Source organism: Streptomyces sp. NPDC001914 (assembly GCF_042891215.1).
Lineage (GTDB): Bacteria > Actinomycetota > Actinomycetes > Streptomycetales > Streptomycetaceae > Streptomyces.
Window position 1 is genome coordinate 1 of record NZ_JBIASW010000004.1, and the last position, 111807, is coordinate 111807.

General features: G+C 70.8%; 105 protein-coding genes, 6 pseudogenes and 1 riboswitch (1 of these 112 only partly in view). Of the genes and pseudogenes, 62 read left to right on the forward strand and 49 right to left on the reverse strand.

All coding sequences use genetic code 11. The annotated features are described in order from the left end of the window. On the reverse strand, positions 1–266 hold a 266-nt coding region (locus tag ACFYYF_RS12535), incomplete at its 3' end, for an FAD-dependent oxidoreductase (RefSeq protein ID WP_388775688.1). Positions 267–437: 171 nt separating this feature from the next. Here ACFYYF_RS12535 and ACFYYF_RS12540 point away from each other — a divergent pair. Together ACFYYF_RS12540 and ACFYYF_RS12545 are read left to right on the forward strand one after the other, a co-directional pair. Further along, positions 438–806, forward strand: coding sequence for an ArsR/SmtB family transcription factor (locus ACFYYF_RS12540; RefSeq protein ID WP_388774407.1), 369 nt, complete (start codon positions 438–440; stop codon positions 804–806). Between the two features lie 25 nt (positions 807–831). Continuing rightward, positions 832–1368, forward strand: a complete 537-nt coding sequence (locus ACFYYF_RS12545; protein WP_388774409.1) for a DinB family protein — start codon at positions 832–834, stop codon at positions 1366–1368. A gap of 122 nt (positions 1369–1490) precedes the next feature. Here the strand turns inward: ACFYYF_RS12545 and ACFYYF_RS12550 are convergent. From ACFYYF_RS12550 to ACFYYF_RS12560, 3 genes and pseudogenes are all read right to left on the reverse strand, one after another. Next, a pseudogene (locus tag ACFYYF_RS12550) lies at positions 1491–2557 on the reverse strand (ArsO family NAD(P)H-dependent flavin-containing monooxygenase). Next, positions 2554–3357 (reverse strand): aquaporin, encoded by an 804-nt coding sequence (locus ACFYYF_RS12555; protein ID WP_388774411.1) that lies wholly within the window; start codon positions 3355–3357, stop codon positions 2554–2556. Before ACFYYF_RS12555 ends, ACFYYF_RS12550 begins: the two are co-directional and overlap by 4 nt. Positions 3358–3393: 36 nt before the next feature. Then, the gene (locus ACFYYF_RS12560) at positions 3394–3708 is read right to left on the reverse strand and encodes an ArsR/SmtB family transcription factor (protein WP_388774413.1); all 315 of its coding nucleotides are present in this window, start codon (positions 3706–3708) and stop codon (positions 3394–3396) included. 103 nt (positions 3709–3811) lie between these two features. Here ACFYYF_RS12560 and ACFYYF_RS12565 point away from each other — a divergent pair. From ACFYYF_RS12565 to ACFYYF_RS12590, 6 genes and pseudogenes are all read left to right on the forward strand, one after another. Continuing rightward, positions 3812–4330, forward strand: a pseudogene (locus ACFYYF_RS12565) (low molecular weight phosphatase family protein); the annotation flags it as partial. Positions 4331–4501: 171 nt separating this feature from the next. Then, complete coding sequence (locus ACFYYF_RS12570; RefSeq protein WP_388775689.1) at positions 4502–4921, forward strand: arsenate reductase ArsC; 420 nt, start codon at positions 4502–4504, stop codon at positions 4919–4921. Positions 4922–5272: 351 nt separating this feature from the next. Beyond that, positions 5273–5668 (forward strand): annotated as a pseudogene (locus ACFYYF_RS12575) (replication initiator); the annotation flags it as partial. 151 nt (positions 5669–5819) lie between these two features. Next, positions 5820–8507, forward strand: a complete 2688-nt coding sequence (adhE, locus tag ACFYYF_RS12580) for a bifunctional acetaldehyde-CoA/alcohol dehydrogenase (RefSeq protein WP_388774415.1) — start codon at positions 5820–5822, stop codon at positions 8505–8507. A gap of 152 nt (positions 8508–8659) precedes the next feature. Further along, a complete protein-coding gene (locus ACFYYF_RS12585) occupies positions 8660–9082 on the forward strand; it encodes a hypothetical protein (RefSeq protein ID WP_388774417.1) in 423 nt (140 codons plus the stop codon). Between the two features lie 159 nt (positions 9083–9241). Beyond that, positions 9242–10861: an oleate hydratase gene (locus ACFYYF_RS12590; protein WP_388774419.1), complete on the forward strand. Its 1620-nt coding sequence runs from the start codon at positions 9242–9244 to the stop codon at positions 10859–10861. Between the two features lie 290 nt (positions 10862–11151). Here ACFYYF_RS12590 and ACFYYF_RS12595 read toward each other — a convergent pair whose 3' ends face one another. The 5 genes from ACFYYF_RS12595 to ACFYYF_RS12615 all read right to left on the reverse strand — a co-directional run bounded on the left by ACFYYF_RS12595 (position 11152) and on the right by ACFYYF_RS12615 (position 14402). Next, complete coding sequence (locus ACFYYF_RS12595) at positions 11152–11334, reverse strand: hypothetical protein (RefSeq protein WP_388774421.1); 183 nt, start codon at positions 11332–11334, stop codon at positions 11152–11154. Further along, positions 11334–11783 carry a hypothetical protein gene (locus tag ACFYYF_RS12600; RefSeq protein ID WP_388774423.1) on the reverse strand — a complete coding sequence of 150 codons (450 nt, stop codon included), beginning with the start codon at positions 11781–11783 and terminating at the stop codon, positions 11334–11336. Before ACFYYF_RS12600 ends, ACFYYF_RS12595 begins: the two co-directional genes overlap by 1 nt. A 511-nt stretch (positions 11784–12294) precedes the next feature. Beyond that, positions 12295–12768 carry a DsrE/DsrF/DrsH-like family protein gene (locus tag ACFYYF_RS12605; RefSeq protein WP_388774426.1) on the reverse strand — a complete coding sequence of 158 codons (474 nt, stop codon included), beginning with the start codon at positions 12766–12768 and terminating at the stop codon, positions 12295–12297. A 40-nt stretch (positions 12769–12808) separates the two neighbouring features. Beyond that, positions 12809–13126: a TusE/DsrC/DsvC family sulfur relay protein gene (locus ACFYYF_RS12610; protein WP_388774429.1), complete on the reverse strand. Its 318-nt coding sequence runs from the start codon at positions 13124–13126 to the stop codon at positions 12809–12811. A 34-nt stretch (positions 13127–13160) separates the two neighbouring features. Next, positions 13161–14402: an NAD(P)/FAD-dependent oxidoreductase gene (locus ACFYYF_RS12615; RefSeq protein WP_388774432.1), complete on the reverse strand. Its 1242-nt coding sequence runs from the start codon at positions 14400–14402 to the stop codon at positions 13161–13163. Positions 14403–14670: 268 nt separating this feature from the next. Here ACFYYF_RS12615 and ACFYYF_RS12620 point away from each other — a divergent pair, with 268 nt between their 5' ends. The 10 genes and pseudogenes from ACFYYF_RS12620 (at position 14671) to ACFYYF_RS12665 (ending at position 23541) form a co-directional block, all read left to right on the forward strand. After that, a complete protein-coding gene (locus tag ACFYYF_RS12620; RefSeq protein WP_388774435.1) occupies positions 14671–15123 on the forward strand; it encodes an OsmC family protein in 453 nt (150 codons plus the stop codon). Beyond that, positions 15120–15827, forward strand: coding sequence for an aminotransferase class V-fold PLP-dependent enzyme (locus tag ACFYYF_RS12625; protein WP_388774437.1), 708 nt, complete (start codon positions 15120–15122; stop codon positions 15825–15827). Before ACFYYF_RS12620 ends, ACFYYF_RS12625 begins: the two co-directional genes overlap by 4 nt. Further along, complete coding sequence (locus ACFYYF_RS12630) at positions 15746–15973, forward strand: rhodanese-like domain-containing protein (RefSeq protein ID WP_388774440.1); 228 nt, start codon at positions 15746–15748, stop codon at positions 15971–15973. Before ACFYYF_RS12625 ends, ACFYYF_RS12630 begins: the two co-directional genes overlap by 82 nt. A gap of 102 nt (positions 15974–16075) precedes the next feature. Then, positions 16076–17464: a rhodanese-like domain-containing protein gene (locus ACFYYF_RS12635; RefSeq protein ID WP_388774442.1), complete on the forward strand. Its 1389-nt coding sequence runs from the start codon at positions 16076–16078 to the stop codon at positions 17462–17464. Between the two features lie 177 nt (positions 17465–17641). Next, positions 17642–18226: a rhodanese-like domain-containing protein gene (locus ACFYYF_RS12640; RefSeq protein ID WP_388774445.1), complete on the forward strand. Its 585-nt coding sequence runs from the start codon at positions 17642–17644 to the stop codon at positions 18224–18226. 695 nt (positions 18227–18921) lie between these two features. Continuing rightward, positions 18922–19023: pseudogene (locus tag ACFYYF_RS12645) on the forward strand (hypothetical protein); the annotation flags it as partial. Between the two features lie 59 nt (positions 19024–19082). Further along, complete coding sequence (locus tag ACFYYF_RS12650) at positions 19083–19466, forward strand: hypothetical protein (protein ID WP_388775753.1); 384 nt, start codon at positions 19083–19085, stop codon at positions 19464–19466. A gap of 1024 nt (positions 19467–20490) precedes the next feature. Then, positions 20491–21534, forward strand: a complete 1044-nt coding sequence (locus ACFYYF_RS12655; protein ID WP_388774448.1) for a PP2C family protein-serine/threonine phosphatase — start codon at positions 20491–20493, stop codon at positions 21532–21534. A 420-nt stretch (positions 21535–21954) separates the two neighbouring features. Next, on the forward strand, positions 21955–22989 hold the full coding sequence (locus ACFYYF_RS12660; protein ID WP_388774451.1) for a zinc-binding dehydrogenase: 1035 nt from the start codon (positions 21955–21957) through the stop codon (positions 22987–22989). A 282-nt stretch (positions 22990–23271) separates the two neighbouring features. Then, entirely contained in the window at positions 23272–23541 is a 270-nt protein-coding gene (locus tag ACFYYF_RS12665; protein WP_388774454.1) for a hypothetical protein, read from the forward strand. A 99-nt stretch (positions 23542–23640) separates the two neighbouring features. On the opposite strand, the gene ACFYYF_RS12670 is transcribed toward ACFYYF_RS12665, so the two are convergent. Then, positions 23641–24021 (reverse strand): hypothetical protein, encoded by a 381-nt coding sequence (locus tag ACFYYF_RS12670; RefSeq protein ID WP_388774457.1) that lies wholly within the window; start codon positions 24019–24021, stop codon positions 23641–23643. A 346-nt stretch (positions 24022–24367) separates the two neighbouring features. Here ACFYYF_RS12670 and ACFYYF_RS12675 point away from each other — a divergent pair, with 346 nt between their 5' ends. Next, complete coding sequence (locus tag ACFYYF_RS12675; RefSeq protein ID WP_388774460.1) at positions 24368–25012, forward strand: LysE family translocator; 645 nt, start codon at positions 24368–24370, stop codon at positions 25010–25012. Positions 25013–25051: 39 nt separating this feature from the next. Here ACFYYF_RS12675 and ACFYYF_RS12680 read toward each other — a convergent pair. After that, positions 25052–25342, reverse strand: a pseudogene (locus ACFYYF_RS12680) (IS630 family transposase); the annotation flags it as partial. Between the two features lie 838 nt (positions 25343–26180). On the opposite strand from ACFYYF_RS12680, the gene ACFYYF_RS12685 reads away from it, so the two are divergent. Next, positions 26181–26513 (forward strand): hypothetical protein, encoded by a 333-nt coding sequence (locus ACFYYF_RS12685; protein WP_388774463.1) that lies wholly within the window; start codon positions 26181–26183, stop codon positions 26511–26513. 191 nt (positions 26514–26704) lie between these two features. Here ACFYYF_RS12685 and ACFYYF_RS12690 read toward each other — a convergent pair whose 3' ends face one another. The 4 genes from ACFYYF_RS12690 to ACFYYF_RS12705 all read right to left on the reverse strand — a co-directional run bounded on the left by ACFYYF_RS12690 (position 26705) and on the right by ACFYYF_RS12705 (position 30014). Further along, positions 26705–27535 (reverse strand): universal stress protein, encoded by an 831-nt coding sequence (locus tag ACFYYF_RS12690; protein ID WP_388774465.1) that lies wholly within the window; start codon positions 27533–27535, stop codon positions 26705–26707. Between the two features lie 221 nt (positions 27536–27756). Beyond that, complete coding sequence (locus tag ACFYYF_RS12695) at positions 27757–28197, reverse strand: pyridoxamine 5'-phosphate oxidase family protein (protein WP_388774468.1); 441 nt, start codon at positions 28195–28197, stop codon at positions 27757–27759. 52 nt (positions 28198–28249) lie between these two features. Then, positions 28250–28924 carry a helix-turn-helix domain-containing protein gene (locus ACFYYF_RS12700; protein ID WP_388774471.1) on the reverse strand — a complete coding sequence of 225 codons (675 nt, stop codon included), beginning with the start codon at positions 28922–28924 and terminating at the stop codon, positions 28250–28252. A gap of 19 nt (positions 28925–28943) precedes the next feature. Further along, on the reverse strand, positions 28944–30014 hold the full coding sequence (locus ACFYYF_RS12705; RefSeq protein ID WP_388774474.1) for a zinc-dependent alcohol dehydrogenase family protein: 1071 nt from the start codon (positions 30012–30014) through the stop codon (positions 28944–28946). A 331-nt stretch (positions 30015–30345) separates the two neighbouring features. Here ACFYYF_RS12705 and ACFYYF_RS12710 point away from each other — a divergent pair, with 331 nt between their 5' ends. After that, positions 30346–30927, forward strand: a complete 582-nt coding sequence (locus tag ACFYYF_RS12710; RefSeq protein ID WP_388774476.1) for a hypothetical protein — start codon at positions 30346–30348, stop codon at positions 30925–30927. A 236-nt stretch (positions 30928–31163) separates the two neighbouring features. On the opposite strand, the gene ACFYYF_RS12715 is transcribed toward ACFYYF_RS12710, so the two are convergent. The 8 genes from ACFYYF_RS12715 to ACFYYF_RS12750 all read right to left on the reverse strand — a co-directional run bounded on the left by ACFYYF_RS12715 (position 31164) and on the right by ACFYYF_RS12750 (position 39157). Then, complete coding sequence (locus ACFYYF_RS12715; RefSeq protein WP_388774479.1) at positions 31164–31661, reverse strand: flavodoxin domain-containing protein; 498 nt, start codon at positions 31659–31661, stop codon at positions 31164–31166. Positions 31662–31677: 16 nt separating this feature from the next. Continuing rightward, complete coding sequence (locus ACFYYF_RS12720) at positions 31678–32415, reverse strand: CBS domain-containing protein (RefSeq protein ID WP_388774481.1); 738 nt, start codon at positions 32413–32415, stop codon at positions 31678–31680. A 15-nt stretch (positions 32416–32430) separates the two neighbouring features. Then, complete coding sequence (locus tag ACFYYF_RS12725) at positions 32431–35175, reverse strand: GNAT family N-acetyltransferase (protein WP_388774485.1); 2745 nt, start codon at positions 35173–35175, stop codon at positions 32431–32433. Between the two features lie 152 nt (positions 35176–35327). Continuing rightward, positions 35328–36341 (reverse strand): type I glyceraldehyde-3-phosphate dehydrogenase, encoded by a 1014-nt coding sequence (gap, locus tag ACFYYF_RS12730; RefSeq protein ID WP_388774487.1) that lies wholly within the window; start codon positions 36339–36341, stop codon positions 35328–35330. Positions 36342–36373: 32 nt separating this feature from the next. Then, a complete protein-coding gene (locus tag ACFYYF_RS12735) occupies positions 36374–36565 on the reverse strand; it encodes a hypothetical protein (RefSeq protein WP_388774490.1) in 192 nt (63 codons plus the stop codon). A 5-nt stretch (positions 36566–36570) separates the two neighbouring features. After that, positions 36571–37443 carry a universal stress protein gene (locus ACFYYF_RS12740; protein WP_388774493.1) on the reverse strand — a complete coding sequence of 291 codons (873 nt, stop codon included), beginning with the start codon at positions 37441–37443 and terminating at the stop codon, positions 36571–36573. A gap of 23 nt (positions 37444–37466) precedes the next feature. Further along, entirely contained in the window at positions 37467–38372 is a 906-nt protein-coding gene (locus ACFYYF_RS12745; protein WP_388774496.1) for a universal stress protein, read from the reverse strand. A gap of 155 nt (positions 38373–38527) precedes the next feature. Next, entirely contained in the window at positions 38528–39157 is a 630-nt protein-coding gene (locus ACFYYF_RS12750) for a hypothetical protein (RefSeq protein WP_388775692.1), read from the reverse strand. A gap of 617 nt (positions 39158–39774) precedes the next feature. On the opposite strand from ACFYYF_RS12750, the gene ACFYYF_RS12755 reads away from it, so the two are divergent. Both ACFYYF_RS12755 and ACFYYF_RS12760 read left to right on the forward strand, forming a co-directional pair. Then, positions 39775–40431, forward strand: coding sequence for a CBS domain-containing protein (locus tag ACFYYF_RS12755; protein ID WP_388774499.1), 657 nt, complete (start codon positions 39775–39777; stop codon positions 40429–40431). A gap of 77 nt (positions 40432–40508) precedes the next feature. Then, complete coding sequence (locus ACFYYF_RS12760; RefSeq protein ID WP_388774501.1) at positions 40509–41384, forward strand: universal stress protein; 876 nt, start codon at positions 40509–40511, stop codon at positions 41382–41384. A gap of 107 nt (positions 41385–41491) precedes the next feature. Here the strand turns inward: ACFYYF_RS12760 and ACFYYF_RS12765 are convergent, their stop codons facing one another. From ACFYYF_RS12765 to ACFYYF_RS12790, 6 genes are read right to left on the reverse strand one after another with little or no spacing between them, the layout of a single operon-like run. After that, positions 41492–42856: a Ni/Fe hydrogenase subunit alpha gene (locus ACFYYF_RS12765; RefSeq protein WP_388774504.1), complete on the reverse strand. Its 1365-nt coding sequence runs from the start codon at positions 42854–42856 to the stop codon at positions 41492–41494. After that, positions 42853–43668, reverse strand: coding sequence for an oxidoreductase (locus ACFYYF_RS12770; RefSeq protein ID WP_388774506.1), 816 nt, complete (start codon positions 43666–43668; stop codon positions 42853–42855). Before ACFYYF_RS12770 ends, ACFYYF_RS12765 begins: the two co-directional genes overlap by 4 nt. A 1-nt stretch (position 43669) precedes the next feature. Further along, on the reverse strand, positions 43670–44476 hold the full coding sequence (locus tag ACFYYF_RS12775) for an FAD/NAD(P)-binding protein (protein WP_388774509.1): 807 nt from the start codon (positions 44474–44476) through the stop codon (positions 43670–43672). Then, entirely contained in the window at positions 44473–44958 is a 486-nt protein-coding gene (locus tag ACFYYF_RS12780) for a cyclic nucleotide-binding domain-containing protein (RefSeq protein ID WP_388774512.1), read from the reverse strand. Before ACFYYF_RS12780 ends, ACFYYF_RS12775 begins: the two co-directional genes overlap by 4 nt. Beyond that, positions 44955–46124, reverse strand: a complete 1170-nt coding sequence (locus ACFYYF_RS12785) for a 4Fe-4S dicluster domain-containing protein (protein ID WP_388774514.1) — start codon at positions 46122–46124, stop codon at positions 44955–44957. The genes ACFYYF_RS12780 and ACFYYF_RS12785 overlap by 4 nt, the downstream gene beginning before the upstream one ends. A gap of 42 nt (positions 46125–46166) precedes the next feature. Further along, complete coding sequence (locus ACFYYF_RS12790; RefSeq protein WP_388774517.1) at positions 46167–46700, reverse strand: hydrogenase maturation protease; 534 nt, start codon at positions 46698–46700, stop codon at positions 46167–46169. A gap of 275 nt (positions 46701–46975) precedes the next feature. Between ACFYYF_RS12790 and ACFYYF_RS12795 the strand changes: the two are divergent. Further along, a pseudogene (locus ACFYYF_RS12795) lies at positions 46976–47059 on the forward strand (phosphotyrosine protein phosphatase); the annotation flags it as partial. A gap of 124 nt (positions 47060–47183) precedes the next feature. Here ACFYYF_RS12795 and ACFYYF_RS12800 read toward each other — a convergent pair. Together ACFYYF_RS12800 and ACFYYF_RS12805 are read right to left on the reverse strand one after the other, a co-directional pair. Then, entirely contained in the window at positions 47184–47480 is a 297-nt protein-coding gene (locus tag ACFYYF_RS12800) for a hypothetical protein (protein ID WP_388774519.1), read from the reverse strand. A gap of 161 nt (positions 47481–47641) precedes the next feature. Then, a complete protein-coding gene (locus ACFYYF_RS12805) occupies positions 47642–48064 on the reverse strand; it encodes an Hsp20/alpha crystallin family protein (protein WP_388774521.1) in 423 nt (140 codons plus the stop codon). Positions 48065–48560: 496 nt separating this feature from the next. Here ACFYYF_RS12805 and ACFYYF_RS12810 point away from each other — a divergent pair, with 496 nt between their 5' ends. Further along, positions 48561–49565, forward strand: coding sequence for an Acg family FMN-binding oxidoreductase (locus ACFYYF_RS12810; RefSeq protein WP_388774523.1), 1005 nt, complete (start codon positions 48561–48563; stop codon positions 49563–49565). Between the two features lie 12 nt (positions 49566–49577). Here ACFYYF_RS12810 and ACFYYF_RS12815 read toward each other — a convergent pair whose 3' ends face one another. Both ACFYYF_RS12815 and ACFYYF_RS12820 read right to left on the reverse strand, forming a co-directional pair. Next, positions 49578–49808, reverse strand: coding sequence for an Hsp20/alpha crystallin family protein (locus ACFYYF_RS12815; RefSeq protein WP_388774526.1), 231 nt, complete (start codon positions 49806–49808; stop codon positions 49578–49580). A 7-nt stretch (positions 49809–49815) separates the two neighbouring features. Continuing rightward, positions 49816–49974: a hypothetical protein gene (locus ACFYYF_RS12820; RefSeq protein ID WP_388774530.1), complete on the reverse strand. Its 159-nt coding sequence runs from the start codon at positions 49972–49974 to the stop codon at positions 49816–49818. Between the two features lie 214 nt (positions 49975–50188). Here ACFYYF_RS12820 and ACFYYF_RS12825 point away from each other — a divergent pair, with 214 nt between their 5' ends. Continuing rightward, entirely contained in the window at positions 50189–51073 is an 885-nt protein-coding gene (locus ACFYYF_RS12825; protein ID WP_388774533.1) for a universal stress protein, read from the forward strand. A gap of 27 nt (positions 51074–51100) precedes the next feature. Here ACFYYF_RS12825 and ACFYYF_RS12830 read toward each other — a convergent pair whose 3' ends face one another. After that, the gene (locus tag ACFYYF_RS12830) at positions 51101–52381 is read right to left on the reverse strand and encodes a sulfite oxidase (protein WP_388774536.1); all 1281 of its coding nucleotides are present in this window, start codon (positions 52379–52381) and stop codon (positions 51101–51103) included. Positions 52382–52914: 533 nt separating this feature from the next. Between ACFYYF_RS12830 and ACFYYF_RS12835 the strand changes: the two genes are divergently transcribed. From ACFYYF_RS12835 to ACFYYF_RS12860, 6 genes are all read left to right on the forward strand, one after another. Beyond that, entirely contained in the window at positions 52915–53739 is an 825-nt protein-coding gene (locus tag ACFYYF_RS12835; RefSeq protein WP_388774538.1) for a DUF1684 domain-containing protein, read from the forward strand. Between the two features lie 172 nt (positions 53740–53911). Further along, a riboswitch (SAM riboswitch) is annotated at positions 53912–54026 on the forward strand. A gap of 522 nt (positions 54027–54548) precedes the next feature. Further along, positions 54549–56168, forward strand: coding sequence for an ABC transporter substrate-binding protein (locus tag ACFYYF_RS12840; RefSeq protein ID WP_388774541.1), 1620 nt, complete (start codon positions 54549–54551; stop codon positions 56166–56168). Between the two features lie 3 nt (positions 56169–56171). After that, positions 56172–57131 carry an ABC transporter permease gene (locus ACFYYF_RS12845; protein ID WP_388774544.1) on the forward strand — a complete coding sequence of 320 codons (960 nt, stop codon included), beginning with the start codon at positions 56172–56174 and terminating at the stop codon, positions 57129–57131. After that, the gene (locus ACFYYF_RS12850) at positions 57128–58051 is read left to right on the forward strand and encodes an ABC transporter permease (RefSeq protein WP_388774547.1); all 924 of its coding nucleotides are present in this window, start codon (positions 57128–57130) and stop codon (positions 58049–58051) included. Before ACFYYF_RS12845 ends, ACFYYF_RS12850 begins: the two co-directional genes overlap by 4 nt. Then, positions 58033–59814 (forward strand): dipeptide ABC transporter ATP-binding protein, encoded by a 1782-nt coding sequence (locus tag ACFYYF_RS12855; RefSeq protein WP_388774549.1) that lies wholly within the window; start codon positions 58033–58035, stop codon positions 59812–59814. The genes ACFYYF_RS12850 and ACFYYF_RS12855 overlap by 19 nt, the downstream gene beginning before the upstream one ends. 13 nt (positions 59815–59827) lie before the next feature. Continuing rightward, positions 59828–60877, forward strand: coding sequence for an LLM class flavin-dependent oxidoreductase (locus ACFYYF_RS12860; RefSeq protein ID WP_388774552.1), 1050 nt, complete (start codon positions 59828–59830; stop codon positions 60875–60877). Positions 60878–60953: 76 nt separating this feature from the next. On the opposite strand, the gene ACFYYF_RS12865 is transcribed toward ACFYYF_RS12860, so the two are convergent. Then, positions 60954–62090: an LLM class flavin-dependent oxidoreductase gene (locus ACFYYF_RS12865; protein ID WP_388774555.1), complete on the reverse strand. Its 1137-nt coding sequence runs from the start codon at positions 62088–62090 to the stop codon at positions 60954–60956. A gap of 793 nt (positions 62091–62883) precedes the next feature. Here ACFYYF_RS12865 and ACFYYF_RS12870 point away from each other — a divergent pair. Together ACFYYF_RS12870 and ACFYYF_RS12875 are read left to right on the forward strand one after the other, a co-directional pair. Then, the gene (locus ACFYYF_RS12870; RefSeq protein WP_388774558.1) at positions 62884–64113 is read left to right on the forward strand and encodes an acyl-CoA dehydrogenase family protein; all 1230 of its coding nucleotides are present in this window, start codon (positions 62884–62886) and stop codon (positions 64111–64113) included. 46 nt (positions 64114–64159) lie between these two features. Further along, positions 64160–64618, forward strand: coding sequence for an RrF2 family transcriptional regulator (locus tag ACFYYF_RS12875; RefSeq protein WP_388774560.1), 459 nt, complete (start codon positions 64160–64162; stop codon positions 64616–64618). A 47-nt stretch (positions 64619–64665) separates the two neighbouring features. Here ACFYYF_RS12875 and ACFYYF_RS12880 read toward each other — a convergent pair whose 3' ends face one another. Then, the gene (locus tag ACFYYF_RS12880; RefSeq protein WP_388774563.1) at positions 64666–65358 is read right to left on the reverse strand and encodes an endonuclease; all 693 of its coding nucleotides are present in this window, start codon (positions 65356–65358) and stop codon (positions 64666–64668) included. Positions 65359–65671: 313 nt separating this feature from the next. Between ACFYYF_RS12880 and ACFYYF_RS12885 the strand changes: the two genes are divergently transcribed. The 12 genes from ACFYYF_RS12885 (at position 65672) to ACFYYF_RS12940 (ending at position 76726) form a co-directional block, all read left to right on the forward strand. Further along, positions 65672–65866, forward strand: coding sequence for a hypothetical protein (locus ACFYYF_RS12885; RefSeq protein ID WP_388774566.1), 195 nt, complete (start codon positions 65672–65674; stop codon positions 65864–65866). Beyond that, positions 65863–66132 (forward strand): DUF4190 domain-containing protein, encoded by a 270-nt coding sequence (locus tag ACFYYF_RS12890; RefSeq protein WP_388774569.1) that lies wholly within the window; start codon positions 65863–65865, stop codon positions 66130–66132. Before ACFYYF_RS12885 ends, ACFYYF_RS12890 begins: the two co-directional genes overlap by 4 nt. A 178-nt stretch (positions 66133–66310) precedes the next feature. Further along, the gene (locus ACFYYF_RS12895; protein WP_388774571.1) at positions 66311–67099 is read left to right on the forward strand and encodes a GntR family transcriptional regulator; all 789 of its coding nucleotides are present in this window, start codon (positions 66311–66313) and stop codon (positions 67097–67099) included. 39 nt (positions 67100–67138) lie between these two features. After that, the gene (locus tag ACFYYF_RS12900; RefSeq protein ID WP_351693958.1) at positions 67139–67366 is read left to right on the forward strand and encodes a ferredoxin family protein; all 228 of its coding nucleotides are present in this window, start codon (positions 67139–67141) and stop codon (positions 67364–67366) included. Positions 67367–67392: 26 nt separating this feature from the next. Then, on the forward strand, positions 67393–68736 hold the full coding sequence (locus tag ACFYYF_RS12905) for an ABC transporter substrate-binding protein (RefSeq protein WP_388774575.1): 1344 nt from the start codon (positions 67393–67395) through the stop codon (positions 68734–68736). Then, positions 68733–69653, forward strand: coding sequence for an ABC transporter permease (locus ACFYYF_RS12910; RefSeq protein ID WP_388774577.1), 921 nt, complete (start codon positions 68733–68735; stop codon positions 69651–69653). The genes ACFYYF_RS12905 and ACFYYF_RS12910 overlap by 4 nt, the downstream gene beginning before the upstream one ends. Beyond that, the gene (locus ACFYYF_RS12915) at positions 69637–70404 is read left to right on the forward strand and encodes an ABC transporter ATP-binding protein (protein ID WP_388774578.1); all 768 of its coding nucleotides are present in this window, start codon (positions 69637–69639) and stop codon (positions 70402–70404) included. Before ACFYYF_RS12910 ends, ACFYYF_RS12915 begins: the two co-directional genes overlap by 17 nt. 11 nt (positions 70405–70415) lie before the next feature. After that, positions 70416–73199 (forward strand): fumarate reductase/succinate dehydrogenase flavoprotein subunit, encoded by a 2784-nt coding sequence (locus ACFYYF_RS12920; RefSeq protein WP_388774580.1) that lies wholly within the window; start codon positions 70416–70418, stop codon positions 73197–73199. Between the two features lie 140 nt (positions 73200–73339). After that, the gene (locus ACFYYF_RS12925) at positions 73340–73810 is read left to right on the forward strand and encodes an Asp23/Gls24 family envelope stress response protein (protein ID WP_388774582.1); all 471 of its coding nucleotides are present in this window, start codon (positions 73340–73342) and stop codon (positions 73808–73810) included. A 70-nt stretch (positions 73811–73880) separates the two neighbouring features. Beyond that, on the forward strand, positions 73881–74198 hold the full coding sequence (locus ACFYYF_RS12930; protein WP_388774585.1) for a DUF3040 domain-containing protein: 318 nt from the start codon (positions 73881–73883) through the stop codon (positions 74196–74198). 102 nt (positions 74199–74300) lie between these two features. After that, positions 74301–74906: a PadR family transcriptional regulator gene (locus tag ACFYYF_RS12935; protein ID WP_388774587.1), complete on the forward strand. Its 606-nt coding sequence runs from the start codon at positions 74301–74303 to the stop codon at positions 74904–74906. A gap of 98 nt (positions 74907–75004) precedes the next feature. Continuing rightward, on the forward strand, positions 75005–76726 hold the full coding sequence (locus ACFYYF_RS12940; RefSeq protein ID WP_388774590.1) for an acyl-CoA dehydrogenase family protein: 1722 nt from the start codon (positions 75005–75007) through the stop codon (positions 76724–76726). Positions 76727–76900: 174 nt separating this feature from the next. Here ACFYYF_RS12940 and ACFYYF_RS12945 read toward each other — a convergent pair whose 3' ends face one another. From ACFYYF_RS12945 to ACFYYF_RS12960, 4 genes are all read right to left on the reverse strand, one after another. Beyond that, on the reverse strand, positions 76901–77533 hold the full coding sequence (locus tag ACFYYF_RS12945) for a DUF6000 family protein (protein ID WP_388774594.1): 633 nt from the start codon (positions 77531–77533) through the stop codon (positions 76901–76903). Positions 77534–78419: 886 nt separating this feature from the next. Beyond that, the gene (locus ACFYYF_RS12950; protein WP_388774596.1) at positions 78420–80126 is read right to left on the reverse strand and encodes an FG-GAP and VCBS repeat-containing protein; all 1707 of its coding nucleotides are present in this window, start codon (positions 80124–80126) and stop codon (positions 78420–78422) included. Positions 80127–80296: 170 nt separating this feature from the next. Further along, positions 80297–80674, reverse strand: coding sequence for a fic family toxin-antitoxin system, toxin component (locus tag ACFYYF_RS12955; protein WP_361689083.1), 378 nt, complete (start codon positions 80672–80674; stop codon positions 80297–80299). Further along, the gene (locus ACFYYF_RS12960) at positions 80674–80913 is read right to left on the reverse strand and encodes a hypothetical protein (protein ID WP_361689080.1); all 240 of its coding nucleotides are present in this window, start codon (positions 80911–80913) and stop codon (positions 80674–80676) included. Before ACFYYF_RS12960 ends, ACFYYF_RS12955 begins: the two co-directional genes overlap by 1 nt. A 160-nt stretch (positions 80914–81073) precedes the next feature. On the opposite strand from ACFYYF_RS12960, the gene ACFYYF_RS12965 reads away from it, so the two are divergent. Next, positions 81074–81952: a hypothetical protein gene (locus tag ACFYYF_RS12965; RefSeq protein ID WP_388774599.1), complete on the forward strand. Its 879-nt coding sequence runs from the start codon at positions 81074–81076 to the stop codon at positions 81950–81952. Positions 81953–82021: 69 nt separating this feature from the next. Here the strand turns inward: ACFYYF_RS12965 and ACFYYF_RS12970 are convergent, their stop codons facing one another. Next, a complete protein-coding gene (locus ACFYYF_RS12970; protein WP_388774602.1) occupies positions 82022–86296 on the reverse strand; it encodes a discoidin domain-containing protein in 4275 nt (1424 codons plus the stop codon). Positions 86297–86746: 450 nt separating this feature from the next. Here ACFYYF_RS12970 and ACFYYF_RS12975 point away from each other — a divergent pair, with 450 nt between their 5' ends. From ACFYYF_RS12975 to ACFYYF_RS13000, 6 genes are all read left to right on the forward strand, one after another. Further along, positions 86747–87373 carry an HD domain-containing protein gene (locus ACFYYF_RS12975; protein ID WP_388774604.1) on the forward strand — a complete coding sequence of 209 codons (627 nt, stop codon included), beginning with the start codon at positions 86747–86749 and terminating at the stop codon, positions 87371–87373. A gap of 185 nt (positions 87374–87558) precedes the next feature. Next, a complete protein-coding gene (locus ACFYYF_RS12980; RefSeq protein WP_388774607.1) occupies positions 87559–88101 on the forward strand; it encodes a hypothetical protein in 543 nt (180 codons plus the stop codon). Between the two features lie 159 nt (positions 88102–88260). Next, positions 88261–88878, forward strand: coding sequence for a VOC family protein (locus ACFYYF_RS12985; protein ID WP_388774610.1), 618 nt, complete (start codon positions 88261–88263; stop codon positions 88876–88878). Positions 88879–88915: 37 nt separating this feature from the next. Beyond that, positions 88916–90577: an FAD-dependent oxidoreductase gene (locus ACFYYF_RS12990; RefSeq protein ID WP_388774612.1), complete on the forward strand. Its 1662-nt coding sequence runs from the start codon at positions 88916–88918 to the stop codon at positions 90575–90577. 232 nt (positions 90578–90809) lie between these two features. After that, the gene (locus ACFYYF_RS12995; RefSeq protein WP_388774615.1) at positions 90810–91232 is read left to right on the forward strand and encodes a hypothetical protein; all 423 of its coding nucleotides are present in this window, start codon (positions 90810–90812) and stop codon (positions 91230–91232) included. Between the two features lie 75 nt (positions 91233–91307). Next, positions 91308–91916, forward strand: coding sequence for a GPP34 family phosphoprotein (locus tag ACFYYF_RS13000; protein ID WP_388774617.1), 609 nt, complete (start codon positions 91308–91310; stop codon positions 91914–91916). Positions 91917–91929: 13 nt separating this feature from the next. Here ACFYYF_RS13000 and ACFYYF_RS13005 read toward each other — a convergent pair whose 3' ends face one another. The 8 genes from ACFYYF_RS13005 to ACFYYF_RS13040 all read right to left on the reverse strand — a co-directional run bounded on the left by ACFYYF_RS13005 (position 91930) and on the right by ACFYYF_RS13040 (position 101462). Next, a complete protein-coding gene (locus ACFYYF_RS13005; RefSeq protein ID WP_388774620.1) occupies positions 91930–92991 on the reverse strand; it encodes a GNAT family N-acetyltransferase in 1062 nt (353 codons plus the stop codon). Further along, positions 92988–94871 carry a DUF4910 domain-containing protein gene (locus tag ACFYYF_RS13010; protein WP_388774622.1) on the reverse strand — a complete coding sequence of 628 codons (1884 nt, stop codon included), beginning with the start codon at positions 94869–94871 and terminating at the stop codon, positions 92988–92990. The genes ACFYYF_RS13005 and ACFYYF_RS13010 overlap by 4 nt, the downstream gene beginning before the upstream one ends. Beyond that, positions 94861–96912, reverse strand: coding sequence for an aminotransferase class I/II-fold pyridoxal phosphate-dependent enzyme (locus ACFYYF_RS13015; protein ID WP_388774625.1), 2052 nt, complete (start codon positions 96910–96912; stop codon positions 94861–94863). The genes ACFYYF_RS13010 and ACFYYF_RS13015 overlap by 11 nt, the downstream gene beginning before the upstream one ends. Continuing rightward, positions 96909–98129 (reverse strand): hypothetical protein, encoded by a 1221-nt coding sequence (locus ACFYYF_RS13020; RefSeq protein WP_388774627.1) that lies wholly within the window; start codon positions 98127–98129, stop codon positions 96909–96911. The genes ACFYYF_RS13015 and ACFYYF_RS13020 overlap by 4 nt, the downstream gene beginning before the upstream one ends. Before the next feature lie 35 nt (positions 98130–98164). Beyond that, positions 98165–99244, reverse strand: coding sequence for an alkaline phosphatase family protein (locus ACFYYF_RS13025; RefSeq protein WP_388774630.1), 1080 nt, complete (start codon positions 99242–99244; stop codon positions 98165–98167). Positions 99245–99294: 50 nt separating this feature from the next. Beyond that, complete coding sequence (locus tag ACFYYF_RS13030; protein WP_388774633.1) at positions 99295–99468, reverse strand: hypothetical protein; 174 nt, start codon at positions 99466–99468, stop codon at positions 99295–99297. A gap of 208 nt (positions 99469–99676) precedes the next feature. Then, positions 99677–100489, reverse strand: coding sequence for a metallophosphoesterase family protein (locus ACFYYF_RS13035; protein WP_388774635.1), 813 nt, complete (start codon positions 100487–100489; stop codon positions 99677–99679). A 91-nt stretch (positions 100490–100580) separates the two neighbouring features. Further along, positions 100581–101462 (reverse strand): nucleoside-diphosphate kinase, encoded by an 882-nt coding sequence (locus tag ACFYYF_RS13040; protein WP_388774638.1) that lies wholly within the window; start codon positions 101460–101462, stop codon positions 100581–100583. 434 nt (positions 101463–101896) lie between these two features. On the opposite strand from ACFYYF_RS13040, the gene ACFYYF_RS13045 reads away from it, so the two are divergent. From ACFYYF_RS13045 to ACFYYF_RS13085, 9 genes are all read left to right on the forward strand, one after another. After that, positions 101897–103192 (forward strand): nucleotidyltransferase family protein, encoded by a 1296-nt coding sequence (locus tag ACFYYF_RS13045; RefSeq protein ID WP_388774641.1) that lies wholly within the window; start codon positions 101897–101899, stop codon positions 103190–103192. A 58-nt stretch (positions 103193–103250) separates the two neighbouring features. After that, entirely contained in the window at positions 103251–104255 is a 1005-nt protein-coding gene (locus tag ACFYYF_RS13050) for an ABC transporter ATP-binding protein (protein ID WP_388774643.1), read from the forward strand. Continuing rightward, positions 104252–105019: an ABC transporter permease gene (locus tag ACFYYF_RS13055; protein WP_365481337.1), complete on the forward strand. Its 768-nt coding sequence runs from the start codon at positions 104252–104254 to the stop codon at positions 105017–105019. The genes ACFYYF_RS13050 and ACFYYF_RS13055 overlap by 4 nt, the downstream gene beginning before the upstream one ends. Continuing rightward, positions 105016–105834 (forward strand): ABC transporter permease, encoded by an 819-nt coding sequence (locus ACFYYF_RS13060; RefSeq protein ID WP_388774645.1) that lies wholly within the window; start codon positions 105016–105018, stop codon positions 105832–105834. Before ACFYYF_RS13055 ends, ACFYYF_RS13060 begins: the two co-directional genes overlap by 4 nt. 58 nt (positions 105835–105892) lie before the next feature. Further along, entirely contained in the window at positions 105893–106480 is a 588-nt protein-coding gene (locus ACFYYF_RS13065) for a histidine phosphatase family protein (RefSeq protein WP_388774647.1), read from the forward strand. 262 nt (positions 106481–106742) lie between these two features. After that, a complete protein-coding gene (locus ACFYYF_RS13070) occupies positions 106743–108242 on the forward strand; it encodes an MFS transporter (protein ID WP_388774650.1) in 1500 nt (499 codons plus the stop codon). 213 nt (positions 108243–108455) lie between these two features. Continuing rightward, complete coding sequence (locus tag ACFYYF_RS13075; RefSeq protein ID WP_388774653.1) at positions 108456–108767, forward strand: hypothetical protein; 312 nt, start codon at positions 108456–108458, stop codon at positions 108765–108767. Between the two features lie 128 nt (positions 108768–108895). Continuing rightward, positions 108896–109882 carry a hypothetical protein gene (locus tag ACFYYF_RS13080; protein WP_388774655.1) on the forward strand — a complete coding sequence of 329 codons (987 nt, stop codon included), beginning with the start codon at positions 108896–108898 and terminating at the stop codon, positions 109880–109882. A gap of 250 nt (positions 109883–110132) precedes the next feature. Then, positions 110133–111807, forward strand: partial view of an HSP90 family protein gene (locus ACFYYF_RS13085; RefSeq protein WP_388774658.1) — the 5' portion only. The gene runs 173 nt beyond the window's last position; the window shows 1675 of its 1848 coding nt (coding positions 1–1675); the start codon lies at positions 110133–110135; its stop codon lies off the right edge, out of view.

The window sequence follows — 111807 nt, forward strand, 5'->3', positions numbered from 1 at the left end:
TCCCCGCCGGATGGGTAGGCGGCGGCGTCCGGCTTCACCCATCCGGTGGGGGCGAGCAGCTTCTCCGCGGCCGGGTCCGTCACCTCGCCCCAGGTCGAGAACAGCCGCACATGTGCCCACTCGCGCACCGCCGTTCCGGCGGCCACCCCGGCTTCCAGGACCAGCGGGGTGAGACCGCGGTCGACCAAGTGGGCGGCGGCGGCGAGTCCGGTGGGACCGGCTCCGATCACGACGACGGGCAGATCGGTGGTGACGGGCGCGTTCACGGTCGACTCCTCGCTGTTTCGACATCTGTCGATGGCTTGCGATGTCAGCATGACACCTGATTCGATGGACGTCAACATAGACATTTATCGAATTCACCGGCCTGCCGAAGGGCCTCGGGGTGGCCGGGCCCGACCCTCGCCGGTTGGTTCGATGTATGTCAACATAGATGCATGTCGAATACGAAGGTGTTGCCGCTGCTGGAACCCGAGGTCGCCGGAACGGTGGCCCCGTGTTGCCCGCCTCTGACTGAGCGGCCACTGACCGTGGAGGAGGCTGAGCGGACCGCCGCGATGTTCAAGGCCCTCGGCGACCCGGTGCGACTGCGCCTCTTCTCGCTCGTCGCCTCGCACGAGGGCGGCGAGGCGTGCGTGTGCGACATCTCCGACGTCGGCGTCTCCCAGCCGACGGTGTCCCACCATCTGAAGAAGCTCAAGGAAGCCGGCCTGCTCAGCTCCGAGCGGCGCGGCACCTGGGTCTACTACCGGGTGGAGCCGTCGATGGTCGCCACGATGGGACAAATGCTGGGCACCATAGGCTGAGCGCGCTCGGGCGGAGGTGGGTTCGGTGAGCGAGTCCGCAGTGGACCGTGAGGCGGTCCACGAGGAGATGGAGCGCGCCCGCGCGACCTTTCGTCAGCTCCTCGACAACGCCAGCGAGGCCGACCTGCGCCGACGAACCAACGGCACTCGCTGGACCAACGAGCAGATGCTGTTCCACATGCTCTTCGGCTACATCCTGATCCGGCCCCTCCTGGTCCTGCTGCGGACCTTCGGGCGGCTACCGCGCGGAGCAGGCCGAGTCTTCGCCCGGCTCCTGAACGCCGCCACAAGGCCCTTCGACATCGTCAACTACCTGGGCCCCTTGGGCGGCGCGAAGGTCCTGGGGCAGCGCCGGATGGGGAGGGTGTTCGACCGTGTCATCAACGACCTGCACCGTCGCCTCGACGCGGAACGGGAATCCGATCTCGCGCTGAGCATGCACTACCCCACCCACTGGGACCCCTTCTTCCGTGACGTCATGACCATCGCGGACCTGTATCACTACCCGACCCGGCACTTCGACTTCCACCACCGACAGCTCACACTGGCGTCGGAAAGCTGACGGGAGAGCGCGGGAGCCGACCGTCTGTGCGTCCCCGGGCAGCGCGAGGGGTCAGCGCGAAGCCGAACAGGGCCAGCATCATCCATGGCGGCACGAAGTAGGACGCGAATATCCTGCCGTGCTTACGGGGATGCAGCGGCAAGGAGCGCGCGAATGCCAAGCGCTGTGTCGCGGGCAGGCCGGCCGACGCCGATGAGCGTGGCGGAGGCGGGGCCGGTCCAGTCGCCGTAGCCGAGCAGGTGCAGGCGCGGTTCGTCTTCCGCTTTTGTGCCGTGGACGGCGATGTGCCCGCGTCGGCCACGGAGTTGAAGCGGTGCGAGGTGGGACAGTGCGGGGCGGAAGCCGGTACACCAGATGATCGTGTCGGCCTCGGCGCGCGTCCCGTCAGCCCACTCGACGCCACCCGGGAGCAGGCGGGAGAACATCGGGCGCGCCTTGAGCAGACCACCGTCGCGGGCCTCACGTACCGGCGGGACGGCCACGATGTCCCCGAGTGAGGCAACACCGCCCGTGTCGGAGAGTCCGCTGTCGAGCGCGCGGCGCCGGGCGGTGGCCGCGTCGAACAGGGCACGCCCATCGATGTCGTCGGCCAGGAATCGAGGCGGCCGCTGGGTGACCCAGGTCAACTGTGTGTCGTAGGCGAGATCGGCGGCGATCTGCACCCGGAGTTCCCGCCCCCCACCACGACGATCTTGCACCCTTGGAGATCGTCGGGACTGCGGTATTCCACTGTGTGCATCTGGCGGCCCTCGAAGGCCGTGCGACCGGGGACGGCGGGCAGGAAGGGACGCCACCAGGTCCCCGTCGCACTGATCACGGCGCGGGCGTGCCAGGTGCCCGAGTCGGTCTCCACCCTCAGGAACGGACCGTCTCGATGGACGCCGAGCACGCACACGGGCCGCTCGACGGGGAGTTCGTAGCGCTTCTCGTAGTCGGCCAGGTACTCCACCACGTGCCCGGCGTCCGGGCAGATCCGGCCGAGCTGCGGTGGCATGAAACGGCCGGGCAGCGAGGAGTACGCGGCGGGCGAGAACAGGTGGAGCGATTCCCAGGTGTGCTGCCAGGCTCCGCCGGGTGTGGCCTGGGCATCGAGGATGACGAACTCGATGCCCAGTCGGCGCAGGTGATACCCGGCGGCGAGCCCGGCCTGGCCGCCGCCGATCACTACAACCTGGGTTGTCAGCGTCATTCGGTGGGCTGCTCGGCTTCGCGTCGGCCGGTCATGAAGATGAGGGCCACCAGTGCTAGCCCCACCGCAGCGCCGATGATCTGCATGCCGATGAATCCGGGGACCGAGCCGGGTGCGATGCCGGCGAAGGTGTCGGTGAAGGCACGGCCGATCGTGACTGCCGGGTTGGCGAAGGAGGTGGACGAGGTGAACCAGTAGGCGGCGCCGATGTACGAGGCGACCGCGACGGGTGCGAAGCGCAGCCGGTCGGTGCGGGCCAGCCCGAAGATCAGCAGGATCAGCCCGGCCGTTGCGACGACCTCGCCCAGCAGCAGATGACCAGTGGAGCGGTCGTGCGTGGACCATGTCACCAGCGGCTCACCGAACATAGCGTCGGCCAGGATCGCGCCGGCGATAGCGCCGGCGATCTGCGCGGGTACGTAGGCCGCGGTCTCACGCAGGGTGACTCCGGCGCCACCCCGGCGGGCGGTCCACCACTCGGTCAGGGTGACCACTGGGTTGAAGTGCGCGCCGGAGACCGGGCCGAGCAGGGCGATCAGGACGCCGAGGCCGAAGACGGTGGCCGTAGAGTTGGCGAGCAACTGGAGACCGACATCCTTGGTCAGTTCGGTGGCCTGGATGCCGGAGCCGACCACGATCGCGACCAGGGCCGCGGTGCCGACCAGTTCGGCCGCCGCCCTGGCGATCAGCGGGGGTGCCTGGGGCGGAGTGGCGCCCGGTGCGGGCTGCGGCACGGACGCGTCAGGGGCTGGGGCAGATCCCATGGTGCCGTCTCGCTCGGTCGCCTCGGTGGCGCTCAACAGGACTCCTCATTGCAGGTCGCCACGGGGGCGGGATCAGGGGCAGGACCGCTTGACGTTGTTCTCGGCGGTGGCGCGCGCGGTCTCCGCCAGGTCGGCGAACTGGCCCGCGAGGGAGGCGATGACATCGGGCCTGAGCCGGTAGTAGGTGAACCGGCCGCACGGCTCCGTGTCCACGACACCGGCCTCTCGCAGCACCTTCAGATGGTTGGAGAGGTTGGTCTGCTTGGCTCCCGTCTCCTCGATCAGGTGCGTGCTGCACAGCGTCTCCCTGGCGAGCAGGGTGACGATCTGGAACCGGAGCGGGTCGGCCAGAACCCGCATCAGATCAGTGTCGACCGACGTCATCATGGACTGATACTCTCACATCACTCCCGACTGATACCAGCGTGGAGTGATTCCTGGGACCCGCATCCCCACACAGGGGGGGACCCACGCCCCCGAAGGGGTTCCCATGACCGCATCCCCGCCCCCCGCCCTCCCAGATGAGCGTCTCGCGTCAGGCATCGCCGGCCTTGCCCTCCGCCACCGCGGACGCTCCTCACCCGAGACCATCCGGCGCCTCGTGATCGACTCCAACGAGCGCCTGGCCGAGCAAGCACGCGTCCGCACGCACCTGGTCGTGCTGGCCGAGCACCCTACCGCCGAACGGCTGGCAGCGCTCCAGCACATCCAGGGGGTGCCCGGCGTCGGCCTGCCCCGTGTGCTGTTCGTGTGCAGCCAGAACTCGGGCCGCTCCCAGATGGCCGCCGCCCTCCTCGCGCACCGCGCTGGAGGCCATGTCGTCGTTTCCTCCGCCGATACGCACCCCGCCGCCGAGGTAGGGCCCGTCGTCACGCAGGTCCTGACCGAGGCCGGCGTGGACATCAGCGGCGCCTTCCCCAAGCCGCCGACCGACGAGGTCGTGCGCGCCGCCGACGTCATCATCACGATGGTACGCGGGGACGCGTGCCCGATCGTGCCCGGCCGCCGCTACCTGGACTGGCCCGTGACCGACCCCGAGGACGCACCGATCGCCGTCGTCCGAACGATCCGCGACGATCAACGCCCACATCACCGACCTGCTCAGCTCCATGCGGATCGCCTGAACCTCCCCTCCCGCAACACCGCACCATTCGCTCGATCACTTACGAAGGAAGAACCGATGTCCTCCAGCCCGCTCGCCTCCGTGCTCTTCGTCTGTGTCCACAACGCCGGACGCTCGCAGATGGCCGCCGGATTCCTGAACCACCTCGCGGGCGACCGGATCGAGGTCCGCTCCGCCGGCTCCATCCCGGGCGACGAGGTCAACCCCGCCGCGGTCGAGGCCATGAAGGAAGTCGGCGTCGACATCGCCGACGCCAAGCCGAAGATCCTCACCACCGAGGCCGTCCAGGCGTCCGACTACGTCATCACCATGGGCTGCGGCGACGCCTGCCCGATCTTCCCCGGCAAGAAGTACCTCGACTGGGCCCTCGAAGACCCGGCCGGCAAGGGCGTCGAGTCCGTCCGCCCGATCCGCGACGAGATCAAGACCCGCATCGAAGCCCTGATCGCCGAGATCGACGCTGCCGCGCGGGCCTAGAGCTGACGCGCGCAGTCCTGAGCGAGGTGAGCGGTCGTCGCCTCGCCTCCCCAGGTGTGCCTCGGTGCGGGCAGTCGGCCGACCGGGCGGGACCGGCGGCCACGCCGCATGCCCGCCCGGGGCGGCCGGGCTGTCCGGCGCGCCGCAGGCGCGCCCATGGGTAAGTAGAGACGCTTTAGATAGATCCGTTCGGGTCACCTGCTGCTGAGACGGAACGCGAGCTGTGCGCGCTCCGCGCTCACGCGCAGCTCTTCAACGATCAGGGGCGGGCGTCCACGGTGGCGGTGACTCGATAGGTGATCAGGATCGGCGGGCCGTCAGTCATGCGCAGGTCCACCCGCTCGTCGATGCGCTCACCCGATCTACGTGGCCGGCCATTCGACCGTGTTCCGTCCGGACACGGGTCAGGTGCTGCGCCACTACGACACCGACGACGAACCCGGTGGACGCCTGCCGGTGGGGTGCCGCAACCGTCGTGAGACCCGGTGCGGGACGTGCTCCCGTCTCCACTCCGGGGACACCTTCCACCTGGTGCGCTCGGGCATTCTCGGAGACAAGGGGATTCCCGCGGCCGTTGCTGCTCACCCGCGGCTCTTCGTCTCTCATGCATGGACCATGACCACGCCGGAAGAGGTCCTGGAGGACTGCGGAGACCTTCCGCGCGCGATCCGGGGGGACGTATCGGGTGGACGGTGCAGTCGGCGTCGTCAACAGGCCGCCCGTCCGCGTCACTTCGGGGCCGGTCGGCCCCGCGCAGGGACCAACGGCGTCTGGGGCGGGACCCCGCTGACGGGAGACGCTGCCCGTGTGAGCGGCGGCGGCCATCCCCCGCAGCCACTCCCTCCCAGCGCCGCTGACCACGCGGTGCCGTCCTCATCAACGACGGAGGCTCGCCCCGATGACCCGCCACGACGACCGCAGCGCGAACACCACCCCCACCGCCGCGCCGTCCGACATCGCCATAGCGGTGGACCGCCTGGTGACGGACGGGCTCAAGGCGCTCGACGACTACGAGGCACTCGATCAGGAGCAGGTCGACCACATCGTGAAGAAGGCCTCGGTCGCCGCGCTGGACCAGCACACGAGACTCGCGCGGCTCGCGGTGGAGGAGACCGGGCGTGGCGTCTTCGAGGACAAAGCGGCCAAGAACATGTTCGCCTGCGAGTACGTCACGCACAGCATGGGCCCGATGAGGACCGTCGGTGTCATCGCCCGCGACGACCTCGACGACATGACCGAAGTGGCCGAGCCGGTCGGCGTGGTGTGTGCGATCACCCCGGTCACCAACCCGACCTCGACCACCGTCTTCAAGGCACTGATGGCTCTGAAGACCCGCAACCCGATCGTGTTCGCCTTCCATCCCAACGCCCAGGGCTGCAGCACCGAGGCGGCCCGCGTCGTGCGGGACGCAGCCGTTGCGGCGGGCGCTCCGGAACACTGCGTGCAGTGGATCGAGATCCCGTCCGTGGAGGCGACCGGCGCCCTGATGCGTCACCCGGGTGTCTCGCTGATCCTCGCCACCGGTGGCAACGCCATGGTCAAGGCCGCGTATTCGGCGGGCAAGCCCGCTCTCGGCGTGGGCGCCGGCAACGTCCCCGCCTACGTGCACCGGAGCGCGGATCTGCGCCGGGCCGTCAACGACCTCGTGCTGTCCAAGTCGTTCGACAACGGCATGATCTGCGCCTCCGAACAGGCCGTCATCCTGGACGAGGAGATCTACGACGCGGTCCTCACCGAATTCCGCACGCTGCACGCCCACTTGGCCACGGCCGAGGAGAAGGCGAAGCTGGAGGCCTTCCTGTTCCCGGTCGGTGCCGCGGGGGCGGGCTGCGAGCCCAAGGTCAACTCCGCGGCCGTCGGCCGGAGTCCGGCGTGGATCGCCGAACAGGCGGGCTTCGCCGTCCCCGCCGACACCTCCCTCATCCTGGCCGAGGCGGCGCGAGTCGGCCCCGACGAGCCTCTGACACGCGAGAAGCTGTGCCCGGTCCTCGCCGTCCTGCGCGCGAGTTCCGAGCAGCAGGCCTTCGACCTGGCCACCGACATGGTCGCCTTCCACGGCCAGGGTCACAGCGCCGTCATCCACACCAAGGACCCCGCGCTGGCGGAGTCGTACGGCCGGCGCATGAAGACGGTGCGGATCATCGTCAACGCCCCGTCCTCGCAGGGCGCGATCGGCGGCATCTACAACAGCCTGCTGCCGTCGCTGACACTGGGCTGCGGTTCCTGGGGCAGCACGTCGGTGTCGAACAACGTCTCCGCCGCCCAACTGCTGAACGTCAAACGCGTCTCGGCGCGCCGCAACAACCTGCAGTGGTTCAAGGTCCCGCCGAAGATCTACTTCGAGCCGCAGTCCATCCGCTACCTCGCCTCCATGCCGGACGTCCACCGCGTCACCGTCGTCACCGACGCGACCATGACCCGCCTCGGCCTCGTCGACCGGGTCGAGCGCGTGCTCCGCCGACGCCACGAGGCGGTCACCGTCCAGGTCATCGACAACGTCGAACCCGAGCCGAGCATCGACTCCGTCCGGCGCGGCGCCCGCCTCATGGGCGACTTCCGCCCGGACACCATCATCGCGCTGGGCGGCGGCTCCCCCATGGATGCCGCCAAGGTGATGTGGCTGCTGTACGAACAGCAGGCCGAGGGCAGGGACGTCGACTTCGCCGACATGCGGCACAAGTTCTCCGACATCCGCAAGCGCGCCTTCCGCTTCCCCGTGCTCGGCAGACTCGCCCGCCTGGTGTGCATCCCCACCACCTCCGGCACCGGCGCCGAGGTGACCCCGTTCGCCGTCATCTCCGACCCCGCCACCGGCAAGAAGTACCCCCTCGCCGACTACGCGCTCACGCCCAGCGTCGCCATCATCGACCCGCTCCTCACCACCGCGCTGCCCCGGGCGCTGGCCGCCGACAGCGGCTTCGACGCCCTCACCCACGCCATCGAGGCGTATGTGTCCGTCTACGCCAACGACTTCACCGACGGCCTCGCCCTGCACGCGATCCGGATGATCTTCGACAACATCGAGGCGGCGGTCAACGACCGGGCGGCCCGGCCGGAGGCACAGGAGAAGATGCACAACGCCGGGACCATCGCCGGCATGGCGTTCGGCAACGCCTTCCTCGGCATCGTCCACGCCATGTCCCACACACTAGGGGCCACGTTCCACATCGCACACGGCCGTACCAACGCCGTCCTGCTGCCGCACGTCATCCGATACAACGGCACCGTCCCGACGAAACTCACCGGCTGGCCCAAGTACGAGAGCTACCACGCCCCCGAACGCTTCCAGGACATCGCCCGCACCCTCGCCCTACCCGCCGCCACGCCGGCCGAGGGAGTCGAGTCGCTCGCCCTGGCGGTGGAACGGCTGCGCGACGCCGTGGGTATCGAACCGGCCTTCCAGGCGCTCGGGGTCGATGAACGCGCCTTCCTCGACGCCCTGCCGCAGCAGGCCCTCAACGCCTACGAGGACCAGTGCGCGCCCGCCAACCCCCGGATGCCGATGCTCGACGACATGGCGGAGCTGATGCGAGCGGCCTACTACGGCCATGGCACAAAGACCGGCGGCGTCGTTCCGGCGAACTGAGAAGCGCCGACCGAGCCGGCCCCTCTTCTGTCCCCTTCACCTCGCCCTCTCAGGAGGATCCCTCACATGGAACTCCCCGGCACCTGTGGCTGCCCGACGCCGCAGCCCTACGCGCACCACATGTGTCCGACACACCGAAGAAGGGACCCCCGATGACCACCGACGACACCCAGGAGACCCCCCTCGTTCGGCTGCGCTCCGACGGCGCCGTGGACGAGGAGACCCTGGCCTACGCCCGCACGAAGATCGACATGGCCCTGGGCAGGCCCGGCCTGGCCGTCGTCACCGGCGAGGTGCACCTCGTGCGGGCGACCGCCCACCACGCCGGCCGCCCGTGGTCGGCCACGGCCGACCTGCGCATCGGCGGTCGTCACGTGGTGGCGGCGGCCGAGGAGGCGACGGGCACGGAGGTCGTCGACCGGCTCCAGGACCGGCTGCGCCGCCAGACCGACCGGGCCTCACAGCTCTGGGACAACGGACACCGGACGACGGTTCCGCCCTGGCGTGGAGGGTCCGCAGGATCTGCCCCCGCCGCGGCACCCGGCAGCACGGCGGAGGACTCCCGTACGGAGTGATCCCGCAGGGACGACGGGCCCGGTCGGTCACGGTTCGCCGACCGGGCCACCGGCTTGCCCGCCGTCCGCGGGCGCTCCGCCGGGGCCCCGCCGTCAGGGCCGACCGGACCGATCGGGTGACCAACGGCCCACTGACGCACGACCGGGCGGCAGGAAACCGTGGAAGGCACGGTTCCCGACCGACCTGCGAGGAAGAGGAGTTGTGTGATGGCGAAGGCCTATCTGGTGGGAGGCGGAATCGCGGCACTGGCCGCGGCGACGTTCCTGATACGGGACGGCGGCTTCAAGGGGTCCGACATCCACCTCTTCGAGGAACAACGGACCCTCGGCGGCAGCCTGGACGCGGGTGGCACACCGGACGCCGGCTACTCCATGCGCGGCGGGCGCATGTTCGAGGCCGAGTTCCGCTGCACCTACGACCTGCTGTCCGCCATCCCCAGCCTCGACGACCCCACGGTCTCGGTCACAGCGGAGATCCTGGCCGGTCATGAGGACTTCGCCTGGGACGACATCGCCCGGCTGGTCGACGGCGACGGCAAGATCGTCGACACGGCCTCGATGGGATTCTCGGAACGTGACAGGCTGGAGCTGGTCCGCTGCCTGGCCACGTCCGAAGGCCAGTTGGGCGGCAAGCGAATCTCCGACTGCTTCGGCGAACACTTCTTCACCACGAACTTCTGGTTCATGTGGTGCACCACGTTCGCCTTCCAGCCCTGGCACAGCGCGATCGAGTTCCGCCGCTACCTGCGGCGCTTCATCCATCTGTTCTCCGATTTCGCCTCCCTGTCCGGTATCCACCGGACCCGTTACAACCAGTACGACTCCATCGTCCGGCCCCTGACCGCCTGGCTCGACGAGCACGGCGTCACCGTGCACACCGGCTGCCGTGTCACGGACCTCGGTCTCACCCCGGGCATCGGGAGCGGCACGGTGGAGTCCATCCATCTGAGCCGGGGCGGCGAGGACGAGAAGGTCACCGTCGCACCCGAGGACCTCGTCCTCGTCACCAACGGGTCGATGACCGACGCCTCCAGCCTCGGTTCGCACACGTCGGCGCCTCGGCCGGCTCCGCCTCGCTCGGACGCATGGCTGCTGTGGCACCGGCTGGCCCGCGGCCGCGACGACTTCGGTGCCCCCGAGGTCTTCGACAAGCGCGTCAGGGAGTCCCGCTGGGAGTCGTTCACGGTCACCACCAAGGACCCCGCGTTCCTGAAGGCCCTCGAGGAGTTCAGCGGCCGCCCGACCGGGAGGGGCGGCCTGATGACCTTCACCGCGTCCAACTGGCTTCTCACGATCGTCGCCAACCGCCAGCCGGTCTACCGCGACCAGCCGGAGGACGTCGGGGTCCTGTGGGGCTACGGTCTCTTCCCCGGCCGTGCCGGAAACAGCACTCCCAAACCCATGACGATGTGCACGGGCCGCGAGATCCTCGAAGAGGTCCTGCACCACCTCCCGTTCGACGAGCGGACGGCGGACCGGATCCGGGAGACCTCCACCGTCGTACCCTGCGTGATGCCGTACATCACGAGCCAGTTCCTGGCCCGCCGCAGCGGCGACCGGCCCCGGGTGGTCCCGGAGAGGTCGGTCAATCTCGCCTTCATCGGGCAGTTCGCCGAGGTGCCCGACGACGTGGTCTTCACCGTCGAGTACTCCGTACGCACGGCCTGGACGGCGGTCGCGCAGCTCCTGAGGCTGGACAAGCGTCCGCCGCAGGTCTACAAGGGCCATCACGACCCCCACGTGCTGGCTGCCGCCCTGGAAACCATGCACCGTCGGTAAGGCACGGAAGCGCGTGCGCTGTTCCACCGTGTGGACCATCGGCACCTGCCCGAAAGGTGCGGCCCGGCAGACTGCGAACCTGCGAGCGGCACGGGTCCCCCGCGGTGCCGCTCCGCTTCACGTGCGGCACCCTTCATCGCAGCATTTCCGATGACAGCAGGCTGGGCAGTGGCGGCGTCGGCGAACAGCCAGCCCGGGTAGGGAACGGTGAACTCGTCCTCGCGCGCGATCAGATCGCGCCTGCGGTGTCCGGCACCGGCCAGGTAGGAGTACCTGAGTTCGCGTGCCGTCTAGCCTGACAGTGTCGCCGAGAGCACGACGACCGGAGTGCGCAGGCTCCCGAGCCAGTGCAGCAGCCGCATCAGGATGCGCCGGCTGAACCCGGTCAGTGCGTGCTCCTCGTCGACGACAATGCACTTGCCTGACAGGGACAGTATCCGCAGGGCGCTGTCGCGTACCGGGAGCGCGGCCATCAGTGCCTGGTCGACGGTGGCGACGGTGAACTGGACCAGCAGTGCGCGGTCCCAGCCGCGTACCCAGCCGTCCGGGAGGATCCTCCGCCAGGTCCCGCTCTTCTCACCGTGGACGGCCGGCCGGAAGCCGTCTTCATCGGTGTGAGGGTCGTCGCCAGTGCAGGCGGGGACGTCACCGGGGCGAGCATCTCATCGCTGTAGGCGGCGTTCAGCCAGCTGCGGTTGTGCACGAGCGTCAGCACACCCGGGGTGGTCCGGCGCGCATGAAGATAGCCGCACAGCGCGTCGTAGGCGGCGTCCGCGGTGGCCGTGGTGGGCAGCGGGGAGCGCAGTCCCCGGCTCCCCCAGACGTCGTTGAGGATGCGGACCGCCTCTGGTGCAGTAGCGGTCTTGCCCGCGCCGGTGGCGTCGGTGACCAGCACGATCCCGGCGCCCCGTGCACCCGCCAACTGGGGCAGGCTCTCCAGGATTGACGCCCGAAGTGGGTTCGGGGCGTGCAGGTGGGGATGCGCGGTGGTAAACGGCAGCACTGGCAGGTCGATTACGCGCCAGCCGTGACTCTCCAGCACCTCACGGGCCCTTCACCGGGCCCAGGCGAAATGCTGGGCCGCACCGCAGACGGGCGCATCCCCCCGCGACGCCCACACTTTGCGCTGGCCGGTCGGCGGCCATCACCAGCCCGGTCATGAGCACCGCCGCCGTGACCAACACCTGCTCCGGCACTGCTTCAGCACCCGTCAGATGCCGCACCTGAGCGGCGTAGCGGTGGCGGATCTCCCGCCACAGACGGCCGCCCAACTCGACCTGCACGCGCCTGGCGGTCACGGTCTTCCAGAAGAACAGACGACGGCGGGCAGGACGAGGAGGCCGCCCGGCCCGAACGACTCGTCGTCGGGGTGGGTGACAACCGCCAGTACGTGCCGTACTCCGTCCGGCAGGCCGGGGAGGGTGCCGGACGTCTCAGGTGTAGATGATCTGGCCGCCGGCCGCGTGCTCGTAGAACTCGCCGACCGTGATGATGCCCTGGACCTGTTCGACGAGGTCGTCCTTGTCGAGTTCGAAGAGGTCCACCGACGCCTTGCAGGCGTAAATGCCCGCGCCGGTGTCGGAGATCATCTCGATGAACTCAGGGATCGGCGGGATGTCGATCTTGTCCATCTTGCGTTCCATGTACCGGGTGATCAGGTCGGGCACCCCCGGCATGCCGCCCAGCAGGGTGGGCAGGTGCAGGCCCGGGTTGCCGACGGTGGCCAGCCTGATGTGCTCCCAGCGCTTCTTCGTGATGGCGTCCAGGCCGAAGAAGGTGAAGAACAGATCGGCATCGATGCCTTCGGCGCGGGCGCCGTTGGCCATGATCAGCGCCGGGTAGATCCCTTCCAGGGATCCCTTGGAGACGATGATCGAGACCTTCTCGATCGTTGCGGTTACGGCCACGGTGGCACGCTCCTCGATGGCAGAGACGATGGCAGGAATATCAGATGCAGCCGCGCGGCTTGGGGATTCCGGCGATCTTCGCGGCGGTCTTCGCCGGGCCCTTGGGGAAGAGCTGGTAGAGCTCCTTGACGCTCACGCCGGAGGTCTTGCCGAGGACGCGCACGGTAGGGCCGGTGCCCTTTTCCGCGTATTGGGCGCGCATGAAGCGGATGACCGTCCAGTGCCGGTCTGTCAGCGTCTCGATGCCGGACTCGTGGGCGATCTGTTCGGCCATGGGTTCGGTCCACCGCGCGGGGTCGGTGAAGAAGCCCTCGTCGTCGACGGGGACGGCTGTCTCGCCGTAAGTGGCTGTGGGCATGGCTGCGTTCTCCTTCGTTCAGACGCTCGGACGTTCAGAAGTGGACGTGGTGCTTGCCGCGCTCGGGCATCGCCGAGTCGATTCCGGGCAGTTCCCGGCCGGGCAGGAGGCTGTGCCAATACAGCCATTCGAAGGCGAGCTTGCCGAGGTGGTTGGCGTGCGACTCCTTCAGCAGCGGCAGGCCGACGGCGGCCGGGAAGTGGCCGGGCAGAGGTTCGGTTTCGTAGTTGAAGTCGATCAGCAGCGCCTTGTGAAAGCCGGTCTCGACGAAACAGTTGGTGTGTCCGTCGAAGGTGGCGTCCAACGGCTGTCCGGCCAGGAATCGGCCGATGTTGTCGGTGAGCGTCTCCCCCGCGAAGTGCGCCACCGAGCCGGCCTTGGACGCCGGCAGCCCGGCCGCGTCGCCGATCGCGAACACCTCTGGGTGGTCAGGGTGTTGGAGGGTGTGCTGGTCGACAGGGATGAAGCCCAGCTCGTCGCCGAGGCCCGGGGAGCGGCCGACGTACGATGCGCCGCCGTGCAGAGGCACGACCACTGCGAGGTCGAACGGGACTTCGCGCTCGTCGTACGAGAACAGCTGGCCACCCGCGCCGTCGACCTCTCCCAGCGTGAACTCGGTGACCAGTTGAATGCCCTTCTGCTCCAGCAGCCCGCTGAGCGCCTTGGCCGCGACGGGCTTGGTGAAGGCGCCGTCCAGCGGGGTGACATAGGTCAGCTCGACCCGGTCACGGACGCCGCGCAGCCGGAAGTACCAGTCGGCCAGGAAGGCGAACTCCAGCGGCGCCACGGGGCATTTGACCGGCAGATCGGCCATGTTCACCACGAGGCGCCCTCGCTCGAAGCGCTCAAGGACGTGGTGCAGCCCGACGGCTCCGGGCAGGTCGTAGAAGGTGAAGACCTTCTCGCCCCAGCCGGGACCGGTCAGCCCCTCGGTCTCCTCCGGGAGGAGTGCGGCTCCCGTGGCGACCACGAGGACGTCGTAGGTCAGCCGTATGCCGCCGCCGAGGTGCACCGTCCGCGCGTCCAGGTCGACCCGCTCGATCTCAGCCCGCTTGTAGTCGACGGCGGCGCTCAGCTGACGCGGGCGGGACCGGACGAGGTGGTGCGGCTCAGCCATGCCGAAGGGAACGAACAGCAGGCCGGGCTGGTAGACGTGGTCGTCGTCCTGGTCCACGACGGTGATCCGGCATGCGCGCTCGTCGTACATGCGGCGTAGCCGGTTGGCGGCCAGCGTTCCCGCGGTGCCGCCTCCGAGTATCACGACGTGTGTGCCCATGTCCCCACTGTCGTAGGGGAGATGAGGCCCGGACATGGGCCACTGGTCCCACACCGGTACCCACCCGGGTACCTCTTCGCTCCGCCTCTCCGACCCTGCACATCTGCAACAAATACACCGAAAAAATACCCTCCAGGGTATATTGTTGAGACGGTCGACGCGAGGGCCGAACGGGCCAGGTCTCACCCCGTCGGCCTCTCGATCAGCCGTGCGGTTAGCGGTCGACTGGAACTGGCACCAGCCGACGCCGAAGAGAAGGGGCCCGGCCATGACCGGCACCGCACCCCAGGCCACCACCACAAGCCGACCGCCGCAGGCGGAGACACACAGCTTCGTGGTCACTCACGTCGACCGCGACATCTGCACCGTGGACATCCGCGGCCACCACTTCCAGGTCGACCAGCCTCTCGAGGCCGGCGGCTCGGACCTCGCGCCCACTCCTACCGAGTTGTTCGCTGCTTCCCTTGCCACCTGTGTCGCCTTCTACGCGGGCCGATTCCTCCACCGCCACAGCCTGGACCACGCCGGACTGCGTGTCCGTACGCAATTCACGATGGCCACCGACCGACCGGCCCGGGTGGCCTCCGTGCACGTCACGATCATTCCGCCGCCCGGGCTGACCGAGCAGCGCCGCGCGGCCCTGCTCGCCGTCGCCTCGCGCTGCACGGTCCACAACACCCTGCACCAGCCACCCGAGATCGACATCAAGCTGGCGTCATGAGCACGCCGATCGCCGCACCTGTGACACCGTTCGTGGACCGCATCCGCCGCGGCCTGATCGGCGATGAGGAAGTACTGGCGGGCCCCTACGGGCCGCGTCGCCTCGTCTACGCCGACTACACCGCCTCCGGACGCTCCCTGGACTTCATCGAAGACTTCGTGCGCGAGCAGGTGCTGCCCCTCTACGGCAACACGCACACGGAGAGTTCGAGCACGGGACTGCAGACGACCCGGCTGCGCGAGGACGCCCGGCGCATCGTCCATGACGCGGTCGGCGGCACCGACGACGACCTCGTCGTCTTCTGCGGCTCGGGGGCCACCGCGGCGGTCAACAAGCTGGTCGGCATCCTGGGACTGCGTCGGCCCGCCCCGCTCCCCCAAGCCCTACGGCCGGTCGTGTTCGTCGGCCCCTACGAGCACCACTCGAACGAACTGCCCTGGCGGGAGTCCGTCGCCGACGTCGTCGTCATCGACGAGGACGCGGACGGTCACGTCGATCTCGGTGAGCTGGAGGCACAACTGGTCCGGTACGCCGACCGGCCGCGGCTCATCGGCAGCTTCTCCGCCGCTTCCAACGTCACCGGCATCCTCACCGACGGCCGGAGGAGTACAGGGCGGGACACGTGCCCGGCGCGCAGCTTGCCCCGCTGTCCGCACTGGCCACCGCGCCGCCCCACCTGCCCAGGGGGCGCCAGGTGTACGTGATCTACGCAAGCGGCAACCGCAGCCGGTGGGCCGCGGACCGGCTCGCCGCCGCCGGGATGGACGCCCTTTCCGTCGCCGGCGGGACCCGGGGGTGGGCCGGCACCGGCCGCCCTCTCGCGACAGGGTCCACCCCAGGGACGGCCTGACCTTCCCCCACTTACACGCCTGCCCCTTCGGGGAGCAGGCCACCTTTTGATCTCCCACATACCCCCCCGGGTATATGGGTATCATCACTTACGGAGGTTCCCGTGTTCTTCGCCCAGTACTACCTCGACTGCCTCTCGCAGGCGTCGTACATGATCGCCGACGAGGCCACCGGCCAGGCCGTGGTCGTCGACCCGCGCAGGGACGTCTCGGAGTACCTGGCGGACGCCGAGGCCCGAGGTTTCACCGTGGTCGGTGTCATCAACACGCACTCCCACGCGGACTTCGTCGCAGGACACCTGGAGATGGCGGCCCGTACCGGTGCGTGGATCGGCTACGGCCGGCGGGCCGAGACGGAGTATCCGATCCGCAAGCTGGCCGACGGCGAGACGATCAGCCTCGGTGACGTCACCCTGGAGATCATGGAGACGCCGGGGCACACCCCGGAGTCGATCAGTGTGGTGATCTACGAACGCGGTGAGCACACCGTCCCGTACGGTGTGCTCACCGGTGACGCGCTCTTCATCGGCGACGTGGGCCGCCCCGACCTGCTCGCCTCCATCGGCGTCACCGCCGATGAACTCGGCGCCATGCTGTACGACAGCGTCCAGAACAAACTGATGGGCCTGCCGGACGAGGTAAGGGTCTTCCCCGCGCATGGCGCCGGGTCCGCCTGCGGCAAGAACCTCTCGACCGAGAAGCAGTCCACCATCGGCGAGCAGCGCGCCACCAACTACGCGTGCGCACCGATGAGTGAGGCCGAGTTCGTGGCCATCGTGACCGCCGGCCAGGCCGCCGCCCCCGGCTACTTCGTCTACGACGCGATTCTCAACCGCAGTGAGCGCCCACTGTTCGACCCGGCCACCGCCCCCCGGCCGCTGGCCCTCGCGGACTTCACCGGCCTCCGCGCCTCCGGCGCCGTCGTCGTCGACGCCCGCGATCCGCAGGAGTTCGCCGCTGGTCACCTGCGTGGGTCCGTGAACGTGCCTGCCGACAGTCGGTTCGTCGAACAGGCCGGAACCGTCCTGCCCGCCGACGCCGACCTGCTGGTCATCGCCCCGCAGAACCGGGAGGAGGAGATCGTCACCCGTCTGGCCCGGATCGGCTTCGACCGAGTGGCCGGCTATCTGCGCTCCCCGGACGACGCGCTGACCGCACTCGCCGAGGAGGTCACCCCGGCCAGCCGCCTCACCGCCGCCCAGGTCCGTACCGCCCTGGAGAGCGACAACCCGCCGGTCGTCATCGACGTCCGCAACTGCGGTGAACGCGGCGAGCACGGCTTCATCGACGGAGCCCTTCACATCGCGCTCGGCGAACTGCCCCGCCGCCTGGACGAGATCCCGCGCGAGAAGCCCCTGATCCTGCACTGCGCGGGCGGCCACCGCTCCTCGATCGCCGCGAGCCTGCTGCGCCACATCGGATTCACCGACGTCTCCGACATCCTCGGCGGCTACGCCGCCTGGGCCCTGCTCAACGCACCCGCCGCGGTCTGATCCGGCGGCCCGACCCCAGGGCGGCCGGCCCACGGCCCAGCCGCGAAAGCCGCTGGCGCACCCGCTCGGGGCCCTCAAGCCCTGACCGGCTCCGCGCGGGTGCGCCACCCCTCACCTGTACCCGCATGTACCCCTCCCGCACTTCCATGCGGGTCACCTCACCACGACGGAGTTTTCATGACCATCGACGTCTCCCGCGCCGCCGGTTTCACCCCCTCCGCCCTTCAGCAGCTGATCAAGGACGGACGCGGACCGCGCGTGCTGGACGTGCGCACCCCGGGCGAATTCCGGACGGTCCACATCCCCGGCTCCTACAACGTCCCGCTGGATACTCTCCGCGAGCACCGTGCCGAACTCCTCGCCCACCTCGACGAGGGTGTGATCCTGGTCTGCCGTTCCGGCGCCCGCGCCGCCCAGGCCGAGCAGGCTCTCGCCGAGGCCGGTCTGCCCAACTTGCGCGTGCTGGACGGCGGCATGATGGCCTGGGAAGCCGCCGGTGCTCCCGTCAACCGAGGCGAAGCGCGGTGGGACCTCGAACGCCAGGTCCGCCTGATCGCGGGATCCGTCGTGCTGGTCACCGGCCTCGTCGGCCTGTTCGTCCCGGGAGCACACCTGATCGGCACCGCCATCGGTGCTGGGCTGACGTTCGCCGCGCTCAGCAACACCTGCGCCATGGGCATGCTGCTCTCCAAACTGCCCTACAACCGCGGCCCGCGCACCGATATCCGGACCGTCCTCGCCTCTCTGAGGGAACACTCGTGATCACGCTCGTCTTGGAGCAAGAACCCGCCGCCGTCCCAGCCTGATATTTGAGCACAGCGCGGGCCCGTCCTTCGTTTCGGACAGGCCCGCTCCTACTCCTGCTCCCTGAGGCCGCCGGTGCCCGACCGCGGCGCGGGCACAGGGTTGCCCAGCACGGTGATCGCTGTCGGGCCAAGCGGTTGTTCCGTGGCGTCGGAGTTGCCGGGGGCTGCGGCAGAATTTCGGCGTACCAGGCGTCTACGCAGGGCGGCGTTCTCGGCATACAGATGCGCGGTGAAGGTGGCCAGGGCGTCCGATCGGCCCTGAAGGTCATGAGCTTGGTCGCGGCTGGGCCGTCCGAGCGCGCAGCCTGGCGATGGTGTCATCGCGGGCGGCTTCACCGGGCGTGCCTCTGATCGGGTAAGGGGCACAGGCATCCCATTCCGCGAGGACGTCGGCGGCGCGGTGGACGGTGGCGTGGCTGACACCGGCTTCGCGAGCGAGGTTCTCCTTGGCGAGGGCGCCATCGGTGTGCCGAGGCTGTCCGGCACGAGGCGGCTCATGGCGGCGCGGAGCTTGCTTTCGGAGGTCAAGGAGACGGCCATTCAAAGATCCTGGGCGATTGCGGTGGCGATGGATTCGACGTCGCCGAACCGATCACCTCGCGGTGAAACCCCGCTGCGGTGTGGGAAGTCCTTCGCCTAGCCTCTGACCTCATGAGCCTCCCCGCCGCGCCGCGGCCACTGACCGAGGCTGAGGTAGCCGAAGCTGAAGCCCAACTCGGAGTCGGTTTCCCTCACGAATACCGTCGTTACTTGTTGCGGGTGAGTGCTGGTGGGGCTGTAGCCCAGCTTGAGAAGACGGAAAACGGCTGGTCGTGGGCAGGAAACAACACGAGGCGGCGCGACCTGCTGGTCCCTGCCTTTCCCTCATCCCCCAGTCCTACGAGGACACCGATGACGAGCTTGATCTGCGTCTGCCTCAGACTGAAAACTACCCGACCGAGGATGCGTTATCGGAGGCCATGAGTGCATGGAACGCCGAGTGCTGGGAGTTCGACGAGCGGAAGGCGGCGGGGTCCGTGGTCGCGACGGAGCATGGCTGTGGATTTGCCACGTTGCTGGTGATCACGGGCCCTCTCACTGGCACCCGGTGGTGGGATGGACGGGCCACCTGCGATCTGATCGTCCCGCTGTCCCTCGACCATTCTGGCGGCGCACGGCCGGTGACTTTCGGCGAGTGGCTGGGGCGTGACTCCTGAGACCTGCTACCGCCCGGCTGGAGATAAAGCCCGGCGTCATCATGCGGATCGGAGGAAGATTCCTGCGATGTGCAGCGCGGCGCGACAGACCGTGGCCGTCTTCTCGTAGCGGGTGGCCAGGGCCACGCCACTGGTTGAGCCGGTTGACACACCGCTCGACAGTGCTGCGCCGCGTATAGGTATCGCGGTCAAAGCCGGGTGGTCAGCCACATCGTGTGCCGAAACTGCCGGACGAGCAAGGTTGGTGGATGATGACGGGGCCAGCGGCCACAACCGACTCGTCGCCTGAAAGCCAACCGGCATCAGGACCACCCAAGGTGTTCAGTGAAGCCCCGCCGGTCTGTAGACGTCCGCGCCGGGATCTGGCACATGACTGTAGGTGGGCGAGCTCTCGTCGCTACGGGGGCGAAGGCCCCAGCCAGACACAGCCACCCGCCCGAGCTTCGACGAGGTCCAGTCTGTTGTACTCGACGCGTGAGCCGCCAAGCTGCTGCCCGACATCGTGGGCGACCCGACCGCGCTGTCGTGAGCCGCCCCGCCCCACCACCAAGCTTTGCATGACCGGCGAAAAGCCCGCCGAAATGGTGTGCCGCCTGCCCTGGAAACGCTCGTTGAGCTGGCGCCGCTCAACACCAGCGACGGTGGAATCAGGTCACCGATGGCCATCACCGTCACAGCTGCACTCGCCATGGTCCGCCCAGTACGCCAGCGTCTGCTGCGGGAGGCACTGGTGCGTATGGCCCAGGCGTTCGGGTACGTCGAAGCCGAGGTGAACCTCCTGCAGGACGGGACCTCGTGCAACTTGCAAACGAGGATTTCTTCGAGCTGGTTGGCCCTACCCCGCCGTGCTCGGTGCCGGCTTGGCGTGGCGCTGCGAGCGATGAGCCCCCTTCCGAGAGAGCATGACTGCCGGTCCGGCTCGTGCCGGTCAGACCGTGGCGCTCGTTCGGGCAGGAAGCGTAGGTATCCGGTGCGGGTTGGCAGCGGGCGTGAGACGGCCGTGGTCACCCGTTCCGCGGCGCTTGTGACGGCAGCCTTGCTGTACGGGGTGGTCGTGGTGCTGCAACTGTGCACGCCTGCGAGCGTGCGCATCCCCTCGGTACTGGTCGTTGTCCCGGCCGTCGTGGCGCTGGCCTTCGGCCCCGGCGTGATCGTCGGCTCCGCAGTTCTGGCGGCCGGTACCCGCTGGGCGTTCTTCCCGATCGACCACCGTCTCGGGGCGGCGATCGGAACCACCGCAGTGATCTGTTCCATCGCCGCGTTGGGCTGCTTCGTCGTACGCCTGCGCGAGCGGGAAGCGGTCCGGCTGGCGAAGGTCAACTCCGTCGCCGAAGCCGCCCAGCGCGCGATCCTGCGCCCGCCGCCCGCCACCGTGGGACAGTTCCACACAGCGGCCCGCTACCGCGCCGCCACCGAGTACGCGCGCATCGGCGGCGACTTCTACGCCGCCACCGACACCGCCTTCGGTGTCCGGGCCCTGATCGGCGACGTTCGAGGCAAAGGCCTGGACGCCGTGGCGACCGCCGCTGCCATCCTCGGCTCCTTCCACGAGGCCGCCCACCACCACCCCACTCTCCGCCACCTGGCCGATGCTCTCGACACCAGCCTGCGCCGCCACCTGAACGACACAGAAGCCTTCGCCACCGCGTTCCTGCTCGAAGTCGGCCACGACAACTGCGTCCGGACACAGTCCTGCGGGCACCCGGCCCCCCTTGTCATCCGCGCCCACGACGTCATCGACCTGCCCGCACCGCCCGGCCTGCCTCTGGGACTGAGACCACTGGGAGATGCCGCCCTCTCTCACCACCCCGCAGCCCCACCCTCCACCCGGCTGCACCCTGGGGACACCGTACTGATGTACACCGACGGACTCACCGAGGCCCGCGACGACTCCGGCGCGTTCTACCCCCTTGCCGACCGACTCACCGCCTACGCCCACCTCGACCGTCCGAAGACGAACCCCGGCGACTTCCTGGAATGGGTCGAACAGGATGTACGCGCCTACGCCGGAGATACTCCCCACGACGACGCCGCCCTCCTCGCCCTCACATGGAATCGCAAACCATGACAACGTCTCCTCCCTCATCGGCGGGGAACAGCCTCGCGGCGTGCGCTCGTCGCCGGCCGACGTACAACGCAGTGGGCGGTATCCGGCCGAGCCGAGCCGGCCAGCAGGCGCCACGGGTCCGGCTGCGGCACCGACTGCACGGCCGGCAGGAGGACAGCTGCCTCTCAGGCCCGACCCGCGCGGGCGTCGACCCTCAGTTGCCGATAGCGGCTGCCACGGGCCCGCTCGCAGCATCCGCAGGACCCCCAACCCGCAGGTTCTTCTGCTTTCGGGGGACCTGCCCGGCCGCACCCTGCGGTTCCTGATCGAGTGTCTGACGGTCTAGGCAGACGATCGCTCTGGGCCGCATGAGAGCCTGTCTGCATGCCACCGACCTCCCCGCCAACGTCCGATCTGCTCTCACCGCTCCTTCCTCGTACGATGCGGGCTGTCGTCATCACGGGCCACGGAGACCTCGATGTGATCGAGGAGCGCGAGGTGCCCGTGCCACGCCCGGGACCGGGCGAGGTGCTGGTCCGGGTAGCCGCGGCAGGTTGCAACAACACCGATCTGTGGACCCGCGAAGGCTCCTACGGTGCGGCAGAGGACCCGGATGTCAGGACAGGATGGCTCGGTCCGCTCGACTTCCCGCGCATCCAGGGAGCCGACGTGGCCGGCACGGTGGTGGCCTGCGGTGACGAGGCAGCCACCGGACTGATCGGGATGCGGGTGCTGGTGGACCCGGCCGAGTACGACGGTCCGGGACCGGACGCGCGCCCGGCCGACGTGCTCGGGAGCGAGCGGAACGGAGGGTTCGCCGAGTACGTCGTGGTGCCGAGCACACGAGCCCACTCCGTCGACGGCTCGCCCCTGACGGACGTGGAACTGGCGGCCCTTCCCATCGCCTACGGCACCGCGCTGGGCATGCTCGACCGCGGGTCCGTCTCGAAGGGCCACACTGTCCTCGTCACCGGCGCCTCGGGCGGTGTCGGCCTGGCAGCGGTCCAGTTGGCCCATTCCCGTGGGGCCCGCGTCGTCGCGGTGTGCAGCGGCGACAAGGGGGAGGCCGTCCGCAACGCCGGTGCCGACGCTGTGGTGGACAGGCGACGAGATGAGGTGCTCGCCGACGCAGCCGCGGCAGCGCCGGAGGGCTACGACGCGGTCGTCGACGTCGTTGCCGGCGCGGTCCTCGGCCCCGGCCTCGGACTGCTGAGGGCCGGGGGACGCTGGGTGGTTGCCGGTGCCCTCGACGGCTGGGCTGTCGACATCGACGTGCGGCGGCTCTACCTCGCCAACCTCTCGCTGGTGGGCTCAACCATGCACACGCCGCGGATCTTCGACCACCTGGTGGAGATTGCCCGACGCGGCGACGTCAGACCCGTCGTCGCCGCGACCTTCCCGCTCGGGCAGGTACGCGAGGCCCAGGCACAACTCGCCCGGCGTCGACATGTAGGAAAACTGATCGTCGTCCCCTGACCTGATCCTTGACTCCGGCCGCCCGATCCGTGCAAGAACACGTCCAGCCCGCTGCGGGAAGCTGCTGGATTTGAAGACGTCCCCGTCGATCATGGTGTAGCCCTCATTGAGGCGGGCGATCTCCCCCGCCATTCGCCGTCGCCCAACTCCCGTTCCGCGATGCTCCACAGACAACATTGAACCGCTCCCGCTCCCAAGGACCACAGACCGCCAGTGACCGGACTCCCGCTATTCCGAAATGGAACGGGCGCGCAGGAAACCCCATGCGTGAAGAATGAGGGCATGGCAGATCATCTGCGCTCTGAAGACGGCTGGCTGCTCGTTGGTGATCAACAGATCGCCGTGGAGGTCGACCTGGGCATGTTCCTCCCTGCGACGGGCTTGTGGGGTGGCGTGCTGTGCAACCTTCCCCCAGGGCTCGCGGACACCCTGAGAGGCGCTGAGGTTCACTTGCGACTGCAGACCGGCCCCGTGCGCCAGATCCGCCTTCTGACCGACCCTCACGATGAATCGTCCGTTACCTTCCTCGGTAAAGGAACTGCGCCATTTTAGCGCAATGAACGTCACTGCGGTCGGCGGCTGAGCAGCCTCTCAGCCCATACGCCGCGCGGCACCCCATCGACAGGACTGAGTCTGGGCAGACTCCTTTGGTCATGCATCACCTGCAGGATCAGAACGAAACGGCCTTGCCACCTTCATTGTGAAGATGGCCAGGTTGAACTGGTTCTCGTGTTTGTCCTTGTACAGAGCGATCTCCTCGCCGAGACATCCTCTGCCGGCAGCAATCCCAGCAGCCAGTGCCGACCCGACCGAGTCGGGCTCGGTGCAGGACTTCAGCACGGCGGAGCCGAGCCTGGTGAAGGTCCCACCGCCGCCGTCCGTCACATGAACCGGAAACGCGTCAGACAGAAGGACGATCGGCTTGTCTGCCTCACGAGCGGTCGTCACTGAGGCGCGGGGTGTGGGTGCCGCCGTTTTCATCGCGGGTGCCGCAGCTTCGCGGTCAGGGGATGACGAGGTCGTGTAGTTCACAGCAACTAGGGCCACCGTAGTCACGGCAACCGCCGCTGCCGACGGCAGGACGTTCCGGGGCCGCACACGCTTCCGGACGGGGGCCAGGCCTTCTTCGATACCGGCCCAATGTACGAAGTTATCGCTGCGCACCCTGTTCCGCTGGTCGTGGCCGGGCCTGTGGTCATCCGGAAGTGGGTTCTCGTTGCTAGCGCCGCGGCCGGAAAGGTTCGCCGGGTCGGCGGGCGGGGCGCGTCGCTGGATGGACAGTGACGTCTGACCTGACCGCTGAAGGCGTTGGGTACCGCAATCGCGGACCGGGCACTGCTCTTCCCCGACGAATACGCCCTCGGTTATCGTCCGTCCTGTGCCCGTAAACCCGAGCCTGATCGTCGGTTTCCTGACTCTGTCGGCATTGCTGTCAGCGATCCCGGGACCATCTGTCCTGCTTGAGACCAGCCGTGCCATCACCCTGGGGCGTCGATCTGCGATGTGGATCGTGCTGGGGAATGCCCTCGGCGGTCTGGTACTCCTGGTGTTGGTCGTCGCTGGCCTCGGAGCAATCGTCGCGGCATCGGCCAAGCTCTTCATGGCAGTCAAGGTCGTCGGCGCGTGCTACCTGTTCTGGCTGGGCGTCAATGCGCTGCGCTCCGCCCGGTCCAACTCCGTGCATGAGTCCTCCGCAACAGCCGATGCCCCGAGCAGTTCGTGGACGCGGTCGGTGCGGCAGGGCTTCCTGGTCGGTGTCGCCAACCCGAAGAGCATCGTGTCGCTGATGGCCGTCCTACCTCAGTTCGTTGACCACTCGCGCGGGAACTTTGTCCTCCAGATGCTGGTCATCGGCCTCGCCGGAGGCGTGGTCCAGGCACTCATCGAAACCATCTGGGTCTGTGCCGCCGGAGCCATGCGGACATGGTTTCTGGCGAAAAGACGCCGTCTCCGGGTACTGAAGGCCAGCGGCGGAGTTGCCATGATCGCATTTGCCAGCAGGCTCGCAATCGAAAGCCCATAGAGCCATCCCCTGCCACGATCCCGCCGGCCGGCCTGTACGTCATGGCGTCAGTGCCGCCAGTGCTGACTGCAGGACCAGCCGCCCTCCCCAGCGGAGGCCCTTCCCACTGCGGATGCGGGCGCGCACACTCCGTTGAGCGGCCAGCACGTCGGGATGGCGAGCGTTCTCATTGCGCCAGCGCAGGTAGGCGTGCAGGGCGAGCGTCTGGGCGGTGTGGTTGCGGTGGTTGGAGTTGGCGACCGTGAACTGCCGCAGCGGTCCGAAGTGGGCCTCGATCGGGTTCGCACAGGACGCATAGGTCGGGGTGAAGCACAGCTTGACCTTGTTCCGCCGTCTGGGGCTCGGCCAGAATGCCACACCGCAGTTCACGAACACCCCAGGGCAGGTGGACTTCACCGGCGACGGCTCCCAACTGGTCGTCACCACCAAAGCGAACGACAGCAGTCTCCTGGTGTTCAACCAGAACCGCTCGGGCCCACTCACCGGTCACCACGAACCTGCCGGGGGCCGCACCCTTCGCCTTCGTCCCCAACGGCCGCCACCGCCCATTCCTGGTCGCGGCCGGGACGAACGCCGCCGCAACCTTCACCATCCACCGTGACGGCATCGCATCCCGGGATGCCTTCGCGGCCATGGGCAGTCGGCCACCTGCTGGATCGTCGACACCCGTGACCTGCTCTACGCCTCCAACGCGGGCGGCTCCGCCCTCAGCGGCTTCCGGGCCTGCGACCACGGCCGCGGCTGATCCTCCTGGGCAACACGGCCACCGAACGCGGCACCGTCGCCGCTACAGCCACCCCGGACGGGCACTCCACCCGGCCAGGGGGTCAACGGCATCGTCGACGAGTTCGCCGGTCAACCGCGACGGGTCACTCACCCGGCGGCGCTTCCGGACCGTGCCGTGCAGCTTCGGCGGTAAGGGTATCGTCGCTCTCTGACCGGCCGCACGGCAGAGGAGCGCGGCTCCGTCCTCCACGCGCGGCCTTGGCCGCCTCGCTCCCCCACGCCCCTCCCTCCGCCGCGCCGGGCACAACGCACCGGCGGCTGCGAAGCGGGACGGAGATTGCCTGGACCCGGCATGGTCAGACACGACCGGGCCCAGCGACAATGTCGGCACCTTCGGGCCGGGCGCCGCTAGGGCGTGTTGCGGTCGGAGTGGAGCAACACCATGACATGGGTGGTAGGAACTGGCGCCTTCTTGGGGATGCTGGCAATCGTATTGGGAGTCGTCACGATCCGAACAGGATGGCTCCTGCCCACGGCGCGCCGGCACGTCACCAGGTCCGAGCTTCACGGTTTCGGTGCGGTCCTCACGGGCGCCCCCGTCGTTGTGCAGAGCCTCTTCTACTTCCGGCTCCTGCCGAGCGTCTCCTGGGAGGTTCGCTTCTTCGGCGGAAACGCGCTCCTGCTGGCCGGGCTGATCCTGATGATCCTCAGTCAACTGCCGCCGCTCGGCCGGAGCCGGGAACAAGCCGATAGTGCCGGCGTCCGAATGGTCTGATCTGACGTCTTCGCAGCTAGCGGTCATGCCCAGTGTGAGCCGCACGCCTTGCCACCACCCAGGTTCTCAAGCCTGTTTCGAGGGTGATGGGGCTCGGCCGCGCCGTTCCAGGAACAGCACAAGCGCGAGCGTGGGCTGTCTCCGTCGCCCTGAGCGGTGTCCGTCGTGGGGCCGGCCGACCCGCGGACCTGTCATCCACAGGGCACGACGACCACCGGGCAGTGCGCCCGGTGCAGCAGCGTGTGGGCGACCGGACCCAGGCGCGGACCGAGCACGCTCGAACGGCGGTGGGCGCCGATGACGACCACGGCGGCCTCCCGGGTGGCGGCCAGCAGCTCGTCCGCGGGCGGGGTTCGGACCGTGTGGGTCTCCACCGTGACTCCGGGATACCGGTCCTGAAGTCGCGTGAGGGCGAAGCGGGGTACGGCTTCCTCTGCCCGGGCGTCCCTGGACAGTTGTTCCTGGCCGATGCCGCGCGCCGATGTCAGGGAGGGCAGTTCGGGGGTGATGCGCCGATGACTCCAGGAATGCAGGACACGGAGTCGCGCGTCGCGCCGCTCGGCCTCCTGGAAGGCGTACTCCGCCGCCTTCGTATCAGTGTCGTCCGCCAGGCCGAGGAGCACGTCCTGCCCGTTGTCGCACGGGTGGTCCCCACGGACGACCAGGAGTGGCCCCCGTGTGAGCGCCGCCAGCCGCAGACTCACCGAACCGAACGCCGAGCCGGTCAATGCGCCCAAGCCACGCGTTCCTACGACGGTGAGGACCGCGTCCGCGCTCTCACCGGCCAACGCGCGCGCCGTTCCCTCCTCCGTCGTGACGGCCTCCACGCTCAGCTCCGGATGCCGCTCGTGTGCGCGTGACACGGCGTTGGCCAGGACCGGCGCGGCCTCGTCGCGGTCGGCGACCGCGTAGAGCACGCGCAGTCCGGTGCCGTGCCGTACGGCTTCGGCCGCGGCCCAGTCCAGCGCCCTGGTGGAAATCAGAGAGCCGTCCACTCCGACGACTATGCGATGCGAGGTCATGGCCGCGCCCGTCCCTTCCTCGAGTGAGCGTTTCGGGGGGAGGCGACGGCTCGGTGAACGCGCCGGCCCCCTCGAACGATGCTCCTCGTGGACGGTCACCCCGGGCAGAAGCCGCGAGGCCCGGAGGGATGCCGAACGGCCCCTGTTCAAGGGGCCGTTCGGACAGAACGAGGACGGGCGACGGGCGCTCTCACCGACGACGTGATGACGAGGGGGCGGATTCAGGAAGAGGGAAGCCCGCCGTACACGGTACGTCCTCCCATGAGTTGGCGTCCGGTGACCATTTCCTGGGCGATGCGGACGAAGACCTCCTGCGGCGCCGGCGCCCAGGAACGAGGTCCGGTCCTCAGAAGCCGCGCATGCTCGACGGGGTCGGTGACGAGGGTGGCCGGCCCCAGGGCCACGACGCTCCAGCCGGAATGCGCGCGGGCGTCGACCTCGTCGGCCTCGAACGCCACCACGGCTCCGTCGATCGCGCTCGCCAGCTCCGACGAGGCCGAGGTGCGCACGACCACCGCGCCGTCAGGCTCCAGGCAGAAGTTGACCGGCAGGACGGCGGGAAGCGCCTGCCGTGTGTACACGATGCGCCCCACGGGCACGGTGGCCAGCAGAGCCAGGCATTCCCGCCGGTCGAGTTCGCGAAATCCGTCGTTGGCGTACATCCGTCTTCTCGTCTCTCACCTGGCAACCCCGATTCCACACGCCGGAACCTGTTCAGGTCACGATGCGGCGTCCCGTGACGGCGTACGGCTCGATGCGCACCCACATGTCACGCCGCCCGCCGCTCCACGGCGCGCTGTACGCCCGCTTCGCGAGCCGATGTTCCTCATCAGGGTCGGTCACCGTGCGCGCGAACCCGCGCGTCACCACGCTCCAGCCCTGGCTGAAGGTGTCGTCGACACGGTCGACCTCGAAGGCGACGACGCATCCGGATGCCAGCGACGGTGTCGCGCCGCGGGCGGTTCTGAAGACGATCGCGTCATCGACGACGCTGTAATTGACAGGGACGATCACGGGCCCGAGTTCCGTGGGAACAGCGAGCCTTCCGACGCCGTGCGTCGACAGCAGCTTCGCGCACTCGGCCACGCTCAACTCGGTCAGTTCGGGCGAGCGTGCTGCCTGTTCACGACCGGGTGGCACATCGGCATCACCGCCGGTGAGCGCCGATACCGTGGTCCGCAGCGCTGCCGCGAGGCTGAGCAGCGTGCCTCGGCCGGGCGCGGCTCCGGGGTGCTGTTCCAGGTGCCTCACGTAGCTGGGAGCCACGCCCGCTCGGGCAGCTATCTCCTCTGCCGTCAGACCGAGCCGGACACGGCGTGCGGCAAGTCGCCGGCCCAGGTCGCCCGAGGGCAGGCCCTGTGTGACGTTCGCCTGCGCGTGTTCGGTCATGGCTCCTGCCGTCCTCTCCTCAGGCCGCCGGTACGGCGACCTCCTCGTGCGACGGTTCGCCGAGCACCACCTTCAGGGCCCCGGTGTCGGCGGCGCGGGCGAAGACGTCATAGGCCTCCTCCATGCTCTCCAGAGGGAAGGTGTGGGTGATCAGTTGCGAGGTGGGCAGCCGGCCGGCGGTGGCCATGCGCAGCAGCGTGGGCGTGGAGCGGGTGTCCACCAGACCCGTGGTGATCGTCACGTTCTTGATCCACAGGTCTTCCAGGTGCAGCGTCGCCGGTTTGCCGTGGACGCCGACGTTGGCGACGTGGCCGCCGGGTCGCACCATGCGCGTGCACAGTTCGAAGCTCTCCGGCACGCCGACCGCCTCGATGACCACGTCCGCGCCGAGGCCGTCGGTGAGATCGGCGATCAGCTGCTCGGGTTCCTCGTCGGCGTCGGCCACGGCGTCGGCGCCGAGTCGCTTGGCGGCCTCCAGCCTGGAGGCGGCCAGGTCGACGGCGACGATCCGCTCGGGCGCGAAAAGGCGCGCCGTGGCGATGGCCGCGAGTCCGATGGGACCGGCCCCGACGACGGCGACCGTGTCGCCCGGACGTACCTGCCCGTTGAGCACACCCACCTCGTAGGAGGTCGGGAAGATGTCCGCCAGCAGGACGGCGTCCTTGCTCTCCACCGCGCCGGGCAGGGCGTGCACGGACAGGTCTGCGAAGGGAACGCGGGCGTACTCGGCCTGGGTGCCGTCGATCAGGTGGCCCAGGATCCAGCCTCCACCGCCCTGGCACTGACCGTAACTGCCCTCACGGCAGTAGCGGCAGCGCCCGCAGGCGCTGATGCAGGAGACCAGGACGCGGTCGCCCGGACGTACGGTCCGCACATCGCTGCCGACCTCGACGATCTCGCCGACGGCCTCGTGCCCCAGGACCGTGCCCGGGCGCACCTCGGGCACGTCCCCCTTGAGGATGTGCAGGTCGGTGCCGCAGATGGTGACCGTGCCGATCCGCACGATGGCGTCGGTGGGTTCCTTGATGGCAGGGTCCGGGACATCCTCCCAGGCGGACTGCCCGGGGCCGTGGAAAACGAAGCCCTTCATGACGCTCCTCCCCATCCCTTTGCGAGTAGCGGGATTGCCCTACACATCCAGCTTGTCCGGTTGTGGCCTGCCCCGCTTGGGCCGTCCGGCCCCATCATTCGCCGAACGGTCCCCGGCATCGGTCCACGGGCGCGGCAGCTCCTGACCCCGGCGGAAGCCCCGGAGCCGGGCAGGGCGTTGTCGGGCTTCGTCATGTGCTGGGCTGAACGGCCCCTGCCGACCGTGGAACCGGTGCCGGGCGGCCCTGTGCCGGCGCCTGCTCGGCCCATGTCGTGGAACGGCCTCCGCTGTCACCGTCAAAAGGGTCACGGCAACGAGGAGGAGCGGGCTGATGTCCAGTGGCAGGTACGCGAAGAAGCGGTTGTGGCGGTGGCGCGACAACCCGTTGCGACGACGCGACGACATCGTCGAGGCGTGGATCGTGCTGGCCGTGTGGACCGTGTTCGCCGTGGGCGGTTCCGTCGCGGGACTCGTGACCGCCCATGCCGCGGACGAGGCGTTCGCGGCGCGGCGCGCAGAGAGGCAGCCCGTCCGGGCCGTGCTCCTGAACGACGTCCCCCTCAGCGCCGCCGCACGCGGCGGCGCCTACGGCCGCCGGATGGCATCCGTGCGCTGGGTGGCGTCCGACGGCTCGACGCACACCGGACGAACCCAGGTGGACACCGGCCTCAAGGCCGGAGCCAGGGTCACGGTCTGGCAGGACGGCCACGCCCGCCTCACCACCGCGCCGCAGAGCTCGGCCGAGGCGGCGATCGAGGCGGCCTTCCTCGGCGCCGGGGCGGCGGCCGCTCTTGCCGGCCTGGTGTTCGGCGCCGGAGCGGCCGTCCGGTGGCGGCTCGACTGCCGCCGCGTCGACGAGTGGGGCAGGGAATGGGATCAGGTGGGGCCACGCTGGGGCCACAAGACCGGGTGAACGCTCGACGGATCCGTGCTCCAGGCTCGCGAGGAGCGGCCTGGAGCCGTTCGTGTGCGGTCGTGGTGGGCCGAAGGACCGGCGTGGAGTGGAGCGAGGCGGTCAGGACTCTCCTGCACGAGGCCGCCGACCTCGCTGCCGTTGTACCGGCGCGGACGATGCCATGAAGCCGGCCCCGATGCCCGGTTCGTGCCGGGTACCGAGGCCGGTCCGAAATGGCCGGACGACGCCTCCTCCTAAGCGTGTGTCAGTGCGTCCGCGATCCCTTGGGCCCACGCCTCGATCGCGCCGAAGTCACGGAAGTCGCCGCCCTTCCCGGAGCGGAGGATCATTCCCGCCATCCGTCCTTTGGCGCCTTCCTTCAGGCAGCCGCCGAAGGTGACGTGCTCCCTGACATCCAGCCGGTTCATGGTCCGCTGGACGCCGCGCACGGGCGGGATGTCCCCCTCGGCGACTGCGTCACCCAGCGGTCCGCTGCTGAAGAACCACACCGGACGTCGCGCGAGTGCGTCGCGGTGCCGGCGCACGAAGCGCCTTGCGTCCTTGTGCCAGCGTCCTGCGTAGAGCCCGCCGCCGACCACGACGGCGTCGTAGGGTGCCACGCTCCGCACGGACCCGGCTGGACACGACTCGACAGTCAGCCCGTCCTTGCGCAGGATGTCGGCGACGGCCTCGGCGATCTCCGCCGTGGATCCGTTGGTCGTTCCGTAGGTGACCAACACGGTGTCGGTCATGGCGGTCCGCCTCCTTTCACAGCCGGCGCAGCCAGTCCTCGGTCACGCCGTGCGGTACCTGTGCCTGTTGTCCGGGGCGGAGGCGCGCGTCGTCCAGCCGGTAGGTGAGATCGGCGACGACGTCGACCACCCCGTCCATCCGGCGGGTCATCGACACGGCGATCTCCGTCTCGCTCCTGCGTTCCAGCTGACCGGCCAGTGTGACGACGCCTTCGGTCACGAAGACGTCGATGCTGCGCGGGGACAGCCACAACGTGCGCACCAGGACCTCCTCGATCACCTCGTTGCGGATCTCCTGATCGGTCCGCAGGAAGACCCGCAGGAGGTCACCGCGGGTGACGATCCCGACGAGCCGGTCCTCCTCGTCGAGGACGGGGAGTCGTTCCACGTGCTTCTGGGCCATGACGCGGGCGGCCTGGACGATGGTGTCGTCGGCGTGCACGGTGACGGGTGGCGTCGTCATCAGCCCACCCGCTGTGCGGGCTCTGCTCTTCGCCGTGCGGCGCTTGGCGCCGGGGGTCAGCTCGGCGAGCCGCGCACGGTGCTTCGGCTCATACGGATCCGGGACGGTCGCCTGGTGCATCATCAGGTCCGTCTCGGACAGGACCCCGACCACCTTGTCGTCCTCGTCCACCACCGGCAGTCCACTGATCCGGTGGTCCGTCAGCAGCCGGGCCACCTCCTTGAACGGGGTGCCGTACTCGGCGCGGACGACGTCCGCGGTCATCACGGAGCCGACCTTGTCGTACCTCATGGCCGTCTTCCCTCCTCAGCGCAGTCGTCGCAGATACGGGTCCTGGGGGCTGCGCGGCAGCAGCCGTACCCGTGCGTCGAGCACGGTGACGCCGCCGGGTGCCGCCAGGACGGGGTTGAGGTCGGCCTCGGCGAGCTGCGGCAGGTCCACCGCCATCCGGGACAGCCGCAGGAGCAGCTGTTCCAGTCCTTCGAGGTCGACAGGGCTGTTGCCGTTCGCGCCCAGCAGCAGCGGGGCGCACCGCGGCGAGGTGATGAGCTCGTGCACGTCGCGGTCGGTGAGTGGGGCGAGGCGCGCCGCGTGGTCGGAAAGGACCTCCGTGGCCGTGCCGCCGAGTCCGAACAGGACGAGCGGGCCGAAGACCTCGTCCTGGACGACACCCGCGAACAGTTCGGTTCCGCGGTCGGCGAGGGGCTGCACGACCACGCCGGTCATCAGACCCGCGAAACGGTTCTCCAGGTCGCGGAACGCGGCCCGTACCTGGGCGTCACCGCGCAGGTCCAGGTGGACCGCCCGCTGCTGCGACTTGTGCAGCAGTCCGGGCCAATGGGCCTTCATCACGACCCGGCCGTCGAAGCCCCGCAGCCGGTCGGCGGCGAGCACGGCGTCGTCCTCGGTCTCGGCCCAGGCCCACGGTATCTGCGGGACTCCGTAACAGGCCAGGAGATCGGCGCAGGTACGCGGATCGAGCCAGCCGCCGTCGCCGGCGGTCCCTCCGCCCGGACGAAGCCCGGACCGGGAGAGCCCGGACAGATGCTCCGCCACCACGGTCCGTGCCCGGTCGGTCTCGATGGCGTCGAGTGCGGGGACGGTGCCGGCGGGCCGGGCGAGCCACGCGGCGCGCTGCGCGGCGTGCGCCAGCGCGCGGGCCGCCGCCTGCGGTTCGGCGTACGAGGGGATCGTGCCGCCGTCACCGGCGGACAGGAGCCGCACGGACCGGTCCTGCTCCAGACGTACGGCGATCACGGGCCGCGCCCGTCGGCCCGGAGCCGCGGTCACCGCCCGTACCAGGTCGTCGCCCGTGGCCGCGGCAACCGCCGTGGGAACGAGGGCCACGATGACGGCGTCGATGCCGGAGCACCGGGTCAGCCGGTCGACGCACTCCGTGAGCTGTTCCTCGGACACGGCGGCGGTGGCGTCGACCGGGTTGCCGACGGCGGCACCCTCCGGGAGCACCGCGAGGAGTTCGTCGATCATCGCGGGGGTGAACGGCGGCAGGACCAGTCCCGCCTCCGCGCAGGCGTCGGCGGCGAGCACTCCGGCTCCGCCCGCGTTGGTGACGACCGCGACGCGGCTGCCGCCGGGCAGCGGCTGGGAGTGCAACAGGGCTGCCGTTTCCAGGAGTTCGCCGACCGAACGGGTCGCCGTGACACCGGCCTGGGTGAACAGCGCGCCACGGGTCATGGTGCGGGTCGCGGCGGCCGCGGTGTGCGAGGCGGCCGCTTTCCGGCCGGCGTCCGTCCGGCCGGCGTCCACCGTGAGCACCGGGATGCGGCGCGTGACGCGACGGGCGGTACGGGAGAAGGCACGCGGGTTGCCGAAGGACTCCAGGTGCAGCAGGGCGAGGTCGGTGCGGCCGTCGCTCTCCCACCACTGCAGCATGTCGTTGCCGCTGACGTCGTACTTGTCGCCGAGCGAGGCGAACGAGGAGACCCCGATGCCCAGCCGGGACAGTCCGTCGAGCAGGGCGATGCCGACTCCGCCGGACTGCACGGCGACTCCCGCGCTGCCGGGGCGAGGGTGCGCTGCGGCGAAGGTCGCGTCGAGGCTCAGTTCCGGGTCCGTGTTGGAGATGCCGAGACAATTGGGGCCGACCAGCCGCATGCCGTAGGTACGGCACGCGGTCAGCAGGGCCCGCGCCTGCATGGGGTCGAGACCGGCGGTGAGGACGACGAGGGCACGTACCCCGGCCTTTCCGCTCTCCTCGGCGACGGCGGGGACGGCGGAGGCCGGTACGGCCACGATCACCAGGTCGGGCGTCACCGGCAGCGCCGCGACCGACGGGTGGGACGGCACGCCGAGCACCGAGGTGACGCTGGGGTTCACGGCGAAGAGGCGACGCGTGAAGCCGCCCGAGTGCAGCTGGTGCAGAACGGCCCGGCCCACCGATCCGGGCGTGCGGCCGGCACCGACCACGGCGACCACGGAAGGCCGCATGAGAGGCAGCAGGCTGGCCACGTCGGCGGCGCGCCCCCGGGCCTCGACGGCCGACAGATAGGTGTCGTCCTGGTCGAGGTGGATGGTGCAGCGCACCTCGGGCCCCTCGAAGCGACGGGCGGTGCGCAGGCCGAGGTCGGCGAAGAGGCGAAGCACCTCGTGGTTCTCGCTCAGCGCGTCGGCGGTGAAGGTGGTGATGCCTTCCGCGCGCGCCGCCGAGACCAGGTGCTCGACGAGCAGGGTGCCCACGCCCCTGTGGTGCAGACCGTCGGCGACCGCGATGGAGATCTCCGCGCAGCCCTCCTCGTCGCCGTCCGCGTCCTTGCCGGTGCCGTACTCGGCCAGGCCGATCACCCTGCCGTCCACCTCGGCCAGCAGGGCACGGTATCCCGGGCGGGCGGGGGCGCAGGCCCGGTCGGCGGCCATGGCGGCCGAACGCCGACTCACTCCGAAGAACCGCAGCCGAAGGTTCTCCGGTGACATCTCCTCGTAGAACCCCTGCAGCTGTTCGTGGTCGGCCGGCCGCGCGGGGCGTACGCGGACGGTGGTGCCGTCCGCGAGCAGGGCGTGGACCGTGGGCCGGTCGAGCAGGTCGTCCGTCATGGCAGCTCTCCTCCGTCGCCTTCGCTGCTTCGATCATGCGGCGGAACGCGGAACGATCCCATGGGCTGCAAGGGGCCGCCCGGGGGCCGGTCGGCCCTCCTGCGGCCGCCGACCGGCCCGCCTCCGCCGTCATGTCCGGCGGTCGGGGTGCGTCAGTCGTCCGCCACGAGGGCCGTGAGGTCCAGGAGACGGTTGGTGTAGCCCCACTCGTTGTCGTACCAGCCGAAGACCTTGGCAAGGGTGCCGTTGGCCTGGGTCAGGGCGGGGTCGAAGACGCAGGACGAGGGGTCACCGATCACATCGCGGGAGACGATCGGGGCCTTGGACACCCGCAGGATGCCGTTCAGCGGGCCGTCCGCGGCCGCCTCGAACGCGGCGTTGATCTCGTCCACGCCCGCCTCCCGGGCGAGCACCACGGCGAGGTCGGTGAGCGAGCCGTCCTCCACGGGCACCCGGACCGCGATCCCGTCCAGCGCCCCCGCCAGCTCCGGCACCACCAGGCCCACGGCGCGGGCGGCGCCGGTGCTGGTGGGAATGATGCTGAGGGCCGCGGAGCGGGCGCGGCGCAGGTCCTTGTGCGGGCCGTCCAGCAGTGACTGATCGTTGGTGTAGCCGTGGATGGTGGTCATCACCCCGCGCTCGACGCCGAAGGCGTCGTCGAGCACCTTCACCATGGGGGCGACGCAGTTGGTCGTGCAGGACGCGGCGGAGACGATCCGGTCGCTGTTCCGGTCGTAGGTACGATCGTTGACGCCCATCACGATGGTGGCGTCCACGTTCTTGCCGGGAGCCGACAACAGCACGGTGTGGGCGCCGCTCTTCAGGTGCAGGGCCGCCGAGTCCCGGTCACGGAAGCGCCCGGTGGACTCGATCACGACGCCGGCACCGTAGTCGCCCCAGTGCAGGGCGGACGGGTCACGTTCGGCGGTGACGGCGATGCGGCGTCCGTCGACCGTGATGGAGCTGTCGTCGTGCTGGACATCGCGTCCGATGCGCCCGAACGTCGAGTCGTACTCGAGCAGATGGGCCAAGGTTGCCGGTGAGGTGATGTCGTTGACGGCGACCACCTCGACGTCCTGGATGCCTTCCTCGGCACGGTCGAGGGCGGCGCGCAGGTAGGTGCGGCCGATGCGGCCGAATCCGTTGATGCCGACGCGTACGGTCATGGCGTGAGTTCCTTCCGGGGGTGAGGGGCGGGTCAGGGGTTCCCGGTCCAGTCGGCAAGCTCGGCGAGGCGGCGCCGTGCTCGCGGATTCAGGTCTTTGCCGGTGCCTACGTCGGCCCGCCGCTGCCGTACGGCGGCGGCGCGCACCGCGAGTCGTGGAAAGCGGTCGATGACATCCACGACCGTCCGGCAGCGGTCGCGGCCGACCCCGGCGAGACGGCCCACCTCCCTCACGGCCGCTCGGGCACGACCGCGACCGCGCAGGCGGAGTGGTGCAGTACCCCGTGGGCGACGCGCCCCAGTTGGAGTCCGAGGTGTCCCGGGTTGCGCCGTGCGCCGACCACCAGCAGGTCGGCCTGGTACGAGGCGTCGAGCAGGACCCTGCGGGCGGGACCCTCGACCGTGCGCCGGCGCAGGTCCAGCTCCGCGGGTATGTCCTCCAGCGCCCTTTCCAGGACCTCGGCGGCCTGCTGCTCGTGGAGACGCGCGGGTTCACCGGCCAGCAGGGGGTGGTCGGTGGTCTCGTGCTCCGGACACCGCCACGCCCGTACGGCGTCCAGGGACGCATGACGCAGCGTCGCCTCCTGGACGGCGAAGCGCAGGGCGGCGGAGCCCGTCGACTTCTCACCGATCCCCACGACGACGTGACCGCCCGTGCCGGCGCGGACCTGGTTGTCGTGGCTGCCGCGCAGCACGATCACCGGGCAGTCCGCGTGGGCGGCGACGGTCAGGCTGACCGACCCGAGCAGCATCTCGACGAAGCCGCTGCGCCCGCGGGTGCCGAGCACCAGCGCGGCGGCCTCGCGTCCCTCGCGGACGAGCGCGTACTCGGGTTCCTCCGGCAGCACGTCGGTGGAGATCCTGATGTCGGGCCGGCGCAAGCGCGCGCGCTGTCCGGCGATCCGCACGATGTCCTCGGCCCTGACCTGTTCGGACGGTTTGCCGAGGTCCTCCGCGAGGGACTCGCCCTCGTACCGCTCCCAGAGGGAGGCGTGGACCAGGCGCAGCGGGGCACCGCGCAGGGCTGCCTCGTCGGCAGCCCAGTCGACGGCCCTGAGGCTGGGTTCGGAACCGTCCACGCCGACGACGATCGGGAGGTCCATCGGTCTCTTCTCCTCGGGTCGGGTCAGCTGTGGGGGACGACAGCGACCGGGGCGGTGGAGTGGTGCAGGACGGAGTGCGTGACGTGTCCGATGTGAGCGCCGAGGGGGCTGCGCCGGATGCGCCGGCCCACTACGACGAGGGAGGCGTCGCGCGAGGCCTCCACGACACGGAGGGCCGCGCTGCCGTAGCGGGACACCTCCTCGACCTGCACGTCCGGGAACTTCTTCCGCCAGGGGCGCATCACCTCGGCCACGGCCCCGGACGCGCTCAGGGCCAGAGCCTCGTGCAGCGCCGGGTTGGCGGGGGTGCCGTACGCGTAGAAGGGCGGCGGGTTCCAGCCGTGGACGACCCGCAGGGAGGTCGCACGGCGCGTGGCGGCGTCGAAGGCGAACGCGATCAGCGTCTCGTCCGGGTGCTCGACGTCGAGTCCGAGGACCACGGGCCGGAACGGCGTCGCGGCGGACGGCAGGCCCGCAGGGTCCAGCTCGTGCTCGTCGGCGGCGGCCTCCAGCGCGCGGACCAATACGACAGGGGTGTCCGTGTGCGCGACGGCGGACAGGCCGACCGAGCCGACCATGAACCCGCCGATCCCGCCGAATCCGCGTGAGCCCAGGACGAGCAGTTCGGCGTCCTTCGCCGCCTCGGCCAACGCGTCACCCGGGTGGCCCGAGAGCTGCTCGGTGCGGACCTCGATGCCGGGGTGACGCTGCCGGACCCCCTCGGCGGCTTCCCGGGGAATCCGCTCGGTCCAGTGTTGCTGGGTCTCGGTTCCAAGAAGGGGTGCCTGAGCCATGGGCTCCGGCACCGGTACCCAGACATGCACGATCTTCAGCGGCAGCCCGCGCAGCTTCGCCTCGCGAGCCGCCCATTCCGCGGCGGCCCTGCTCTCCTGCGAGCCGTCGAGACCTACGATGATGGTGCGGAGCATGATCTCCACCTCCCGGGTCGAGAATTCCCATTCCAGAGTCGCCTTCGGGCCGCTGCTCGTGCAGGGGCCACTGGTCCCCAATGCGGGCCCGACAGACCACCCGCACGGCGGTGCGCTGGTGGGTCGCACGGGCCGGCCCACCACACCGTCGGCGCTCAGCGCAGCCAGCCGTGGTCGCGGACGACGGGCAGCTTGGCCCAGAACCTGCCCGCGCCCAGGGTGTCGCCTGCGGCGACGGCGGCCACGACGATCAGGGCGACCGCGTAGATCACGTGGTAGTCGACGAACGGGTTCGTCGACATGCTCGGCGAACCGTCCGACAGGTGCCTGGCCGGCGGCCACTCGGCCATCCACATCAGCGCCATCATCGCGGTGCCGGCGACGGCGGCGACGCGCAGCGCGACACCGGCGACCAGAGCGAGACCGATCCCGAGGAGACCGAGCATGAACAGCCAGTCCGCCCAGGTGTCGCCCGCCCAGGAGTGGAAGGTCGTCTCCATCGGCCCTACGGAGACAGAGCCGAGGAAGCCCTTCGTCGGCGAGCCGCCGTCGATCCACCCCTTGCCGGAGGGAGTGGCGTAGCCGAAGCCGAAGGTCTTGTCGAGGAACGCCCACAGGAAGACGAATCCGGTGAGCAGGCGCAGGGACGCGAAGGCGTAGGCCCGGGCGGTGTGGGTGCCGGTGTCCGCAGACACTGCCGATTCGGACGCGGAGGTGGTCCGGTTCCCACGGAACGACGGCAGGTGGAAGCCGGAGCTCCGGCGCGGGTGCTCGTGCACGGCCATGGTCATGGTTCCCTTCGAGGGCGGTCGGCTCGGTGCCTGACACCACTCACTCTGACCGTGCGCACCGGTCGGCGGCGGATGCCGAAGGTCTACGGCCATGGGGCCGAACGGCCCTGTTCTCAAAAGCCGTTGAGCCACCGACAGCTGACCGGCACGTGCGTTCCCGATACCTCGCGGATTCGCCGCCCCGTCCTCATCGGCCATATCGCGGACGTGGCACCGTTCATGATGGTGGATCACCGGCGGGGAGCGGGCCGCCCTCGGCTACTCGTCGGCGGCCTGTCACTTTCTGCCGACCCTCACCGCCACGCATCGGCCACTCACGACAACGGGCGGAAAGAGCCCGCCCGCTTCTCGCGGATCCCGATCGTGCGGTGCACGGCCACCAGCCGCTTCCCCGCATCCTTCAGGGACTCTTTCCGCCAATTTCATGAAAGCAGACCCGGTATCGGCACAACAGGGCCGATTGGTCCGAAATGCCCCCTGATGGCCCTACCGTCGACAGGCACAGATGCCCACTCTCGGACATATAGGACCGTCGCGGTCGATGACCGGCTCAACCACAGGACGACGTGCCGGCCGGCACACGAACGCCCGGCGAGCGGCAGGAGAAGATCATGAAGCATCGGGAGATCAGCCGGCTGATGACACGCGAGGTCGTCACCGTCCCCAGCGACGCTCCGTTCAAGGAGATCGCCCGTACCCTGACCGAGCACGAGGTTTCGGCCGTTGCGGTCGTCGACTCCGACGGCCGGCCGCTCGGCGTGATATCGGAACGGGACCTGCTGCCGAAGTCCGCGGGCCAAGGCGACTACTTCCGGTCACTTCCCGAACGGGATGCCTGGCAGGAGGACAAAGCCGCGGGTACACGCGCCGAGGAGCTGATGTCCTCGCCCCCCGTGTGCGCCGGACCGGACTGGACCGTCGCCGAAGCCGCCAGGTTGATGGAAGCCCAAGGAGTCAAGCGGCTCCTGGTCGTGGACGACTCGGACGTACTGATCGGAATCGTCAGCCGGCGGGACCTGCTGCGGATCTTCCTACGGGACGACGACGACATCCGCCGCGAGATCATGGGCGACGTCCTCGTACTCGGCGTGCGTCAAAGTCCCTCGGCGATCACCGTGGCCGTCAACGACGGCCGCGTCGAACTGCGCGGAACCGTCGACTTCAGGAGCCTCATCCCGCTCATCGAGCGCCTCTGCCGGACCGTGGACGGTGTGGTCTCCGTGACGCAGCATCTCGGTTACGCCGTCGACGACACGAACCCGGCCTGAGGGGGCAGCCGTGCCGCATCGGCATGTGCGCAGACGAACCGCCTGAACTCTTCGGGCCCCTGCCGGGAGAAGCCATCATGAACGATCGAATCATCGCTGGCCTCGACGGATCCGCGGAAAGCCTCGCGGCGGCCCATTGGGCGGCGCGAGAGGCCCTTCTGCGCGGCGTGCCGCTCCGCCTCGTCCACGCCAAGAAATGGTCATCGCCGGGCGACCTCCCGGTGCCGCCGGGCGATGTTCGCCGCCACTGGGCACAGCGGATGCTGAACGAGACCGCCGACGAGCTGCGCGCGAGCCACCCTGATGTGGAGATCGGTACCCGGTCGTTCGACGGCCGACCGGCCGTCGAGCTCGCCGGCGTCGCGGCGACCGCGAACATGATCGTCCTGGGTTCTCGGGGTCTGGGCGCCGTCACGGGCTTCGTCCTCGGTGCCGTCGGCATGGCGGTCATCCAGGCGACGGTGCGACCGGTGGTCTTGGTACGGGCGAGCGAGGACGCGGTGCCGCACCCCGCTGGCCGGCACGCGGCCCGTGAGCTGCTGGTGGGCGTTGACACCAGGCGGCCGTCCGACGCGCTGCTCGCCTTCGCCTTCCAGGAAGCGGCACAGCGCTCGTGCACCCTTCACGCCGTGCACAGCTGGTCACTACCTCCCCTGATGGGGTACGGCGCGGCGTACGATCCCAGGGTTCACGCCCAGCTCCAAATGAGTGCGGAGGCCTCTCTGCGCGACGTCCTGGCGCCCTGGCGGGGCAAGTACCCCGATGTCGGCGTCATCGCGCGCGCGAGCATCGGGCACGCCGCCACAGCGCTCGTCGAGAGGTCCTCCGATGCGGGGCTCGTCGTCGTCGGGCGCCGCATCCGCCGGTCCTCGATCGGCGCGCACATCGGACCGGTCGCCCACGCGGTCCTCCATCACGTCAAGGCGCCCGTCGCCGTGGTCGCCCACGATTGACGGCACCGCGGCTCACCCCCGAGCAGCCACCAGCCGATCGGCTGCGTCCACGGAACGGGCCGGCCCGGCCCGCGTGGCGGCTGAGGGACCGGCCGGTCGCGGGCGTGTCAGTGAGTGTGGTCGATGTCCAGTTCCAGGAAGTGGGCCGAACACGAGATGCACGGGTCGTGGTTACGCACGACCCGCTCGCACAGCCGGGTGAGCTCGGCCTCGGAGACCTCACCCCGCTCGAGCCCGGCCTGGACGTGCCGACGCAGGTCTTCCTCGATGGCTCCCTGGTTCTGGGCGGTCGGCGGAACGATGCAGGCGTCGGTGACACTGCCCCTGCTGTCGAGCGCGTAGCTGTGGTAGAGCAGGCCGCGTGGCGCCTCGGTGGCACCGTGACCGGTACCGGCCCGGGCCGGCACCGCCATGTGCGGGCTGGCGGGACGCTCGTACTCCGTGATGATCCGAAGGGACTCCTCCACCGCATACAGGACTTCCACCGCCCTGACGAGGATGCTTCGGTACGGATTCCGGCAGACCTCTCCGCACCGGGCGCCCGCGCGTGACGGGGGATCGCCCAGCCCGGCCTCCCGCGCGGCTTCCAGGGCCAGTGGGGACAGCAGGTGGCCGCTGACCGCCCAGCGGGCGAGGGAGCCGGTGAGATGCCTTCGGCCGTCCAGCCGGGACTGGAGGGCCGTGGAGTGGGGGACCTGCTCCTCGACCACATGCTCGGTGAAGTCGCGCAGGGGGAAGCGGTACGGCGGGAGCGTCTCGTCGTACGGAAGCACGGTGGGCACGCCGGACTCGATGGCGTAGGTGCCCTCCTCGGCGAGGGCGAGCAGGTCGGCTTCGCACTCGGCGTCCGGGAACTCGAAGCCGGCGACCCAGCGCACCGTGTCCCAGGCGTCGTCGAGGGCGGTGCGCAACCGTTCCTCCAGAGGGCGGAGTTCGGCGCGGGTCGGAGCGCGGTGGAAGCCTCCGAGGCGGACGTTGACAGGGTGGATGGCCCGGCCCCCGAGCAGTTCGACCACGGCGTTTCCGGTCTGCTTCAGGCGCAGTCCGCGCTTGACGTGCTCCAGATGGAGGCGGGACAAACCGATCACGTCGTCCTCGCCGAGGAAGTCGGGCGCGTGCAGCATGTGGATGTGCAGCGTCTGGCTCTCGATCCACTCGCCGCAGTAGAGCAGGCGGCGCAGGGCGGCCAGTTGTCCGTCGACGACGACGCCGCACGCGTCCTCGATGGCACGGCTGGCACTCATCTGGTAGGCGACGGGACAGATTCCGCAGATGCGGGAGGTGAGGTCGGGCGGCTCCGTGTGCGCTCTGCCCCGGAGGAAGGCTTCGAAGAACCGCGGTGGCTCGTAGATCTTGAGCCGCGCCTCGATGACGGTGCCGTGGTGAATCCTCACATGCAGCGCGGTCTCGCCCTCGACACGGGCGAGTGAGGGGATGCGGAACTCCCGGGACCGGGGCGTGGAATCGCTCATTCGGGGCCTTCCACGTCGGTCGTGTCGGGCTGCCCTTGGTCCTCCACGGCGGTGAAGGCGGTCGCGTTGAAGGTGTGCAGGAACCTGCCGATGTCCTCCTCGGTCATCCCGTCACGCTGCATCAGTGGGACCAGCGCGGGAAGGTTCGTGGTTCCCGCCGGCCCGAAGCAGCCATAGCACCCGCGCCCGTAGGTCGGGCACAAAGCTCCGCAGCCCGCGTGCGTGACCGGGCCGAGGCAGGGCGTGCCGTGCGCGACGGTGACGCAGACGTTGCCGCGCCGCTTGCAGGAGAAGCAGACGCTGTGGTTCGGAATCGCGGGCTTGCGTCCGGCGAGGAAGGCGGTGATGACCTCGACGAGCTGACCGCGGTCGATGGGACAACCGCGCAGTTCGAAGTCGACGGGTACGTGGGCCGAGACCGGCGTGGAGGTCGCGAGGGTCTCGATGTACTCGGGGCGGGCGTAGACGGTCGCCAGATATCCTTCCACGTCGGCGTAGTTGCGCAGCGCCTGCACTCCGCCGGCCGTGGCGCAGGCGCCGATGGTGACGAGATGGCGGGCATCGGCGCGGACGCGTCGGACACGCTCCACATGCTCGGGCGTGCTCACCGAGCCTTCGACAAGGACGAGGTCGTACGGGCCGGGCGCGGGTTCGCTGGAGGCTTCGAGGAAGTGCGCGATCTCCAGCTGGGCGGCGATGCCGAGGAGTTCGTCCTCGCAGTCGAGGAGGGTGAGCTGGCAGCCGTCGCAGGAGGCGAACTTGAACACGCCGAGGCGGGGACGGGCTGAGGGCAGAGGGGTGGGGGTGCTCATCTCACAGTTCCCGGACGTGGAGCAGGGGCTCGGCCTGGTCGTAGCGGACGACCGGACCGTCTCGGCAGAGGAGCAGGGGCCCGAGCTGGCAGTGTCCGCAGTGGCCGACGGCGCAGCGCATGTTCCGTTCGAGGGAGACCTGGATGCGGTCGGGGCGTACCCCGTGGTGGATCAGCTCCCGCGCGGTCGCACGCATCATGACCTCGGGACCGCAGACGTAGGCGACCGTGTCCGACGGCGTGAACCGGGCCTCGCGAAGCAGCGTCGTGACGACTCCCACCCGGCCGGTCCAGCCGCCCGACGGCCGGTCGACCGTGACGGCACCGAACGGCTTCTCCCAAGCGGCGATCTCGTCTCCGTAGAGCAGATCGGCGGGGGTCCGGGCACCCGCGAGCACGTTCAGCCGCCCGTAGGCGTGAAGATCGGCCAGAACGGTGTCGACGAGAGGACGCAGCGGGGCGAGCCCGATGCCTCCGGCGATGACGAGCAGGTCGTTGCCGTGAGCCGCGGCCGTCTCCCAGGCGGTGCCGAAGGGGCCGCGCACGCCGACCCACCCGCCGGTCGGCAGGCCGCACAATGCGCGGGAGACGGCCCCGACGGCGCGGATCGTGTGCGTCACCCGGTGCCCGTCCGCGAGCCGGGACACGGACACCGGGATCTCTCCGACACCGAACGCGTACAGCATCGCGAACTGGCCCGGTGCGAAAGGGTTCAGGGTCTCGCCGGCCGGCTCCAGTACGAGGGTTGCCGTGTCGTGCGTCTCCTCGCGGCGGTCCACCACGCGATAGGGAAGCGGTGCTGACGTCATGGTCCTGTTCGGCTCCCCTCCGGCCCCGGCGGTCCGTACAGGTCGAGCAACCGGGTGCGGGTGGCTCGGAGCCGGTCCCCGATGGTTTCCGCGACGGCGGTGACCAGGGACAGGCCGAGCGCCGTGTCCTCGGCGCACAGGTCACGAACAGCGGCGGCATCGAACTCCCAGACGCTTACGGGGTCCCGCGTCTCGGCCGCCAGATGCCACTGCCGGGGTGGGCACAGCCACGACCAGCCGAGCAGGCCGCCCGCACCGATGGTCTCCACGACCGCGCGTCCCCGGCCGGGCAGGTGGATGTCGAGCGCGACCGTTCCCGAGCGGATGATCCAGAACCGGTCGGCGTCCTCCCCTTCCTCGAAGATCCGCGTGCCGCCCGGAAAGGCGAGGTCACGGGCGAGGGCCAGCAGCTTCCCGCGCTGCTCCTCCGTCAGAGCGGCGAGCGCATCCGCACCGGGGGGCCCGCCCGGATGCGGGGTCACGGCGTGTTCTCCCGCTGCGTGGCTTCCTGATGCAGTGCGTGGGCTTCCTCGGTGAGGTCGATGCCCGTGGGACACCACACGATGCACCGGCCGCATCCGACGCAGCCCGAACTGCCGAACTGGTCGTGCCAGGTGCCCAGTTTGTGCGTGAGCCACTGGCGGTAGCGGCTGCGCGGAGTGGACCGGACCGCACCGCCGTGGAGGAGCGAGAAGTCCAGGTCGTAGCAGGAGTCCCAGAGGCGCCAGCGCTCGGCGTGATCGCCGGTCAGGTCGGTGACGTCCTCGGTGGTGGTGCAGAAGCACGTGGGGCAGACCATGGTGCAGTTGCCGCAGCTCAGGCACCGGGCGGTGACGTCGTCCCAGCGCTCCGCTTCCAGGTTGTCGCGCATCAGGGTGCGCAGGTCCACCGGCGGCATGGAACGGCCCATGCGTTCGGCGGCGGTGCTCACCGCCTGGGCCGCGGCTTCCCGGGTGTGGACATCGGCAGTCCGGTGCGGCAGTTCCGCGAGAACCGCCGCTCCTTCCTCGCTCCCGCTCCGGCACAGGAAGCGGTGGCCCGCGTCGTCCACGACCTCCGTGAGGGCGAGGTCGTACCCGGCGTCTGCGGCCGGCCCATTGCCCATCGAGACGCAGAAGCAGGTGGCACCGGGCTCGGTGCACTCGACCGCGATCAGGAAGGCACCTGTCCGCCGGGACAGGTAGACGGGGTCCCGGTACCTGCCCCCGCTCAGCACCCGGTCCAGGATCCGAATGGCGCGCAGATCGCAGGGGCGCACGCCGAGGAAGGCGTACGAGATCCTTTCCTGATCCTCCTCCCGGACGGACGGCGCACCGTCCGGGGCGCGGTCCGCGGACCACTGCCGGACGCGCTCCGGGTGCAGGAACGACTTCCATGACTGGGGACCCGCGCTGTGCGCGAAGGCCGCACCGTCCTCGCGGCGGCGGAGCCGGTAGCGCCCCGCCTCCAGCTCGACCCCCCATCCGTGGGGCAGGGCATCGGCGGAGTCCAGCTCGTCGAGGACGATCGCACCGTCGCGCACGGTCGGGCCGATCACCGTGCGGCCGCGCCCCTTCAGGACACGGACGAGCGCGGACAGACCGTCGTGGTCGAGAACCGCCTCGTCCCAGCGGTCGCGGCCGGCTCCGGGATCCGAAGCGTCGGTCATGGTGCACCTCTCGGTCTCCACGTGCCTAGATCCGGCAGCATGTCAGACCAGCGAGCTCCCGGGTCCGAAGCCGGTCCGGCGAGTTCTCCGGCTGTACTGCCGGACGTCTTCCTCGATGCACCGGACCAGACCCGGCAGGGCGGCCGTCACCGCCGGTGTGAGGCCCGTGCCCAGCGAGCGGTCCGCTCCCTCGACCGCGTACACGATGAGGCGCCCGGGGCCGCGCCCGAGACGGCCGGCGAGACAAAAGGCCTCGGCGAGCCCCAACCCGTGAGTGCTCTGCCTGCCCGCAGCATGATGCGGCACCTCACCCGGAGCCACACACCACCGGTGCGTCCGTCCGGGCTGCGCCGACGGCGGGAAACAAGCGTCGATGACGAGGGCGAGAGCTTTGTTCTCCCAGAGAGTGATCAAGCGGCCGGGGTCTCCGTCGCACTGCGCGAGTCCGGTACCGGCGGGGAGAGGCCGCCGCGCGGCCCGTTCGCACAACAGCGCGATGGCGGCCCACCCCACTCCGTCATCGCGCCGGAACTCGTTTCCGATCCCGATGACCGCCGTACCGGCAAGCGGCTTCATACACACCCGCTTCCTCCGCCGGGCCCGTTGCGACAGATTGTGCCCCACTCCCGCGTTGACGCCCTGTGCCACGGCGCATCTGGCGCACGGCCTGGCACCGTACCGAGTGGACCCGCCATCACCGCCTCCTTCGAGCGGTCGAGACGAGTACGCGGCGCGCATCGCCGACCGCCCCGGGGAAGCCGTGAGGATACGGAGGGTTCCGGCCCTGCTCCGGGCCCCGGGCCGGTGGAGCTGGGCCGGGACCCCACCCCGCAGCTGTTGGTCGCGGTGCAGACCCGGCTGACAAGGGCGTCGAGACGGTCCGCCCGATCCGCGACGAGATCAAGACCAGTGTCGAGGCCCTGATCTCGGAGATCAAACGCGACCCAGGAGGGCTGATGTCACGACGCGCGGGCGTGACGTCCGTGACGGACAGGTGTGCCCGCGTGGCGTGCACCGGCTCACGCGAGGCTGCCGTCATCGGGGCCGCGAATCAGCTGCTCACGGCCATCCACCCATCCGCACGGGCTGCGGAACGACAGCGCCGCCGCCCACCCGCACGGCTTCCACCACCGCCTGGTGCAGTCGCCTGCTGTCGTGCTCGGACCGGCACGGCTCCGGACTGCCGGTGAGGGTGAACCACTTCTCGGTGCCCGTATAGCGCACCGCGACTTCGGCCGTTGCGCCGTCCCAGGTGGTGCGCACGGTCAGATCACCGGTCACGATCCCGGCCTCGACCGTACGGGCACCTCCCCGCCCGGTGAAGACTCCGCTGGTCGTCCACGTCGCTCTCGCCATGATGTCCTCCGGCTCCTGGTCGTGGGGGTTTCGGCTGGTCGTGGGAGGTTCGGCGTCCTTCCGGCGGAAGCCGTCGCGGCAGCAGCCGAAGAGCGGCGGCATCCGGATGGCGTCCACACCGGCGGGCCCGTGACAGGCCCGCCGCACCCGGTCGGTCCCCGTCAACTGCCGCGCTGGATCTCGACGCGCTTGGCCGACGGCTTCTCGGCGCCCATGCCCACACTGATCGTCAGCATGCCGTCGGTGTAGTCGGCCTTGACGTCGTCCTCATCGGCGCCCGGCGGCAGCGTCATGCTGCGGCTCATCACGCCGTACCGGATCTCGCTGTGGTTCTTGTCCACTTCCCGTTCGGTGCGTTCGGCCTGGACGGTCAGCACACCGTCGCTGATGAAGACGTCGATGTTCTCGGGCGACATCCCGGGAAGCTCTGCCCGCACCACGAAACGGCCGTCCTCCATGTAGTCCTCGATGCGGACCGTGTACAGCTCGCCCATGGTGGGCATCGCGAACCGGGCGGGCAGGTTCTCGAACCAGTCCGGGATGTCCGGGAACGGGAACCTCTGCCCACGCTTCTCCGTGGCCATGGCGGTTACCTCCTCGCTGTCGTCTCCGATGCCGGTATCCCCCATTCCAGCGCACCTGCGTGCCAACTGCTGAGGCCGAACGGCCTATACCCGGGGTCCCTCCGGTCCCTATCGGGATGCCCGACCGACACGGCGGCGGTTGGACCGTGCGGCCGCTGTGACGGCTCATTCGCGGCACCGGAGCACCGAGCGCGGCGTTGCCCACGACGGCGAGCCCGGCGGCGATCACCAGCAGGACGGCGGACCGCGTCCAGAACTCCGCTGTTGGGGCCGCACCCGCGGGTCCCGCCTCCTGGTCAGCGGAAGGCGCCACCGTTCTCGTGGAATCGCGGGTGGCCCAGTGTCACAGGGAGCCTCAAGGCTCTCGCGGGGACGCCGATGGGCCCTCTCCGAGGGCCAGGTGGCCCCTGCCCACCGTCTCCCGACGCGACCACGCTGTGCGGGAGCAGCCGACGGCCCGGCGGCGCTTCGGGCGCGGGGCAGGGAAGGAGTCACCATGTCCGTCACGGCGCTCGACGTTCCGACCCTGGAACGGCTGGTCGCGGCGTCCGTCGCGGCTCCCTCCCTCCACAACACGCAGCCCTGGCGGTTCCGGCTCGTCCCGGACACGGTCACCCTGGAGATCCGAGCGGCCGCGCAACGCGGCCTGCGACACACCGATCCGTCCGGACGCGCCTTGCACGTCTCCGTCGGCTGCGCGCTGTTCAACCTGCGCGTCGCGGTCGCCCACCACGGCTGGGAGCCCTTGTCCCGGCGTCTCCCCCGCCCGACCGAACCTGACCTGCTGGCCACCGTCCAGCTCGCCGGAACGTCTCGGCTCTCCGCGACGCCGCGGCTGTACGAAGCCCTCTGGGACCGGCGCAGCAGCCGTCTCCCGTTCTCCGGCCGTCCGGTACCCGTCCCCGTCCTGACCGAACTCGCCGAAGCCGCCCAAGCGGAAGGCTCCGTGCTGCGCTTTCCCGGCGTGGCGGAGACCGACCGGCTGCTGGGACTGACCCGGGAGGCCGAGCGACGCAACAGCGCGGACGCCGAGCGGGCAGCCGAGAGCCGCCGCTGGGTTCGTCCGCCCGGCGGCGGATCGCTCGGCGTGCCTCCCGAGGCACTGGGCCCGCAGGACTTCCGGGACCGTATCCCGATGCGCGACTTCACCGCCCGCCCGCACTCCTCGGGACTCCTCACCCGACCCTTCGAGAAGCGGCCCGTCATCGCCGTGCTGTCCACGCCCCACGACCGGCGGACGGACTGGCTGCGCGCCGGTGAGGCACTCGAACGCGTCCTGCTGGTGGCCACCGTCCACCACGTACGGGCATCACTGCTGCACCAGGCGCTGGAGTGGCCGGACCTGCGTGACCAGCTTGTCCGCGGTCGGCGGACGTCCGCCCAGATGATCATCCGTTTCGGGTACGGCCCGCTGGGACCGTCCTCACCACGCCGCACGGCCCGCCAGGTTCTGGAGCGGGACGCGTGGCCCGACGCCGTGTCGGCCCGGCTCGTGGGCTGAACCGTTCGCGGGTCAGCCGTGCAGTACCGGGAAGGTCCCGGTAGCCGTACCCGTCTCCGTCTTCGGAACCGGGACCCTGACCGTCAGGACACCGTCGCGGAACTCGGCGGTGTCCTCCTCTCCCTTCGCTCCGTCCGGCAACCGGACGGAGCGGGTGAGACCGCCGTAGGGGAATTCCATGCGGTGCTTCACAGTCACTTGCTCACGGCGCTCGGACCGCAGGGTCGGGACGGCTCCCGTCACCGTGCTCTCAGCGTCCTCGGGGGAGGGGCGACGCCCGGCCCGGGAGCTCGGCCTTCAGCACGAGCACGCCGTCCGCCACGTGTTCCTCGATCCGGATGTCGTGCATACCTGGGATCGCGTGCGCGCTCGGGAGTCCTGTCTCCGTCCAGCCGACCAGGTCGGCCATACCGGTCAGCTGGGCAACCGATCAGTACCGTTCATTCTTCCGCTCTTCGCGCCTCCCTTTCCTCGTCACCTCCAGCGTCCCGGGCGTGGGCCGACCGGGCCCGTCCGCGGCCCGTTCGTCCCCTGCCCGCCGAGGATTCCGCCGGTCATCCTGGAGGTGTGGGGCCGGGTGCCCCACGACACCGCGCGCGCATCGATGCGGGGAGGTGTTGGCCGTGCTCGGACCCATCGTCGTAGGACTGGACGGTTCACCGGAGAGTCTCGCCGCCGCCCAGTGGGCCGCCGGAGAGGCGTCGCGCCGCGGGGTGCCGCTGCGACTGGTGCACGCGTGGGAGGCGATGCCCACGGGGCCGTCGAGGCTCCCCGAACTCGAGGCGCCCCGCTCGCGGGCACAGCGGATCGTGCGGGATGCCGTGGATCTGCTCCAAGAGCGCTGTCCGCAGGTGTCGGTGAGCTCCGAGCTGATCGCCCGATCACCGGTCGACGCCCTCGTCACCGCAGGTACCGAGGCCGGACTCCTGGTCCTCGGGAGCCGGGCGTTCGGCGGTGTCGGCGGATTCCTGGCGGGTTCCGTGGCACTGGCGACACTCGCGCGGCTGACCCGTCCGGCGGCGGTGGTGCGGGCCGACGGGACGGCCGAGGACGAGCGGGGGCCCGCCGTCGGGGAAGCCGCTTCGGACGACGGGCCGGATCGCGAGGTGGTGGTGGGCGCCGACGCCGACCACCGCTGCGAGGACGTCCTGGCCTTCGCCTTCGAGAGCGCCGCCCTGCGTTCGGCGCCGCTGCGCCTGGTGTACGCGTGGCGACCGCCGTGGGCCCTGGGGCCGGGCGCGGAGGACCTGATCGGACAGGAGGACGCGGCGCAGGCGGTGGCCTCGCTGCTGCGGCCGTGGGGCGAGAAGTACCCGAACGTCGAGGTTCGCGTTCGGGTGGAGAACGGCCGCCCGGCCGAGGCACTGTCGCGCGCGTCTCGGGACGCGTGCCTGCTGGTGGTCGGCCGCCGGATCCGTCCGGCCGGGTTCGGCGCGCACATCGGGCCGGTCCTGCACGCCGTGCTGCGTCGGGTGCGGTGCCCGGTCGCGGTCGTCCCGCACGTCTGACCCGTGCGTCCAGGTCCGGGCCGTCCGTCAGACCACGTTCACCGGATGCCGCACCACCGCCCCGAACAGATAGCCCTGCGTGTTGGGCACGGCGGTGTCGGGCTGGGTCCGGCCGGCCGTGTCCGTGGCGCGGGCCAGCAGGTGCGTGACGCCGGGTGTGTCGGGCCGCCAGCCGAGGGACCAGCGGGTCCAGGTGCCGGCCCGGGGCCGGTCGTGCAGGCGGGCGGGCCGCCAGTTGGCGCCTCCGTCCGTACTGACGTCGACCTTGGCGACACCCCCCGCACCCGACCACGACCGCCCGTGCAGCACGTGCCTGCGGCCCGCCGGGAACGTGGCCCCGCTCGCCAGCTCGAACGCGCTCTTCGTGGTCTGCCGCGTGAGCGGCGCGCTGCCGCCCTCGGGATAGGAGGGGCCGAACAGCCGGTAGAAGGTGGTGTTCCAGGGAGAAAAGAGCGGCTGTGCGGACACCTCGATGTCGCCGACCCACTTGATCGACGCGATCCCCACCCAGGAGGGGACCAGCACCCGGACCGGATGGCCGTGGTCGTACGGCAGCGGCTCGCCGTTCATCTCGTACGCGAGCAGTACGTCGTCCAAGGCTTTGGCGAGCGGCAGCGGACGGCGTACCCGCCCCAGGCTCTCCCCGCCGCTGACGTACTCGGCGTCCAGACCGCGCGGTTGCACGTCAACGGCCCGAGGGGACAACCCGGCCCTGCGCAGCACGTCGGCCAGCCGCACCCCGCGCCAGCGCGCGACACCGATCGCTCCCAGGGTCCACGCGGTGCCGGTGACCGTTTCGCCCTGCTGCGTCGTGTAGTACGAGCGACCGTTCCCAGCGCATTCGACGAAGGCGGTCCGTGTGACGGCCGGCAGCGCGCGCAGATCGTCGTACCCGAACTCCACCGGCCTCTCCTCACCGGGGCTGCCGCGCAATCCGCTCCCCCACAGCCGCAGGCGCCAGTCGTCGGCGTCCAAGAGAGGGGTGGCGGTGTGATTGCGCACGAAGAACAGGTCGTTGGGAGTGTGGTGGCCGGTCCCCCGCAGCGCCTCCCAGCGGGTCTCGGCGTTGGTGCCGCGCTGGATGAACCACTCGGCGGGCAGCGGCTTCACGATCGGGCCTTCGGCGGCGTGTGCGGGCTGTCCGGGCTGTGCGGCACCGAGGGCGGTGCCGGCGGCGGCCGCGGTGAGCAGGGTGAGCAGCCGACGGCGGGTGACCCCGTCGGCCCTGGCCTCACCCGCGAGCCACTGACGCAGTCTGCGGCGGTCGTACTCGGATTCGTAACGGCCTGCGGGCGTGGGTGAAGGCATGGCGGATCCTCGTCATCACAGGGCGGGAAGGACGGAAGGGCTCGGCACGACCCGGCACGGCTGGCACTGGTCGGCTGCAGGGATGGACCCGGGCGCACTCAACCGGCTTGTCCGTGGCGGAAGTTCGCGGAGGTGCGGAGAACTGCGGAAGTGCGTGATCAGCCGGTCGTCCGACACAGCGCGGCGGCCACGCGGACGAGGTCCACGGCACGGCGGCGGGTCAGAGGCTCCGGCATCGGCATGGCGGGATGTAAGCACGCGGGCCTGAAAGGCGTCAACGGAGCATGCGTATCGGTGAACTGCGCCTCCGGGCACGCTGGTTCGGGAGACTGCCGGAACTCCGCGGTCCCGCGGCCGACCGGCCGTGCGGTCGTCCACATGACTGACATGAAGCTGTCACACACGAACGGAATGCGGGTTCACCGACCGCCCGTTCCACCTGACATGCACCGAGATCCCGCCGATCCGCTTCGGGGAATCCCCGCGTCCCGCCCGAGAGCGGGCCTCGTGCGGTCCCTACCGAAGGAGAACTCATGACCAGCGAGGCGACCACCACGGACCTGCGCACCTTCACCGAGAACTGGCTGGACTGGTACCGCGGGCAGGAAGCCCGGCTCGCCGCCCCGCACGGCTTTCTGGCGATCACCGGCCTGCACTGGCTCGACGACCGGCCGCAGCGCTTCCCCGACGCGCCCGGGGCATGGCACACCGGCCCCGACGGGGTCGTCGTCACCCTCGACGACAGTGAGGAACTGGTCGTCGACGGGACCACGGTGCGCGGCGAGCACCGCTTCGGCGTGCTGCCCGAACGCGGCGGTGTCGAGGCGATCTGGAAGGACGCCGTCATCGAGGTCGCCAAGCGGGGCGGTCACGACATCGTGCGCCCCCGGCACCCGGACGCCCCGCTGCTCACCGCTTTCACCGGAACCCCGGCCTACGCCCCGCACCCCCGCTGGGCCGTGACGGGCCGGTACGTCCCCTTCGACCAGCCGCGGCCCACCACCGTGGGCGCCGCGGTCGAGGGCCTGGAGCACGTGTACGACGCTCCCGGCCGGATCGAGTTCGAACTGGACGGGCGCCCGCTGTCGCTGACCGCGTTCCCCGGACACGTCCCGGGCGGGCTGACGGTCCTCTTCACCGACGCGACCTCCGGCGTCACCACCTACGCCGCCAACCGCACCCTGTCCGTCGGGGCGCCCGCCGCCGACGGCTCGGTCGTCCTGGACTTCAACCGCGCCACGAACCTGCCGTGCGCCTACACGGACCTGGCCACCTGCCCGCTGCCACCGGCGGAGAACCGGCTGCCGGTGCCGATCGAGGCGGGTCAGAAGATCCCGCGCGAACGCGGTGGTGCCTGAACGGTACGTCCGTCGGCGGGGCGTGCTTCCACCAGGCGTCCCGTCGGCGCGGGCGGCCCGGCTCCTTCCGCAGGAGTGCGGCCGCTCGCTGCACGGGACTCCGGCGGCTCGCTCCGCCGGGCTCCGGTGCCGGCATTGACGTACGCGAGAACCGCTCCGTACGATCACGAACGGCATTGAGTGTCAGCGTCAAGCCCTGGCTCGCTGACCGGCAACCCTCCCGCGCGGTGGGGTGCTCCAGGTGAAAGCCCGGCGGGGACCAGTGACGATCCCCGCAAGCGCGTGGCCCCGTGACCGGGGCCGGACATGTGGAGGACCGGTATGCGAGACGACGGTGGCCTTGGCGCCTCCTTCGCCGTCGCGGTGGTGTTCTCCCGACTGGCACGCCGACGCCACATCGATCTGAAGCGCTCGACGAGCTGTCTCTGTCAGGCCTGACGGCCCTTCGCGCAGCCGTGCGCCGACGGACCCGTGGGCGGTCGCCATCCGTGAGACCCCCGCGCCGACATCCGTGAGGCCCACAGGCTGTCGCCCTACATGACCAGCCGTCGCGTCATGCGCCCGCGCCGCCGCCCGCATCCCCCTCCCTGCCGATCTCTCCGATCCGCCCTCCGCATCCCCCATTCCGCCTTCCCCTTTCCGTCCCCTTTCCGTCTTCCGCGTCCCGCCTTCCGCGTTCTGCCTTCCGCCCGGCCCTGACCGTTGGCCCCTGACCGCCACCGGCGTCACGGCGACGGGCCCGCGCAGCCACGCGCGGTCGTGCCTCGTGCGACGGCCCGTGCCCGGCGACACCAAGAGGAGAATTCTCCGTGAGAGCACGTCCGGTTTTCCGAACTCCCCGATGGGCGACGCTCACCGCCCTTCTCACCACCAGCGTGCTGCTGACCGCCTGCGGGTCGAGCACCGACGGCTCCGACACCGGGAGCGGCAAGCCGCGCTCCGGCGGGACCCTGACCTTCGCGGTGGGTTCCGACGCCGGCTGCGTGGACCCCCAGCAGGTCGGCAGCAACGACACGATCTACTCGGTGCGCCAGATCGTGGACTCCCTGACGGACCAGGACCCCAAGACCGGCAAGATCGTGCCGTGGCTCGCGAAGAGCTGGGACATCAGCGCCGACGCGACCGCCTTCACCTTCCACCTGCGCTCGGGCGTCACCTTCAGCGACGGGTCCCCGCTCACCGCACAGGTGGTCAAGGACAACTTCGACGCGGTACCGAAGCTCGGTGTCCTGGGCACTCTGGCCCAGGGCTACCTGAGCGGCGCCAAGAGCACCACTGTGGTGGACCCGCTCACCGTCAAGGTCACCTTCCAGCAGCCCAACACCCAGTTCCTGCAAGCGACTTCGACGCACTCGCTCGGCATCGAGTCGTCCGCGAGCGTGAAGCGGTCGCCTCAGCAGAAGTGCAGCGACGGGGTGGTCGGGTCCGGGCCCTTCGTACTGAAGGGCTACGTGCAGAACCAGTCGGTCACCCTGGCCAAACGCCCCGGCTACGCCTGGGGTTCCTCCCGGTGGAGCAAGAAGGGCGAGGCGTACCTGGACAAGCTGGTGTTCAAGGTCGTGCCCGAGGCCGGCGTACGAGCCGGCAGTCTCCGGTCCGGCCAGGTGGACGCGATCGGCAGCGTGGGCCGGGCCGACGAGGCGGCCCTCAAGGGCGGACAGGTCACCTTCCTGAGGCGGGCCAACCCCGGCATCACCTTCGGGCTGGGCCTCAACAACGCGCGGCCGGCCCTCAAGGACGCCCGGGTCCGCCGGGCCGTCCTGTCCGCCATCGACCGGAAGCAGATCGCCGACACCGTCTTCCCGACCGGCACCCGGCCCGCGACCAGCGTCCTCGCGCACACGACACCCGACTACACCAGTCTCGCCCAGGATCTGTCCCTCGACACGGCCAAGGCGAAGTCCCTGCTGGAGGAGGCCGGCTGGAAGGCGGGCGGCGACGGCATCCGGGTCAAGGACGGCAAGAAGCTGAGCCTGACCGTCGACTGGGTTCCCAACGCGGCAACGAACCAGCCCGCTTTGGAGCTGGTGCAGCAGCAACTGAAGTCCGTCGGTATCCGGGTGACGCTCAAGCAGCTCCAACTCCCCCAGCTCACACCGATACAGCAGTCGGGCGCGTACGACGCGATCTGGGGGAACATCACCCGCGCCGACCCCGACATCCTGCGCAACTCCTTCTCCACGAAGCTGGCCAACTTCTACCGCCTGCCGGCGAGCGGTCTCGACACCACCCTGGCCGCACAGGCCGCGACCACCGACCCGGCCGAGCGCGGACGGCTGGTGGCCCGGGCACAGCGGTCCATCGTGCGTGACGCCAACAACGTGCCGGTGGTGGAGCTGCAGACCCAGCTCGGCGTGTCCACGAAGGTGCACGGCCTCGCCTTCGACGCCTCCAGCCGGATCCAGTTGCACGACACCTGGGTCGGCTGACCCGTGCGCGGCTATGTGATCAAGCGACTCACGCAGGCGGCCGGGGTGCTGTGGGCGGCGTACACCGTGTCGTTCCTGGTGCTGGACTTCCTGCCGGGCGACCCCGTCACGGCGATGGCCGGTGCCGGAACGGAGTCGGGACAGGTCGATCCCCGGCAGATCGCCGCCCTGCGGCACGAGTACGGCTTCGACAAGCCCGTGCTCGTGCAGTACGCCGACTACCTCGGCCGGGCGGTGCGCGGGGACTTCGGCGACTCCGTCGCCACCGGCCGGCCGGTCACCTCGACGCTGGCCGACGCGCTGCCACAGACGCTCCAACTGACCAGCTCGGCATTGCTGTTGGCGGTGCTCCTCGGCGGCGGCCTCGCCGTGGTGGCGACGTACACCACGCGGCGGTGGCTGCGCCAGCTGCTGCTGTCGCTGCCGCCGCTGGGTGTGTCCGTCCCGACGTTCTGGGTGGGGCTGCTGCTCGTCGAGGCGTTCTCCTTCCGGTTGCACTGGTTTCCCGCGTTCGGCAACGACGGACTGAGAGGCCTGGTGCTGCCGGCGCTGACGCTCGCGGTCCCGACCGGCGCCCAGATCGCGCAGGTGCTGGCCAAGAGCCTGCTCACCGCGCTCGACCAGGCGTACGTGGAGACCGCCCGTGCGAAGGGCGCGGGCCGCTGGCGGGTGCATCTGCGGCACGCGCTGCGCAACGCGTCCCTGCCGGCGCTGACGGTCGTCGGTCTGCTGGTGGGTCAGCTGATCGCCGGTTCGGTCGTCGTGGAGACGGTGTTCTCCCGTGACGGCCTGGGCCGTGTGACCGCGGCGGCGGTCACGGCCCAGGACATCCCGGTGGTCCAGGGGGTGGTGGCGTTCGGCGCGCTGATCTTCGTGATGACGAATCTGGTGGTCGACCTGGTGTATCCGCTGCTGGACCCGCGGATCGTGGTGGCGTCGGACAGAAGGGCGCGTGCGGCATGAGTCAGAGCCTTGTCGATGATCCCACCGAGGCCGCGCTCGGCCCGGCCCGGCCTCGCGGCGCGGCACCCGATCCCGTGCCGGGGCGTCGCGCCGACGCGGGGCGAGTGCTGCGGTTCCTCGTACGCCGTCCCGGTCTTCTGCTGTCGGTCGTCGTCCTCGTCCTGGTGGTGCTGGCGGCGTTCCGGCCCGGGCTGTTCAGCTCTCGGGATCCGCTGAAGGGGGTGCCCACGGAGAACTTCCGCGGTCCGAGCGGTGCGCACTGGTTCGGTACGGACGAGCTGGGGCGCGATGTGTTCGCCCGAGTCGTCCACGGAGCCCAGTTGTCGCTGAAGGCCACGCTGATCGCGGTGCTGGTGGCGTTCGTGGTGGGTGGTCTGCTCGGTCTGGTCGCCGGGTTCGTGGGCCGCTGGGTGGACGACGCGCTGATGCGCTTCGTCGACGTCCTGCTGTCCATCCCCGCGCTGTTCCTGTCGCTGGCGCTGGTGACCGCGCTGGGGTACGGGACGGTGAAGGTGGCCGTCGCGGTCGGCATCGCCAGTGTCGCCTCCTTCGCCCGGGTGGCGCGCGCCGAGGTGCTGCGGGTGCGGCAGGCGGTGTTCGTCGAGGCGTCGCGCTCCTGCGGGGCCCGGTGGTACTCGGTGCTGGGCCGGCATGTGCTGCCCAATGCGGCCGGCCCGGTGATCGTCCTGGCCACGCTCGACTTCGGCGCCTCCATCCTGGCCGTCTCGGCACTGAGCTTCCTCGGCTACGGCGCTCCCCCGCCGGCCCCGGAGTGGGGCACGTTGATCTCCGAGGGCCGCAACTACCTCGCCACTGCCTGGTGGTTGACCGCGCTGCCCGGTCTGGCGATCGCCGCGACCGTGCTGGCCACCAACCGCGTCGCCAGGGCGCTGGACGGCGAATGGTCCCGGCAGCGATGACCTACGAACACGAAAGCGGTGAGGATGTGACCACACCACTGCCGGAGAGCACCCAGCCGCCGGAGAGCACACCACTGCAGCAGGGCGCACCGCTGCCGGGAAGCACGCCCCGGCCGGCGCGCACGCCGCTGCTGGAGATCCGTGGTCTGTCCGTCTCGTACAGCACCCGCGGCGGTACCGTGGCAGCCGTCCGGGGCGTGGACCTCGACGTGTGGCCGGGCCAGGTGACGGCCGTGGTCGGTGAGTCCGGCTCCGGCAAGAGCACGACCGCGCACGCGATCACGCGCCTCCTGTCCGGCAACGGGCGCATCGACGCCGGTTCCGTCCGCTTCGGCCGGCGCGATCTGACCACGCTGTCGGAGGCGGAACTGCGCACCGTGCGCGGGGCGCGGATCGGGCTCGTCCCTCAGGACCCGACCGTGTCGCTCAACCCGGTCAAGCGGATCGGCGAACAGGTCGCCGAGGTGCTGCGCGTCCATGGTCTGGCGACGCGCCGCCCGGCCGCCGCCGAGGCCATCGCCGTCCTGGACCGGGCCGGGCTGCCCGACGCCGCCGTACGGGCCCGGCAGTATCCGCACGAACTCTCCGGCGGCATGCGGCAACGCGCGCTGATCGCCATCGCGATCGCCGCGCGACCCGAGTTGATCATCGCCGACGAGCCGACCAGCGCCCTCGACGTCACCGTGCAGCGGGTCATCCTCGACCATCTCCAGCATCTCGCCGAGGAGTCGGGCACGGCTGTCCTGCTGGTGACCCACGACCTCGGGGTAGCCGCCGACCGGGCGCAGCGGCTGGTGGTCATGTCACGGGGCCGGGTGGTGGAGGCGGGCCCGACCCATGACGTTCTCGCCGACCCTCAGGACACGTACACGCGGCACCTGCTGGCGAGCGCCCCGAGCATGACCGCCGGACGCCGTCGCCCGTCCGTGCCCGTGTCCGCGGCGGAGCCGGCGCCCCTGCTGGAGGCACGCGACCTGGTCAAGGAGTTCCGGCTGCCCCGCACCGCCGACGGACCTCGCGCCCTGCGCGCGGTGGACGGCGTCAGCTTCACTCTGCGCCGCGGACAGACCCTGGCCCTGGTGGGTGAGTCGGGCTCGGGCAAGTCCACCACGGCCCGGCTGGTGCTCCGGCTCGCCGACGCGACCTCGGGGCAGGTGCTGTTCGACGGCGAGGACGTCACCGCCGTGAGAGGGGCCCGTGCCAGAGAGCTGCGCCGCCGCGCCCAGTTCGTGTACCAGAACCCGTACGCCTCCCTCGATCCCCGCTTCTCCGTCGGTGAGGTGATCACCGAACCGCTGCGTGCCTTCAAGGTCGGCGACCGTGCCTCACGCCTCGCGCGGGCCCGTGAACTGCTCGACCGGGTGGCACTTCCCCCGGCCACGTTGGAGCGCCGGCCGGCGGAGCTGTCCGGCGGTCAGCGTCAGCGCGTGGCGATCGCCCGCGCGCTCGCGCTCTCCCCCGATCTGGTGGTGTGCGACGAGCCCGTGTCCGCGCTCGACGTCTCGGTTCAGGCCCAAGTGCTGGAGCTGCTGGCCGAGTTGCAGGCGGACACGGGGGTCGCGTACCTCTTCATCTCCCACGACCTCGCCGTCGTACGCCAGATCGCGCACCAGGTCGCGGTCATGCGGGCCGGCCGGGTCGTGGAGTCGGGTCCGCCGGAGGACCTGTTCACCCGGCCCCGCCACGCGTACACCCGCGAGCTGCTCGCGGCGATCCCGGGCGGCCGGGTCCCCTCTCCGGCCGCCACGACCACAACGAGCTGAGGACCGGCGTCAGATGACCACTCCCACCATCACATCCCTCGCCTTTCTCACCCCGGGCAACTTCGCGGACGACGACCCGTACACCGGCCTGGAGGAGACGCTCCAACTGTTCGAGTACGGTGAACGGCTGGACTTCGACGGTGCCTGGATCAGGCAGCGGCATCTCGAGCACGGCGTCGCCTCGGCGGCCGTCTTCCTCGCCGCGGCGGGTCAGCGCACCGAGCGGATCGAACTCGGCACCGCCGTCATACCGATCGGATACGAGAGTCCCTTCCGTCTCGCCGAGGACCTGGCGTTGGCCGACGTCCTGTCCCGGGACCGGCTCCAGATCGGCTTCAGCACCGGGATGCCGCACGCCGAGCTGCTCGGCGACCTCGTCCACGACGGCGACTGGCGCGACTACGACCTGTCGTACGGCAGGATCGCCCGCGTCGTCGACAACCTGCGGGGCGACCACCTCGGCGGCCCGGACACCGTCATCCACTCGCCGGGGAACACCCAGCGCCCCAGGCTGCAGCCGCACAACCCCGGTCTGGCACAGCGCATCTGGTACGGCGGCGGGAGCCTGCGCTCGGTGCGCTGGGCCGCCGAGAACGGCCTCGGCCTGCTGTCCGGCAACATCGTCTCGGGTGAGGGAACCGACGACTTCACGACGGCCCAGCTCAATCTGCTGGCCGCGTACCGCCGCACGCCGTCCCCACGCGGTGCGGAGCGCCCGGCACGGGTGGCACTGGGCCGCGTGATCGTGCCCTTGGACAGCGCGGACGCGGCCGGCCGGGCCCGCTACCGCGCCTACGCGGCGAGCCGTCACGCCCGCACCCTGGCACCCCAGGGGCCGAAGCGGACCCTGTTCGCCCCCGACGTGGTGGGCACCGCCGAGCAGATCCTGGAACAACTGACCGCCGACCCCGTCCTCGCACAGGTCTCGGAGCTGCGCCTGGAGCTGCCGTACGAGTTCCACCGGGAGGAGTACGAGCAGATCCTGCACGACACACGGCACCTGATCGCCCCCGAACTGGGCTGGCGCCCTGCCTCCCTGACGGCGCGACAGACGGTCGGCTGAGGCCGCTTCCCGAACCGGGCAGTGAAAAGGGGCGGCCCTCGACTCGCGCGAGTCGAGGGCCGCCGTGCGACCGGCGTCAGCCCTGGCCCGCCACGGCGTTCGGGGTGCCGGGCGTCACCCGCTCCGCGTCGCGCTTGGCGACCTCTTCGCGGACGATCGGGATCACGTACCGGCCGAAGTCGATCGCGTCGTCCAGCAGGTCGTAGCCGCGGGCGGAGAGAATGTCGACGCCCAGGTCGTAGTAGTCCAGCAGCGCCCTGGCGACCGTTTCCGGGGTTCCGACCAGGGCGTTGGAGTTGCCCGCGCCTCCGGTCGCGGCGGCGGTGGGGGTCCACAGGGCGCGGTCGTACCGTTCCCCCGCCTCGGCGATGGCGATCAGCCGCCGCGAGCCGGTGTTCTGGGGCCGGTCACCACCGCTGTGCCGCCTGGTGAGCGGCTCGCCCTTCTCCCTGCGGGCCTTGATCGCGCCGACGGTCCGGTGGGCCTTCTCCCAGGCCAGGTCCTCGGTCGGGGCGATGATCGGGCGGAACGCGACCTGGATGCGCGGTGTTTCGGTACGGCCCGCCGCCTTCGCGGCTGCTTTCACCGCCTCGATCTGCTCGGCGGTCTTCTCCAACGGCTCGCCCCACAGGCAGTAGACGTCGGCCTCGGCGCCTCCGGCGGCGTAGGCGGCGGGCGAGGAGCCGCCGAACGACACGGCGGGGCGCGGTTGCTGGACCGGAAAGACGTCGCTCACGAAATCGTGGAAACGGTAGTGCTCGCCTTCGTGGTCGAAGGGCTCGTGGGTGGTCCAGATCTTCTTGACGATCCCGATGTACTCCCGCGTGCGGGCGTAGCGTTCGTCCTTCGTCAGGGTGTCACCCTCGCGGCCCTGTTCACGGTCGTTGCCGCCGGTGATGAAGTGCACGGTGAGCCGGCCCTCGCTGATCTGGTCGAGGGTGGCGAAGGTCTTCGCGGCGAAGGTCGGGTACGAGACGTTGGGCCGGTGGGCGAGCAGGATCTGGAGGCGGTCCAGCCTGCTCGCGATGTAGGCGGCGGCCGGGGCGGGATCAGGCGATCCGGAACCGTAGGCGAACAGCACCCGGTCCCAGCCGTTGTCCTCGTGCGCCCGCGCGAGCCGGAGCGTGTACTCCTTGTCGAAGGCGGCGCCGGAGCGCGGGGTGGTCTCGGAGCCGTCATGGGTGGCGGCGATGCCAAGGAACTCCACGGGCATGGGAAATGGCCTTTCTGCGGTCCTGTGGATGTGCCCGGATGCGGGCCCGGGTCGCGACGGGCGACGGGAGCGCGTGACAGGTCGCGCGAGACCGGCCGTACACGAGGACAAGGGAAGAGGACGAAGAGGGATTCAGCGGGTGTTCAGCACACGCTCACGGCGATGCCGCGGGGGGAGGACTCCGCCGGGTACGGGTCACCGAGGAAGGGGCGGGCCGTACGGACGGCCCGCTGCCGCGTCAGGCGCAACAGGCGGCGGACCACACCCGACAGAAGTCGATGTGGCCGCGGGTGACCAGGCGATGCTCCGCGTTCATGCGACTCATTGAGCAGTACATCTGGCGTCCCGTCAACTACGGCCCGCATGCCGGACGACCGGCCCTGGCCGGTACCCGTCGGGCCGTTCCACCGTCCGTGGGACCGCTCCCGCTTATTTCCTATCGATTTACTAGGAAACCATTGACCGCAGGTCCAACGGATGCGCAGGATGATGTACATGCCCCCCACGCAGCAGCGACTGGTTCGCCGTCGGCACGTCGACTTCGGTCTCGTCGCCAGCGCCGTCTGTTGCCGCGTCAGTTGCGGCGTCTAGGACGCCCGTCCCGCCTGTTGCCCGTGCCGCCAAGCCTGCTCTCGCCCTCGGCGATCCGGCGAAGCCGCCAAGGCCACAGGCCGGGCAGGACCCGGCGGGCACCGCATCGCAACCGTCCGGCGCAGGGGCCACGCGTACGTGCCCGACCGGCAGAAGACTCCCGACACGGCGCCTGGCCGCCGAATGTGAGGAAACCATCACCATGGCCGTAGCCACCGTACTGTCCGGAGCCGACTCCGCATCCGGCCGCACCGCACCCGGCCACGCGCACTGGCTGCGCGCGGCCCGGGAGACGGCCGATGACCTGGCCACGGACGCGGTGGCCAGGGAGCAGGCGGGCAAGACCCCCTTGGACGAGGTGTCCCGGCTGCGTGAGGCGGGACTGCTGACGCTGCTGGTACCGGCCGACGCAGGGGGAGGCGGCGCGGACTGGACGACGGCCTACGCCGTCGTGCGGGAGATCTCCGCCGCCGACGGCGCGATCGGTCAACTGCTGGGCTGTCACTACTTCTTGTCGTGGAGCGCTCTGTCCTTCGCCGACTCCGCCCGCGCCACCGAGGCCGTGCAGCGCTCCACGAAGAAGCCCCATCTCTGGGGTGGCGGCTTCGCCCGCCAGGAGCCCTCTCTGCGGCTGGCCAGGAAGGGCGGGGGCTTCGTCCTGGACGGCCGCCAGAGCTACGCCACGGGGGTCCTGGTCGCCGACCGCCTGGCCGTACGAGCTGAGCGGACCGACACCGGCGAGCCCTTCGCCGTCGTCGTCGATCCCGCGCATCCCGGGGTGCGGATCGAGGGCGACTCGGACGCCTTCGGGCAGCGGCTCGCCGCCGGCGGCAGTGTGGACTTCCACGCCGTGCCGGTCGCCGCCGCCAACGTGCTCGGATCCCTGTCCGCGGACGAGGACGTCCTCTCGCCCCTGACCGCCTTCACCTCACCGGTCGGACACCTTCTCTCCGTCCAGCTTCTCCTCGGCATCGCCGAAGGAGTGCTCACCGAAGTACGCGAGTACAGCAGGGCGGGGCACCGGCTGCGGCATCCCTCCTGGCCGGCCGGCTCCGCGCCGGACCCTCGGACGCTGACCCTGCACGGGGAACTCACCGTCCTCACCCGCTCCGCCGCCGCACTCGCCGAGCAGGCGGTGCAGGCCGTGGCCGTCGGACTGGCACGCGGCGACGACCTGAACTACGACGAGTACGCGGAGATCTCCGTCCTGGTGGCCATGGCCGAAGCCGCCGCGTCCAGGGCCGCGCAGGAGTCCACCACGCGCGCCCTCGACGTCATCGGCGCCCGCTCGGCGTCCACCCGGCTGGGATTCGACCGCTTCTGGCGCAACGCGCGCACCCACACGTTGTACGAGCCGGTCGGTCACCGTCTCCGGGACGTCGGGGACTACTTCCTCAACGGCGCGCACCCTCCGTTCGTCCTGCCCGTCTGAACGAGAGAGCGTGAAACCGGACCGAGCCGTACGGGATAATGCGCACATGCGGATTTCAGCCAGGGCGGACTACGCGGTACGGGCCGCGCTGCAACTCGCCGCGTCGCGGGACGAGGGGCCGTTGAAGGCCGAGGCGATCGCCGAGGCTCAGGACATTCCGCACAAGTTCCTCGAAGGCATCCTGAACGACATGCGCCGGGGTGGTCTCGTACTCAGCCAGCGCGGCGGCAACGGCGGCTACCGCCTGGCCAGGCCCGCCGGGACCATCACCATCGCCGACGTCATACGCGCCGTGGACGGGCCCCTCGTCTCGGTGCGCGGGGTCCGCCCCCCGGACCTCTCCTACACCGGTCCCGCCCAGTCACTGCTCCCCCTGTGGATCGCGCTGCGGTCCAACGTGCGCGAAATCCTGGAAGGCGTCTCGCTCGCCGACGTCGCCTCATCCCAGCTCCCCGCCGAGGTCTGCGCCCTGACCGAGCCCGCGGCAGCCTGGACGAACCCCTGACGCCACGCGCCCCCGTCACCCTCGCGGTCCTGGACGCTCGGACCGCGTCAGGACGCCTGGGCCTCCGTGAGCACGTCGGCGGCGAGCCGTTGGTCGAGGGCCGCGTGGATCAGGCCGTCCGCGAGCAGGGTCTCCTCCTCCGTTCCGACGAGGCGGCTCAGCTCGCGCGGCGCGTCCGGCAGGCCCAGCCGCCGTGCCCCGTCGAGGGCCTTGCCGTCGAAGTAGGGCGCGAACTCGGTCCACACGCCCTGCACCGCGCGCAGGAAGATGTCGGCCCCCGTCGGCCCGATCCCGGGCAGTTCGAGGAGCGCCTTCCGCGGGTCGGGCTCCTCGCGCAACCTGCGCAGATCACCGCCGTAGCGTTCCAGCACCAGCTCCGCTCCGTCACCGAGGATCGTCGCGGTCCGCTCGTCATAGCGTCGATAGCCGCCCTCCCCCAGGGCGTCGACGCGCTGCTGCCAGGACGCACGCGCCATGGACCGCGCGTCGCGCATCCCGGCGTCGAACAGCGCTCTGGCCGCCGCGACCGCCGTGTCGGCCCTGATGCGCGCGCTGAGCAGGACGGCGAGCACGAGCGTCCGATACAGCGGAGCCGGCGTGTCCCGCAGCCGGATGCCGGCCTGCGCGGCATACGTACGCCGCTGCCGGCGCAGCAGGGCTCGCACCACTGCCTTGTCCGCGGGGCCGCCCGTTTTCGCCCCGGTCCCGCCGGCGCCCTGGTCCGTCTTCGTCGTCGTCATCACTGTCCCTGAGACTGAGCTGCCGCTCGCCGCGCGCGGTCGGCAGGACCGACGCGGCGCTCACGGCCACGGCGGGCCTCGTTCGTCGCGTAACCCTCTCCAGCCGAGACAAACAAGGCGCACTGGTCGATTCTCCTCCGATCCGCGGCCGGATCCCCCCTCCCCTGACGGTGGCCGCCAGGCGGGCCGCACAGTTCAGGCCGACATGGCCGCCGGCGGAGTGGCCCGAGTTTCCCGGATGGCGCCCCGGGCACCCGGGCCGCGTTGATCGTTCGGTCGCGAACCGCGCACCCCCCGAACCGGAAGGAGACACATGCTCTTCCTCGTCGCCGCTTTCCTGCTCCTCGGAGTGGTGGTGGGTGCCGCAGCGCACCTGCCGCTGCCCGTCACCCTCGCCGCGTCCGCGGTCATCGGGTGCTGGCTGCTCGTCTACGGTCTGCGAAAACACCGTCCTGACGGCGACGCGGCACGCGAGCGCGCTTCCTACCGCCGCGAGGAGGCCCGGTGAGCCGGCTCATGACCGACACGGCGAGCACGACCTCGCGCCGCGACCCGTACACCCTGGCCGCGGCATCCTTCATCCTCGGTCTGGTCGGCCTCCTGGTCTTCAACCTGTTCCTGGGGCCGACCGCCATCGTCCTCGGGCTGCTCGCCCTGCACCGCGGAACCACCCACCGTCACCGCGCCTACCTCGGGATACTGCTCGGCGCCGCCGACCTGGTCGTGCTGGCCCTGGTCACCGCCGCGGACAACACCGTGACCTGGCACATCTGAACGACCGGGCGGAGTCGGCGTACTCGACGCGCGAGGGGTTGCCCACAGCTCCAGGGCGCTGGCACATCTGGCTCCCGCAAGCCGAAAATCCCAGGTCAGCCGAGCATCCGATGTCCCCTCAAGTGGCGCAACATTCCGGCAACACGGCTTTCCCCATCGGATCGGTAGGGTTCGATCCGTGCCTCCCACCGACCGCGTCCGCGACCACGCCGGCCAGGGCGCGACCACCGTCGCCGCCCACCGTGCGCGGCGCCGGCTGCGCGCCGACCGGGCCCGGCAGCTCGCCGACCTGCTCCGCCACCAGCTGCTCACCGGCGGCTTCCCCACGGACACGTTGCCTCACGAGTCGATCCTCGCCGGCGACTACCGCGCCTCCCGCAACACCGTCCGCCAGGCCCTCGACCTGCTGCGCGCCGAAGGACTCGTCGACCGCCAGCCGGGCGTCGGCACCGTGGTCGTCGCCCGGAAGTACCCGCACGGTCTCGACCGCCTGATGGGCCTCGCCGAAACCCTCCATGAGCACGGCAGGGTCACCAACGAGGTCCGTACGGCGGGTCCCGCCCCGGCACCGGGCCCGGTCGCCGAACGCCTCCGGATCCCGCCCGGCACCGACGTCCTCTACATCGAACGCCTGCGCCGCCTCGCCGGCCTCCCGCTCTCCCTCGACCTCACCTACATCCCCATCGACATCGGCACCGCCCTGCTCGGCGCCGACCTGGAGAACACCGACGTCTTCCGCCTCCTGGAGACCATCACCGGCCGGCCCCTGGGCCACGCCGAGATCACCCTGGAGGCGGTCACAGCAGACGCCCACTCCGCCGCCGTGCTCGAAGCGCCGCGCGGCACGGCCGTCCTCATGCTGGAACGGCTCACGCACCTCGCGGACGGCCGCCCGGTCGACCTGGAGTTCATCCGGTTCCGCGGCGACCGCATCACCATGAGCGGTCTCCTGCACCGCTCGCACTGACACCTCACCTTCCTCCGCACGACCTTCCCGGAGACAGCCATGCCCTTGGCGCCCCAGCGGGCCGACGTGCCCGTGACCATCGACCAGTCGAAGTGCATAGACGGCTGCACGCTCTGTGTGGACATGTGCCCGCTCGACTCCCTCGCCATCGACGAGAGCAACGGCAAGGCCTACATGCACGTCGACGAGTGCTGGTACTGCGGCCCCTGCGCGGCCCGCTGTCCCACCGGAGCCGTCACGGTCAACATGCCCTACCTGCTCCGATGACAGGTCCTGAAAGGTCTCTGACTCCCATGAAACGCACAGCAGTCGGCGCCACGCTTCTCCTGCTCCTCCCGCTGACGGGGTGCGGCTCCAGCGCCTCGGCGGGAGGCGACGGCTCCACCGTCACCGTCACGGTCGGCTACCAGTCCAAGACCATCAACACCGTCACGGCGGGCACCCTCCTGCGCTCGCTCGGCGCCTTCGAGGACGAACTCGACGCCCTGCCCGACGGCCACACCTACAAGGTCGACTGGCAGGACTACGCAACGGGCGCCCCCATCACCGCCCAGATGACCGCGGGGAAGATCGACATCGGCTCGATGGGCGACTTCCCCCTCCTCATCAACGCGGCCCGGGGCCGGCAACTCAACCGCCCCACACGCCTGGTGTCGGTCACCGGCTACAACCTCCGCGGCGGCCTCAACACCATCGTCACCGCCCCCGACTCCACCATCGGCTCGCTCGCGGGCCTCAAGGGCAAGAAGGTCTCGACGAGCATCGGCTCGGCCGCCGACGGCACCCTCATACGGGCCCTTCAACGTGCCGGCATCGACCCAGACAAGGGCATCCAGAAGCTCAACCAGCAGCCCGCCGTGGGGGCTTCGGCCCTTTCCGCGGGCAGCGCCGACGCCCTCTCCCAGTTCGTCGCCTGGCCGGGCCTGCTCACCTACCAGGGCAAGGCGAAGGCCCTGTACGACGGCGCCGAACTCAACCTGCCCACCTTCCACGGCGTCACCGCCCGCGAGGACTTCGCCAAGGAGCGACCCGCCGTTCTGGAGGCCTTCCTGAGGGCTCAGGCCAAGGCCACGGACTATCTCGGCGCGCACCCGGTCTCCGCCGCCGAGAAGGTCGCCGAGGCCACCGGACTGCCCGCCGAGGTCGTCTACCTCTACAACGGCGCCCACGGCATCTCCACCTTCGACCCGGCGATCAAGCCGCAGCTCGTCTCCGCTCTGAAGCAGGACGTGGCGGTCCTCAAGACGGCGAAGCTCACCGGAGACGTGGACGTCGACGCCTTCGTCGACGACCAGTACGTCAGGAAGGCCCTCGGAGCCACGTACGCCGAGCACCTGGCCACCAGGCCCGCGGCGGCCGCCGGTGAGGTGTGGCGCAAGGGTGCCCGACGGACCCGCACCTTCAAGTCCCCCGCACAGCTGCTGAGTTATGTCGCCGACCACAAGGCCGCGATCCGCGCCGCCTACGTACCCGACACCACCACCAGCACCCTGTGGTTCGCCGACAAGGCGGTCTGGGTGAACGACGGCGGCCGGCTCCTCCCCTTCGTCGCACCGGCGACCGCGAAGGCGTACGTCACCGGACACACCGGCGCCCGCGTCATCACGTACGCCGACGCGCTGCGGCGGGCGTCGTGAGCCGCGCCCCACGACGAGCCGCCGCCCGTTTCGCGCCCCGATATCCGCGCCGGGCGGGCCGGTTCGCGCTGCGGCTCGGGTCCCTGGCGGGCGCCCTCGGCGTCTGGCAGCTGCTGACCGGCCTCGACGTCGACCTGTGGCTGCGCTTCTCGCAGTTCCCCACGGTCGCCGACGTGGCACGCGCCTTCGCCGACCGCCTGTCCGGCCCCGACTACTGGACGGACCTCACCGACAGCCTCACCCGCATCCTCACCGGCTTCCTGCTCGCCGCCGTCCTGGGGGGCGCCACGGGCGTGCTCGTGGCCCGCTCCCGCCTTGCCGAGGACCTGCTCGGCCCCCTGCTGGAAGTCGTCCGGCCCATCCCGGCCATCGCCCTGGTCCCCGTGGCGATCCTCCTGCTGCCCTCCAACGAACAGGGCATCGTCTTCATCACCTTCACCGCCGCGTTCTTCCCGGTGCTCGTCTCCACCCGGCACGCCGTGCGCGCGCTGACCCCGGTGTGGGAGGAGGCGGTACGCACGATGGGCGCGGGCCGCCTGCGCGTCCTCGGCTCGGTCGTCCTGCCGGGCGCGCTGCCCGGGGTCTTCGGCGGCCTGTCGGTCGGCCTCGGCGTCTCGTGGATCTGTGTCATCTCCGCCGAGATGATCTCCGGCCAGTACGGCGTCGGCTACCGCACCTGGCAGGACTACACGATCGTCAACTATCCGGGCGTGTTCGTCGGCATGGTCACGATCGGCGTCCTCGGCTGGATCACCTCGACGGCCGTGGAGGTCCTGGGCCGCCGCCTGACCCGCTGGCTGCCGCGTACGTCGTACGTGCCCGGCGCGCGGGTGCCGCGCCAGGCGCGCGCCGCCGCCGTCCCCGTACAGGCCGTGCCCAGGAGCGAGAAGGACGTGCCCCATGACCAGCTCGTCTGACGTCCGTCCGGCGGCGCGCACCGGCGCGGGGCTCGCCCTTCGGGGCGCCGACCTCGGCCGCCCGGGCGCGCCCGTGCTGCACGGCGTGGACCTCGATGTCGCCCCTGGCGAGATCCTCACCGTCGTCGGCCCCTCCGGCTGCGGCAAATCGACACTGCTGCGCACACTGGCCGGGCTGCTGTCTCCCCTCACCGGCGAGGTCACCCAGGACGCGCACCGGCTGGGCGGCCCCTCCGCCGACCGCGCCCTGATCTTCCAGGAGGACGCCCTGCTGCCCTGGCGGACCCTGCGCGCGAACGTCGAACTGCCCCTGGCCATCCAGGGTCTGCCGCGTGCCCGGCGCAGGGCCCAGGCCGAGTCCTGGCTCGCCCGGGTCGGACTCGCCGAGCAGTCGGGGCAGTTGCCCCACCGGGTGTCCGGCGGCCAGCGCCAGCGGGCGCAACTGGCCCGCGCCCTGGCGCCGGCACCACGCGCCGTCCTCATGGACGAACCCTTCGGCGCGCTCGACGTCCAGACCCGCGCAGGTATGCAGGACCTGCTGGTGGAGGTGTTGCGGGGGACGGGCGCGACCGTGGTGTTCGTGACCCACGACGTCGACGAGGCCCTGTTCCTCGGTGACCGCGTGGCGCTGCTCGGCTCCGGCCGGCTCGCCGCGGTGCACGACGTGCCCCGCCCCCGCGACCGCGCGGCGCACGACACCCCGGCCCGCGTGGCGCTGCGGCGCGCGGTCCTCTCCTCGCCCGGTACCTGAAAGGCCCTTCGGTGACCACCTCCGTGAACACCCTCCTGGAGATTCCCGCCCTCGGCGACGCCGAGGAGCTGAGCTGCGACGTCCTCGTCATCGGGGGTGGCACGGCCGGCACGATGGCGGCGCTGACGGCCGCCGAACACGGCGCGGACGTCCTGCTGTTGGAGAAGGCGCACGTCCGCCACTCCGGCGCGCTCGCCATGGGGATGGACGGCGTCAACAACGCGGTCGTCCCGGGGCGCGCGGAGCCCGACGACTACGTCGCCGAGATCACCCGGGCCAACGACGGCATCGTCGACCAGTCCACCGTCCGCCAGACCGCCACCCGCGGCTTCGCGATGGTGCAGCGCCTGGAGTCGTACGGGGTGAAGTTCGAGAAGGACGAACACGGCGAGTACGCGGTCCGCCAGGTGCACCGGTCCGGGTCCTACGTGCTGCCGATGCCGGAGGGCAAGGACGTCAAGAAGGTCCTGTACCGGCAGTTGCGGCGGCGGGAGATGAGGGAGCGGATCCGCATCGAGAACCGGGTGATGCCGGTGCGCGTGCTGACGGCGGGCGGGAAGGCCGTGGGGGCGGCCGGGTTCAACACCCGTACGGGGCGGTTCGTCACCGTGCGCGCGGGTGCCGTGATCCTGGCGACCGGTGCGTGCGGCCGCCTCGGTCTGCCCGCCTCCGGGTACCTGTACGGGACGTACGAGAACCCGACCAACGCGGGCGACGGCTATGCCATGGCGTACCACGCGGGAGCCGAACTCACCGGTATCGAGTGCTTCCAGATCAACCCGCTGATCAAGGACTACAACGGTCCGGCCTGCGCCTACGTGGCGAACCCGTTCGGCGGCTACCAGGTCAACCGGCACGGCGAGCGGTTCGTCGACTCCGACTACTGGTCCGGGCAGATGATGGCCGAGTTCGCCGCCGAGGTGGCGTCCGACCGCGGCCCGGTGTACCTGAAGCTGAGCCACCTCCCGGAGGAGTCGGTGGCGGCCCTGGAGACCATCCTGCACTCGACCGAGCGCCCGACGCGGGGCACGTTCCACTCCGGCCGCGGCCACGACTACCGTACGCACGACGTCGAGATGCACATCTCCGAAATCGGCCTGTGCGGCGGCCATTCGGCGTCGGGGGTACGGGTGGACGACCACGCCCGTACGACCGTCCCGCGCCTGTACGCCGCCGGTGACCTGGCCTGCGTACCGCACAACTACATGATCGGCGCGTTCGTGTTCGGCGATCTGGCGGGCGCGGACGCCGCCCAGTACGCGGCGTACGAGGGTGAATTGCCCTCCGGGCAGCTGCGCGAGGCCCACGAACTGGTCTACCGCCCGCTGCGCAACCCCGACGGCCCCCCGCAGCCCCAGGTCGAGTACAAACTGCGCCGCTTCGTGAACGACTACGTGGCGCCTCCGAAGTCCGGCGCCCGACTGTCTCTCGCCCTGGAGGCCTTCGAGCGGATGCGGGCCGACATCGCCGCGATGGGCGCCCGGACCCCGCACGAGCTGATGCGCTGCGCCGAGGTCACCTTCATCCGCGACTGCGCGGAGATGGCGGCGCGGGCCTCCCTGGCCCGTACGGAGTCCCGCTGGGGCCTCTACCACGACCGCCTCGACCACCCGCGGCGCGACGACACGTCCTGGTTCCACCACCTGGATCTGCACAAGTCCCCGCCCGGAACAATGGAGTTCACCGCCCGTCCGGTGGCACCGTACGCGGTACCGGTCGACGGATTCCGTCCGGTCGGAGGTCCTTCCCGTCACCTCGGTGAGGTCCACCCGGAGCAGGTGGCGACGGCCGGGACCCGGGGAGCGGCGCCGGTGGTGCTGGTGCCCGGTCCCACGGCGGACGACACGGCCGTCCGCCTCGATGCCGCCACCGGCGCGCCGGCCCCTCCGCGCCTGCTCCGGCTCCTCTCGCTCGCCGAGGAGGAACCCGAACTCTCCGCCATCACGCCCTACTTGACCGATTCCGATCCCGTCATCCGCAGGACGGCCGTCACCGTCCTCACGGAGACCGTTCCGGCCGGCACCGGACCCGCCCTCGCCGCCGCCCTCACCGACGCCGACGCGGGGGTACGCGAGGCCGCGGCCGGCTCACTGCGCGAACTCGTCGAGACGCTACCGGCCGAAGCAGCCCTGCGCGAAGGACTCGCCTCCGCCCTGTCCGCCGGTGACCCCGTCGTACGCGCCGCCGCGCTCGACGTCCTGCGCGCCCTGCGCCTGGGTGACGCCGGTCTGTTCACGGAATCCCTGTCCGACGCCAGCACCGCCGTCCGCATCGAGGCCGTACGGGCGCTCGTGTCCGTCGACGCCACCGAAGCGGTCGCCCGTGCGGCCGGGGACCCGTCACGGGAGGTCCGCGTCACGATCGCCAAGGCGCTGGGCACCGGCATCGCCGGGGGGCTCGACGACACGACGCCGACGGGGGCCGGTCCGGTCCGGGCCCGCTCGGTCCTGGCCGGGCTCATCGCCGACCCGGACGCCCTGGTGCGCGCCGCCGCCTACGAGGCCCTGGCCACCACCGGCTGCCCGCCACCGCTGGACGCCCTCGCCGTGGCCGCTCTGTCCGACACGGCCTGGCAGGTCCGGGCCGGTTCCGCCAAGGCCCTGTCGGCCGCGGACCCCGGCACCGCCGTCCCCGCCCTGGCCAAGGCCCTGGCCGACCCGAACGCCGACGTCCGCAAGGCGGCCGTCCTGGCGCTGACCCGCCACCGCGCCACCGAGGACGCCCGCGCGGCCCTGGCCACGGCGACGACGGACTCGGACGCGGATGTACGGGCCTACGCGGCGCGAGCGCTGTGACGACACCGCCGCTCCGACCCTCGCACCCTTCGCCCCGGATCGCACGAATTGAGCCATTCGTGTGACGATGGCTGAGGGACACGGGCCGTCCCCCTTGAGAGCCACGCGAGGTGTCCGCACGGAAGACCGAGGAGGTCCTGATGACGGACCTGACCACCCGCTCCGCGACCAACAAGCACGAGACGGGCGAGGGGATCCAGCGCTCCGGCACCGGTGATCCGGGCGGCAAGGGACGGACCACCATCGCCGACGGCGTGGTGGCCAAGATCGCGGCGGCGTCCGCGCGCGAGGTGCCCGGCATCCACGGCCTCGGCACAGGCATGGCCAGGGCCCTCGGGTCCGTCCGCGACCGGGTGCCGGCCGGGCGCCCCGGTCAGACCCGTGGCGTCAGCGTCGAGGTCGGCGAACGGCAGACCGCGGTGGATCTCGACGTCGTCGTCGAGTACGGGTACCCGATCAGGGACGTGATCGCGGACATGCGCGTCGCCGTGATCACCGCCGTCGAACGCATGACCGGCCTGGAGGTCGTGGAGGTGAACGTCGCCGTCGGCGACGTGCGACTGCCGGACGAGCCGGACGAGGAACCGCAGGACGGTCCGCGTGTGACGTGAGCCGCCACCGCGGCGCCGGAGTTCCGCATCCACCGGCCGCCGTGGAAGAACACTCAGGAGGTGCGTCGCCGTGGACGAAAAGGACCGCGCCGACGGTGTCCGTCTCACAGCGCGCGAACGTGCCGCGCTGGCGGAGATCGAGGAGGGGCTGCGGCAGGACGATGACGCCGAACCGGCCCCGCACCGGCCTTCCCGTGGACGCCTGCTGCCCATCGCGGTCGCGCTGATGCTGGTGGGTTCGGTGGTCCTGGCGGTGGTCGGCGCCCGTACGTCGGACGCCATCCTTCTGTGGTGCTTCGCGGTTCTGTGGCCGCTGACCGTGCTCCAGATCGTCAGGCTGCTGGGACGCTGGATCAAGACCACGGGCCCTTTCACTCCGTGGTTCTGACCGCACCGGGCACCACCGGGCGGGCGACCCCCCGGGTGAGTCGTGTCTCACCGGTGCGGTGGCGCTTGTCTATGCAACGAGTTGCATAGAAAGCTGTGCGGTATGGCGCTCGAACACGCGATCCTCGTCTCCCTGCTGGAAAAGCCGGGGTCCGGCTATGAGCTGGCCCGGCGGTTCGAGCGGTCCATCGGCTACTTCTGGACCGCCACGCACCAGCAGATCTACCGCGTGCTCAAGCGCATGGAGAGCGAGGGCGTCCTCGGCGTCGAGGACGTGCCGCAGCAGGGCCGGCCGGACAAGAAGGTGTACTCCGTCGCCGACCCCGGGCGCGCCGTCCTCTCCCAGTGGCTGCACGAGCCGATCGAGCCCGAGAGCATCCGTCACGATCTCGCCGTGAAGATCCGCGGCGCCGCGTTCGACGACCCGGCGTCACTCATCGAAGAGGTCGAGCGTCACCACCACATCCACAGTGACCGGCTCGCGCGCTATCTCACCGGAGAACTGCGCGACTTCACCGGTCCGGACGCGCCCGCGCCGCTCGACGCCGGTCAGCGGCTCCAGCACGTCGTGCTGCGCGGCGGCATCGCGTACGAGCGGATGACGATCGCCTGGCTCGACGACGTCCTCGCCACGCTTCGCACCCTCGGCACGACCACCGGCGTCGCCGGCCCCGACCCCCAGGGCGCTCCTGCGCGGCCGTCGGCCTGACGCACCCCCCGCTTCCACCGTCTCTGCGTCACGCGGTCCCCGACGCTCGACTCGCAATCCTCACCTCCCAACCCTCACCCCTCGGAAGGCGAACCTCTGTGACCACCACGCCGTTGCTGTTCAACCCGCGCACCTACGACCCGGCGCACTTCGACCCCGAGACGCGCAGGCTGCTGCGCGCCACCGTCGACTGGTTCGAGGAGCGCGGCAAGCGCCGGATCATCGAGGACTACCGCACCCGCGCCTGGCTCGGTGACTTCCTCGCCTTCGCCGCCAAGGAGCGACTGTTCGCCACGTTCCTCACCCCGGCCTCCGCCGCCACGGACGAGGACCAGCGCTGGGACACCGCCCGGATCGCCGCCCTGAACGAGATTCTCGGCTTCTACGGTCTCGACTACTGGTACGCCTGGCAGGTGTCGATCCTCGGTCTCGGCCCGGTCTGGCAGAGCGACAACGCCGCGGCTCGCACGCGTGCCGCGGACCTCCTGTCCCAGGGCGAGGTGTTCGCCTTCGGTCTGTCCGAGAAGGCGCACGGCGCCGACATCTACTCCACCGACATGCTGCTGGAGCCCCAGGCCGACGGCGGTTTCCTGGCCAGTGGCTCCAAGTACTACATCGGCAACGGCAACGCCGCCGGCCTGGTGTCCGTGTTCGGCCGCCGCACCGACGTCGAGGGCCCGGACGGGTACGTCTTCTTCGCCGCCGACAGCCGCCACCCGGCGTACCACCTGGTGAAGAACGTCGTCGACTCCTCGAAGTTCGTCAGTGAGTTCCGCCTGGAGGACTACCCGGTCGCCGCCGAGGACGTCCTGCACACCGGCCGCGCCGCCTTCGACGCGGCCCTCAACACGGTCAACGTCGGCAAGTTCAACCTCTGCACCGCCTCGATCGGCATCTGCGAGCACGCGATGTACGAGGCCGTGACCCACGCGCAGAACCGCATCCTCTACGGCCGCCCCGTCACCGCGTTCCCGCACGTCCGGCGGGAGTTGGCCGAGGCGTACGTCCGTCTCGTCGGGATGAAGCTGTTCAGCGACCGCGCCGTCGACTACTTCCGCTCGGCCGGTCCCGAGGACCGCCGCTACCTCCTCTTCAACCCGATGACGAAGATGAAGGTGACCACGGAGGGCGAGAAGGTCATCGACCTGATGTGGGACGTGATCGCCGCCAAGGGCTTCGAGAAGGACAACTACTTCGCCCAGGCGGCCGTCGAGATCCGTGGCCTGCCCAAGCTCGAGGGCACCGTCCACGTCAACCTCGCGCTGATCCTCAAGTTCATGCGCAACCACCTGCTGGACCCGATCGACGTGCCCGCCGTGCCGACCCGACTCGACGCCGCCGACGACGACTTCCTCTTCCGGCAGGGACCGGCGCGTGGCCTGGGTTCCGTCCGCTTCCACGACTGGCGCGCCGCCTACGACGCGTACGCCGAGGTCCCGAACGTCGCCCGCTTCCGCGAACAGGCCGACGCCCTGTGCGAGTTCGTCACCACCATGGCCCCGGACGAGAAGCAGGGCCGCGACCTCGACTTCCTTCTCTCCGTCGGGCAGTTGTTCGCGCTGGTGGTGCACGGGCAGCTGATCCTGGAGCAGGCACGTCTGACGGACCTGGACGAGTCCGTGCTCGACGAGCTGTTCTCCGTGCTGGTCCGCGACTTCTCCGGCCACTGCGTCGAACTCCACGGCAAGGACTCCGCCACCGAGGCGCAGCAGACCTGGGCGCTCGGCGCGATCCGCCGCCCCGTGGTGGACGAGGCGCGTTCGGCCGCGATCTGGGAGCGCGTCGAGGCGCTGTCCGGCGCGTACGAGATGTCGCTGTAAGGACGCCGCCGTCACGAGACGGTCGTGGGGGGGGGGGGGGGGGGGGGGGGGGGGGGGGCCCCCCCCGGGGGGGGGGGGGGCGCGCTTCACGGCCCCCCCCGTCCCGTGCGGGGGGTGTGCGCCGGGCTGCTGTACGAGGCCGGTCGCCCACGACCGAGGCGGACCGCGGTCGCGCTACCCGAGCGTCCAGCCGTTGGCGAAGTCGCACTTGAGGTCGGTCCAGCGGCGCTGCTCGGCGGGGGCGTAGGGGGACCGGTCGTCAGGGCGCACACGGACCTGGACCCACTGGTCCCAGAGGCCGTCGGGCTCGATGAAACGGGTGGCGTGGTGGGTGCCGAGGTGAGCATCGAGACGGAGGAGGGCGCCGAGGGCGCTCGGCTGGTTGTAGTACAGGTCGGTGCGCGGGAGATAGCGGTCGAGGTAGGCGCTGATGATCTCCGCGTCCGCCGATGTGCCGAAGCGGGCCAGGGCGAAGCAGTAGGCGGTACCGGCGTAGCAGACCTCACTCTCCAGCAGGAGATCGCCGATGCGCTCACGGAACGATGTCCGGCGGGCGACACCGATGAGCCAGGCCGCGGTGAGACGTGAGCGCCACTCGTAGCCGAGGAGAGCGTTCAGCTCGGCATCGGTGATCGCGGCCGCGTCCTCGATCACCCGCCGGGCGTGGCGCTCGGCGTGAGGCCATCCCGGTCGCAGAACGCGGGTGCTCGCCAGGTCCATGTACCGGGGGCGATCCGAGTCCTTCCTCGTCACATAGCGCTCGATCACATGACCGAAGCCGATCTCTCGAGGGTCCTGGAACGGCATGGGATCACCGGCTTTCCGCATGGTCGAGGTGGGAGGTACGGGTGGTCACGGCGCCTGGACGTGGACGCCCGTAGCAGGGACACGTCAGACGGTGGTTCACCTGCGCAGTTTCAGCGATCCGGCCGCTACGGTGCCAGTCATTTCCCGCCGGACGGACACGCGGCCCGCCGGATGGTCCGCGGCCGGCCGAGGAGCTGGCCTCCCGCGACGATGACGATGCCGTGCGCCTTCCTCGCCGCCGGAGGTCGAACGAACTCTGGGCGGGATCATGAACTCACCTGGCGATCAGGGCGATCGCCACGGGCGACCCGGCAGCTCAGTTCGGCACCTGCGACCGGTCGGAGTCGACAGTGGGTGCGGTGGTCGTTGTATTCGGCTGCCGCGCAGCGGCAGTCGAGGCTGCCATGTCCTGGTGCGCCGTTGTCTCCGAGGGCTGAGGTCGATGGGACCACCGGTAGAGGCCGAGGGCAGTGAAGACCAAGCAGACGCCCACGATGCTGGCGAAATCCGCCATGGGCGCGGGTCCCAAGTGGCGATGCACAGGACCCACCGCGAGGGTGCCCCCAACGCCCATGCACATGTCCGCCCAGCCCCCGAGACGCGGAGACGAAACCGTCGTCCTGAACCACGGCAGGACCCATCCGGCACGGATGGCGGCAACGCCGGGTACCAAGGTCAGCAGCCAGAAGAGCACCAACAGTGCCCAGTCGACGACCTCCACAGCAAGCCCCCCATGTCACGACTGTGCGACTCGATGGCCGCCAGGCGTGATCTTCGCATGGCCCACCCCGCCGCATGCACGGGCCCGTGCTCGTTCACGAACCGCTCGTTGTCGACTCTGGTTTCGGTGGGTTCATCGGGCGCACCATGAAGACCTGACCCGGGGTCAGGAGTTGAAGTCCGCGCCCAAGGCGGAGTTGAACTGCTTGGGGGCGCCGAGGGTGCTGGGGCCCATCACGGACGAGCCCTTCGGGGTCACTCCGCACGGCGTCGCCGGAAACACCCAGACCGCCCCGCGGGCGCCGTGCGGGGTGCCGTCCGGAGCGGTCTCACCGCCGGCGAGCAGGTCGCCATGGCCGTCGCCGTCCACGTCGACGATCTTGGTTGCCGCCCCGAAGGCGTCGGCGTCCTGCGCGGCTCCGGGCACGCCCCTGGTGTCCTGGGTGAGGAGCTGCGCGCCCTCTCCGGTCAGGCCGTGCGCGGTTCCCCGCAGTGCGACGACCGTGCCCGCGCCATCCGCGCCGCCGACGTCCTTCGCGGGTATCCCGACGGACACGTCCGCGTACCCGTCGCCGTCGATGTCGCCCACCGAGACGCCGACACCGAAGTACTCGGTCCCGCCCTCCTCGTCGGCTCCCGAGTCCTTGTGGGCGACGCCGGGGACACCAGGACTGTCCTGGTTGAGCATCGTCATCCTCTCTACGTCGGGGCCGCCCTTGCCGCCCGGCAGATAGACGACCGCGCCGCTCTTGAGGTGCGGCAGCCGGTACTTCCTGGCGTACTCCTCTTCCTCGATCCCGCTGCCTCCGTTTCCGCTGTCGCGGGAGACGAACTGGAAGAAGGCGTTGGTGACGACGTCGGCGTAACCGTCGCCGTTCACATCTCCGACGGCCACCGTCCTCCCGGCGTCCTGAGGGCCGTGGATCCCGCCGAGGGCGGCGGCGCTCGTCAGGCCGCCGTGGGTGCCCTTCCAGAAGAGGACGTCGCCCCGGCTCGCGCTTCCGGCCGTCGTCGCGCCCACGGAGACCAGGTCGGTGACGCCGTCACCGTTCACGTCCCCGGCGGCCAGGTCCCTCGTCTCCGTCTTGCCCGGGCCCTTGACGTCGTGCAGGCCACCGGCCGGCCAGCCGTCACGCGCGAACGGTCCGGACAGGACGCGCAGGTCACCGCCCCGGACCTGGGTCGCCACGTCCGGCGCGCCGTCGCCGTCGAAGTCCCCCGCCACGATGTGCGCGCCGACCCCGTCGTCGGAGTCGGCGCGCGTGGGCAGCGTGACCGAGCCGGACAGCCCGTGCCGGCCTCCCCAGACGACCGAGAGGGATCCCTGCCAGTGATAGCGGCGCATGTGGCCGTCCTCGACCCCGCCGCTTCCGTACGCTTCGTCACGCCCGTTCTCCCGGGTCCCGACGATCAGGTCCGCGTACCCGTCCTGGTCGAGGTCCGCGGTGGTCACGGAACTGCCGTAGTAGTCACCTGGTTCCCCGACGTCCGGCACGCCGGGCTCGTCCTGGTCGAAGAGCTGTTTGGACGCGATCCGCAGCCCACGGGACGAGCCGTACACGACGGCCACATAGCCGGGCTTCCGGCGGGTCTTCCCGCGGCTGAGGTCGCCGTACGGAACGGGGAATGCAACATCGGAGTAGCCGTCGCCGTTGAAGTCGTCATGGAGCGCTCCGCGGTGGCGCTCGACCGCGGTGGGTGAGGCACTCGGCGTGCCGCTCACACACCAACTCGCCGGTGGGGCGCCGTACGCCTTGCCGCCTGCCGTGCGCTCGGGTTCCCCCGGGTCGGCACTCGTGCACGCCGTCATGGACAGGCCGACCGCGACGGTCAGCACGAGGCCCCGGGCATGTGTGGTTCGGCGTGGGTGCATCGGCGGCGTCCTCCAGGAACATCGAACAGGGCGGGTGCACAGGCGCGCGCGGATGAGGTCCTTGCTCCCCCTGTCAGACTCGGCGGACGGGAAATCCGTTGCACGACCGCACGTGATGATCCGCGGACGATGACGTGGAGGTTCGGAGCCGGCTCGTACGCCGGCGGGCGTCAGGTGGTGGTGGGCCAGGTCCGCAGCAGCGCCGCGATCTTCCCGGCGGTGCAGGCCGGGTCGAGGAGCAGGTCCCTGAGGGCGATGGCGTCCGCGCGTACGGGCTTGACGCCGATGCCGGCGGCTTCGAGGTACATGACACCGCTGGCCGCGGCGACGGCAAGGTTGGAGCGCTCCAGCCAGCGGCACCGGCCCAGCGTGTGCACCAGGGCGGCGGCCTTGGCGTAGGGGCCTTCATAGACGGGCTGTTCGAACAGTTCGGCGCGGTGGCGGGCGACCGCCGAGGCGGGCACGCCGTAGTCGTCCGGTGCCGGATCGTTGGCCCCCGCGGCCTCGGCGACCTGCAGGATCCAGGGAACGTCGATGTGCAGGTCCATCAGGCCGCGTGCGCTCCCCGAGCCGTCTGCTGGGCCTGCTCGGCCTCGTCGAAGACGCTCTGGTGCTCGGTGAGGAAGCGGGCGGCGGCGTCCACCGCACGGGCGCGCAGGCCGCTGGTGTCGTCCTGCACCAGCCGGGCGAGATAGTCCCCGATGCTCAGTCCCAGGTCGGCGGCTCGCTTCTTCGCGAGGTCCGCGACCTCCTCGTCCACGCGCGCGCCCAGCTGTGTCTTCGCCATACAGGCATGGTAACAGCCGTTACCACTCCAGGCGGGGGGAACGGGGAAACCGGCGGCTTCAGCACGGATCGCCCCCGCTGGACCGAACGTCCGGCATGCCCCGCGCGTCACAGGTCTGGCGTCGTGTTCGACTCCAATCCACCGTCTTCATGGGGGCATCATGCGGTCCGTCAAACTGCTCGTCACCTTGGGCCTGGTCGTCGCCGCCGCCGTCGGATGCGGCGACCAGAGGGCACCCGCCGACAACCGTGTCCGCGACGCCGACACGGCCGAGCGTGCCCGCCGGGTCGCCGCCGCCTGGGAGGGTTCCGAGGCGGCACGCGTGTGGAGCCGGGGCTACTACCCGCTCGGCGACGCCGTCCAACTGCCCGCCGGGGCCTTCCACGACGACGCCGACAAACGCGCCTACGCCACCCAGAACTTCACACTGCACGCCCTGCTTCCCGACACGGCGAAGAAGCGGGCGAAGGTCCGGTGGCGCGACGGCGATTCACTGACCCTCCCCCTCGCCTCGGCGCGGGAGGCCTATGACAAGGTCGCCCGCGGCGGCAACTCCGGCCCGGCCCTCACCGTGACCGCCGCCCGGCTCGGCGAGATGACGGTGCCGACCAGCCGGGGGACGGCGACGGTGCCCGCCTGGCTCTTCACCGTCAAGGGTTACGACACTCCGCTCAAGCGCGTCGCGGTCACGCCCTCCGAACTCCCCCGGTCACCGATCGGGGCCGTACCCGAGCGGACGGACGCGCTCATGCCGCTCGTCGGGCTGGAAACGGTCGCGCGGGACGGCAGGACGCTCACCGTGCGCGCCGAGCACGGAGGGTGCGACGACGGCCCGGCCGTCGACGTGCTCGAGACCGAGGGGAGCGTGGTGTTCTCGGCCTCGATCCGCGGGACCGCCGACGGGCCGTGCACCTCCGAATCGCGCGTCGAGAAGCTGACGGTGAAGCTGCGCCACCCGGTCGGCGACCGGATCGTCCTCGACGCGTTCACGGGCAGGCCCGTTCCTCCGCGCCAGCAGTCCGCCCGTCCCGCGCGGTGACCGCTCGGGTGCGCCACGGGGCCGCCCTCAGGTGAGGGCGGCCCCGTGCCGTTCGGTACCGTCGGCCTCCTACTCGATATTGATCTTGAAGGTGCTGGTCGTGTTGCGGACGTCCTGGGCGTTGCCGCTCATCCGCAGGTTGCGGAAGGTGGCCTCACCGACGGCGGGACCCTGGCCGGGCTCCGGCAACTCGTTGGCCCAGATGCCGAATCCGGACTTGGCGTCGAAGGCGTCCCCGCTCTTCTTGGAGTTGGTGATGGAGATGTCCGTGAAGATGGTGTCCTTCACCGGGAACTGGGCCTGCCCACCGACGTAGTTGGTCTGGAACATCACGCCTCCGTAGGTGGAGTCGTCGATGTCGACGTCGTTGACCCGGATGCCCTGGAAGACCTTCGAGGCGGAGAACGCCCAGATGGCGGGGAAGACCTGCGAGCCCCAGAAGTGGCCGCCCGTCCTGTCCAGGGACACGTTCTCGATGGTCGTGGGCTCGGTCCCGAAACCGTTCATCGGGTAGCCGAAGTCCAGCGAGGAGATGGTGATGCCGGAGTACACCAAGGTGTCGGCGACACGGAGGTTGCGGAAGGTGTTGTTGTAGCCGCCGTAGACGGCGATGCCGGCAGCCCGCCAGGTGAGCGTCGATGTCAGGTTCTCGTAGAGGTTGTTCTTCTCGTCGGCGCCCCCGGCGTCGATCGCCGAGAAGAGGGCGAAGCTGTCGTCGCCCGTGGCGCGCGCGTCGTTGTTGACGACGTGGTTGTCCGTGGAACCGTTCGTCATGTTGATGCCGTCGGCGAAGGTGTCACGGATGCGCGAGTTCTTGATGGTCATGCTGTCGGTGTTGGCGCCCCAGTACATGCACACCATGTGCTCGACCCAGATGTTGTCGATGGTGATGTTCGCGACGTTGGCGAAGTCGAACACCTTGCCCGGGCCGTCGATGCGGGACGTGTAGTTGCCGAGGTAGGTGAAACCGGCGAACGTCGAACCGTTGGCCGTGGAGTCGGCGCGGAAGCCGACGTCCGTGTTCTCCTGTGAGGAGGGTGCGTGGAAGCGGGTGAACCAGGGGCCCGCTCCGACGACCTTGACCGCCTTCCCGTAGACCTGGAACTTGCTGGCGGTCTCGTAGTCACCGGCGGGCAGATAGACGCCGACGAGCTTGCCGGTGGTGTCCATGCGGACCTTGTCCAGGGCGTTCTGCACGTCCTGGTGGGTGAATCCGGTCGGCACCGCGTACGCGGCCGGGTCCGGGTTGGGGGCCGCCGTGGCCTGCTCGGTGTTGATGAAGTCGATGGCGTACGTCGAGGAGTTGGCCGCGTCCTTCTGGAGGCGGATCTTGGAGCCGGCCTGGACGGTCCTGCCGAGCTGCAGGCTGGCCTCGTCGTAGATGTGCCGAGGCGCTCCGGAGCCGGGCGAGTTGCCGGGTGCGGTCTCGTTGCCGTACAGCCAGGCGTACTTCGAGGTGAGGTCGATCGCCTTGAGGAACTGGCCGTCCACATAGACGTTGAGCGTCGTGTCGGCGCCGTCGGGGATCGAGAAGCGGGTCACCAGCGTGTTGGTCGCCGCCCGAGTGGTCCATTCGACGTACTGTCCGGTCCCGTTGAGGGTCACCGCCTTGCGGCCGCTCGCCTCGCCGGCGACGTCGCCGATGGTCCGGTTCGGTCCCACCACCTTGGCGCCGCCACCGACGGTGCCGTCCTCCGCCTCGTACATGTCGTACGGCATGTCGGCGCCGCGGCCGACGAACAGGGCCTGCGTGGTGGTGTTGTTGGTCCGCTTGACCGGCAGTTCGTTGGTGTCGTCGGCGATGACGGTCTTGACGGTGTACTTGCCGTTGACGGCCGTCCATGAGCCGAGGGCGACCGGCGCGGTCGTCTGGCCCGCGGCGATGGCACCGTCGTAGGAGCCGGTGAGCGTCTTGACCGTGGCGCCCTTGGAGTCCTGGATCGTGAGGGTGACGCCGTGGCCGCCGGAGGCGGAGGCGACCGTGCCCTGGTTCTTGATGTTGACGGTGAACTTGACCTCGTCGCCCGCCGAGGCACTGGACGGACTCCAGGAGACCGGTGCGGCCAGGAGGTCGGAGCTGGAGACGGGCTTGACGACGAGCGCGTCGGAGCGGGTGAAGGTGTTGTTCGCCTCGTTCTGCTCGATCACCTTGTTCGACGGGTCCACCTCGGCGCCGACCGGGTAACTGCCCGCGTCACGGGCCCCGATGCTCGCGGTGACCGTCTTCGTCTCACCGGCCGCGAGTGCCGGTACGTCGGCCGTGGCGGCCTTGGTGCCGGCGAGGGTGAAGTTGAGGTCGGTGGCCTTGGACGCCTTGGTCCCGCTGTTGGTGACGGTCGCCGTCAGGCTGATGGCGTCCGACTCGACCGGGGCCGCCGGTGTGCTGGTGATGCCGGTGACCTTGAGGTCGGGGTTGGCGGCCGGAGTGCCGATCACCTGGAACTCGGCGACCTGCCCGCCCGGCGCACCGGAGTTGGAGGTGAACTTGAGCTGGATGTCGGCGGCGGCCCCGGTGACCGGGATGGCCACGGTGTTCCCGCTCGACGGGTTGAACGTGTAGTCCTTCGCCGCGACGAGACTGGTGAAGGCCGTCGCGTCCTGGTCACGGCCGAGCACCTGGATGTTCTGCGTGCGGGTCGCCCAGGCGGCGTCCGGGTTGAGCTTGACGACAACCTGGCCGAGGTCGGCGTTGGCACCCAGCTTGGTGGTGAGGGTGGCCGGGTAGGCACCGCCTCCGCTCTCCCAATAGGTTCCGATCTGCCCGTCGTTGGCGTTGGCGGCGACATAGGTGAAGGTGGAGGAGGACGCCTCGATGGGCTTGCCCTCGGCGAGGTTGGACCCGGAGCCGGTCGAGCCGGTCCGGGTGACACTGTTGCTCGCCGCGGACACGTTCCCCGCGGCGTCCTTCGCCTTCACGTAGTAGGTGACGGTGGCCGTCGCCGAAGGGGTGTCGGTGTACGTCGTGACGTCGCCGGCGACGGACTTGAGGAGCTGGCCGCCCGCGTAGACGTCGTACCCGGTCACCTTGACGTTGTCGCTCGACGCCTGCCAGGTGAGCTTCACGTCGCTGCCGGACTGCGTGTAGGCGAGATTGCCGGGCGCCGTCGGTGCCTGGGTGTCCCCGCTCGACCCCTGCCGGGTCACGCTGTTGCTGTTCGAGGAGACGTTCCCCGCGGCGTCCTTGGCCCGCACGAAGTACGTGATGTCGGTGCCGGCCGGCTGGGTGTCGGTGTAGGTCAGGACGTTCCCGGCCACGCTCGCCCGCAGTTGGCCGTTGGCGTACACGTCGTACCCGGTGACGGCCGTGTCGTCGCTCGCCGCGTTCCAGGTCAGCTTGATCTGGCCGGTGGCCGGCTCGGTGAAGGCCAGGTTCGACGGAGCGGTCGGCGCCTGGGTGTCGCCGGTGGCGGGCCCGTAGACCTCCAGCTCCGACAACTGTCCCGCGGGCCAGCCGGTGTTGGCGGTGATCAGGACACGCACGTACCGCGTGGTGGTCGTGTCGAGGGCGATGGTGGTCGACTGGTCGTTGGAGCTGTCGAAGGTGTACGCCTTCGAGGCCGTCAGATCGGTGAAGTTCTGGTTGTCGGTGGACCCCTGGACCTTCAGGGTCTGGCTGCGGGCGGGCCAGCCGCCGGGCAGCCGCAGCGCCACCTGGTTCACCTTGACCGAGGAACCGAGGTCGACCTGAATCCACTGCGGGAAGGCGTTGTTGGCGCTCTCCCAGTAGGTGTTGCGGTTGCCGTCACCGGCGTTCGCGGCGGGGTACACATCGGCGTGGCCGCTCTCGGTGAACGGCTTGCCCTGCGCGAGGTTGGGGGTCGACGCGGCGGCCGTCAGGACCTGCATCTCGGCGAGCTGGGCCGTGGGGGCCACCGAGTTGCCGCTGAAGTCCGCCCGAACGTACCGGGCGAGGGTCGCGGGGAAGGAGACCTTCACCGTGTTGCCGTTGCCGGGACTGAAGACGTACTGCGCCGACGACTTGAGCGTGGCGAAGCTCTTTCCGTCGGCGCTGCCCTGAAGTGCCAGCGTCTGCTTGCGGGTCTGCCAGTGCTCGGGCAGGCGCAGCACGACCTGGCGGACGCGCTTGGTCCGCCCGAGGTCGGTCTGCACCCACTGGGCCGACTTCTTTCCGGCTTGCCAGTACGTGTCGGCGTCGCCGTCGGTGACGTTGACGGCCGCGTGTGCGGCGCGGGCGCTGCCGGCCTTGGTGGCGGCGTCCGCGGCGGCGTTGGGACCGCCGGCGGCATGGGCGCCGACGGCGGGCAGGCCCAGAACCATGACGGTGGAAGCCAGCGCGGCGGTCGCTGCGCGGCGTCTCCAGGATCTCGGCTTGTGTGGAGTCATGCGGGGTTCACTCCCTGCGGAGGTTCGCGCGCCGGAGGGGCGGCGGGGTCGGCTCGTTCCTGGGCAGAGCGGTGGCGCGGTGGGACCAACGACAAGATCGGCTGCACGGGCGTACGACATCCCGCACAGGCGATGCCAATGCGCAGCTTCTTGCGTTGTTTCATCGCAATATTGCAGAGCACTGCGAGCCCGTCTACCGTCATGACGCCACAAGTTTCACCATCAACACCCGCGTACCAACGGCGATGACCTACCGAACGCTCGTACAGAACCACGGAACTGAGCCCTATATGAGGCTCGCCGCGCCAAGAGAGGCGACAATGCAAGCGAACGCAATTAACGCAAGTTCTTGCGCGACCGCACGGCGGCACGAAGGCCGGCCTCGCCCCCTGGTGCCCGGAAGCCGCTGATGGGGGCGGCCGAACGGGACGCGGAGGCATACTCGGCGGCATGACTGATCACCGCGTCCACAGCGACCTGACCGTCCCCCTCGCCCCCGACACGGCGGCCTGCTCGGCCGCTCTCGAAGTCGCCACGGCGTACTGCTCCCCCGCGCTGCTCAACCACTCGGTGCGGTCCTATGTGTGGGCCTCCGCCTACGCGGCGCAGCGCGGCATCGCGCACGACGCCGAGCTGTTGTACGTGTCCGCGCTGCTCCACGACATAGGCCTGGTCGCCGAGTTCGACAGTCACACCGTCGACTTCGACGTGGCCGGCGGGCATGTGGCCTGGGTGTTCGCGGCGGGTGCCGGGTGGCCCGCGGAGCGCCGGAAGCGGCTTTCGGAGGTCATCGTCCGGCACATGTGGGACACGGTGGACGTGCGCGAGGACCCCGAGGGGCATCTGCTGGAGCGGGCCACGGGCGTGGACATCTCAGGGCGGCATCTGGACGACTTCACCGCCGGGTTCCAGGCGGACGTGCTGGCCCGGTACCCGCGCGCGGGACTCGCGGACGAGTTCCTGGCCTGCTTCGCCGACCAGGCCGCCCGTAAGCCGCAGAGTTCACCGGCCGCGTCCGTCCGGGGCGGCCTCGCCGAACGCGTCCGCGCGAACCCGCTGGACCGCCCGGCCGGTTGACCCGCCGGGCCCGTCCGGTAGACGCGTCGCTCCCGTCACCGCCGGCGCCCGCGGGCGTGCTCCCCGTGCGCGCACGCCCCGGTCGCCGGATACTCGATCTCGGGCTCAATGCCTCCCGACGGCCGTCCTGGCGCTCCAGGACACCGACCCTCCTTCCTGGCCCCGACCGATGAGGAGACTGCTTCATGCGCTCCCCAAGGAATGTGCTGACTCCCCTCGACGCGGTGACGGCCGGCCTGCTGGCCGGGGCGGTGGGAACGGTGTGCCTGGATGCCGTCCACTACCTGAAGTACCGTCGCGAAGGCGGGACGGACAGCCCGCTCGCCTGGGAATTCGCACCGGTCGAGAGCTGGGAGAAGGCTCCGGATCCGGGACAGGTGGCGAAGCGGGTGGTCGAAGGCTTCACTCAGCGCCGGCTTCCCGACGGTTCCGCCTGGCTGACGAGCACCATCGCTCACTGGGCCTACGGATCAGCGGCAGGCGCCGCCTACGGCATCCTGGCCGGATCACTGCCCAGACCTTCCCCCCTGTACGGCGTGCCCTTCGGTGCCGCAGTGTTCGCCGGTGACTACGTCGCCCTGCCGATCGCGGGACTCTACAAGCCGATCTGGAAGTACGACGCCAAGGTGGTGGGCTTGGATCTCGGCGCGCACATCGCGTACGGCACCGGCACCGCGATCGCCTTCTGGCTGCTCACCCGACTCGGTGGCGTCGGCCGGAGACCGTAGGCGGCCTGCCGGCCGATGCCCCTGCGTCCCGCGGCCCCCTCCGACAGCCGGTCCCGCGTGGACCGGGCCGCCGTCCACCGGATCTTCCGGGCGCGGCCCGCGTCAGGCCGTGCAAGTCTCGTCAGGGGGCATCTCGTACGAGCACAGGGAGTGTCAGTCATGGACATGAAACTCGAAGTCGTGGTGGTGCCGGTGTCCGACGTCGACCGGGCCAAGAATTTCTACACAGGCCTGGGCTGGAGACTGGACGCGGACGTCGCCCCGGACGACACCTTCCGGGTGGTGCAGATGACACCGCCGGGCTCGCCGGCGTCGGTCATCTTCGGGACCTCGGTCACGTCCCAGGCACCGGGCTCGGCTCAGGGCCTGCATCTGATCGTGGACGACATCAACGCCGCGTACGACGAGCTGAAGCGGCTCGGCGCCGAGCCGAGCGAGGTGTTCCACGACGCCGGTGGCGTCTTCCACCACGCCGGAACGGACGCCCGCGTGCCGGGACCCGATCCCAAGCGCACGAGCTACGGCTCGTTCCTGTCCTTCAGCGACCCGGACGGCAACGCCTGGTTCCTCCAGGAGATCACCAACCGGCTCCCGGGACGCGTCGACCCCGCGACGACGACGTTCGCCTCCGTGGATGATCTGTCGCGTGCGCTGCAACGTGCCGCGGCCGCGCACGGGGAGCACGAGGCACGCATCGGCGCGGAGGACCCGAAGTGGCCGGACTGGTACGCCCGGTACATGGTGAGTGAGCAGGCCGGGACCGAACTGCCGTTGTGACCGGCGTCCGCGAAACGCGGGCGTGAGGAGGCCCCCCATGGACGACACGGCGCGGGGGCATGAGCAGTGGGCCCCGGTGTCGCGGCTGTCCTCGGAGCAGTTGAAGAAGCTGGCGGCCATCGGTTCGGAACGTCCGGCACCCGCCGGCGAGGTTCTCTTTTCGGCGGGGGACGCGTCCTACGACTTCTTCGTCGTTCTGGAGGGGGCCGCGGAGATCGTCGATCGGCTCGGCGAGCCGGAAGAGCGCCTCGTCGCGGCATACGGCCGTGCGGAGTTTCTGGGCGAGATAGGAATGCTGACCGGCGAGCGCTCCCGTTTCGCCGGCGTCATGAGGACAACGGGCCGATTGCTGCGGGTGCCGCTGCGGCACATCGAAACGATCGTCGCGCAGGACAGTGACCTGAGCGAAGTCATCCTTCGGACGTTCCTCGCGCGACGGGCGAACCTGCTGAGAAGGGGTGCGGGAATCACACTCATCGGTTCCCGCTACGACGAACGGTGCCGCGTCCTGTTGCATTCGTTCTCGCTCAGCAGGACGGCCGTGGAGTGGCTGGACCTCGAGGACCGGCCGGAGGCCGAGGCACTGCTGCGACGGCTCAAGGTGTCCCTGACCGACCTTCCCGTCCTCCTCGTCCCCGGACGGCCGTTGATGCGCAATCCACAGCCGGCCGACATCGCCGCGGAGTTCGGGGAGTCACCGCATCCGGTCGACGATCAAGAGGTGTGCGACCTGCTCGTCGTCGGTGGCGGCCCGGGCGGTCTGGCCGCCGCTGTGTACGGCGCGTCCGAGGGGCTGACGACGGCCCTCATCGACGCCGACGCCTTCGGCGGCCAAGCCGCCACGTCATCGAGAATCGAGAACTACCTGGGATTCCCGGCCGGTCTGTCCGGTGCCGAATTGGCGGCCCGAGGGGCGATCCAGGCCGCGAAGTTCGGCGTGCGGCTTCGTCGGAACGCCCGCGCGGCGGCCTTCGCGAGCGCGGACGGTGTACACACCGTCACCTGCGACGACGGCCGGGCTTTCAGCGCCCGTGACGTCATCATCGCCACCGGTGCCAACCACCGGCGCCTGGCCGTGCCCGGCATCGAGGCCTGGGAGAGCAACGGCATCTACTACGCCGCCACGGTCGTCGAGGCCACGTACACGCGCGGGCGGCCGGTGGCCGTGATCGGCGGCGCGAATTCCGCAGGTCAGGCGGCACTGTTCCTGGCCCGGACGTCCGATCCGGTGTACCTCGTGGTCCGCGGGGACGACCTCGGTCATTCGATGTCCCGGTACCTGATCGACGCGATCGACGCCGAGCCGAGGATCCATGTACGGGTACGGACCGAGGTGGTCGGCATTTCCGCCGATTCCGAGGTGACAGGACTCGACGTGGTGGACCGGACCGGCGGACGCCGCTCCGCCCTGACGGTCGGCGCCGTCTTCGTGTTCATCGGTGTCACGCCCTGCACGGATTGGCTCGACGAGCGGCCGACGATGGATCCCGACGGCTTCCTGCTGACCGGACAGGACGTCGCCGTCCCGGCGGGCCGCCGCATGCCGCTGCCCTTCGAAACCAGCGTGCCCGGCGTGTTCTGCGTCGGCGACGCGCGCAGCGGAAGCGTTAAGCGGGTCGCCGCCGCGGTCGGGGAGGGTTCCGCGGCGGTGCGGCTCATCTTCGATCGACGCAGAGCCGATGGGGTCGACGTCCTGTGACCGCCGGTGCGGTGCCGGATCGGTGGCTGTCCGGTACCGACGCCGGATCCGCGGTCCCGACCGGGTTGCTGGTGCGCCGCGCTGGGCGCAGGTGCATCCTGAAAGGTGAGCGCTCCGGCCGGTGAGCCTGTCCAGCAGGTCTTACGAGGCCTCGGCGGGGCCGGGTGCCCGAACCAGCGTCGGCGCAGCGGAGCCGAACACCCGCGAGGCATCTCGAACCAGGGAGTAGGTCATGCCGTCCCTCCACTTCCACGTGAACTCGTCGATGAGCCCGGGGGAGGTGATGGGCGTGCTGACGAACTTCAGCCCCTCCCGCGTCGAGGAGTGGCCGTCCATCGATGCCGAGCACTTCCAGGTCCACGAGCGGGGCGACACCTGGGCGGAGGTGACCGAGGGGAACGACAAGTCGTGGGAGCGCGCACGCTACGAATGGGACCCCGCGGCGAACAAGGTCACCGTCACCACTCGGGACTCGGTGCCCTTCGGTTCGGGGGGCTGGCAGTTCCAGATGACTCCCACGGACAGCGGCACCCGCGTCGACGTCAGGCTGGAACGGCACCCCCATTCGTTCGCATCGAAGATGAAGTCCTCGATCATTCCCTTCGCCGGTCCGGTGTTCCGCAAGTCCTTCAGGGAACCCCTGCACACCACGTAGTCCTGCGGCACCCGCCCGCCGATCCCGACCGAACGACCGGACGGCCGCATGCGCCAGGTCCGAGGGGAGCCGCTCATGACCACGGCACACGATCTGTTCATCATCGCCCTGGACCTGGAGCAACCCGTGGGGCAGGGTGACCTGTCCCTCGCGCTCGCGGGAGCCGAGCTGATCGACCTCATCGGTGCGGGAGCGGTCGCCGTGGACGGCGATCAGATCCTGCCGGGTGGACTGCCGCCGGGTGACCGGTTCCTGGGCGAGGCCGCGGCCGGTCTCACCCGGCAGGCGCCCCACGAGCGGATCGAGGACTGGCTGTGGCGCCGGGGCCGGGACCTCTCGGCCGCGTACCAGGCCGCCCTGGAGGAGAGCGGTGAGCTGAAGCCGCATCGGAGCGGCCGGTTGTCCTTCGGCTCGAAGACCCTGGAACCGGTCGATACGCCCGCGCGCGACCGTGCGGCCGAGCGCTGGGCGGACAAGGAACCGATCCTGACCGCGCTCGTCGCGGCCCTGGGCACCGACGACGAAGCGTCCGGCGACGGGTCCGACAACGAGAGCGGTCTCGATGACGAGTCCGTGACGATCGTCGTGGCCGCCGTCCACGACGCGGTGATGGAGTTGGAGGCCGTACGCCAGCGACGGGCCATCGAGAACGCGGCCTTCGCCAACGTCTGGCGCGCACCCTGATCCGAGCCTGCTCTCAGGAGAGCAGGGCCCCGGACGGGGCGACGCAGGCGTACAGGCGCAGTGGCTTCATGCCGTGGCGGGTCTTCATGGGCTCGTTGCTGCGGCCGCCCTCGACCCAGCGCTTGCGCCACTCGATGGCCGTACGGATCTCCGTGGCCCACAGCAGGTAGTTCGGGCTGAAGCCGTCTAGGGTGGCGTGGCTGGTGCCGCCCGCCCACATGTGCAGGCGCTCCTCGTCGAGGAGGACGACCGCGGCGGCCAGCGTCTGCCCGCCCCGGTCGACGCGGACGACACGGGCGTTGTCGCCCAAGGCCATCACGAAGTCGGTGAAGGCGCTTTCGGGATACATGCCGGCGCTGTCGTACTTGGCCGCCGTGCGGCGGGTGAGGTCGCCGACCGTGCGCAGGAAGCCGGGGCGGGGTGCCTCGACGGCGGTGGTGACGCCCGCGTCCGCAGCGCGTCGCAGGTACTGGCGGATCGTGCGCCGGGTGCGGGCTCCGAGGCTCGCGAGATAGGAGTCGTACGAGTCGAAGGCGTCGCCCGCCGCACTGTGCAGCGGGAGTTGGAACCGGGTGACGATCGGCGCGACCCGCCATCCCCTGTCCCGGGCGACGTCGAGGACCGGGTCGCCCTCGGGGACGCTGACGAGTCCCGCGGTCGAGGCGCCGTCGGCGGCGGCCAGTTCACGCAGACCGTCCAGCACGGCGCCCAGAACGCGCGCCCGTTGCGTGGGACCGGTCGCCCGTACGGGCACGCGGGTGTCGTAGCAGTACCAGTTGTGCCCGAGGAGCGCCGGACCGTCGGCGTCCTCGATGCCGACGGCACGCAGGAAGCCGTACGGGTCGCCCTGCTTCTGGAGGTAGCACGGCAGCACGGCGAGGGTGCGGCCGGCTTCGGCGACCGTCAGGTAGCGGGCCGCGAGGAACGGACTCAACGGGCTTGTCTGATAGGCCCGTAGGTACGCGGGGGTGTAGTGCACGGGCGCGGTGTCCGCCACGGCGACCTGTTCCCACTGGGCGGTGTCGACCTCGTCGATGGAGTCGGTGACGGTCACGGTGGTGTGCAGTGTGCTCAAGTCTCTTTCCTTCCCCTTCCCTCTGCCCGATCCCCTACCCGGTCTCCTTCCTTCACCCAGCCTGCTCCGGCCATCGCGGCCAGGAACCGTTCGCCGAAGCCCGGCTCCCAGCGGATTCCCGCGTCGAGCTGGGCGGTTCGGACCACGTCCGCCGCTGCTGACACTCCGTCGACGCTCTGTGCCAGCGCCATCGCCGAGGCGTAGAACCGGCCCCGGTCCTCGGCGAGACGGCGTGTGAACCACTGCCGGTCGGTCCCGTCCACGGCTCCCGTCAGGGCGCGGAGGTTGAAGGGGCCCGGCCATGCCCGGCGCAGAGGCGGCCCCTCGTGGTGCTTCACGGGTACGTCGTCCCAGGCCGCGGCGAGGGTGTGGTGCAGACCGTCGAGGAGGGCCGCCTGCCGGCCGAGAACGCCCGGGTCGGCGCCCAGTGGCCGCAAGGTGCCCAAGGCGTCGCGTCCGTAGCGCCGTCGACGGGTCAGCAGGGTCGCGGCGAGCGGGTCGTCGTCGGGAGGGAGACAGGCGGTCATCCGGTGTGCCGTCCAGCGGGTCAGGAGGTGGGCGAGCCGGTCGGCCTCCCGGGCACCGGCCGTCGCGACGACGGCGGCCGCGGACGCGGCGATCGCGGCGGACCTGCGCAGTTCCTGCGGGTCGACCTTGTCGAACGTGTCGGCGCCCGAGTGGTTGAACCGGTCGGGCCAGTGGCCCAGTTGGACGGAGGGGCAGCCGATCGCCCGGTCGGCGAGGACCGCGTGGTCGGAGGCGCCGACGAACGGGGTCGTACGCCAGGCCCATACGTCGCAGCCGACGGCTCCGCTGTAGGAGCGGGCGGCGGCCGGCAGGGCACGGACGCAGGCCTCGACGAGGGCGTTGGCGAAGTGCGGAAGGTACTCCGGGCTGTGCTCGACGATCAGCGGTCCTCCGCAGCGCCGTTGGTCCTGGCCCACCATGTCCAGGTCGACGGCCATCATGGGCAGCGGTCCTCCGCCCTCCTCCACGAGCCGGTGGACGTAGGCGGCGAGTCCCACGAACTCGGGTGCCCAGAGGAACCGGACGGGGCGGCGCAGCGATCGGGCGGCGAGGACCCGGCCGGCCGCGAGGGCGGCCGCGACTCCGGAGGCGTTGTCGTTGGCGCCGGGGGCGGGGTGGCACAGGTGGGCGGTGATCAGGCAGGCGTCGGGCGACAGCGGCGACGGGGCGGCGCCTCGCCCCGGGGTCCGGGCGACGACCACCGGCATCCGGGCGGGGGTGGTGTCGACGTCGACGGCCACGCGGGCACGTTCGCCCCGGCTGTGGGCGCGCAGCAGTGCGTCCATCTGGTCCGGGAGCACACTGAACCCGAACAGGGCGCTGTCGCCGGGCAGTTCGACGCGGCCCGCTCCGCCCTGCCGGCCGGAACCGGTCGTCACGCAGAAGCCGCTCGCCCGTTCGTGGCGCATCCGGGCATGGAGCTTCGCGTCGAGTCGCGCGGCCGACGGGACCAGGACCACCGCGCCCGGCGGCCATCCGTCGTCCTGCGCGCGCACGAGGGGAGCTTCGGTGTGCGCGGCGGCCGAGTGGGCGGCGAGGGCGTACGGCTGGGCGGGATAGTCGACCAGTCCGGGCCGGCCGGGGACCGACAGGTGCGCGGTGTGCGGGGTCCAGGAGGAGGGCGCGGTGAACGTCCACCATGCGGTGCGGCCGTCCGCGGGGAAGTTGAGGACCTCCACCCCGGTCAGCCCGGCGCGCTCGGCCTCGCCCGCCACGAAGTCGGCCGCCGCGGCGATGCCCGCCGATCCCTGGTAGCGGTCCCACTCGGTGAGGCGGGCGACCCAGCACATCGCCTCGTCGGCGTCGATGCCGTCATGGATCCCGGCGACGAGGCCGGCGAGGCTATCGGACATCGGCGAACGCGTCGAGGAAGGCGGCCAGTCGGGCTTCGGAGAGGGGTACGGCGACCTTGTACAGGGGACCGTCACGGCGACCGGAACCGTCGGGTCCGAGCCCCTGTCGGTCGGAGCCATCGCCATCGAGCTCCTGACGACCAGAGCCGTCACGACCGGGATACAGGCGGCCGGAGCCACGGTGACCGGGATCCTCCCCCGGCCTCCCTCCGAACACCGTGCCATGGGCACCCCGCACGCTGTGAACGGTCTCCAGGACAGCGATCTCCTTCACCCGCACCCCGCGCTTCTCCCACACCCCACTCGCGGCCCCGCGCTCCCCGTCGACCGTCACCCACGGCAGACAGCCGGCCCCGTCGGTGACCTTCAGTCCGGCCCGCCGCAGCGTCCTCGCCACGAGCGGTTTCACCTCGGCGATCCTGGTCCGCAGCGCCTCGAAGACATCGCCCTGCCTGAGGAGACGCAGAGCGACGGCCAGACCCGCGCCGCCGGCTCCGAGAGGCGGCGTCGTCTCGCGCAGCCGCCGCGTCAACTCGGGTGCGGCAACGGCGAACCCGACGCGGAGCCCGCCGCAGCAGTACCCCTTCGACATGCTGCGCAGCACGACCAGGTTCGGGTGGTCGGCGACCGCCGGGACACAGCTCGCGCCGGGCCCGGCGTAGACGGCGTACGCCTCGTCGAGGACGACGGTCGTGCCGCACGCACGGGCGGCCTCGGCGATCTCCTCCAGCCGCTCCCTACCGAAGAGGTCTCCGGTGATCGTGGGCCGGTCCAGCACGAGCACCGAGGGAGTGTGCCGGTCGAGATCGGTGGCAAGGTCCTCGAACCGGGTGCTGATCGTCTCGGCCCCGAGGCGGGCGGCCCAGCGGGGCAGGTCCGGGTGGCCGTCGGCCAGACGCAGCACCGGTCCGGGCACGGCCGACGCCGCGCACGCGTGCAGCAGTCCGGTGGCGCCCGCCCCTGCCGTCACCATGTCGGGCCCGAGGTCCAGCCCGAAGTGCTCGGACAGCACGGGTGCGGCCAGGTGCGCCGCGTAGGGGTCCGACAGGGGGTAGGCGCGCGAGAGTTCGGCGAGGCCACCGGCGTCGTACGCGCCGTGGAAGGCGGCGTCGACCCACGGCCGTACGAACTCGAACTCGTCCGGCGACCAGCGCAGATCCAGCAAGGAGGGGGCGGGCTCGTCCAGCGGAGAGGGGCCGGAAGGGGCCTGCGCCGCGTGCCGGGTCCCGCGCGTCCCGTCCCACGCGGTGATGGCCGCCGGGGTGTCCGCCCGGCTCCTGGCGACGAACTGGACATAGCGCGATGTCGCGACGGGCTCACGGCCGAGGGCGAAGTCCGCGTCGACGCGCTCGACGGTGAATCCGGCGCGGATCAGCAGGTCCCGCACCTCGGCGGGCTGGTACATCCGGACGTCGTCGTGGATGACCACCGGCTCCGCGCCACACCGCCGCACCTCGATCTCGCCGGCGCTGCGGCCGGAGGTGGCACGGTAGGTACGACGGAAGTCGGCGCGCAGCCCGTCGGTCTCGAACGTGGCCTCCGGCACGTACTGTCCGGCGATGGCCAGCACGTTGGAGTGGTCGAGGACGAGCAGTCCGCCCGGGACGAGCACCCGGCGGACCTCCTGGAGCAGCCTCAGCTGTTGGGCGTCACTCCCCCACCCGAACGACTGGACGCAGACAACGGCGTCGAACTCGGCCATGGGCCACGGCAGTTCGCGCAGCAGGTCGATGCGCAGCCAGTCGACCCCGACGCCCTCCGCGTCCGCCGCGGCCTCGGCACGTCCGAGCGCCCATTCCCCGGCGTCTGCTCCGGTGACGCCGAAGCCCCGCGCGGCGAGTGCGACGGCGTGGCGGCCGGTGCCGCAGCCCAGGTCCAGGACGCGGCGCCCGGGGGCCGAGGTGTCGAGGACGGCGGCGAGGTAGCCGGTCTCGGCGGCGGTGCGTTCGGGTGTGTACTCGTGGTCGGCGACGGCCCAGAAGTCCTCCCCGAAAAAGGTCAGATACCAGGGTGGCCCGTCCTGCCCGCGGGCATCGCTCATACCGCGTCCGCCCGCAACGCCTCCTGCCGGTGCAGGAATCCGCACACGTCGCACAGGCCCGCGGGGTTGGCCACACCCTCTTGGAGCACATACCGGCCCTCGCATACCCGGCACAGGTCGTCGACGAGGGGAAGGAGGGTGCGCTGGACGTTCTCGAAGGCGTTGAAAAGGTAGTAGTCGATGCCGGGCCACAGGTCGTAGAGGTGGTCGGCCACGGCGTAGGCGAGGGAGCGTTCGTCGGAACCCGTGGTGAACCGGCCCGGTGCTCCCTGCCGGTTGAGACCGGGCGCGACGAGCTCCAGGTAAAGGGTGAGTTCCTTCTTGGTGATGCGGTAGAGCGGGAACACGTACCGCAGGGAGCCGAGTTCACGGACCGGGATGCCGCCCATCCGGTAGCCGGTGGTGAACCAGGTGACCATGCTGGCCACCAGGTCGTCGGCGTTGAAGCCGAACGCGACGACCGGAGCACCCCGGCGTTCGGCTTCCTGTTCCAGCATGCGGCGCAGCACCTGGTGGCCGATGACCATGTTCATGTTGCGGTGCTCGCCCGCCACGACCTTGTTCATGACGTCCACGAACGGCTCGCGCAGTTTGAACACCTCGGCCACGTCGTCGGCGGTGACGACGACGTGGTCCACTCCGAGGCCCGCGCAGGCGTCGAGCGCGGTCTGGAAGGTGGCGGGTTCGTCCCAGTCGGGCAGGCCGGTGATGGTCACCGCGGTCATGTCGACCTCGGGCCACCGGCCGCGGGTGCGTTCGAGGAGCTTGAGGTAGGCGACGCTGTCCCGGCCGCCGGAGAGCCCGATGACGACCCGGTCCCCCGCCCTCATGGTGGCGCCGGCGGCGATGCTCTGGACGAACGTCTCCTCCACGTACGTCACGAAGGTCTCGGCGGTGAACTGCTCGGTGCGCCGCTCCAGGGTGCCGCCGTGGTCGAAGAGGACGGACTTGGTGTAGACGGGGTCGGGCGCGGCGTAGACGTGCTCCTTGGGCCGGCGCAGCACGTCGAGGTCGTAGTGGCGCACCTGGCGCACTTCGATGATGTCGTCGGCGCCGACGACGGCGGTGGTCTCCGGGATCACCTCCCCGTCGCGATGGGCGAGCACGGCGTTCGCCGGGATTCCGTGGAGGCGCAGCACGTCCAGGAGAGGCTGTCCCGGTGTCGCGTGCAGGGTCTCCGAACCACCGGTCTTGTTGCGGAACACGACCGTGCTCACGGGTTCTCCTATCGTGTCGTGTGGTTCCGGGGAGGTCAGTGCAGGGCGGGTTGTGGTGCGGGGTTCCAGGCGGCCAGGGGTACGAGCGTCTCGCCGTCGGAGACGGATCCGTGTTCCCAGGTCACCGTGGGGTCGGGGACGGGAAAGTGCGGGGAGGTGGCCAGCGCGACCACTTCGCCGATGCGGGCGCGGACGACGGGTGTCGCGGGCAGCAGTCCCCGTGCGTGGAGCTCGTCCGGGGTGAGGACGAGGGCGTGGTCCCCGAGCGTGTCGCGCAGTGCGTCGGCCACCGTCTCCTCGTGTCCGGGGTGCGGGTGGAGCCAGCGGACGCGGCCGGCGCCGCCGCCGGGCATGCGGCAGTGGGCGGGGGCGTCGAGGCGCGCCCACGCTGCGGCGAGGGCCGGGTCGGGGGTCACCTCCACCTGGCCGTGGTCGGCGTGGGCGAGGACGCTCCAGCCGGCGTCGGCCCAGCGGGCGGCGGCCGTGTCGAGCAGCAGCAGTGCCTCGCGCAGCCGGGCGTCGTAGCCGCAGCGGTGGATGTGGTCGTCGAGGTTCACGTAGGCCCACACCAGGGGCGGGGCGTCGTAGGCGCGCAGAAGGACGGCCCCGACCTCGCGCACGGTCCGCTCGGCCACGCTCACCGGGTCGACGGCGAGGGGCCCGGTGGCGGCCGGTGACGGCACGATCCGGGCGCCGTGCAGCAGGGCGTCCACCCACGGGCCGGTCAGCCGCTCCAGTTCGGCGCCGATCGCGAGCGCGGGGCGGCCCGAGGCGACCGCGTGGTCGAAGAGGGTCGGCCTCGCGTGCAGCAGCGCGTCGCCGGGTGCGCGGCGGTCTCCGAAGGCGTGGGTGTCCCCGGTGACGAGGTGGGTGACCCGGTCGGCTCCGGGGGCGCGGTAGACCATGCCGACGGCGCCGTGGACGCCGGGATCGGTGCCGGTGACCGCGGTGAGCCAGGCTGTCGTCGACGTGCTCGGGAAGGTGGAGCGCAGTGGCCGGATGTACGCGTGGCCGAACGCGGACTCGGCCACTTCGAGCGACAGGCCGTCGACCGCCAGGACGCACAGTCCCCGAGGAGCGGCGCGCAGGGTGCCCGCGACGACTTCGGTGATCACGCGCAGGTCGGCGGACGCTGTCGACTGTCCGCCGACGCGCGACGCCGTGCTCAGAAGTTCGGCACGCAGTCGGTGCAGGTGGTGCGGAACTTGACGATGTGCGCGGCCTGCCGGTCCGTGATCATGCGCTCGACCAGGCGGGGCAGCAGCATGACGGGCGCCGGGGTCGACGTCCGCGCCGCCTCGGTGGGGGCTTTCGCGGTGGGAAGTGGAGCTGTTTGCATGGATTCCTCCTGCCGGGAACGGTGCCAGAGAAACGCGCCAAACAACTTGCCAATTTGCATGGACAGGTCAGCACACAGCGCGCTCGCATGTCAACGCCATGCCGGAGATCAATCGTCGGCGCGCCTTTTGTTACTCGCATTCGACGGAACGAAGAATTCCGTCGACGGTGCGGTAACGGTCCCCAAAAGGGTGATCACGGCGTTCTGATCAATTCACGAAGATCAGCCTTTCCGCTTCCTCCACGATCTTTTCGGGATCGGGCGCGTTCGACAAAGTGTCCGCGTAGCGGTCAGCGTCCGGGTCGGCGACGCGACGGGCGCGCGCCACTGCGTCCTCGACGTCGTAGCGCGTGGTCCTGAGGCCGACGTCCGGGCCCAGCAACGCCCAGTACGCGGTGCCCGGTTCACCCGTGTGGTACGGCAGGCCGACGCTGCCCGGGTTGACGCTGCGCAGGCCCGCCACCGCGCGGTCGAACTGGAGGTGGGAGTGTCCGGTGACCAGGACGCGCGCGTCGATGGCGGCCGACAGCTCGGCGAACCGCTCCGGCGGAGTCCCCGGTGTGACCAGTTCGTGGTCGCTGCGCGGCGAACCATGGCAGAAGTGCACGGGTCCGAGTCCGTCGATCTCGACGACGACCCCGAAGGGGAGCCGGTCGAGGAAGGCGATGGCCTCGGGCGAGTGCTGCGCGGCGATCCACGACTGACGCGGGGTGTCGGCGGTCCGCGCGGCCGTGCCGATCTGTGCGGCGTACCGGTCGGCGTTGCCCCGCAGGCACAGCGCGCGTTCACCCAGCGCGACGATCCGTTCGTACGTCTCCTGCGGCTGCGGTCCCCAGGTCAGGTCGCCGCACAGGACGACGAAGTCGGCGGTGGCGACGTCCGGTTCGGCGAGCACCGCGTCGAAGGCGGGGATGTTGGCGTGCACATCGGAGAGCACGGCGACACGGGCGGCCGGCCCGTACCGGCGTACCGGTCCCTCCCAGTGCGCGGGACCGTGCAGTTCGACGTCGGCGTCGGTCATCGGGGGCGTTCCTCCTGGTGGCTCGGGGTTCTCGGTCGTTCTGGGGTCGTGCGTCCCAGGGGGAGGGCCGGGCCGGCACCTGGGCGGGTGTTCAACGGTCCGCCGCCGCGGTGGCCGGCGGTACGGTGGGGCGGGTCGTGCGGGGGTGGCCGAGGCGTGTGCCGGGTGGCGGTCCGATCAGTGGTCGCCCTTCGGAGGGCAGGCCCTCCACCAGCTCCGCGGCGATCACGATGCGGTCCCACAGCGGCAGCCCGTCCGTGTCCGCCGCGAGCCGTTCCACCCGCGCGAGCAGCGATTCCGTGGCGGCCGGACGGCGCGAGGTGCCATCTGAGGACTCGGGCCAGGAGGAAGTGTCCGACGGCACGGTCCGGGTGAGAGAGTGGGCCGGGTGAGCGGCGTACAACTCTCCCGCCAGTGCCACCGGTTCGGCCGCTCCGCTCGGCGACACGTCCGCGGCGAGCAGGGTGAGCGCCCGTTCCCGCCGCCGGGGCAGCAGGACGCCCGCCTCACGGATCAGGTCGGCTGGATCGTCGGGGGCGTGCAGGAAGTTGAGGCACATCAGCTCGCATCCGAGCGCCCCGCGCAGCGAACCGCCGTCCACCGAGCGGTTCTTGGACGACCCCTTCAGCTCGGCGAGCCGTTCCGCCGCGGTCGTCCCGGTGCGCTCGGGACCCCGGGTGTCGCGGAGCGCGACGAAGAGGCAGGGCGGTCCCGACTCGAGGATCATGTCCACGGCCCGGATGACCGCCAGGGGCGCCGCGTTGATCTGGTAGCGCCACAGCTCCCGGCACACCCGCGCGTCGACCCGCACGGTCAGGGCGCCGAGGGGTTCGAAGCCGTGCCCTTCCAGGAAGGCCAGCGCGGGCTCGACCCGCCGGCCGACGACGGCGTCCGGCTTGAACATCACGAAAGTCGACCGCAGCAGTGCGCGGTGCGCCCTTTCCGTCTCCCAGCCGTCCAGTAAAGCCGCCATTTCCCGGAAATAGACGTCATCGGGATAGGTGAGGCGCCTTACCGGATCATGCGTCAGGGGAGCCCTCAACCACGCGTGGACCGTCATGCTCCTCCGGCATTCCGCTTGTCCGCCGGGCCCGGGACGGCACCCCGCGGCACGCCAAGTCCGCTGTATGCAAAGCAAGTTGCATCATTGTCATGCACCATTCGAGGGCAATACGCTGAGGCTACTTTCCATGACCGACCACATCAAGGAGGGTCCCATGAGTGTCGCCTTCAAGCAGGTCAAGGTCCGCCCGAAGCCGGGCAAGTAGTCGTCCCTCGAATGCGATCGGGATCCGGATCCGGGCCTGCTCGCCCTCCAGCGGTCCTGATCGCATTCCTCCTCGGCCACCGCGGAGTCCCCCGGTCCCGGGGTCCCGTCCACCTTCACGCACCGGGGCGGAGCCGGCGTTGACTGACGCACCGACCGGAACGGCGAGGGACGTGGAGGTGTCGGCGGCGACCGTCCTCGCCCTGCTCGACAACGGGCCGACGGCGTCGCGCGAGGCCGTGTTGCGCACCGCCCGCGACGGACGCCACAAACTCGCCGCGACCCTGCTGAGCCTGTGGGCCGAGGAGGGTGAAGCCCTCACCGAGGCGGAGACGACCGAACTGCGCCTGCACCGGGAACGCGTCGACCACTACCGCGCCGTCTGGTCCAGGCTGCGGACGGCGGCGCCCGGCGCCTCCCTCCTCAAGGGCATGACGATCGCGAGCCTCTATCCGCCGGGGGTCCTCCGCGCGGCCGGAGACCTCGACGTCGTCTGCCCCGGGCACGAGGATCTGTGGAGCTGCGCCCATGAACTGGCCGCTACGGGCTGGGAGTTGGCGGCCTTCACGGTGAGTCCCGCCCGGACCGGCGACTCCGTGCCCCTGCACCTGGGAGCCGAGTTCCGCAGCCCGGCACCCGAGCCCTCCCCCGACCCCTACGCCGTCGGCCTGTTCACCGCGGAGATCGTGACCGAGGTGCGTGCCCCGGCCTGGCAGCTCAGCCGCCCCTCCCGCTCCCCGCTGGCCCTCTGCGCGGTCGCCCTGGTGGCGGAACGCTGGGAGCGCCCCTTCCGCAGCCGTGACCTGCTCGACCTGGCGCTGCTGCTCCAGCACCTCGACGACACGGGCGTACGGCAGTTGCGCACCGACCTGGCCAGGACCGGGTTGTGGCCGGAATGGCGGGAGGCCCTGCGCGCCATGGCCCGGATGGGCTGGCGCCTCTCCGTGACGCTGCCGCACACCCGGACGGCCGCGGTACGCGCCCGGCTGCTGCGGGCGGTCCGCGCCGCGGCACGCTGGAGCAGCCCCGTCCGGGCGCCCGCGCTCATCGCGCAGGCGGGCATCGAGGGCGAGGGCGGCCGCCTCGCCGAACTGGCCTCGGACCTCGCCCACCGCGGCATCGGCGCCCGGCGGTTGCTCGGAGCGGGACTCCCGCTGTTCGGCGTACCCGTGGACGGCAAGCCGGCCGAACGGCTGCGTCTCGACGACGTCGGGCGTCATCTCGTCGCCCGGACCCCGCTGGGCTCGTTCCTGCTGGTGTCCGGTGCCGCCCGGCGGGAATGGCTCGACGAGGCGGCGGGCGGCGGGCAGGCCGCCGGAGGGCCCGGCACCGACCCGGTCGTCGTGCGGCCCGGCGGTGGCCGGGCCTCCGATGAGCACGGTGCCGACCGGGCGACCACGGAGCCCGGCTCGACGTCCGCGGGGTCCGGCACGTGATCCTCCCGTGCCGGCCGGCAGACACCAGTCCGACGACCCCCAGGGGAACGGGAGCGTGATGACGGACAGCGGAAGCGGCGGAGGCGGCGACGCCCGACCGGGCGACGGCGGACCGGCCGTCGAGACGAGCGGGTTGCGGCGGGAGTACCGCACACGACGCGGCCCGGCCGTCGTCGCGCTCGACGACGTCTCGGTCACCGTGGAGCAGGGTGAGGTGCACGGACTCCTCGGGCCCAACGGAGCGGGCAAGAGCACCCTGATGAAGATCCTCTCCACGGTGCTGCTGCCGACCTCGGGAACCGGCCGGGTGCTCGGGTACGACCTGGCGACCGAACACCGTCGCATTCGACCCCTGCTCGGAATCGTCTTCGGCGGCGAACGAGGCCTCTATCCACGCCTGACCGCACGTCAGAATCTGCGCTACTGGGCCGCCTTGTACGGCCTGACGACCCGGAACGGTGCGGCCCGCACCGACGCGCTGCTCGACGAACTCGGGCTCGCCGAGCGCGCCGACGACCGGGTCGAGACCTTCTCCGTGGGCATGCGCCAGCGGCTCCACCTCGCGCGCGGCATCATCGGCGACCCCCGCGTCCTGCTCCTCGACGAACCGACCAACGGCCTGGACCCGCTGGCCGCACGGCAGTTGCGCGAACTCATCCGGCGGCTGGCCGGCGAGGGACGGACCGTGCTGCTCGCCACGCACGACCTTTCGGAGGCCGAAGTGCTCTGCGACCGCGTCACCATGATCAACCACGGACGGGTGGTCGCCGCGGAGGCACCGAGGACGCTCGCCCGGCTCGTCGCCCGCCAGGAGCGTGTCCGGATCCGCGCCGAGGAACCCCTGGTCGCCGAGGTGCGCGCGCTCCCGGGCATCCTCGGCGCGGAGCCCTCCGACGACGGGACCACGCTCGTCACGGTGGAGGACAAGGAAGCCGTGGGCCGCGTGCTCGCCTTCGTCGTCGAGCGGGGTGTGACCGAGGTCCGCACCGAACTGCCCGGCCTGGAGGAGGTCTACCTGCGACTCGTGCACCGCAACGAGACACGCAGTGTGGTGAACCGGTGAGCCTGCTCGCGGCGGCCGGCCGGTTCCAAGGACGCCTGGTGCTCACCCACCGCGACTACCTCATCGACCTGGTGCGCACGCCGCTGCTCGCCGCGGTGTTCCTGCTCCTGATCCGGCACAACGAGCGTCCGGACCTCCTCGCCAACGGTCTGCTCGCCCCCGTGTTGATGGGCGTGTGGAGCATGGCCATGCTGATCTCCGGGGAGGTCGTGGACAACGACCGCTGGCTCGGCACGCTGGAGCTCCAGATCGCCGCGCCGGTCGACTTCGCCCGGGTGGTCCTGAGCAGGGTCTGGGTGAGCACCGCGATCAGCCTGCTGACGGTGCTGGAGGTCGCCGCCGTCGCGGTCCTCGGCTTCGGCACCGTTCCCCGCGTACCGCATCCCGGCGTCTTCGTCCTGGCCCTCCTGGCCACCGCCGTCGCCACCGCGGGAACCGCCACGCTGATGGCCGCGCTGTTCGTCGCGACCCGTACGGCCCGTACCTTCCAGAACTCCCTGAGCTATCCCGTGCTGCTCCTCGGCGGGGTGTTCACCCCGCTCGACCGGCTGCCGGAGTGGACCCATCCCGTCGGCCGCCTCATCTATCTCTCCTGGAGCTCCGACCTGCTGCGCGACGCGCTCGGTCCGGCGGCGGTCACCTCCGTCGGGTGGCGCACCGGCGTCGTCCTCGGGCTCGGGCTCCTCACCGGGGCGGGCGGACGGCTCCTTCTCGGCAGGGTCGTACGGCTCGTACGCGAGAACGGGACGGTGGGGCTGCGATGAGCCGGACCGCCGACGGCCTCCGGACGGGCCGCCGCACACGAGTGCTGGGCTGGGCGGCACGCGCCGGCGCCGCCGACTACGGCACGGTGTTCACCTGGAAGACCTGGCTGCTCGGCTGGTTCGTCCGGATGCTCGCCCAGGTCCTCTTCTTCGCCACCGTCGGCGATCTGCTCGGGCCGGGGCAGGCCCGCTATCTCCTGGTCGGCAACGCGGTGGCGCTCGTCGCGCTGCACGGCATGTTCGCGACCGCGTCCACCACGTGGGAGCTCCAGAACGGCACCCTTCCCCTGCTGGTCGCCTCGCCCAGCAACCCGGCGCTCGTCCTGGTCGGGCGGAGCCTCTTCTGGCTGCCGGACGGGGTGGCCTGCGGACTGGGCGCCGTCCTCCTCCTCGGTCCGGTGGCGGGACTGAGTCTGAGCGTGGCATCGGTGGCTCTGGTCTCCGCCCTGCTCGTCCTCGTGGCGGTGACGAGCTACTGCCTGGGTCTCTTCCTCGGTTCACTGGTACTGACGGCCGTCGACCTGCGCAATGTCGTGTCCAACGCGGCGTTCACGGTGATGCTGATCGTCTGCGGCCCCGAGGTGCCGTCGGACGCCGTCGGCCCCGCCCTCGCCGGGTTCGGCCAGGTCCTGCCCCTCACCCACGGCTTGCTGGCGATCCGTGAGGTACTGGCGGGCGAGGCGGACGCGCACACCGCCGCACTGGCCGCCTGGGAGACGCTGATCGGCGCGTGCTGGCTGGCGGCGGCACTCGCGGTACTGGGCCTGCGGGCCCGGCGGAGCAGAAGGGACGGGGCGGCCCTGTTCCTGACCTGATCGTCACTTGGCCGGAAGCGTACGGCCGCTTCCTCAAGATCGGATAGCGTGCGCGGCCATGGGCGAACTGATAGTGGTGAGACACGGTCAGACCGAGTGGAGCCTGTCGGGCCGGCACGCGGGTCGCACCGACATCCAGCTGACGGAGGCGGGTGAGGCCACGGCGAGAGCGCTCGCTCCGCGGGTGGCCCGACGCCCCCTGGTCGCGGTGTTCAGCAGCCCGCTGAGCCGTGCCACCCGGACCGCCGAACTGGCGGGCCTGACGGATGTCAGGCCCGATCCGGACCTGGTCGAATGGGACTACGGCGGCTACGAAGGCCTGACGGCGGCGCAGATCCGGGAACGGCGGCCGGGCTGGGACCTGTGGCGGGACGGCGTCGTTCCCGGCGACTCCGGCCATCCGGGCGAGCGGATCGAGCAGGTGGCCGCGCGTACGGACGCGGTGCTGGACCGGATCCGGCCGCTGCTGTGCGACGGGGACGTCGCCGTCGTCGCGCACGGTCATCTGGCGCGCGTACTCGCCGTACGCTGGCTCGGCCTCGACGCCTCCGCCGCCCGTCTGCTCGGTCATCCGCATCCGGGCACGCTCGGATTCCTCGCCACCGAGGACGAGCAGCCGTTCATCGCCGCCTGGAACGTTCCGTAGGCCGAGCCCGACGCCCCCGGCCCGCGGTGAGAGGCACCGGAAGCGCGGCGATGTTTCCGGTGCGACCGGCAGGGGTGGACAACCCGGGGCAGGCGGCGCCGGCGCAGGAAGGCGGTACGGCACTGGCACGAGGGGTGACTGTGCGGGCGCGGCGGTCCGTGCGGAGGCCGCCGACGGTCTCGTACGCGCCCTTTCGGCTACGACGCGCGCGCGGAACGGCCCGTTCCATGCGTTGGGCGGGGTGGCTGCTTAGCGTGACCCCATGACCACTGTCCAAGCCCCGCCCGCCCCCGACCACCGGCGGTGGAAGGCGCTCGCCGTCTGTCTGACGGCGGGCTTCATCTCGCTGCTCGACACCTCGATCGTGAACGTGGCGCTGCCCTCGATGGAGCACGGGCTGGCCGCCTCGGAGGCCGCCCAGTCCTGGGTGGTCTCCGGGTACGCCCTGACCTTCGGGCTGGTGCTCGTCCCGGCGGGCCGGCTGGGCGACATGAAGGGACGGCGCCAGGCCTTCCTGGTGGGGCTCGCCCTGTTCACGCTGTCCTCGTGGGCGTGCGGCCTCGCTCCCAGTGCCTCCTGGCTGGTGCTGTTCCGGCTCATCCAGGGTGCGGCGGCGGGCATGGTCGCACCGCAGACCTCGGGGCTGATCCAGCAGATGTTCCAGGGCGCCGAGCGGGCCAAGGCGTTCGGGATGCTGGGCAGTGTCATCGGGGTCTCGACGGCGGCCGGCCCGCTGGTCGGCGGTGTGCTCATCGACGCCGTGGGCACCGACGACGGCTGGCGCTGGGTGTTCTTCGTCAACCTGCCCATCGGTGTGGCCGCGTTCGCCGCGGGCCTGCGGCTGCTGCCCCGGTTCCCGGCCTCGACCGGAAGGCGGGAGGAGTTCGACCCGTTCGGTGTGCTGCTCCTCGGCACGGCCGTCCTCGCGCTGATGCTGCCGCTGGTCCAGGAGCAGCAGTGGACCGGGCGGCTGAAGTGGGCCCTGCTGCCGGTGGGCGCGCTGCTGCTGATGGCGTTCTGGGCGTGGGAGCGGCGCCAGAAGCTGCGGGGTCGGGCGCCGCTGGTCGACCTGGACCTCTTCTCCCTGCGCTCCTTCACGCTCGGCTCCCTGATCAGCCTGACCTACTTCGCGGGCTTCACCACCGTCTTCTTCGTCTACTCCCTCTTCCTGCAGAACACGGCCGGATACAGCGCGCTGGCGGCCGGCGTCTCCGTGCTGCCCTTCGCGGCCGCGTCCGCCGTCGGTGCCGCCGTCGGGGGCCGGCTGGTGATGCGCCACGGGCGCAAGCTGGTCGTCTTCGGCCTGCTCCTGGTCGTGGTGGGTCTGCTCGGAGTGGTCGTGGCGGTGCAGTTGGTGCCCCTGGAGAGCGTCGGGTGGGCCACGGCCCTGCCCATGGTCGTCGGAGGCATCGGCTCGGGCCTCACTGTCTCCCCCAACACGACGCTCACCCTCACCCGCGTGCCCGTGCAGCGGGCCGGCGCGGCCGGCGGGGTGCTGCAGACGGGGCAGCGCATCGGCTCGGCGGCCGGGATCGCCATCGTCGGCGCCGTGTACTTCGCCCATCAGGCCAGCCACGGACGCTCCGTGACGGCCATTCAGCTCGGACTGCTCACCGCCGTCGGGATGAGCGTGATCGCGCTGCTGCTGGCCATCGCCGACCAGCGCGTCCGCCAGGCACACCCCGAGCCGGACCGGGCCGCGCCGCCCGTCCGACGGGGTTCCGAGGACGGCGACGCGGAGGAGATGTCCCGGCGCGGCTGACCCGTCGCCCCGGCCGAGCGAGGCATCTGAGAATACGAGGACTGCCCCCGACCCCGCGGAGTCGGGGGCAGTGGCAGAATGTCGGCATGGTTCTGATCCGAAAGGGCGATGCCGCGTAGGCGCCCCAAGGCCCTCCGCGACGAGCGGTGGCGGCCTCCCGAACACGTACCCGTCCTCAGGATCCCGGGCGTATCTGCTCGAACCCGGTCCGCTGTGCGACGCGTTGAGGCCCGTCACCTGTACCCGGACGCGGTCGCTGTCGCTCTCGACCGGTTCGCGTGGGCGTTCAAGCAGCCGGGGCGGTATCTGACCGGCCCCGGAGAGAGTCCCGGCATCGAGATCGAGGACGGCCGGGACGACCTGGAAGTGGCTCTGCGGCATCTGCCCGCGGGAGCACGGGCGGATCTGGGCCGTCTGGTGGAGCGGATCGACGCGGAGTTCGAACGACGCACCGTTCCGGATCCGGGCCGGGCCTGCGAGTGGACGGCCGGGCGCTGGTGGTGGTGGCGCATTCGGGAACGGTGACGCCGACGACCAGGGTCGGATCCGGACCCGGGCGTCCATCCGGGTCCGTGAAAACTCTGTGGCAGCGGTGTCGGTGGGTCCGTTTATGCTGCACCGGACGATCATGAAGGACCAGGGGAGGGTGCGGCATGTGGGGCAAGCTGTTCGGCAGGGACGCGGAGACGGCGGCGGCGGATCCGCACGCGCTCCCGGTGCCCCGCAGGGGCAAGTACGGGGTGCACACGCTGCGCGCGCTCGGGGACGTACGGGTGCTCGCACTGGTGGAGGCGGCCGACGCGGGTGACTGGGAGGCGGTCAAGGCCGCGCTGGCCCCGTTCGATCCGGGCCGCGACCACAAGGTGCTGGCCGAGCTGGCCGAACTGGACGGTGTGCAGGACTGGATCGGCCGTGCCGTCGAGGAGGACAAGGAGCACCGGGCGACGGCGCTGGTGATATCCGGGACGCGCCACATCAGCTGGGGCTGGGAGGCGCGCACCAGCGCGCTCGCCGTGAACGTCTCGCAGGAGCAGTGGCGGGTCTTCCGCGAGCGGCTGCTGATCGGCGAGGAGCATCTGCTGGAGGCCGCCGAGCTGCGGCCGGAGTGGATCACCCCGTGGCGCCGCCTCCTCACCTCCGCGCGGGGCATGTCGCTGGCCGCCGGCGTGAAGGAGGCCCGTCTCGACGCCGCTCTGCGCCGAGACCCGCTGGATCTGGAGACCCATGTCGAGTGGGTGTCGCAGTTGCAGCCCCGTTGGGGCGGCGAACCCGGCGAGGCCCTGGCGTTCGCCCGGGAAGCGCTCGGCCGCACCCCGCAGGGGCACCGGCTCGGCTGTGTGATCGCCATGGCGCACATCGAGGACTGGGTCGAGTCGGAGCGCGGGGACTGCCTCGAAACCCCTGCGATCCAGGCCGAGTTGCGGAACGCCGCCGACCACAGCATCCTCCACCCCGCCTATGCGTGGCACCCGGGCTGGCAGCAGGACTTCAACATGTTCGCCATGGCCCTGTCGCTGGCCGGTGAGCGTCACACGGTCCGCCGTGTCTTCCGGACACTCGACGGCGCGTACACGAGCTGGCCCTGGACGTACTTCTCGGAGCCCGAGAAGCAGTTCGCCCGCCATCACCGCCGCGCCTGAGAACACACCGGTCCGACCACCACAAGCGCCCGCCTGAGCGCACACCGGTCCGACCACCACCACCGCGCCTGAGCACACACCGCTCCGGCCACCACCACCCGCCTGAGCAGACACGGCTCCGGCCACCACCGGCTCGTCCGAGCGCGCGAGCCGGTCCCGCCACCACCACCGGCGCGGGCGGGCGCACGCCGATTCCGCCGCCCCGTCGTCCCCTCTTCCTCCCCCTCCTACTCCCCCTCCGGACTGCCCGATGACACTGCCCGACACCGCCGCGACCCCGGCCGGCGACGACCGCACCTTCCAAGTGGATCTGCGCGGCCTCGTCGACCTCCTCTCCCACCACCTCTACTCCAGCCCTCGCGTCTATCTGCGTGAACTCCTGCAGAACGCGGTGGACGCACTGACCGCCCGGCACGCCCTCGAACCGGGCGCCCCGGCCGACGCCTTCGGGATCCGTCTGCACGCCGACGGCTCGGTGGTACGCGTCGAGGACGACGGTGTCGGTCTGACCGAGGCCGACGTCCACACCTTCCTCGCCACGATCGGCCGGAGCAGCAAGCGCGCCGAGAAGATCGCCGAGCAACGCGGTGATTTCATCGGCCAGTTCGGTATCGGTCTGCTGTCCTGCTTCCTGGTCGCGGACGAGATCCACGTACTGAGCCGGTCGGCCCGCACCCCAGACGCTCCGGCCGTCGAGTGGCGGGGCCGCGGCGACGGCAGCTACACCGTCCGTGCCCTGCCCGCTTCGGCCCGCCCCCGGCCCGGCACCACCGTCACCCTGACGCCGCGCTCCGACGCCGGCGAGTGGACCCGGCCCGTTCAGGTCCAGGCGCTTGCCCGGCACTTCGGCTCGCTGCTGCGCCATCCGGTGAGCTTCACCGACGGGACGGGCGGCACCCCCGCGCCGGTCAACCCCGAGCCCGCGCCCTGGGCGGTCACCTACCCCACGCCGGGAACCCGTTCGCGCGCGCTGGCCGCGTACGCCGAGGACGCCCTCGGGTTCAAGCCGCTGGACACGATCGAGCTGGACCTGCCGGCCGTGGGTCTGAAGGGCATCGCCTGCGTCCTGCCCGAGACGGTGCCGGCCGGGCGCCGCCACGGCCACCGCGTGCACGTCAAGGGCATGCTGCTGTCCGAACAGGCCGAGGAGATCCTGCCCGAGTGGGCGTTCTTCGTCCGCTGTGTCGTCGACGCCGAGAGCCTTCGCCCGACGGCGTCCCGCGAATCCCTGTACGAGGACGACACCCTCGCCGCCGTCCGCGACGCGCTCGCCGAACGGCTGCGGGAGTGGATCGCCCGGGCCGCCGCCAGCGACCCGGACCTGCTCGCCCGCTTCCTCCAGGTGCACCACCTGGCCGTCAAGTCGCTCGCGGTGCACGACGACGAGATCCTGCGGATGCTGCTGCCCTGGCTGCCGTTCGAGACCACCGACGGACACGCCACCCTCGACGAGTTCGCGCGCACCCACCGTACGGTGCTCGTGACGTCCAGCGTGGAAGAGTTCCGGCAGGTCGCCGCGATCGCCTCGGCGGCCGGGCTCGGCGTCGTCAACGGCGGCTACACGTACGACCGCGAACTCGTGCACCGGCTGCCGGAGATCAGGCCCGAGGCGAGCGTCGCCGACCTCGACCCGGCCACCCTGACCGCCCACCTCGACCCCGTCGACCGGGAGACGGAACTCGCCGCCGCGGCCTACCTCGCCCAGGCCCGCGACGCCCTCGCCGTCTTCGACTGCGATGTCGCCCTGCGCGCCTTCCAGCCCGCCTCCGCCCCCGCCCTCCTCGTCGACAGCCGCGAGGCCCGGCACGAGCGCACCCGCTCCCAGCTCGCCCGTGAGCAGGAGGGCGGTGTGTGGGGCGACATCCTCGGCGCCCTGCGCCAGGAGGCTCCGCGGGCCCAGCTCATCCTCAACCAGCTCAACCCGC

What these genes read in the sequence shown, in the direction of transcription:
- ACFYYF_RS13015 (WP_388774625.1), bottom strand. Translation starts at nt 96,912, where the DNA reads ATGAGCGATGCCCGCGGGCAGGACGGGCCACCCTGGTATCTGACCTTT.
- ACFYYF_RS12615 (WP_388774432.1), bottom strand. Translation starts at nt 14,402, where the DNA reads ATGGGCACACACGTCGTGATACTCGGAGGCGGCACCGCGGGAACGCTG.
- ACFYYF_RS12885 (WP_388774566.1), top strand. Translation starts at nt 65,672, where the DNA reads ATGCTCTTCCTCGTCGCCGCTTTCCTGCTCCTCGGAGTGGTGGTGGGT.
- ACFYYF_RS12760 (WP_388774501.1), top strand. Translation starts at nt 40,509, where the DNA reads ATGAACGATCGAATCATCGCTGGCCTCGACGGATCCGCGGAAAGCCTC.
- ACFYYF_RS12970 (WP_388774602.1), bottom strand. Translation starts at nt 86,296, where the DNA reads ATGACTCCACACAAGCCGAGATCCTGGAGACGCCGCGCAGCGACCGCC.
- ACFYYF_RS12880 (WP_388774563.1), bottom strand. Translation starts at nt 65,358, where the DNA reads ATGACGACGACGAAGACGGACCAGGGCGCCGGCGGGACCGGGGCGAAA.
- ACFYYF_RS12775 (WP_388774509.1), bottom strand. Translation starts at nt 44,476, where the DNA reads ATGACGTCAGCACCGCTTCCCTATCGCGTGGTGGACCGCCGCGAGGAG.
- ACFYYF_RS12960 (WP_361689080.1), bottom strand. Translation starts at nt 80,913, where the DNA reads ATGGCGAAGACACAGCTGGGCGCGCGCGTGGACGAGGAGGTCGCGGAC.
- ACFYYF_RS13035 (WP_388774635.1), bottom strand. Translation starts at nt 100,489, where the DNA reads ATGACCGACGCCGACGTCGAACTGCACGGTCCCGCGCACTGGGAGGGA.
- ACFYYF_RS12690 (WP_388774465.1), bottom strand. Translation starts at nt 27,535, where the DNA reads ATGACCTCGCATCGCATAGTCGTCGGAGTGGACGGCTCTCTGATTTCC.
- ACFYYF_RS12965 (WP_388774599.1), top strand. Translation starts at nt 81,074, where the DNA reads ATGCGGTCCGTCAAACTGCTCGTCACCTTGGGCCTGGTCGTCGCCGCC.
- ACFYYF_RS13050 (WP_388774643.1), top strand. Translation starts at nt 103,251, where the DNA reads ATGACGGACAGCGGAAGCGGCGGAGGCGGCGACGCCCGACCGGGCGAC.
- ACFYYF_RS13060 (WP_388774645.1), top strand. Translation starts at nt 105,016, where the DNA reads ATGAGCCGGACCGCCGACGGCCTCCGGACGGGCCGCCGCACACGAGTG.
- ACFYYF_RS12865 (WP_388774555.1), bottom strand. Translation starts at nt 62,090, where the DNA reads ATGCCCGTGGAGTTCCTTGGCATCGCCGCCACCCATGACGGCTCCGAG.
- ACFYYF_RS12925 (WP_388774582.1), top strand. Translation starts at nt 73,340, where the DNA reads ATGACGGACCTGACCACCCGCTCCGCGACCAACAAGCACGAGACGGGC.
- ACFYYF_RS12990 (WP_388774612.1), top strand. Translation starts at nt 88,916, where the DNA reads ATGGACGACACGGCGCGGGGGCATGAGCAGTGGGCCCCGGTGTCGCGG.
- ACFYYF_RS12560 (WP_388774413.1), bottom strand. Translation starts at nt 3,708, where the DNA reads ATGATGACGTCGGTCGACACTGATCTGATGCGGGTTCTGGCCGACCCG.
- ACFYYF_RS12820 (WP_388774530.1), bottom strand. Translation starts at nt 49,974, where the DNA reads ATGGCCGACCTGGTCGGCTGGACGGAGACAGGACTCCCGAGCGCGCAC.
- ACFYYF_RS12850 (WP_388774547.1), top strand. Translation starts at nt 57,128, where the DNA reads ATGAGTCAGAGCCTTGTCGATGATCCCACCGAGGCCGCGCTCGGCCCG.
- ACFYYF_RS12765 (WP_388774504.1), bottom strand. Translation starts at nt 42,856, where the DNA reads ATGAGCGATTCCACGCCCCGGTCCCGGGAGTTCCGCATCCCCTCACTC.
- ACFYYF_RS12570 (WP_388775689.1), top strand. Translation starts at nt 4,502, where the DNA reads ATGTCCTCCAGCCCGCTCGCCTCCGTGCTCTTCGTCTGTGTCCACAAC.
- ACFYYF_RS12955 (WP_361689083.1), bottom strand. Translation starts at nt 80,674, where the DNA reads ATGGACCTGCACATCGACGTTCCCTGGATCCTGCAGGTCGCCGAGGCC.
- ACFYYF_RS13070 (WP_388774650.1), top strand. Translation starts at nt 106,743, where the DNA reads ATGACCACTGTCCAAGCCCCGCCCGCCCCCGACCACCGGCGGTGGAAG.
- ACFYYF_RS12860 (WP_388774552.1), top strand. Translation starts at nt 59,828, where the DNA reads ATGACCACTCCCACCATCACATCCCTCGCCTTTCTCACCCCGGGCAAC.
- ACFYYF_RS12585 (WP_388774417.1), top strand. Translation starts at nt 8,660, where the DNA reads ATGACCACCGACGACACCCAGGAGACCCCCCTCGTTCGGCTGCGCTCC.
- ACFYYF_RS12900 (WP_351693958.1), top strand. Translation starts at nt 67,139, where the DNA reads ATGCCCTTGGCGCCCCAGCGGGCCGACGTGCCCGTGACCATCGACCAG.
- ACFYYF_RS12750 (WP_388775692.1), bottom strand. Translation starts at nt 39,157, where the DNA reads ATGGCCGTGCACGAGCACCCGCGCCGGAGCTCCGGCTTCCACCTGCCG.
- ACFYYF_RS12540 (WP_388774407.1), top strand. Translation starts at nt 438, where the DNA reads ATGTCGAATACGAAGGTGTTGCCGCTGCTGGAACCCGAGGTCGCCGGA.
- gap (WP_388774487.1), bottom strand. Translation starts at nt 36,341, where the DNA reads ATGACCGTACGCGTCGGCATCAACGGATTCGGCCGCATCGGCCGCACC.
- ACFYYF_RS12665 (WP_388774454.1), top strand. Translation starts at nt 23,272, where the DNA reads ATGGCAGATCATCTGCGCTCTGAAGACGGCTGGCTGCTCGTTGGTGAT.
- ACFYYF_RS13065 (WP_388774647.1), top strand. Translation starts at nt 105,893, where the DNA reads ATGGGCGAACTGATAGTGGTGAGACACGGTCAGACCGAGTGGAGCCTG.
- ACFYYF_RS12810 (WP_388774523.1), top strand. Translation starts at nt 48,561, where the DNA reads ATGTCCGTCACGGCGCTCGACGTTCCGACCCTGGAACGGCTGGTCGCG.
- ACFYYF_RS13010 (WP_388774622.1), bottom strand. Translation starts at nt 94,871, where the DNA reads ATGTCCGATAGCCTCGCCGGCCTCGTCGCCGGGATCCATGACGGCATC.
- ACFYYF_RS12620 (WP_388774435.1), top strand. Translation starts at nt 14,671, where the DNA reads ATGACCGGCACCGCACCCCAGGCCACCACCACAAGCCGACCGCCGCAG.
- ACFYYF_RS12640 (WP_388774445.1), top strand. Translation starts at nt 17,642, where the DNA reads ATGACCATCGACGTCTCCCGCGCCGCCGGTTTCACCCCCTCCGCCCTT.
- ACFYYF_RS12700 (WP_388774471.1), bottom strand. Translation starts at nt 28,924, where the DNA reads ATGACCGAACACGCGCAGGCGAACGTCACACAGGGCCTGCCCTCGGGC.
- ACFYYF_RS13000 (WP_388774617.1), top strand. Translation starts at nt 91,308, where the DNA reads ATGACCACGGCACACGATCTGTTCATCATCGCCCTGGACCTGGAGCAA.
- ACFYYF_RS12790 (WP_388774517.1), bottom strand. Translation starts at nt 46,700, where the DNA reads ATGAAGCCGCTTGCCGGTACGGCGGTCATCGGGATCGGAAACGAGTTC.
- ACFYYF_RS12660 (WP_388774451.1), top strand. Translation starts at nt 21,955, where the DNA reads ATGCGGGCTGTCGTCATCACGGGCCACGGAGACCTCGATGTGATCGAG.
- ACFYYF_RS13030 (WP_388774633.1), bottom strand. Translation starts at nt 99,468, where the DNA reads ATGCAAACAGCTCCACTTCCCACCGCGAAAGCCCCCACCGAGGCGGCG.
- adhE (WP_388774415.1), top strand. Translation starts at nt 5,820, where the DNA reads ATGACCCGCCACGACGACCGCAGCGCGAACACCACCCCCACCGCCGCG.
- ACFYYF_RS13040 (WP_388774638.1), bottom strand. Translation starts at nt 101,462, where the DNA reads ATGGCGGCTTTACTGGACGGCTGGGAGACGGAAAGGGCGCACCGCGCA.
- ACFYYF_RS12980 (WP_388774607.1), top strand. Translation starts at nt 87,559, where the DNA reads ATGCGCTCCCCAAGGAATGTGCTGACTCCCCTCGACGCGGTGACGGCC.
- ACFYYF_RS12625 (WP_388774437.1), top strand. Translation starts at nt 15,120, where the DNA reads ATGAGCACGCCGATCGCCGCACCTGTGACACCGTTCGTGGACCGCATC.
- ACFYYF_RS12740 (WP_388774493.1), bottom strand. Translation starts at nt 37,443, where the DNA reads ATGGACCTCCCGATCGTCGTCGGCGTGGACGGTTCCGAACCCAGCCTC.
- ACFYYF_RS12805 (WP_388774521.1), bottom strand. Translation starts at nt 48,064, where the DNA reads ATGGCCACGGAGAAGCGTGGGCAGAGGTTCCCGTTCCCGGACATCCCG.
- ACFYYF_RS12595 (WP_388774421.1), bottom strand. Translation starts at nt 11,334, where the DNA reads ATGGCCGCGCTCCCGGTACGCGACAGCGCCCTGCGGATACTGTCCCTG.
- ACFYYF_RS12755 (WP_388774499.1), top strand. Translation starts at nt 39,775, where the DNA reads ATGAAGCATCGGGAGATCAGCCGGCTGATGACACGCGAGGTCGTCACC.
- ACFYYF_RS12945 (WP_388774594.1), bottom strand. Translation starts at nt 77,533, where the DNA reads ATGCCGTTCCAGGACCCTCGAGAGATCGGCTTCGGTCATGTGATCGAG.
- ACFYYF_RS12725 (WP_388774485.1), bottom strand. Translation starts at nt 35,175, where the DNA reads ATGACGGACGACCTGCTCGACCGGCCCACGGTCCACGCCCTGCTCGCG.
- ACFYYF_RS12950 (WP_388774596.1), bottom strand. Translation starts at nt 80,126, where the DNA reads ATGCACCCACGCCGAACCACACATGCCCGGGGCCTCGTGCTGACCGTC.
- ACFYYF_RS13080 (WP_388774655.1), top strand. Translation starts at nt 108,896, where the DNA reads ATGTGGGGCAAGCTGTTCGGCAGGGACGCGGAGACGGCGGCGGCGGAT.
- ACFYYF_RS12870 (WP_388774558.1), top strand. Translation starts at nt 62,884, where the DNA reads ATGGCCGTAGCCACCGTACTGTCCGGAGCCGACTCCGCATCCGGCCGC.
- ACFYYF_RS12905 (WP_388774575.1), top strand. Translation starts at nt 67,393, where the DNA reads ATGAAACGCACAGCAGTCGGCGCCACGCTTCTCCTGCTCCTCCCGCTG.
- ACFYYF_RS12715 (WP_388774479.1), bottom strand. Translation starts at nt 31,661, where the DNA reads ATGACCGACACCGTGTTGGTCACCTACGGAACGACCAACGGATCCACG.
- ACFYYF_RS12875 (WP_388774560.1), top strand. Translation starts at nt 64,160, where the DNA reads ATGCGGATTTCAGCCAGGGCGGACTACGCGGTACGGGCCGCGCTGCAA.
- ACFYYF_RS12935 (WP_388774587.1), top strand. Translation starts at nt 74,301, where the DNA reads ATGGCGCTCGAACACGCGATCCTCGTCTCCCTGCTGGAAAAGCCGGGG.
- ACFYYF_RS12985 (WP_388774610.1), top strand. Translation starts at nt 88,261, where the DNA reads ATGGACATGAAACTCGAAGTCGTGGTGGTGCCGGTGTCCGACGTCGAC.
- ACFYYF_RS12915 (WP_388774578.1), top strand. Translation starts at nt 69,637, where the DNA reads ATGACCAGCTCGTCTGACGTCCGTCCGGCGGCGCGCACCGGCGCGGGG.
- ACFYYF_RS12610 (WP_388774429.1), bottom strand. Translation starts at nt 13,126, where the DNA reads ATGCCCACAGCCACTTACGGCGAGACAGCCGTCCCCGTCGACGACGAG.
- ACFYYF_RS12800 (WP_388774519.1), bottom strand. Translation starts at nt 47,480, where the DNA reads ATGGCGAGAGCGACGTGGACGACCAGCGGAGTCTTCACCGGGCGGGGA.
- ACFYYF_RS12710 (WP_388774476.1), top strand. Translation starts at nt 30,346, where the DNA reads ATGTCCAGTGGCAGGTACGCGAAGAAGCGGTTGTGGCGGTGGCGCGAC.
- ACFYYF_RS12785 (WP_388774514.1), bottom strand. Translation starts at nt 46,124, where the DNA reads ATGACCGACGCTTCGGATCCCGGAGCCGGCCGCGACCGCTGGGACGAG.
- ACFYYF_RS12830 (WP_388774536.1), bottom strand. Translation starts at nt 52,381, where the DNA reads ATGCCTTCACCCACGCCCGCAGGCCGTTACGAATCCGAGTACGACCGC.
- ACFYYF_RS12695 (WP_388774468.1), bottom strand. Translation starts at nt 28,197, where the DNA reads ATGTACGCCAACGACGGATTTCGCGAACTCGACCGGCGGGAATGCCTG.
- ACFYYF_RS12835 (WP_388774538.1), top strand. Translation starts at nt 52,915, where the DNA reads ATGACCAGCGAGGCGACCACCACGGACCTGCGCACCTTCACCGAGAAC.
- ACFYYF_RS12705 (WP_388774474.1), bottom strand. Translation starts at nt 30,014, where the DNA reads ATGAAGGGCTTCGTTTTCCACGGCCCCGGGCAGTCCGCCTGGGAGGAT.
- ACFYYF_RS12770 (WP_388774506.1), bottom strand. Translation starts at nt 43,668, where the DNA reads ATGAGCACCCCCACCCCTCTGCCCTCAGCCCGTCCCCGCCTCGGCGTG.
- ACFYYF_RS12720 (WP_388774481.1), bottom strand. Translation starts at nt 32,415, where the DNA reads ATGAGGTACGACAAGGTCGGCTCCGTGATGACCGCGGACGTCGTCCGC.
- ACFYYF_RS12975 (WP_388774604.1), top strand. Translation starts at nt 86,747, where the DNA reads ATGACTGATCACCGCGTCCACAGCGACCTGACCGTCCCCCTCGCCCCC.
- ACFYYF_RS12685 (WP_388774463.1), top strand. Translation starts at nt 26,181, where the DNA reads ATGACATGGGTGGTAGGAACTGGCGCCTTCTTGGGGATGCTGGCAATC.
- ACFYYF_RS12745 (WP_388774496.1), bottom strand. Translation starts at nt 38,372, where the DNA reads ATGCTCCGCACCATCATCGTAGGTCTCGACGGCTCGCAGGAGAGCAGG.
- ACFYYF_RS12855 (WP_388774549.1), top strand. Translation starts at nt 58,033, where the DNA reads ATGGTCCCGGCAGCGATGACCTACGAACACGAAAGCGGTGAGGATGTG.
- ACFYYF_RS12995 (WP_388774615.1), top strand. Translation starts at nt 90,810, where the DNA reads ATGCCGTCCCTCCACTTCCACGTGAACTCGTCGATGAGCCCGGGGGAG.